The sequence below is a fragment of the Clostridium sp. HGF2 genome, from assembly GCF_964240115.1.
GTDB classification, from domain to species: domain Bacteria; phylum Bacillota_I; class Bacilli_A; order Erysipelotrichales; family Erysipelotrichaceae; genus Clostridium_AQ; species Clostridium_AQ innocuum.
On the sequence record NZ_CAXSSO010000002.1, the window covers coordinates 173,014 to 288,356 of the forward strand.

At 44.8% G+C, this 115,343-nt stretch carries 109 protein-coding genes, 1 tRNA gene, 1 pseudogene and 1 other annotated feature (2 of these 112 only partly in view); of the genes and pseudogenes, 85 read left to right on the forward strand and 26 right to left on the reverse strand.

Features of this window, described 5'->3' with window-relative positions:
* The 16 genes from ACESPQ_RS04645 to ACESPQ_RS04720 form a co-directional block, all read left to right on the forward strand.
* Nucleotides 1–385, forward strand: partial view of an AraC family transcriptional regulator gene (locus ACESPQ_RS04645; RefSeq protein ID WP_008727218.1) — the 3' portion only. It extends 512 nt beyond the left edge of the window; 385 of the gene's 897 nt are visible here — the last part of the coding sequence; the start codon falls outside the window, past its left edge; its stop codon occupies nucleotides 383–385.
* A gap of 160 nt (nucleotides 386–545) precedes the next feature.
* A complete protein-coding gene (locus ACESPQ_RS04650) occupies nucleotides 546–2,099 on the forward strand; it encodes a murein hydrolase activator EnvC family protein (RefSeq protein WP_109770514.1) in 1,554 nt (517 codons plus the stop codon).
* Nucleotides 2,100–2,495: 396 nt separating this feature from the next.
* Entirely contained in the window at nucleotides 2,496–3,449 is a 954-nt protein-coding gene (locus ACESPQ_RS04655; protein WP_002608051.1) for a biotin--[acetyl-CoA-carboxylase] ligase, read from the forward strand.
* Entirely contained in the window at nucleotides 3,446–4,000 is a 555-nt protein-coding gene (locus ACESPQ_RS04660) for a biotin transporter BioY (RefSeq protein ID WP_373143993.1), read from the forward strand. Before ACESPQ_RS04655 ends, ACESPQ_RS04660 begins: the two co-directional genes overlap by 4 nt.
* A 310-nt stretch (nucleotides 4,001–4,310) precedes the next feature.
* Entirely contained in the window at nucleotides 4,311–5,219 is a 909-nt protein-coding gene (ftsX, locus tag ACESPQ_RS04665) for a permease-like cell division protein FtsX (RefSeq protein ID WP_002608053.1), read from the forward strand.
* 435 nt (nucleotides 5,220–5,654) lie between these two features.
* Complete coding sequence (gene mutY / locus ACESPQ_RS04670; protein ID WP_373143994.1) at nucleotides 5,655–6,713, forward strand: A/G-specific adenine glycosylase; 1,059 nt, start codon at nucleotides 5,655–5,657, stop codon at nucleotides 6,711–6,713.
* Nucleotides 6,713–7,282: an NUDIX hydrolase gene (locus tag ACESPQ_RS04675; RefSeq protein WP_257376849.1), complete on the forward strand. Its 570-nt coding sequence runs from the start codon at nucleotides 6,713–6,715 to the stop codon at nucleotides 7,280–7,282. Before mutY ends, ACESPQ_RS04675 begins: the two co-directional genes overlap by 1 nt.
* A gap of 222 nt (nucleotides 7,283–7,504) precedes the next feature.
* Nucleotides 7,505–8,173, forward strand: coding sequence for an N-acetylmannosamine-6-phosphate 2-epimerase (locus tag ACESPQ_RS04680; protein WP_021420104.1), 669 nt, complete (start codon nucleotides 7,505–7,507; stop codon nucleotides 8,171–8,173).
* 201 nt (nucleotides 8,174–8,374) lie between these two features.
* The gene (locus tag ACESPQ_RS04685) at nucleotides 8,375–9,097 is read left to right on the forward strand and encodes an aspartate kinase (protein WP_021420106.1); all 723 of its coding nucleotides are present in this window, start codon (nucleotides 8,375–8,377) and stop codon (nucleotides 9,095–9,097) included.
* A 74-nt stretch (nucleotides 9,098–9,171) separates the two neighbouring features.
* Nucleotides 9,172–9,372 carry a hypothetical protein gene (locus tag ACESPQ_RS04690; protein WP_227761467.1) on the forward strand — a complete coding sequence of 67 codons (201 nt, stop codon included), beginning with the start codon at nucleotides 9,172–9,174 and terminating at the stop codon, nucleotides 9,370–9,372.
* Nucleotides 9,373–9,421: 49 nt separating this feature from the next.
* Complete coding sequence (locus ACESPQ_RS04695; RefSeq protein WP_002608059.1) at nucleotides 9,422–9,838, forward strand: GNAT family N-acetyltransferase; 417 nt, start codon at nucleotides 9,422–9,424, stop codon at nucleotides 9,836–9,838.
* A gap of 6 nt (nucleotides 9,839–9,844) precedes the next feature.
* Nucleotides 9,845–10,000 (forward strand): hypothetical protein, encoded by a 156-nt coding sequence (locus tag ACESPQ_RS04700; RefSeq protein ID WP_002608060.1) that lies wholly within the window; start codon nucleotides 9,845–9,847, stop codon nucleotides 9,998–10,000.
* A gap of 344 nt (nucleotides 10,001–10,344) precedes the next feature.
* Nucleotides 10,345–10,974: a redox-sensing transcriptional repressor Rex gene (locus ACESPQ_RS04705; protein WP_002608061.1), complete on the forward strand. Its 630-nt coding sequence runs from the start codon at nucleotides 10,345–10,347 to the stop codon at nucleotides 10,972–10,974.
* Between the two features lie 54 nt (nucleotides 10,975–11,028).
* Nucleotides 11,029–11,202: a hypothetical protein gene (locus ACESPQ_RS04710; protein ID WP_002608062.1), complete on the forward strand. Its 174-nt coding sequence runs from the start codon at nucleotides 11,029–11,031 to the stop codon at nucleotides 11,200–11,202.
* Nucleotides 11,203–11,218: 16 nt separating this feature from the next.
* Nucleotides 11,219–12,601, forward strand: coding sequence for an asparagine--tRNA ligase (gene asnS, locus ACESPQ_RS04715; RefSeq protein ID WP_002608063.1), 1,383 nt, complete (start codon nucleotides 11,219–11,221; stop codon nucleotides 12,599–12,601).
* 87 nt (nucleotides 12,602–12,688) lie between these two features.
* Nucleotides 12,689–13,276 (forward strand): GNAT family N-acetyltransferase, encoded by a 588-nt coding sequence (locus ACESPQ_RS04720; protein ID WP_038274395.1) that lies wholly within the window; start codon nucleotides 12,689–12,691, stop codon nucleotides 13,274–13,276.
* A 55-nt stretch (nucleotides 13,277–13,331) separates the two neighbouring features.
* Here the strand turns inward: ACESPQ_RS04720 and ACESPQ_RS04725 are convergent, their stop codons facing one another.
* The 5 genes and pseudogenes from ACESPQ_RS04725 to ACESPQ_RS04745 all read right to left on the reverse strand — a co-directional run bounded on the left by ACESPQ_RS04725 (nucleotide 13,332) and on the right by ACESPQ_RS04745 (nucleotide 16,762).
* Nucleotides 13,332–13,655, reverse strand: coding sequence for a helix-turn-helix domain-containing protein (locus ACESPQ_RS04725; protein ID WP_002608065.1), 324 nt, complete (start codon nucleotides 13,653–13,655; stop codon nucleotides 13,332–13,334).
* A 409-nt stretch (nucleotides 13,656–14,064) separates the two neighbouring features.
* A complete protein-coding gene (locus tag ACESPQ_RS04730) occupies nucleotides 14,065–14,397 on the reverse strand; it encodes a helix-turn-helix domain-containing protein (protein ID WP_002608066.1) in 333 nt (110 codons plus the stop codon).
* Between the two features lie 285 nt (nucleotides 14,398–14,682).
* Complete coding sequence (locus ACESPQ_RS04735) at nucleotides 14,683–15,036, reverse strand: hypothetical protein (RefSeq protein WP_002608067.1); 354 nt, start codon at nucleotides 15,034–15,036, stop codon at nucleotides 14,683–14,685.
* Between the two features lie 208 nt (nucleotides 15,037–15,244).
* A pseudogene (locus ACESPQ_RS04740) lies at nucleotides 15,245–15,672 on the reverse strand (hypothetical protein); the annotation flags it as partial.
* A gap of 133 nt (nucleotides 15,673–15,805) precedes the next feature.
* Nucleotides 15,806–16,762 carry an Rpn family recombination-promoting nuclease/putative transposase gene (locus ACESPQ_RS04745; RefSeq protein ID WP_257379367.1) on the reverse strand — a complete coding sequence of 319 codons (957 nt, stop codon included), beginning with the start codon at nucleotides 16,760–16,762 and terminating at the stop codon, nucleotides 15,806–15,808.
* Nucleotides 16,763–17,147: 385 nt separating this feature from the next.
* On the opposite strand from ACESPQ_RS04745, the gene ACESPQ_RS04750 reads away from it, so the two are divergent.
* From ACESPQ_RS04750 to ACESPQ_RS04840, 19 genes are all read left to right on the forward strand, one after another.
* The gene (locus tag ACESPQ_RS04750) at nucleotides 17,148–17,984 is read left to right on the forward strand and encodes a LicD family protein (protein ID WP_002608069.1); all 837 of its coding nucleotides are present in this window, start codon (nucleotides 17,148–17,150) and stop codon (nucleotides 17,982–17,984) included.
* A gap of 17 nt (nucleotides 17,985–18,001) precedes the next feature.
* Nucleotides 18,002–19,294 (forward strand): N-acetylmuramoyl-L-alanine amidase, encoded by a 1,293-nt coding sequence (locus ACESPQ_RS04755; RefSeq protein ID WP_373143997.1) that lies wholly within the window; start codon nucleotides 18,002–18,004, stop codon nucleotides 19,292–19,294.
* Between the two features lie 33 nt (nucleotides 19,295–19,327).
* The gene (gene abc-f, locus ACESPQ_RS04760; RefSeq protein ID WP_002608071.1) at nucleotides 19,328–21,184 is read left to right on the forward strand and encodes a ribosomal protection-like ABC-F family protein; all 1,857 of its coding nucleotides are present in this window, start codon (nucleotides 19,328–19,330) and stop codon (nucleotides 21,182–21,184) included.
* Nucleotides 21,185–21,200: 16 nt separating this feature from the next.
* Nucleotides 21,201–22,199: an NADPH dehydrogenase gene (locus ACESPQ_RS04765; protein WP_373143998.1), complete on the forward strand. Its 999-nt coding sequence runs from the start codon at nucleotides 21,201–21,203 to the stop codon at nucleotides 22,197–22,199.
* Between the two features lie 373 nt (nucleotides 22,200–22,572).
* A complete protein-coding gene (gene ftsZ / locus ACESPQ_RS04770; RefSeq protein WP_373143999.1) occupies nucleotides 22,573–23,490 on the forward strand; it encodes a cell division protein FtsZ in 918 nt (305 codons plus the stop codon).
* A gap of 133 nt (nucleotides 23,491–23,623) precedes the next feature.
* Nucleotides 23,624–25,042: a spore germination protein gene (locus ACESPQ_RS04775; protein WP_002608074.1), complete on the forward strand. Its 1,419-nt coding sequence runs from the start codon at nucleotides 23,624–23,626 to the stop codon at nucleotides 25,040–25,042.
* 60 nt (nucleotides 25,043–25,102) lie between these two features.
* The gene (locus ACESPQ_RS04780) at nucleotides 25,103–25,453 is read left to right on the forward strand and encodes a hypothetical protein (protein WP_002608075.1); all 351 of its coding nucleotides are present in this window, start codon (nucleotides 25,103–25,105) and stop codon (nucleotides 25,451–25,453) included.
* A 72-nt stretch (nucleotides 25,454–25,525) separates the two neighbouring features.
* A complete protein-coding gene (locus ACESPQ_RS04785; protein WP_008819701.1) occupies nucleotides 25,526–26,731 on the forward strand; it encodes a diphosphate--fructose-6-phosphate 1-phosphotransferase in 1,206 nt (401 codons plus the stop codon).
* A gap of 296 nt (nucleotides 26,732–27,027) precedes the next feature.
* Entirely contained in the window at nucleotides 27,028–28,728 is a 1,701-nt protein-coding gene (locus tag ACESPQ_RS04790; protein WP_002608077.1) for an ABC transporter substrate-binding protein, read from the forward strand.
* 113 nt (nucleotides 28,729–28,841) lie between these two features.
* A complete protein-coding gene (locus ACESPQ_RS04795; protein WP_002608078.1) occupies nucleotides 28,842–29,822 on the forward strand; it encodes an ABC transporter permease in 981 nt (326 codons plus the stop codon).
* A gap of 11 nt (nucleotides 29,823–29,833) precedes the next feature.
* Nucleotides 29,834–30,748, forward strand: a complete 915-nt coding sequence (gene opp4C / locus ACESPQ_RS04800) for an oligopeptide ABC transporter permease (protein WP_002608079.1) — start codon at nucleotides 29,834–29,836, stop codon at nucleotides 30,746–30,748.
* Nucleotides 30,749–30,760: 12 nt separating this feature from the next.
* A complete protein-coding gene (locus tag ACESPQ_RS04805) occupies nucleotides 30,761–31,759 on the forward strand; it encodes an ABC transporter ATP-binding protein (protein ID WP_373144000.1) in 999 nt (332 codons plus the stop codon).
* A gap of 3 nt (nucleotides 31,760–31,762) precedes the next feature.
* Nucleotides 31,763–32,746, forward strand: a complete 984-nt coding sequence (locus ACESPQ_RS04810) for an ABC transporter ATP-binding protein (RefSeq protein ID WP_002608081.1) — start codon at nucleotides 31,763–31,765, stop codon at nucleotides 32,744–32,746.
* Nucleotides 32,746–32,940, forward strand: a complete 195-nt coding sequence (locus tag ACESPQ_RS04815; RefSeq protein ID WP_002608082.1) for a hypothetical protein — start codon at nucleotides 32,746–32,748, stop codon at nucleotides 32,938–32,940. Before ACESPQ_RS04810 ends, ACESPQ_RS04815 begins: the two co-directional genes overlap by 1 nt.
* A gap of 316 nt (nucleotides 32,941–33,256) precedes the next feature.
* Nucleotides 33,257–34,957, forward strand: a complete 1,701-nt coding sequence (gene ptsP / locus ACESPQ_RS04820; protein WP_373144002.1) for a phosphoenolpyruvate--protein phosphotransferase — start codon at nucleotides 33,257–33,259, stop codon at nucleotides 34,955–34,957.
* 219 nt (nucleotides 34,958–35,176) lie between these two features.
* Entirely contained in the window at nucleotides 35,177–36,745 is a 1,569-nt protein-coding gene (locus tag ACESPQ_RS04825; protein ID WP_257271229.1) for a GGDEF domain-containing protein, read from the forward strand.
* A gap of 306 nt (nucleotides 36,746–37,051) precedes the next feature.
* Nucleotides 37,052–38,026, forward strand: coding sequence for a sugar ABC transporter substrate-binding protein (locus ACESPQ_RS04830; protein WP_002608085.1), 975 nt, complete (start codon nucleotides 37,052–37,054; stop codon nucleotides 38,024–38,026).
* Entirely contained in the window at nucleotides 38,016–39,491 is a 1,476-nt protein-coding gene (locus tag ACESPQ_RS04835) for a sensor histidine kinase (protein WP_002608086.1), read from the forward strand. Before ACESPQ_RS04830 ends, ACESPQ_RS04835 begins: the two co-directional genes overlap by 11 nt.
* The gene (locus ACESPQ_RS04840; protein ID WP_373144003.1) at nucleotides 39,484–40,998 is read left to right on the forward strand and encodes a response regulator; all 1,515 of its coding nucleotides are present in this window, start codon (nucleotides 39,484–39,486) and stop codon (nucleotides 40,996–40,998) included. Before ACESPQ_RS04835 ends, ACESPQ_RS04840 begins: the two co-directional genes overlap by 8 nt.
* 348 nt (nucleotides 40,999–41,346) lie before the next feature.
* On the opposite strand, the gene ACESPQ_RS04845 is transcribed toward ACESPQ_RS04840, so the two are convergent.
* The 6 genes from ACESPQ_RS04845 to ACESPQ_RS04870 all read right to left on the reverse strand — a co-directional run bounded on the left by ACESPQ_RS04845 (nucleotide 41,347) and on the right by ACESPQ_RS04870 (nucleotide 50,993).
* Nucleotides 41,347–43,098 carry a M3 family oligoendopeptidase gene (locus tag ACESPQ_RS04845; protein ID WP_373144004.1) on the reverse strand — a complete coding sequence of 584 codons (1,752 nt, stop codon included), beginning with the start codon at nucleotides 43,096–43,098 and terminating at the stop codon, nucleotides 41,347–41,349.
* Nucleotides 43,099–43,324: 226 nt separating this feature from the next.
* Nucleotides 43,325–43,978 carry a TMEM165/GDT1 family protein gene (locus ACESPQ_RS04850; RefSeq protein WP_257327920.1) on the reverse strand — a complete coding sequence of 218 codons (654 nt, stop codon included), beginning with the start codon at nucleotides 43,976–43,978 and terminating at the stop codon, nucleotides 43,325–43,327.
* A 110-nt stretch (nucleotides 43,979–44,088) separates the two neighbouring features.
* The gene (locus tag ACESPQ_RS04855; protein ID WP_002608090.1) at nucleotides 44,089–45,111 is read right to left on the reverse strand and encodes a M42 family metallopeptidase; all 1,023 of its coding nucleotides are present in this window, start codon (nucleotides 45,109–45,111) and stop codon (nucleotides 44,089–44,091) included.
* Nucleotides 45,112–45,120: 9 nt separating this feature from the next.
* Nucleotides 45,121–45,636 carry a bifunctional pyr operon transcriptional regulator/uracil phosphoribosyltransferase PyrR gene (gene pyrR, locus ACESPQ_RS04860; protein WP_257379372.1) on the reverse strand — a complete coding sequence of 172 codons (516 nt, stop codon included), beginning with the start codon at nucleotides 45,634–45,636 and terminating at the stop codon, nucleotides 45,121–45,123.
* A 24-nt stretch (nucleotides 45,637–45,660) separates the two neighbouring features.
* Nucleotides 45,661–47,154 (reverse strand): hypothetical protein, encoded by a 1,494-nt coding sequence (locus tag ACESPQ_RS04865; RefSeq protein ID WP_002608092.1) that lies wholly within the window; start codon nucleotides 47,152–47,154, stop codon nucleotides 45,661–45,663.
* A 605-nt stretch (nucleotides 47,155–47,759) separates the two neighbouring features.
* Nucleotides 47,760–50,993, reverse strand: coding sequence for an SNF2 helicase associated domain-containing protein (locus tag ACESPQ_RS04870; protein WP_373144005.1), 3,234 nt, complete (start codon nucleotides 50,991–50,993; stop codon nucleotides 47,760–47,762).
* Nucleotides 50,994–51,777: 784 nt separating this feature from the next.
* Between ACESPQ_RS04870 and abc-f (ACESPQ_RS04875) the strand changes: the two genes are divergently transcribed.
* The 5 genes from abc-f (ACESPQ_RS04875) to ACESPQ_RS04895 all read left to right on the forward strand — a co-directional run bounded on the left by abc-f (ACESPQ_RS04875) (nucleotide 51,778) and on the right by ACESPQ_RS04895 (nucleotide 55,069).
* Nucleotides 51,778–53,403 carry a ribosomal protection-like ABC-F family protein gene (gene abc-f, locus ACESPQ_RS04875; RefSeq protein ID WP_373144006.1) on the forward strand — a complete coding sequence of 542 codons (1,626 nt, stop codon included), beginning with the start codon at nucleotides 51,778–51,780 and terminating at the stop codon, nucleotides 53,401–53,403.
* Nucleotides 53,404–53,472: 69 nt separating this feature from the next.
* On the forward strand, nucleotides 53,473–53,787 hold the full coding sequence (locus ACESPQ_RS04880; RefSeq protein ID WP_373144007.1) for a hypothetical protein: 315 nt from the start codon (nucleotides 53,473–53,475) through the stop codon (nucleotides 53,785–53,787).
* A gap of 47 nt (nucleotides 53,788–53,834) precedes the next feature.
* Nucleotides 53,835–54,143 (forward strand): hypothetical protein, encoded by a 309-nt coding sequence (locus ACESPQ_RS04885; RefSeq protein ID WP_002608095.1) that lies wholly within the window; start codon nucleotides 53,835–53,837, stop codon nucleotides 54,141–54,143.
* 32 nt (nucleotides 54,144–54,175) lie between these two features.
* On the forward strand, nucleotides 54,176–54,418 hold the full coding sequence (locus ACESPQ_RS04890; protein WP_373144009.1) for a hypothetical protein: 243 nt from the start codon (nucleotides 54,176–54,178) through the stop codon (nucleotides 54,416–54,418).
* A gap of 177 nt (nucleotides 54,419–54,595) precedes the next feature.
* Nucleotides 54,596–55,069, forward strand: coding sequence for a low molecular weight protein-tyrosine-phosphatase (locus ACESPQ_RS04895; RefSeq protein ID WP_109770503.1), 474 nt, complete (start codon nucleotides 54,596–54,598; stop codon nucleotides 55,067–55,069).
* 411 nt (nucleotides 55,070–55,480) lie between these two features.
* On the opposite strand, the gene ACESPQ_RS04900 is transcribed toward ACESPQ_RS04895, so the two are convergent.
* The 6 genes from ACESPQ_RS04900 to ACESPQ_RS04925 form a co-directional block, all read right to left on the reverse strand.
* Nucleotides 55,481–56,302, reverse strand: a complete 822-nt coding sequence (locus ACESPQ_RS04900) for a DNA-formamidopyrimidine glycosylase family protein (protein WP_257327922.1) — start codon at nucleotides 56,300–56,302, stop codon at nucleotides 55,481–55,483.
* Nucleotides 56,303–56,416: 114 nt separating this feature from the next.
* Nucleotides 56,417–56,490 (reverse strand) — tRNA-Trp (locus tag ACESPQ_RS04905).
* Between the two features lie 632 nt (nucleotides 56,491–57,122).
* The gene (locus tag ACESPQ_RS04910) at nucleotides 57,123–57,710 is read right to left on the reverse strand and encodes a class I SAM-dependent methyltransferase (protein WP_373144010.1); all 588 of its coding nucleotides are present in this window, start codon (nucleotides 57,708–57,710) and stop codon (nucleotides 57,123–57,125) included.
* Nucleotides 57,628–57,990, reverse strand: a complete 363-nt coding sequence (locus ACESPQ_RS04915) for a hypothetical protein (protein WP_373144011.1) — start codon at nucleotides 57,988–57,990, stop codon at nucleotides 57,628–57,630. Before ACESPQ_RS04915 ends, ACESPQ_RS04910 begins: the two co-directional genes overlap by 83 nt.
* 532 nt (nucleotides 57,991–58,522) lie before the next feature.
* The gene (locus tag ACESPQ_RS04920) at nucleotides 58,523–59,290 is read right to left on the reverse strand and encodes a class I SAM-dependent methyltransferase (RefSeq protein ID WP_109770502.1); all 768 of its coding nucleotides are present in this window, start codon (nucleotides 59,288–59,290) and stop codon (nucleotides 58,523–58,525) included.
* Nucleotides 59,291–59,490: 200 nt separating this feature from the next.
* Nucleotides 59,491–60,732 (reverse strand): helix-turn-helix transcriptional regulator, encoded by a 1,242-nt coding sequence (locus tag ACESPQ_RS04925; RefSeq protein ID WP_257377080.1) that lies wholly within the window; start codon nucleotides 60,730–60,732, stop codon nucleotides 59,491–59,493.
* Nucleotides 60,733–61,278: 546 nt separating this feature from the next.
* On the opposite strand from ACESPQ_RS04925, the gene ACESPQ_RS04930 reads away from it, so the two are divergent.
* On the forward strand, nucleotides 61,279–62,334 hold the full coding sequence (locus ACESPQ_RS04930; protein WP_002608102.1) for a lysylphosphatidylglycerol synthase transmembrane domain-containing protein: 1,056 nt from the start codon (nucleotides 61,279–61,281) through the stop codon (nucleotides 62,332–62,334).
* 578 nt (nucleotides 62,335–62,912) lie between these two features.
* Nucleotides 62,913–64,193, forward strand: coding sequence for an EAL domain-containing protein (locus tag ACESPQ_RS04935; protein WP_257271220.1), 1,281 nt, complete (start codon nucleotides 62,913–62,915; stop codon nucleotides 64,191–64,193).
* A gap of 154 nt (nucleotides 64,194–64,347) precedes the next feature.
* Here the strand turns inward: ACESPQ_RS04935 and crcB are convergent, their stop codons facing one another.
* Nucleotides 64,348–64,713 (reverse strand): fluoride efflux transporter CrcB, encoded by a 366-nt coding sequence (crcB, locus tag ACESPQ_RS04940; protein WP_373144013.1) that lies wholly within the window; start codon nucleotides 64,711–64,713, stop codon nucleotides 64,348–64,350.
* A 160-nt stretch (nucleotides 64,714–64,873) separates the two neighbouring features.
* Between crcB and ACESPQ_RS04945 the strand changes: the two genes are divergently transcribed.
* Genes ACESPQ_RS04945 through ACESPQ_RS04960 form a run of 4 tightly spaced genes read left to right on the forward strand, consistent with a single transcriptional unit; the run spans nucleotide 64,874 to nucleotide 67,707 of the window.
* Nucleotides 64,874–66,202 carry an MATE family efflux transporter gene (locus tag ACESPQ_RS04945; protein ID WP_373144014.1) on the forward strand — a complete coding sequence of 443 codons (1,329 nt, stop codon included), beginning with the start codon at nucleotides 64,874–64,876 and terminating at the stop codon, nucleotides 66,200–66,202.
* 9 nt (nucleotides 66,203–66,211) lie between these two features.
* Nucleotides 66,212–66,910 (forward strand): YjjG family noncanonical pyrimidine nucleotidase, encoded by a 699-nt coding sequence (locus ACESPQ_RS04950; RefSeq protein WP_008819278.1) that lies wholly within the window; start codon nucleotides 66,212–66,214, stop codon nucleotides 66,908–66,910.
* Nucleotides 66,903–67,559, forward strand: coding sequence for an HAD family hydrolase (locus ACESPQ_RS04955; protein WP_109770498.1), 657 nt, complete (start codon nucleotides 66,903–66,905; stop codon nucleotides 67,557–67,559). The genes ACESPQ_RS04950 and ACESPQ_RS04955 overlap by 8 nt, the downstream gene beginning before the upstream one ends.
* 1 nt (nucleotide 67,560) lies before the next feature.
* The gene (locus tag ACESPQ_RS04960) at nucleotides 67,561–67,707 is read left to right on the forward strand and encodes a hypothetical protein (protein ID WP_002608108.1); all 147 of its coding nucleotides are present in this window, start codon (nucleotides 67,561–67,563) and stop codon (nucleotides 67,705–67,707) included.
* A gap of 11 nt (nucleotides 67,708–67,718) precedes the next feature.
* On the opposite strand, the gene ACESPQ_RS04965 is transcribed toward ACESPQ_RS04960, so the two are convergent.
* The 3 genes from ACESPQ_RS04965 to tpx all read right to left on the reverse strand — a co-directional run bounded on the left by ACESPQ_RS04965 (nucleotide 67,719) and on the right by tpx (nucleotide 70,236).
* On the reverse strand, nucleotides 67,719–68,606 hold the full coding sequence (locus ACESPQ_RS04965) for a diacylglycerol/lipid kinase family protein (protein ID WP_373144015.1): 888 nt from the start codon (nucleotides 68,604–68,606) through the stop codon (nucleotides 67,719–67,721).
* A gap of 76 nt (nucleotides 68,607–68,682) precedes the next feature.
* On the reverse strand, nucleotides 68,683–69,180 hold the full coding sequence (locus tag ACESPQ_RS04970; protein WP_257377078.1) for a deoxycytidylate deaminase: 498 nt from the start codon (nucleotides 69,178–69,180) through the stop codon (nucleotides 68,683–68,685).
* A gap of 564 nt (nucleotides 69,181–69,744) precedes the next feature.
* On the reverse strand, nucleotides 69,745–70,236 hold the full coding sequence (tpx, locus tag ACESPQ_RS04975; RefSeq protein ID WP_373144016.1) for a thiol peroxidase: 492 nt from the start codon (nucleotides 70,234–70,236) through the stop codon (nucleotides 69,745–69,747).
* 197 nt (nucleotides 70,237–70,433) lie between these two features.
* On the opposite strand from tpx, the gene ACESPQ_RS04980 reads away from it, so the two are divergent.
* The 15 genes from ACESPQ_RS04980 to ACESPQ_RS05050 all read left to right on the forward strand — a co-directional run bounded on the left by ACESPQ_RS04980 (nucleotide 70,434) and on the right by ACESPQ_RS05050 (nucleotide 84,405).
* A complete protein-coding gene (locus ACESPQ_RS04980; RefSeq protein WP_002608112.1) occupies nucleotides 70,434–71,201 on the forward strand; it encodes a threonine/serine exporter family protein in 768 nt (255 codons plus the stop codon).
* Between the two features lies 1 nt (nucleotide 71,202).
* On the forward strand, nucleotides 71,203–71,661 hold the full coding sequence (locus tag ACESPQ_RS04985) for a threonine/serine exporter family protein (protein ID WP_373144017.1): 459 nt from the start codon (nucleotides 71,203–71,205) through the stop codon (nucleotides 71,659–71,661).
* The gene (locus tag ACESPQ_RS04990) at nucleotides 71,648–73,960 is read left to right on the forward strand and encodes a U32 family peptidase (protein ID WP_373144018.1); all 2,313 of its coding nucleotides are present in this window, start codon (nucleotides 71,648–71,650) and stop codon (nucleotides 73,958–73,960) included. The genes ACESPQ_RS04985 and ACESPQ_RS04990 overlap by 14 nt, the downstream gene beginning before the upstream one ends.
* A gap of 47 nt (nucleotides 73,961–74,007) precedes the next feature.
* Nucleotides 74,008–74,784, forward strand: coding sequence for an HD domain-containing protein (locus tag ACESPQ_RS04995; RefSeq protein WP_257271215.1), 777 nt, complete (start codon nucleotides 74,008–74,010; stop codon nucleotides 74,782–74,784).
* Nucleotides 74,785–75,334: 550 nt separating this feature from the next.
* On the forward strand, nucleotides 75,335–75,985 hold the full coding sequence (locus tag ACESPQ_RS05000; protein ID WP_008819270.1) for a TVP38/TMEM64 family protein: 651 nt from the start codon (nucleotides 75,335–75,337) through the stop codon (nucleotides 75,983–75,985).
* 119 nt (nucleotides 75,986–76,104) lie between these two features.
* Nucleotides 76,105–76,815: a response regulator transcription factor gene (locus tag ACESPQ_RS05005; RefSeq protein WP_118002982.1), complete on the forward strand. Its 711-nt coding sequence runs from the start codon at nucleotides 76,105–76,107 to the stop codon at nucleotides 76,813–76,815.
* Nucleotides 76,816–76,829: 14 nt separating this feature from the next.
* The gene (locus ACESPQ_RS05010) at nucleotides 76,830–78,971 is read left to right on the forward strand and encodes a sensor histidine kinase (RefSeq protein WP_373144020.1); all 2,142 of its coding nucleotides are present in this window, start codon (nucleotides 76,830–76,832) and stop codon (nucleotides 78,969–78,971) included.
* Between the two features lie 199 nt (nucleotides 78,972–79,170).
* Nucleotides 79,171–79,605, forward strand: a complete 435-nt coding sequence (locus tag ACESPQ_RS05015) for a GNAT family N-acetyltransferase (protein ID WP_109770492.1) — start codon at nucleotides 79,171–79,173, stop codon at nucleotides 79,603–79,605.
* Between the two features lie 52 nt (nucleotides 79,606–79,657).
* Nucleotides 79,658–79,828 (forward strand): hypothetical protein, encoded by a 171-nt coding sequence (locus ACESPQ_RS05020; RefSeq protein WP_009269578.1) that lies wholly within the window; start codon nucleotides 79,658–79,660, stop codon nucleotides 79,826–79,828.
* A 128-nt stretch (nucleotides 79,829–79,956) separates the two neighbouring features.
* Nucleotides 79,957–80,856 carry an NAD-dependent epimerase/dehydratase family protein gene (locus ACESPQ_RS05025; RefSeq protein ID WP_009269577.1) on the forward strand — a complete coding sequence of 300 codons (900 nt, stop codon included), beginning with the start codon at nucleotides 79,957–79,959 and terminating at the stop codon, nucleotides 80,854–80,856.
* A gap of 46 nt (nucleotides 80,857–80,902) precedes the next feature.
* Nucleotides 80,903–81,265 carry a VOC family protein gene (locus ACESPQ_RS05030; RefSeq protein ID WP_009269576.1) on the forward strand — a complete coding sequence of 121 codons (363 nt, stop codon included), beginning with the start codon at nucleotides 80,903–80,905 and terminating at the stop codon, nucleotides 81,263–81,265.
* Nucleotides 81,266–81,296: 31 nt separating this feature from the next.
* Complete coding sequence (locus ACESPQ_RS05035; RefSeq protein ID WP_109770491.1) at nucleotides 81,297–81,887, forward strand: DUF2625 family protein; 591 nt, start codon at nucleotides 81,297–81,299, stop codon at nucleotides 81,885–81,887.
* Nucleotides 81,888–82,304: 417 nt separating this feature from the next.
* Nucleotides 82,305–82,910, forward strand: coding sequence for a hypothetical protein (locus ACESPQ_RS05040; protein WP_373144021.1), 606 nt, complete (start codon nucleotides 82,305–82,307; stop codon nucleotides 82,908–82,910).
* Nucleotides 82,911–83,036: 126 nt separating this feature from the next.
* Nucleotides 83,037–83,465, forward strand: coding sequence for a DUF3795 domain-containing protein (locus tag ACESPQ_RS05045; protein ID WP_009269572.1), 429 nt, complete (start codon nucleotides 83,037–83,039; stop codon nucleotides 83,463–83,465).
* Nucleotides 83,466–84,135: 670 nt separating this feature from the next.
* The gene (locus ACESPQ_RS05050) at nucleotides 84,136–84,405 is read left to right on the forward strand and encodes a hypothetical protein (protein WP_175627931.1); all 270 of its coding nucleotides are present in this window, start codon (nucleotides 84,136–84,138) and stop codon (nucleotides 84,403–84,405) included.
* A gap of 123 nt (nucleotides 84,406–84,528) precedes the next feature.
* Here the strand turns inward: ACESPQ_RS05050 and ACESPQ_RS05055 are convergent, their stop codons facing one another.
* Complete coding sequence (locus ACESPQ_RS05055; protein ID WP_257377074.1) at nucleotides 84,529–86,055, reverse strand: FAD-dependent oxidoreductase; 1,527 nt, start codon at nucleotides 86,053–86,055, stop codon at nucleotides 84,529–84,531.
* A gap of 135 nt (nucleotides 86,056–86,190) precedes the next feature.
* Here ACESPQ_RS05055 and ACESPQ_RS05060 point away from each other — a divergent pair, with 135 nt between their 5' ends.
* The 3 genes from ACESPQ_RS05060 to ACESPQ_RS05070 all read left to right on the forward strand — a co-directional run bounded on the left by ACESPQ_RS05060 (nucleotide 86,191) and on the right by ACESPQ_RS05070 (nucleotide 89,695).
* Nucleotides 86,191–86,901 carry an alpha/beta fold hydrolase gene (locus ACESPQ_RS05060; RefSeq protein WP_257377073.1) on the forward strand — a complete coding sequence of 237 codons (711 nt, stop codon included), beginning with the start codon at nucleotides 86,191–86,193 and terminating at the stop codon, nucleotides 86,899–86,901.
* Between the two features lie 65 nt (nucleotides 86,902–86,966).
* On the forward strand, nucleotides 86,967–88,469 hold the full coding sequence (murF, locus tag ACESPQ_RS05065) for a UDP-N-acetylmuramoyl-tripeptide--D-alanyl-D-alanine ligase (protein WP_233104390.1): 1,503 nt from the start codon (nucleotides 86,967–86,969) through the stop codon (nucleotides 88,467–88,469).
* Nucleotides 88,470–88,540: 71 nt separating this feature from the next.
* Nucleotides 88,541–89,695, forward strand: a complete 1,155-nt coding sequence (locus ACESPQ_RS05070; protein WP_257377072.1) for a D-alanine--D-alanine ligase family protein — start codon at nucleotides 88,541–88,543, stop codon at nucleotides 89,693–89,695.
* A gap of 638 nt (nucleotides 89,696–90,333) precedes the next feature.
* Here the strand turns inward: ACESPQ_RS05070 and ACESPQ_RS05075 are convergent.
* The gene (locus ACESPQ_RS05075; protein WP_038274403.1) at nucleotides 90,334–91,197 is read right to left on the reverse strand and encodes an AraC family transcriptional regulator; all 864 of its coding nucleotides are present in this window, start codon (nucleotides 91,195–91,197) and stop codon (nucleotides 90,334–90,336) included.
* 263 nt (nucleotides 91,198–91,460) lie between these two features.
* Here ACESPQ_RS05075 and gnpA point away from each other — a divergent pair, with 263 nt between their 5' ends.
* The 3 genes from gnpA (at nucleotide 91,461) to ACESPQ_RS05090 (ending at nucleotide 95,384) form a co-directional block, all read left to right on the forward strand.
* Complete coding sequence (gene gnpA, locus ACESPQ_RS05080; RefSeq protein ID WP_002608139.1) at nucleotides 91,461–93,632, forward strand: 1,3-beta-galactosyl-N-acetylhexosamine phosphorylase; 2,172 nt, start codon at nucleotides 91,461–91,463, stop codon at nucleotides 93,630–93,632.
* Between the two features lie 396 nt (nucleotides 93,633–94,028).
* Entirely contained in the window at nucleotides 94,029–94,151 is a 123-nt protein-coding gene (locus ACESPQ_RS05085) for a hypothetical protein (protein ID WP_257271209.1), read from the forward strand.
* 105 nt (nucleotides 94,152–94,256) lie between these two features.
* The gene (locus tag ACESPQ_RS05090; protein ID WP_002608140.1) at nucleotides 94,257–95,384 is read left to right on the forward strand and encodes a hypothetical protein; all 1,128 of its coding nucleotides are present in this window, start codon (nucleotides 94,257–94,259) and stop codon (nucleotides 95,382–95,384) included.
* A 363-nt stretch (nucleotides 95,385–95,747) separates the two neighbouring features.
* Here ACESPQ_RS05090 and ACESPQ_RS05095 read toward each other — a convergent pair whose 3' ends face one another.
* Both ACESPQ_RS05095 and ACESPQ_RS05100 read right to left on the reverse strand, forming a co-directional pair.
* Nucleotides 95,748–96,953: an FprA family A-type flavoprotein gene (locus ACESPQ_RS05095; protein ID WP_002608141.1), complete on the reverse strand. Its 1,206-nt coding sequence runs from the start codon at nucleotides 96,951–96,953 to the stop codon at nucleotides 95,748–95,750.
* Between the two features lie 22 nt (nucleotides 96,954–96,975).
* On the reverse strand, nucleotides 96,976–98,880 hold the full coding sequence (locus tag ACESPQ_RS05100) for an acyl-CoA dehydrogenase family protein (RefSeq protein ID WP_002608142.1): 1,905 nt from the start codon (nucleotides 98,878–98,880) through the stop codon (nucleotides 96,976–96,978).
* A gap of 545 nt (nucleotides 98,881–99,425) precedes the next feature.
* On the opposite strand from ACESPQ_RS05100, the gene ACESPQ_RS05105 reads away from it, so the two are divergent.
* The 3 genes from ACESPQ_RS05105 to ACESPQ_RS05115 all read left to right on the forward strand — a co-directional run bounded on the left by ACESPQ_RS05105 (nucleotide 99,426) and on the right by ACESPQ_RS05115 (nucleotide 102,475).
* Complete coding sequence (locus ACESPQ_RS05105; protein WP_002608143.1) at nucleotides 99,426–100,028, forward strand: sugar O-acetyltransferase; 603 nt, start codon at nucleotides 99,426–99,428, stop codon at nucleotides 100,026–100,028.
* A 287-nt stretch (nucleotides 100,029–100,315) separates the two neighbouring features.
* Nucleotides 100,316–101,131: a purine-nucleoside phosphorylase gene (locus tag ACESPQ_RS05110; RefSeq protein ID WP_002608144.1), complete on the forward strand. Its 816-nt coding sequence runs from the start codon at nucleotides 100,316–100,318 to the stop codon at nucleotides 101,129–101,131.
* Between the two features lie 18 nt (nucleotides 101,132–101,149).
* On the forward strand, nucleotides 101,150–102,475 hold the full coding sequence (locus tag ACESPQ_RS05115) for a replication-associated recombination protein A (RefSeq protein ID WP_002608145.1): 1,326 nt from the start codon (nucleotides 101,150–101,152) through the stop codon (nucleotides 102,473–102,475).
* Between the two features lie 348 nt (nucleotides 102,476–102,823).
* On the opposite strand, the gene ACESPQ_RS05120 is transcribed toward ACESPQ_RS05115, so the two are convergent.
* Nucleotides 102,824–103,552 (reverse strand): SIS domain-containing protein, encoded by a 729-nt coding sequence (locus ACESPQ_RS05120; RefSeq protein WP_002608146.1) that lies wholly within the window; start codon nucleotides 103,550–103,552, stop codon nucleotides 102,824–102,826.
* A gap of 197 nt (nucleotides 103,553–103,749) precedes the next feature.
* Between ACESPQ_RS05120 and ACESPQ_RS05125 the strand changes: the two genes are divergently transcribed.
* The 15 genes from ACESPQ_RS05125 to ACESPQ_RS05195 all read left to right on the forward strand — a co-directional run.
* The gene (locus tag ACESPQ_RS05125) at nucleotides 103,750–104,106 is read left to right on the forward strand and encodes a helix-turn-helix domain-containing protein (protein WP_002608147.1); all 357 of its coding nucleotides are present in this window, start codon (nucleotides 103,750–103,752) and stop codon (nucleotides 104,104–104,106) included.
* Nucleotides 104,107–104,310: 204 nt separating this feature from the next.
* A complete protein-coding gene (locus tag ACESPQ_RS05130; RefSeq protein WP_002608148.1) occupies nucleotides 104,311–104,472 on the forward strand; it encodes a hypothetical protein in 162 nt (53 codons plus the stop codon).
* A gap of 441 nt (nucleotides 104,473–104,913) precedes the next feature.
* Nucleotides 104,914–105,152, forward strand: a binding site (T-box leader).
* A gap of 45 nt (nucleotides 105,153–105,197) precedes the next feature.
* Entirely contained in the window at nucleotides 105,198–106,322 is a 1,125-nt protein-coding gene (hisZ, locus tag ACESPQ_RS05135; protein WP_002608149.1) for an ATP phosphoribosyltransferase regulatory subunit, read from the forward strand.
* Nucleotides 106,319–106,951 carry an ATP phosphoribosyltransferase gene (hisG, locus tag ACESPQ_RS05140; RefSeq protein ID WP_002608150.1) on the forward strand — a complete coding sequence of 211 codons (633 nt, stop codon included), beginning with the start codon at nucleotides 106,319–106,321 and terminating at the stop codon, nucleotides 106,949–106,951. The genes hisZ and hisG overlap by 4 nt, the downstream gene beginning before the upstream one ends.
* Nucleotides 106,945–108,228 (forward strand): histidinol dehydrogenase, encoded by a 1,284-nt coding sequence (gene hisD / locus ACESPQ_RS05145; protein WP_118003003.1) that lies wholly within the window; start codon nucleotides 106,945–106,947, stop codon nucleotides 108,226–108,228. The genes hisG and hisD overlap by 7 nt, the downstream gene beginning before the upstream one ends.
* A complete protein-coding gene (gene hisC / locus ACESPQ_RS05150; RefSeq protein ID WP_002608152.1) occupies nucleotides 108,225–109,259 on the forward strand; it encodes a histidinol-phosphate transaminase in 1,035 nt (344 codons plus the stop codon). Before hisD ends, hisC begins: the two co-directional genes overlap by 4 nt.
* Complete coding sequence (hisB, locus tag ACESPQ_RS05155) at nucleotides 109,256–109,867, forward strand: imidazoleglycerol-phosphate dehydratase HisB (RefSeq protein ID WP_022300524.1); 612 nt, start codon at nucleotides 109,256–109,258, stop codon at nucleotides 109,865–109,867. Before hisC ends, hisB begins: the two co-directional genes overlap by 4 nt.
* Before the next feature lies 1 nt (nucleotide 109,868).
* The gene (hisH, locus tag ACESPQ_RS05160) at nucleotides 109,869–110,492 is read left to right on the forward strand and encodes an imidazole glycerol phosphate synthase subunit HisH (protein ID WP_002608154.1); all 624 of its coding nucleotides are present in this window, start codon (nucleotides 109,869–109,871) and stop codon (nucleotides 110,490–110,492) included.
* A complete protein-coding gene (hisA, locus tag ACESPQ_RS05165) occupies nucleotides 110,489–111,208 on the forward strand; it encodes a 1-(5-phosphoribosyl)-5-[(5-phosphoribosylamino)methylideneamino]imidazole-4-carboxamide isomerase (protein ID WP_002608155.1) in 720 nt (239 codons plus the stop codon). The genes hisH and hisA overlap by 4 nt, the downstream gene beginning before the upstream one ends.
* Complete coding sequence (hisF, locus tag ACESPQ_RS05170; protein WP_022300526.1) at nucleotides 111,208–111,969, forward strand: imidazole glycerol phosphate synthase subunit HisF; 762 nt, start codon at nucleotides 111,208–111,210, stop codon at nucleotides 111,967–111,969. Before hisA ends, hisF begins: the two co-directional genes overlap by 1 nt.
* Nucleotides 111,966–112,292: a phosphoribosyl-AMP cyclohydrolase gene (gene hisI / locus ACESPQ_RS05175; RefSeq protein ID WP_154411044.1), complete on the forward strand. Its 327-nt coding sequence runs from the start codon at nucleotides 111,966–111,968 to the stop codon at nucleotides 112,290–112,292. The genes hisF and hisI overlap by 4 nt, the downstream gene beginning before the upstream one ends.
* Nucleotides 112,289–112,612: a phosphoribosyl-ATP diphosphatase gene (hisE, locus tag ACESPQ_RS05180; protein WP_022300528.1), complete on the forward strand. Its 324-nt coding sequence runs from the start codon at nucleotides 112,289–112,291 to the stop codon at nucleotides 112,610–112,612. Before hisI ends, hisE begins: the two co-directional genes overlap by 4 nt.
* 171 nt (nucleotides 112,613–112,783) lie before the next feature.
* Nucleotides 112,784–113,635 (forward strand): helix-turn-helix domain-containing protein, encoded by an 852-nt coding sequence (locus tag ACESPQ_RS05185; protein WP_373144022.1) that lies wholly within the window; start codon nucleotides 112,784–112,786, stop codon nucleotides 113,633–113,635.
* A gap of 206 nt (nucleotides 113,636–113,841) precedes the next feature.
* Complete coding sequence (locus ACESPQ_RS05190) at nucleotides 113,842–114,879, forward strand: YeiH family protein (protein WP_373144023.1); 1,038 nt, start codon at nucleotides 113,842–113,844, stop codon at nucleotides 114,877–114,879.
* A gap of 143 nt (nucleotides 114,880–115,022) precedes the next feature.
* Nucleotides 115,023–115,343 carry the 5' portion of a DUF308 domain-containing protein gene (locus ACESPQ_RS05195; protein WP_002608161.1) on the forward strand. 300 nt of this gene lie beyond the right edge of the window, so 321 of the gene's 621 nt are visible here — the first part of the coding sequence; it begins with the start codon at nucleotides 115,023–115,025; its stop codon lies off the right edge, out of view.

Below are 115,343 nucleotides of genomic sequence, written 5' to 3' on the forward strand. Positions count from 1 at the left end.
GCTGGTGGCACTCTGGGATCGCTTGGAACAGGATGATGTACTGCAGCATGCTGCTCTTGATGAAGGAAATGATATTCTGACGCCTTCACAAACACCGGGAGCCTTCACATATATGGCCGCTGTTCATACGGCAGAGCCGGTAAAGGGATATACCGCCTTTGAAATGCCTGTGGGCACCTATGCTGTCTGTGAATATGAGGCGGAAAGCTTTGAAGACCTCGTACAGAAGGCATTGTATAAGGCAAGCGCCTATCTGTTTGAGGTATGGCTGCCAAGACATGGCTATGCATGTGATGCATTTCTCATACAGCGCTATATCCGTCCGAAGCAGGAGGATTGCAGGCTGCAGCTGTGGGTGAAAATATCAGATTCCTTAACCCTGTAAAGAAGCTGTGCAGCAATACCTTTTCAACACTGTTTTTTTCAGTCTGATACAGGCGGGAATCAGCAGTGTTTTTTCTTTACTTTTTAAAGTGCTTACGTTATCATATACATACAGGTAGTATCATATTATATCTGTAATTCAGGTAGGGAGGTATGCGCAAATGAAAAAGAAATATGCAGCTCTGTTTGTCAGCGGTGCATTGCTGATTAGTAATGCAGGCCTTCTGAAAGCAGAGAGTTTCGAAGGAAGAGAAAGTGAGATGAATGCCAAATGTGCAGTCATCAAGGATACGAAAACACAGGAGGAGTGCAGCAGATACAAGGATTATCTGCAAAGCAAATCCGATAATCTGGATAAGGAAATCAGTGATATCAAGAGTCAGATTGCCAGTGTTAAGGGCGATGTGGAAAAGGTCAGCAAGCTGATTGCGGATAACAATAAGAAAATCGCGAGCTATGAAAAAGAAATCAGCAGTATACAGGCTAGTATTGACCAGACACAGAGCTCGATCAGTGACCTGAAGAAACAGATTAAGGAAAAAGAGGATAGCATCAAGGAGCGCGACAAGCAGATGCGTGCGCGTCTTTTGGAAATGCAGGCCTATACCGGCAGTAATTATTATATTGATTTTTTGATGGGCTCCACCAGCTTTACGGATCTGCTGAGAAGAACGGAAATCGTAGGCGAGCTGAACAGATATGAAAACGAGCAGATCAAAACATTGAATAAGGAAAAGAAAAAGCTGGATCAGGATCGTAAGATTGTGGAAGAACAGAAGGAGCTTCTTGTTGTTCAGCAGAAGGATGTAAAATCCAGCAAGGCCAAGGTGGAAGCGCTGAATGAGGTGAAAAAGAATCTGCTGAGCGATTATCACGCAAAGGAAGCAAATCTTGCTACACAGAAGCGTGAGGCACAGATGGCACAGGCAAATCTGCCGAAGGTGGATCTGTCGCTGGCCGCTGATTTTGATGAGCCTGAGCAGCAGCCGGAAAAACCGGATACTCCACAGAACGGTGGGAATGAAACAGGTAACAGCGGGAATACAGATAACGGTAATTCCGGTGACGGGAATACGGATAATGGAAATACCGATCCGGATAAGGGCAACAGTGGAAATTCCGGCGGGAACAGCGGAAATAACTCAAATAACGGTTCTTCCGGCGGTACGGCACAAAGCTCCAGCTTTATCGCCCCGCTGCAAAGCGGCTGGCATTATGAAGCAGGAACCTGGGCCTATCCTGGCGGCGGCGGACATATGGGAATGGATTTCTCTACCGGCTCAACGACAGGGATTCCGGTTGTAGCACCGGCAAACGGTATCATCATTCATACATATCAGGGCTGCGGCTATGGCGCCTTGAATAACTGGTGTGGTATTCCGGCAGGTGGCGGAAACAACGTTGCACTTCTAACAAGGGTAAACGGTGTCGTATATGCTATGCCGTTCTATCACTTAAGCTCCGTTGCGGTAAGTGTGGGGCAGCGTGTGAACCAGGGACAGGTTATGGGATATTCCGGAAGCTCCGGTAACAGCTCCGGTCCGCATTGCCATGTTGAAATCATACGCGTTGGTTCCATGACGATGACGGCTGCATTAAATCAGTTTAACCGTACGGGAGATCTGACCTTCGGTACCGGATGGAATGCGGATGCACCGAATGCATGCGGCTCAGCACCGTGCCGAGAGAGACCGGAAAATTACTGGCTGCGTTGAATATGTTAGAGAGGACAGCTTATCTAGGCTGTCTTTTTTTGCTTCGGCGTGCTGAGTATCCTTTCTTAATCTGTATCCCGCTGAATGCAATGGCTTTTCCACATCCTTTATCGAAGGATATCTATATGGCTTAATACATATAGCGGTGAAAAGCCGTTTTTGCATCATCAAGGAAATCGTAATGACCAGTACGAGGACGCTTTGTTTTCATTATGATGATAAGCCCTTTTAGAAAATTCATGTACACCGTTATAAGAACAAATTTCTTTCTGTGAGGTACAAGTAACAAGCTGATATCGGGAAAAAGTCATCTATCAAGTAAACCTTTTTTAAAATACGGGTTTACAAAGATGGAAAAGTTTGATATTCTAAGTATCGAGAAAAGGAGCTGTTACGATGTCGATACGAAGTGAATTGATACGGGAACTTGAGCAAAACAGAACAAAGCCGGTTTCCGGACAAAAGCTGGCACAGCGATTGCATGTCAGCCGTAATGCCGTATGTAAAATGATTCATACCCTGAACGAGGAGGGCTTTGAAATAGCATCCTTTCCCCGCAAGGGCTATCAGCTGGCAGAGACCTCAAACAAGCTGTCTGCTGAGGCAATCTCGGTTTACCTGAAAAAAAAGCTGCCGGTATATACCTTTGAACAGGTAGATTCCACCAATCAGCTGCTGAAAAAAATGGCAATCGACGGCAGTGAGCATCTGACACTGATTGCCGCGGAAGAACAACGTGCAGGCAGAGGCAGATTTGGAAGACCGTTTTATTCTCCATCGCGCACCGGAATCTATATGAGCCTGCTGCTGCGGATGCCACAGCAGCTGTCTGATGCCTCTATGATTACCATCTATGCTGCGGTTGCTGTGCAGCGTGCATTGAAGCAACTGTATCAGACTGATACACAGATAAAATGGGTGAATGATATTTTCTATCAGGGAAAAAAGCTGTGCGGGATTCTTTGCGAGGCCATCAGTGATTTTGAAAGCGGCAGACTGGAGGCCATCATTGTCGGAATCGGTCTTAATACCTCCACTATGACATTTCCCGAGGAATTGAAGGATATTGCGGTATCTCTGAGCACGCATCCGGTGAATCGAAATAAGCTGATTGCCTGTATCGTGAATGAGCTTTTAGCCCTGCAGAAGGAAGAGCACAGCAGTGTGCTTGCGAAGTATCGGGATGCCTCTGTGGTTTTACATCAACAGATTAGCTGGATGCAGAACGGGAAGCAGCTCAGTGGTTATGTAAAGGATATCAACAATGCCGGAAATCTGATAGTAGAAAGTGAAGATACAACCCATATCCTCAGCTCAGGTGAGGTTTCCATAAAGGCGGTGGCAGCATGAAGCAAATGACAGCTGTCAGGATGGCGCTGTGTTCTCTGTTTACGGCATTGATCGCCATAGGTGCCTTTCTGCAAATTCCCCTGCCTAATTTTGATTATTTTACGCTCCAGTTTTTCTTTGTCCTGATGGCTGGTATGCTTCTGGGAGCGCGCCTGGGGGCTCTTTCCGCTGCCTTGTATGTGCTGATCGGTTTGCTTGGTATACCGGTATTTGCGGCAGGGGGAGGAATTTCCTACGTTCTGCGCCCAAGCTTTGGGTTTTTACTTGGCTTTATCGTCACAGCATTTTGCAGCGGCTGGATTATGGAGCATGGGCAAAAAAACTGGAAGACATGCTTTCTGGCTGTACTGGCAGGATTGCTGGCAACCTATGGAATCGGACTTGCTTATAAATATGTGATCTTAAATTACTACACGGGAACAAAGATTTCATTTTATCTTCTGCTGTTATCCTGCTTTCCTCTGGATCTGCCGAAAGATATCCCGTGCAGTATCCTTGCGGCATATGTAGCTTTGCGTTTCCCTGTAGCCGTATGCCGTGGTATAAAATAGGAGAGGGTCTATGCCAAGCAGATACAGAAATAAGGTGCTGTAGTAGAAATGCTTACCCAACAGCTCTTGGCATCTGAAAAATAAATGTACAATCGAGCGGCTGAGATGCTTTCCTGCCGTACACTGAATCGGAAATCAACAGACTGTCTGTCTGGCTGTAACATGCTTTTTCCAGCGTCTGGATGCGTGTGACAGGAATCCATCCTCTCCATATGAAGAAATTTCAAATCTTACAAATTCTTAAACTGCTTTACATTCCACTTTTGCTAGGGTATCATTATTAGGTAAGAGAAATATGAGTGATAAGCCTATGAAAAAACTTTACAGATATATTAAATTCCATTTAAAAATGACATATAAAAATATCGTCCGGCATTTCGGACTGACATTTTCCGCATCCGTTGCGGTATCCATAACACTGATTCTGATATCGGTATTCATGCTGCTGACCAGCAATCTCAACTGCTTTACGAAGCATATCGAGCAACAGGTAACCATACGTGCGAGTATAGATACCATTGTAAAGGATAAGCAAAAGCAGCAGCTGCTTCATGCAATCGAACAGCTGAATACTGTAAAGCATGTAACGCTTTCCACCGGAAAAGAAGAACTGGAAAATTATAAAGCGGAATTTCAGGATGATTCCACTATGTTCGATATGTATGAGGGAAAAGCCAATCCGATTCGCGATACGTTTCTGATTGAGGTAAAAAACGGAAAGGATATACAAAAAACTGCGGATAAGATCGAAGATATGAAAGGGATCGTATCTGCGGAATATGGCGGAGATTCCACAAGTGGAATGATTTCCACCTTTGAGAAAATCCGGGAAGGCGGTATGATTTTCATTATCTTCCTGATTGTGATTGCAGTATTTCTGATTTCCAATAAAATCAAAATGTCTATTTATACACGAAAACAGGAAATTGCCATTATGCGTTTTGTCGGGGCCAGCAACTGGGCAATCAAATTTCCGATGATGCTGGAGGGTGTTTTCATCGGGATACTGGGAAGTCTGGTTCCTGTCCTGCTGACAATTTTCGGCTATCAGTATGTATATACCATCCTGGGCGGTACCTTCATGAGCAACATGTTCGTACTGCAAACGGTATTTCCTATGACACTGGAGATATCAGGAATTTTAATTCTGATCGGCGTTCTTGTCGGCCTGGTGGGAAGCTTTTTCTCCACCACCAGATACCTGCATTGGAAACGCTGATGTATTCGTTGTGAACCCGTATGTCGTAACACAAGCAATTATCATAAACAGAATGTACTCGCAGATTTGATCCAGTAGCGAGTTACTTATGAAGAAGGGAATTCGGATTTCTATGAAATCGTATGAAATTCCCTCTTTTTTATATGTGCAAGGAAAGTATCTGCAATAGTATTCATTTTATGACTAGTACCTGCAATCAGGCATACCAATACAATAGCCTTCATCTGAGACACTATGTAAACAGCACAGGGCAAAGAGCACTGCTTTTTTTTGGATACTTCTTCCTGCATTTATCCTACCTTTGCGCAGATACCGTTTGATTTCTATAACGCTTTCTCTGTCCCTTTGATCGTATGTGATGTCCGTCCTGTTTCAACAGGAATCTTGTTGGCTTTTTCTTTGCCTGCCGTCTTTGCCCTGTGGTATAATAAACGCATGAAACTACAACATGATAAAAAGAAATTTACAGAGCAGCTGCTGGACTGGTACGACCAGAATGCCCGTGTCCTGCCATGGAGAGAGGATGCTTCCCCCTACCGCGTCTGGGTAAGCGAGATTATGCTGCAGCAGACACGCGTGGAAGCAGTAAAGCCTTATTTTGAACGGTTTATACAGGCACTGCCTTCACTGAAGGCTTTAGCAGAGGCGGATGAGGATACGTTGCGTAAGCTGTGGGAGGGACTTGGCTATTATAACCGTGTCCGCAACATGAAAAAATGTGCAATGGAATGCATGGAGCGCCATAACGGTGTACTTCCGGATACATATGAGGAGCTGTTGAAGCTTCCCGGCATCGGTGCCTATACAGCGGGAGCTATTGCCTCTATCGCCTATAAGCGCTGTGTTCCGGCAGTGGATGGCAATGTTTTGCGTGTGTTCAGCCGGGTGCTTGTCAGCGAGGATGACATTTTGAAGGAACGCACAAAGAAGAAATTTCAGAACATTATACAGGAATATATACCGGAGCACCGAAGTGATGCCTTTAATCAGGCTCTGATGGAAATCGGTGCGCTCGTATGCGTGCCGAATGCGGCACCCCGTTGTAATATTTGTCCGCTGGCAAGTGAATGCATGGGCTATCAGAGCGGAGCGGCACACCGGCTACCCAATAAAACAGCTAAAAAGGCCAGAAGAATTGAAAAAAAGACAGTGCTTGTCCTTTTGTGTAAAGACAGGGTTTATCTGCATAAACGAGATGAGCAGGGACTGCTTGCAGGCCTGTATGAATTTATGATGCTGGAGGAACAGAAAAGCAGAAAGGAGATCGCACAGGAATTTCAGGATCAGCTTCTCCGGCTGGTTCCTCTGCGGAAAGCAAAACATATCTTTTCCCATGTTGAGTGGCATATGAACGGATATCTGCTGGAGCTGAAACAGGAGGCAGTGGAAGGGGTATGGTGCACGAAGGATGAACTGCAAAAGACCTATGCAATCCCTACAGCGCTCAAGGTGTACAGAGAAGCCCTGCTGACATGGATAGGAGGTGATTCATAATGAAGCTGTATGAAGAGCTTTGCGCATATACACCCTGCAATCTACAGGAGGAAGCAGACCGTAAGGTCATGATGCGCTATATAAAGGAATTTCCCAATGTCTATACAAGAGATAATGTATATGGACATATCACCAGCAGTCCGTGGATCATCAATGCGGATGCATCAAAGGTACTCATGATTTATCATAATATTTATAACTCCTGGGGCTGGTGCGGCGGTCATGCGGACGGGGATCGGGATTTGATCCATGTCGCATTAAAGGAGGGAAGAGAAGAAACCGGACTGAAAAAGCTTGAGCTGCTAAGTGAATCCATTCTGGCCATCGATATACTGCCGGTACCACCGCATGTGAAAAGAGGTGCATTTGTATCCTCTCATGTTCATTTGAATGTCACCTATCTGTGTCAGGCGGATGAACGGGATACGCTGTGCAGCAAGCCGGATGAAAACAGCGGTGTTAGGTGGATTGCAGTGGAGGAAATCAATCACTATGTAACAGAGGAGGATATGAAGCCGGTATATCGAAAGCTTGTGGAAAAAAGCCGCAGCCTCCTGCTTGCAGGCTAAGAGCAGGGGGAGTGAAACGCTAACGGAAGCAAGCGCATGGATATTCTAAAAGTCCCGTCAGGGATGATTGCGGCAGGCTGTTTTTCCATTGCTGTTTGATACATGCTGAAAGGCGTCGGGGAATTGAATTCCATAAAAATCATCTAGGAAAGGGAAGACAAAAAAAAGGAAAAGGATTATACTGTATATGTATATCAGGAAAGGTTGGTCTTAATTATGAACATGCTGGAACAAATTAAAGGTGGACTTGTTGTGTCCTGTCAGGCGCTGCCTGATGAACCACTGCATTCATCCTTCATTATGGGAAGAATGGCGCTTGCGGCAAAACAGGGAGGTGCCGTAGGAATCCGTGCACAGAGCAAGGAGGATATCATCGAAATTAAAAAAGTCGTTGATCTGCCTGTTATCGGAATTGTAAAACGCAGCTATCCGGATAGTGATATTTATATCACCGCAACGAAAAAGGAGCTGGATGAGCTATTTGAAACAGGGTGTGAAATGATCGCTATGGATGCGACGCTTCGTGATCGTCCGAATGGGGAAAAGCTGGAGGATCTCGTCAACTATGTGCATGAACACGGTGTTCTTGCCATGGCGGACTGCTCGACATATGAAGAATGCGTGAATGCGGAAAACATCGGCTTTGACTGTGTATCTACCACCTTATGCGGATACACGCCGTATTCCAAAAATGTGGATGGTCCAAATCTTGAGCTATTCAAAAAGCTGGCGGAAACAATCAAGGCTCCGATTCTTGCGGAGGGCAAAATCAATACGCCGGAAGATCTGGCTGCAGTATATGAGGCTGGTGCTTACAGTGCAGTTGTCGGTGGTGCTATCACACGTCCGAAGCAGATTACCGAGCGTTTTGTGAAGGCTTTGAAAAAATAAGATAGACGACATAATTTTGATAAGATACCTGAGCGTATGTGCAATTACATGCACATGACGGCTTTTGGGTATCTTTTTCTTTTGCCAGCAGGAACGGATTCCAAATTCCTGAAAGTACTATGAAATCAAGCGAACTGGGCGAAAAAACCGCACATTCCGACATCTTTTGACATATGGTATAAGGAATGTGGGGTTATGCATATGAACATGAAAGTAATGAAGTTTGGCGGTACCTCCCTGCGCAGTGAAGCGACCAGGAAATATGTGTACCGTCATGTGCTGGAAAGCAGCAAGACAAATAAAGTGATTGTTGTGGTATCGGCCATGGGCCGCTATCCGGATGCGTATGCTACGGATACCCTGCTGTCCATGGGCAGTGAATTTCTCACCAGGCAGGAAAAAGCCAGACTGGTTTCTATGGGAGAGCAGCTATCTGCACTGAAGATATGCAGTGAACTTCTGGATATGGGAATACGGGCGTATGCGCTCCCTTTTTTCGATTGCGGAATACTTACCGATGAGAACTATGACTATGCAAAGGTACTGAAGCTGGATCATACCGGAATACGCAAGAAGCTGAACAGCTATGATGTGCTGGTTGTCGGCGGTTTTATCGGTATCTCCCCCAGTGGTCATGTGACGACCCTCGGCAGAGGAGGCAGTGATTACAGTGCGGTATTGTTTGCGGATATGCTGGATCTCAAGGAAGTGGATATTTATACAGATGTGGATGGTGTCTATGACAAGGATCCCAAGCTGAATGAATATGCGATTAAATACGACAAACTGACCTACGACGAAATGCTGAATATGAAATCGAGGGTTTTGCATGACCGCTGTGTCAACTATGCAAAGGACCATCATATCCGCATATATTTAAAAGGAACCTTTTCCACAAGTCTTGGAACAATCGTTGAAGATTAAATTCTCTTACAATTCACGAACAATCGTATCAACTATTGGATTGTTTACAGGGATTGTGATACAATAACAACGAGGTGATCCGCTTGAAGAACATTATTTTGGTAAAGTATCTGGATGATGATACCAAGGCGAGAAGAATAGAAACGGCACTGGCTGAAACCAGAGTGGATTTTCAGGTAAATCTGGAAAAGCAATGCGTCATTGTGGAGGGAAACTCCGATATGGTGGCCGTTGCCAGAAAGGTTATCAATGATCTCGGCTTTATGATTATATAAGAGAGGGCAGCTATGTCGAGCTTGCCTTTTTTCTTGGATGGGAGCAAATATGATAGAAATTAAAACAAAGGATAACGAGCAGGACTACAGGTATGTTCGTATTGAGGTGTTCATGAAGGAACAGGGATTTCAGAATGAATTTGACGAAATTGATGCGACTGCTGTACATATTACTGTTTATGTGGATGGCACACTTGCAGGTTGTGCACGCTGTTTTCCAAAGGAAGAGGAGGCGGCATGGGTCTTCGGACGTATTGCGGTACTTCCCCAGTTTCGCCATCAGGGACTGGGCGGTGTCCTGCTATCCGAGATGGAGAGCATCGTTCACAGCAAAAAGGGAAGGCGCTGTATTCTGGATGCACAATGCCGTGCCTGTGCGTTTTATGAAAGCTATGGCTATACCATATGCGGGGAGGAGCATATGGATGAGCATGTTCCTCATGTACAGATGGAGAAGCTGCTGTGAGTAGGAATGTGCTTTACAGGATGTGATGGAAACAATGCACTGGATGTATCGGATATAAGAGGGGAGCGTCAAGGAAAAGGTGCTTTGATGAAGGATATGCAGGAAGTCATTGATGAGCAGCCGGATGTGAAATGCACAGACCATGCATGTATCTTAAGGTGATGCTCTACAGTATCGGCGTAAGAAACGAAAACAGACCTGTACCTTTCCTGTAAAGGAAGCTGTCCGTTCCTTGCTATGCAGTCTATACTGCCGTATGCAGGAACCCATGCAGCATCACGTACAATATTGCATACGGATACAGATCATATAACTGGTGATGGGATGGAAACGTATTGCAATCATTTCCGCATTCATTCTCCCCGTATGCTGAACATCTAAAGCACTCCGTGTTTTGCTTTCTACTTCTGTGTCCGGCAGGAAATTTCCCTTTTCAAAAAAGTTAAATATGATAGTTTATTCACAAAGTTAAAAAAGTATGCTATACTATGCAATAGGTGATAAACATGACAGAGAAAAATGTGCCAAAGGCAACGCTGCAGCGATATCCTGTCTATCTGAAGGCATTGCGCAAGCTGAAAAGTTCAGGTGTAGAAAGAATCATGTCCAAGGAACTGGCCAGTGTCGTCAATATTGAACCGACGACGATTCGCCGTGATTTTTCTTTTCTGGGAAATCTGGGAAAGCAGGGATATGGTTATGATGTCAATCGGTTGATTGAAATTTTTAATCAGCAGCTCGGTATGGATTTTGATGAAAAAATCATTCTGGTCGGAGCCGGTAATATGGGCCGGGCACTGATGAAGTATAATAAATGGGATTATGTGGTTGGTGAGATTGCCTGTGCATTTGATGTCAATCCAGACCGTCAGGGTGTACGCTTCGGTATACCGGTATATGATATTGCGGATTTGGAGAAGAAGGTGCCGGATGGCTGCCGTATCGCAATTCTGGCGATTTCTGAAAATATCCAGCAAACGGTCGATCGCTTGATTGCCTGTGGTATCACAGGACTTGTGGATTTTACGCATGAACATATACAAATTCCAAAAGGGGTTGTATTAAAGAGCGTGGATGTGGTATCATCTATACAGGAGCTGGTCTTTGAGACCAACAATCTGAATGTAGAGCGTTGAAGCAGAACAGAATAAATTACGCGCAACTAGCGAATGCAGGAAGGTGGAAGCTGCATGCATACGGATTTATATCTGAACGGCTGTGGAGCTGAACCGGAGAACAACAGTAGACGGTTTCGTGTGGGAACGATATATCCCGAAGAAGATGCTCATGCGGCAAACGCATGGGAATCAGGATGGCACCGCGTACAATACGTTCCTGAAAGGGAACGTTTTTTTGTACCGTAAACAGGAGGAAATGAATATGTTTGAATTTATGACAATACGCGAGCTGTATGAGATCGTTATGAGTGGATCTCATGTGGAACAGGACAGCATGGAATATGTGCAGCTGCAGGGCTGGGTTCGGACAAACCGCTGCAGTGGCAAGCTTGGCTTCATCGAGCTGAATGACGGAACATATTTCCGAAACGCGCAGCTGGTGTATTTACAGGAACTGAAAAACTTTGCGGAGGTTGAGAAATATCCGACAGGTGCGGCGATCACCGTAACCGGAAAATTCGTGCTGACACCACAGGGAAAGCAGCCGTTTGAAATTCAGGTTACCGAAGCATCGCTGGAAGGGGATTGCGACCGTGATTATCCATTGCAGAAAAAGCGTCACAGCTTTGAATATCTGCGTGAAATTGCACATCTGCGTCCGCGTGCCAACTCCTTTTATGCAATCTTCCGTCTGCGCTCGGTATTATCCATGGCAATTCATGAATTTTTCCAGGATCAGGGCTTTGTATACGTACATACACCGATCATTACGGGAAATGATGGTGAGGGTGCCGGTGAAATGTTTAAGGCGACAACCAGAGATGATGCCGATTATGAGCAGGACTTCTTTGGGAAGGAAGCATTTTTGACGGTTACCGGACAGCTGCATGTCGAAGCGTTTGCCATGGCGTTCCGTGATGTGTATACCTTTGGTCCGGCCTTCCGTGCGGAGAATTCCAACACGAGCCGTCATGCCAGTGAGTTCTGGATGATTGAGCCGGAAATTGCCTTTGCGGATCTGGAGGATGATATGAACCTGATCGAGGATATGGTGAAATACTGTATCGATTATGTTCTTGAAAATGCGCCTGAGGAAATGAAATTTTTCAATACGATGATTGATAAGAGCTGTATTGAGCGTATCACGAAGGTGCGCAATTCGGATTTCAAGCGGATGACATATACGGAGGCAATCGATCTGCTGTTACAGGCGGATGTGAAGTTTGATAATAAGGTGGAATGGGGGATGGATCTCAATTCCGAGCATGAGCGTTATATCTGTGAGAAAATCGTGGATGGACCGGTTTTCCTGACGGATTATCCAAAGGAAATCAAGGCATTCTACATGCGTGTCAATGATGATGGAAAAACCGTGGCAGCCTGTGATCTGCTTGTCCCGGGAGTCGGTGAGCTGGTCGGCGGCAGTCAGCGTGAAGAACGCTATGATGTTTTGGAAGCGCGTATGAAGGATATGGGCATGACGACAGACAGTCTGCAGTGGTATATGGATTTGAGAAGATACGGAGGCTGCAAGCATGCCGGTTTCGGTCTTGGCTTTGACCGCCTGTTGATGTACCTGACAGGAATGCAGAATATCCGTGATGTGGAGCCATTCCCGCGTACACCGAAGAATCTGTTATTTTAAGAGTTACGGCCATGGATGCGTCCATGGCTTTCTTGTGAGGGGGAGGGCTTTGTCGGCCTCAAAGTCTGTGGGGAGGAAAGGAGCACCATGAAAACTATACGGTTTGCGCAGCTGTCGGATGCACCGGCACTTCTATCCATCTATGCACATTATGTGGAGAACAGTGTTATCACCTTTGAATATGACGTTCCCTCTCTGGAAGAATTTGAAGGACGCATGATGAAGATTCAAAGGGAATACCCGTATCTGGTATGTGAGATTGATCAGAACATCGTGGGGTATGCCTATGCACACCGTCATATGGAACGTGCCGCCTATCAGTGGAATGTGGAATTATCCATCTATCTGCTGCCGCAGGTACAGCACCGTCAGATCGGTAAGGCACTGTATACGGCACTTTTGGAGGTTTTAAAGCTGCAGGGTTTGCAGACAGCGATTTCCTGTATCACACTACCCAATGACGCAAGTCTTGCATTGCATAGAAGCTTCGGTTTTACAGAAATCGGTGTGCTGCGTAATGCAGGCTATAAATTCGATGCATGGAGAGATGTAATCTGGCTGCAGAAGGCACTGCATGAGCACCCTGTACCTGTACAGGAATGGATCAGTATCGAGCGGCTTGATTATATTCGCATCATGGAAATTTTTCACACCACATGTATGATTATCATATAGAAAACTGCCGCATCATTATGACACGGCAGTTTTTTCGTCTGCTTGTTTGTATCGTTTAATTCTTACTGCCGTTATTCAGCAGCAGATCAATCAGCTGTAAGATAGGCTTTTTCTGTTCATTTGTCAAAAGGCCCCATTTCTTCAGTAAATTCTGCTCTTCCAGTTCATGCTTCTTCATGAGGGACTCATCATAAAAAAATTCACTCAGTGTCATATCCATTGCGGTCAGCAGTGATTCCAGCGTAGATATCGTCGGAAGATTATTTTTACGAAATAAGGAATTGATGGTGCTTTGCGCTACATCGGCTTTCTGAGCCAGCTTGTATTCCGTAAGATTATGCTGCTTCATCAATACTTTTAGCTTCTCTAAATAATCCATGGCGACCTCCTGTTCTATATCTATTGTAATACGATAAAGCGTAGCAAAACTAACGCAAAGGCGTTATATATAACGTATTGGCGTTAGTATTAACGGAAAAATGTTAAATATGTCATATTTAATGGAATAGATGATTATTTTCTGAAATAAAGAGGTTGAGAATTCTCAATATCGGGATTATATGTATGGCTTTTCCTGAATGCTTTTATATGGGAGCCTTTACGCTAAAATATACTCAAGGCTGTTGCACCCGGTATCCGGATACTAGGGATTGTTCCATAAAGCAGATTATATGTGGGATACAATTGATATTGTGAATACGTCGTTAAAGTGTCTGCCTGGTATACGTGAAGGATAAAAAAATCACTGCTGGAGTATAAGGACAGCTGTGATCTTTTGTAATGCACTTTCATCCGTTTGCTCTGTTAGAGCCGGTGTTTAACAATAAATCGATGAGTATGAGTACCCCGTTTTTCTGCTCACTGGTCATGAAATTCCATTTGCTCATTAAATTTTGTTCTTCCAGCTGATGTTTCTTCATGAGCGCATCATCATAGAAAAATTCACTCAAAGTCATATCCAGGGCTTCCAATAGTGCCTCCAGTGTTGAAATTGTAGGAAGGTTATTTTTCTGGAATAAGGAATTTATGGTACTCTGCGGTACATTGGCTTTTTTTGCCAGCTGATTTTCATTGAGACCATGTTGCTTCATAAGGAGCTTTAGTTTCTCTAGATAATTCATGGGATTCTTCCTCCTCTATATGTATTGTAATACGGAAAAACGTTATGAAAATAACGAATGAACGTTAAAACTAACATATAGGCGTTTATACTAACGAAAAACCGATATACATATGTTGAGTTATATGGAAAAGCTCTATATGGAGGAAATACATACGGGTTATCCGATTGTATGATACAAGCAGAAATGTAAAAAAAGGAATCCTTACGGTTTCCTTACATACGTAAAAGATAAAGCCAACCATTCTAAAAGGTGGCTGGTGTTGTTTATAGGCGGTTTTATGTATTATTTTTTACACTCCACTTGACACTTTAGTTCCTGAAAAGTATCACAGGTTAAAATGAGATTGGAGATGTTCTCGATTTGCTCTGCTGTCAAAGTACAAAGCCATGTCATATGATCCTCATGATACTTGATTTCTATGAGTTTGTGTAAGAATTGCCTCTTTTCTTCCATCTTTCCCGCTGCTATTCTCTTTTCAGAGCTGTCCTCCAAGTCATAGCGGTAACGTGCCTCTTCCAATTGCATTGCCATTGCGGTTGACCAAAGCTCGTCATTCTTCTGTATTTCCTCGTACTTGCTCACCTGGAACCCTTTGGGTAAGAATACCTTCACCAGCCTCTTTTTTGACTTCAGCATATCATTTTTTTCATTATGTTCAAACAGATACAGCAGTGTTCAAAGTCATTCAACCTTTGGGTGTTCTTTCCCTTTTATCAGTATATCAGCCACATAGAGAAAACTGACATTTGTATGAACAATATGAAAAGCCTCAGCACTTCATGTGCTGAGAGCCTTTCGTTTACGGTATAGAAAAGAAATTCACAATTATGATGTATAGAATAACTTATTTCATATCAGCTTTATTTAATTGCTTTTTGAGTGACTCGAAGGTGTCACATTCCAGAAGTAACGTGGATACGATATGCATCTGCTCCTCAGTTAATGCCTGCAGCCACGTTACGCAGTCCTCATGATACTTAATTTCTATGAGTTTGTGTAAGAGCTGTCTCTCTCCTTCCAGCTTACCTTCCATTTTTCCGGCAGCTTTTCCCTCTTCAAAGCTGTCACGCAAGCCGTTGCGGTAACGTGCCTCTCCCATCTGAATCGCCATAGCCGTTGACCACAGCTCATCATCCTTCTGCATTTCCTCATACTTGTTCATGAATACCCTCACCAGCCTTTCCTTTGACTTCAGTATATCATTTTTTTCATTATGTTCAAACAGATACAGCAGTGTTCAAAGTCATTCAACCTTTGGATGTTCTTTCCCTTTTTTCAGCATATCAGCCTATAGAGAAAACTGACTTTTGTATGAACAATATGAAAAGCCTCAGCACTTCATGTGCTGAGAGCCTTTCGTTTACGGTATAGAAAAGAAATTCACAATTATGATGTATAGAATAACTTATTTCATATCAGCTTTATTTAATTGCTTTTTGAGCGACTCGAAGGTGTCACATTCCAGAAGTAAAGTGGATACGATATGCATCTGCTCATCAGTTAATGCCTGCAGCCACGTTACACAGTCCTCATGATACTTAATTTCTATGAGTTTGTGTAAGAGCTGTCTCTCTCCTTCCAGCTTACCTTCTATCTTTCCTTCCATCCTACCTTCCATTTTTCCGGCAGCTTTTCCCTCTTCAAAGCTGTCACGCAAGCCGTTGCGGTAACGTGCTTCTCCCATCTGAATCGCCATAGCCGTTGACCACAGCTCGTCATCCTTCTGCATTTCCTCATACTTGTTCATGAATACCCTCACCAGCCTTTCCTTTGACTTCAGTATATCATTTTTTTCATTATTTTCAAACAGGTATACCAGCTGTTCAAAGTCATTCAGCCTCTGCATTTCCTTCTCCTTTACGATGTCATTGATTGCCGGCATATGAACAAAGGTGCGAAGGATGAGCGGATAGCCGCTTTCATCTTCTCCCTGCTCATTGCGCATCTGATACTGATTGATCAGATTTCTGTTGTTCCATGCATACTCATCAATGAAGATAATTTGATAAACCGGCTTTAATTGATCATAAAACTCACCGCTTTTCAGCTGATTGTTCAATGCTCTGGCACCGTAAAATTCAAAGCGCATCATTTCCGCTATTCCCTTACAGGTCGTCTGCATCTCGATATTGAAATGACGATTTTGTTCATCCTTTACATGCACATCCAGAATGATGCGCTTCTTTCCGATGATGCCTGGATCCAGGTTGGGATTGAGCACGGTGCTTTCCTTTACCCTGATTCCGGTAACACGCTCAATGATGGTGTTGCGGGCGTACACAGAGCCTTCATCCTCGCGGGAAAGGGTGTACTTAAAAAATAGATCGTTACTGTAGTTGAGTTGATTCATTGCATTTGACATTTTTATGTCCTCCATTCTGTAAGGGCTCCTTACCCCCTTCTATACGTATGGAATCTGTCAAATTCCTAAAAAATCCACAAATGCTTTATTTTTTTGTTATATTTTTATGTAAAAGGGGATTTCATAGCAGAGCGATAAACAATGCGCTCCTCAGGATGGTTTAGGATAGATTTCCGTATCCGTAGTGTTTATTTTACATGCTTTGTGGTTGTCCTGCTCTCCATGACGCGATTGGATCGCAAAAAAGCCCGGTACTTTCAAATATTACCGGTGACTCTGTTATTTTAGTGATTTCGCATTATGGTTTCTTACCTTTTTGTGATATTTTTTGAAAACCGTTGTGTTCGCTATCTTTATCTTCTATAATATAACATGGTGATTTGTGATGAAAGAGTACATATTAAAGACAAGAAAAGATGGTACCAGCATTACCGTACGGGATGTACAGCTCGTACTGCTGGAAATGCTGAAGGATATAGATGCATTGTGTAAAAAGCACAACATTCGATACTGGCTGACCGGCGGAAGTGCCCTTGGCGCTGTCCGGCACAAAGGCTTTATTCCATGGGATGATGATGCGGATATCGGAATGCTGCGCGAGGATTATGAAAAATTCCAAAGGGTGGTTCATGAACTGGGCGATGCCTATATCACACAGTGCTTTGAAACCCACAGCGAGTATAATGTGCTGGTTCCGCCGATGAAGGTACGAAAAAAAGGTACCTATTGTGTGGAATACAACGCGCTGTTAAAAAATAAATGCAGAGATAGTGACGGCTTGTTCATTGATATTTTTGTGCTGGATCATGTAAGCGAAAACAAAGCAAAGGATTTTATATGGCGTGTGCGCAACGGTATTCTGATGGTTTTGATCGTCTTCTTTGAGAATCTGCACTGCAATCCGCTGCTTTTAAAGCGCCGATTTGTACGCAATGCAAAAAAATACGGGCAGATCAATAAGAACACCGCATGGATTGGCTATGATCTGACCTGGACCTTTAATTCCTTTTTTCATCCGGTTGTATACAGCTTGGAAAGTGTTTTTCCTATACAGTACGTGGAGTTTGAGGATACCATGCTGCCGGTACCGAAGAGACCGAAGGATATGCTGGATGTTGAAGTATCCACGCAGCATATGAGCTATCCGCCGTTAAAGGACCAGGCACCCAAGCATATCAAGGATATCGAACTGCAGGCTTCACTGATTGATGATATACGTTAGAAAACGGAGGGATACTCATGGCATACGCACCTCGACAACGAAAATACAAGGTACGCTGGAAAATCGCAGTACCGCTGATTCTGCTGGTTGCTCTTGTTTTGTATGCGGTCGCAGGACTGCTGTTTCCGCAGAAGAAGGAAGAAGCCAAAAAATTCACTGTCTGCGGCTTGAACAGTGAAGAAACGATACATCTGTTAAACAAAAAGGCTGCCGATACCCTCACGGTTCGGGATTATGTCTTTTACGGAGAATCTCTGGGTTTATATACTCAGACATATGATGCAAAAGGCGACAAGGATGAGCTTGCAGGAAAAACCGTAGAGCTGCATAACCTGTGTACGGATGAAACCATTCCGATGACCATGGATTCCACAGCGGATCAGAAAATCACGCTGGAGGATCTCAATCCCGGCTATTATGAGATAACGGTTATTGATAATCTGGTGAAGAAGCGGGTTATCTATGATCGGACGCTGCATTCGGATACCTTTACCACCGTACAGCGCAAGGGAAATGTCAATGCGATAAAGCTGATTGCGGATCAGGATCTGCTGAAGGATTATGACAGTAAGCTGGATCAGAACTACCTGTTTTTATCCGTGGAAAAAGCCAAGCCCAAAGAGGGAGATATTGATGTTCTGCTGGATCCCTATGGAATGAATATGGATCTTACCTATGTCCCGGATGAGGGAAATAAAGGGAATGGTATCACAGAATATAAGGAAACCTACAAGGCAGCCGTATGGATGAAGGAAGAGCTTGAACAACATGGTCTGCGGGTGGAAATAACGAAAAGCGATGCGTCAGAGCAGCCGAAGCCTGCCTATGGAAAAGATGGCAGACTGGCAGACGGCTATCAGAAGCATGCACGCTATTATATTTATCTGCGGTTTAATACGAACCCGGATGAGAATGTGAGCGGTGTGGAAATCTGGCACAGTGCCTACAGCAGTCCGACGCTTGGAAAAAATATTATGTACGGTCTGGAAAAGAAGCTGAAGATGAGCGGCAGTGCGTATACGGATGCAAACAATCCCGGTGTCGGTGCAAGTCCGCTGATCAGTGGCGGCTACGATATGTATTCCAATATTCGGGAAGCGGGCGGACGTGCAACCATGGCAGGAAAGGGCAGTGAAAATGCCCGTAAGGAAAACCAGACCTTTGTGGATGCGGACGGCATGCAGGGGCTGGAAATAGATTTTGCCTATGTATCAAATAAAGAGGATGCCGCATACTGGTTAAAGAACGGGGAGAAGATTTCCAAACAGGCGGCCGCCTCCTTTGCCAGCGGCATCAATGCGTCCAAATAAATATTACGAATCTAATAAAAGAAGGTGGAGATGATGAAATATCAGATTCATAAAGGAAGCAAATATTACGGTGCAACAACCGTATTTGAAAACATACAGTTTGAAATAAGAAATACTGAGAAAATCGCCATTGTCGGAAGAAACGGCTGCGGAAAGACAACGCTGCTGCGGGTGATTGCGGAAACGGAAGTACTGGATGCCGGAGAAATTCATAAGGAAAATAAACTGCGGATCGGTTATCTGGCACAGACGACCTTCACGGATGAGAATGTCATTGTGGAAGAAGAGATGGAGCAGGCCTTTGAACAGGTGAAGGCGGTTGGTAAACGGCTGGAGGAGCTGAGTGAAAAAATGTGCAGCGACCACAGTGAAGCTGTGCTGAATGCCTATGCGGATGTACAGCAGCGCTTTGAAGAACTGGGCGGCTATACCTATCGCAGTGAAATGATGACGATTTTTACAAAATTCGGGTTTCAGGAGGATGACCTCAAACGCCCGATCTCTACGTTTTCCGGTGGTCAGAAAACACGGCTGGCATTTGTGAAGCTACTGCTGAGCAAGCCGGATGTCCTGTTGCTGGATGAGCCGACCAACCATCTGGATATTGATACGATCGAGTGGCTGGAGGGATATGTGAAACGCTATCCCAAGGCAGTTATCCTCGTATCCCATGACCGTATGTTTCTGGATGATGTCGTGGATGTCGTCTATGAAATCGAATACGGTGTCATGCGGCGCTATCCGGGAAACTACAGCAATTACGTGAATGTGAAAAAAAGTGATCTGGAACAGCAGAAAAGTGCTTATATTCGCCAGCAGAAGGAAATTCAGCGAATGGAGGAGCTGATTGAGAAGTTCCGGTATAAGAAAAATAAGGCTGCCTTTGCACAGTCAAAAATCAAATATCTGGATCGTATGGAGCGTATCGAGGATCCCAAAAGCAACGAGAAAAGCTTCAATGCCCGCTTTGTACCCAATGTAAAGGGTGGAAAACGGGTTCTGGAGGTACAGGATTTGACAATTGGCTATGACCAGCCGCTATGTACCGTGAATCTGGAGGTTATGCAGTCTGCCAAGATTGCCGTGATCGGGCCAAACGGAAAAGGAAAATCAACCTTCATGAAAACGCTGATGAAGCAGGTGAAGCCGCTGTCCGGCAGCTTTCTGCTCGGGCATCAGATCGAGGTTGGATATTTTGATCAGGAGCTTGCGCAGTTCAACAGTGCAAATACCGTGCTGGAAGAGGTATGGAACGACTTTCCGGATTTGAATCGCACCGAGGTGCGCACTGCACTGGGATGCTTTCTCTTTACCGGGGAAGAGGTTTTCAAAACCGTGGACTGCCTGTCCGGAGGAGAGAAGGTACGCCTGAGCTTTGTGAAGCTGATGCTGTCACACCCCAATTTCCTTTTAATGGATGAGCCGACCAACCATCTGGATCTCATCGGTAAAGAGGCGCTGGAGGAATCCCTGAAGGATTATGAGGGCACGATGCTGTTTGTTTCCCATGACCGTTACTTTATAAGCAAGCTGGCTACCGCGATTCTGGTCATTGATGACGGTAAGGCAAGCTATTATCCGCTGACCTATGAGGAATATATGAACAGGGATAAGGCGCAGCCGGTGGAAAAGAAGCAGCAGCCGGAGAAAAAAGAAAGTGCAAAGCCGGAGCGCTACATCAATTACGGCAAGGAAATCAGTAAGCTGGAAAAAAAGATTGCGGTGAAGGAGGAGGAGCTGGAGGCTCTTCGTGAGCTGCGCTTTGAACCGGAGTACTACCACGATTATCATAAAATGCAGGAGCTGGATGAAAAAATTGATCTTATTCACAATGAAATTGAAAATCTGATGCAAAAGTGGGAAGAATACAGTGAGAAAGTAGAAAACTAAGAAAGAAGGGATTCACTTGAAGGTTTTTGAAAAAAACAAGCTGGGGCATATGGAGCTGAGCAATCGCATCGGAGTACCTGCCATGTGTACCTATATGGTGAAAACAAAGGATGGTGTGGGAAATCTGCATCATGTTGCGCATTATGATACGCTTGCCAAGGGGCTGCCGGCCTTTATCGTGCAGGAAGCTACGGCAGTAAATGCCCACGGCTATATCAATGATGAATGTCTGGGGATCTTTACACCGAGGCAGCGGCAGATTCTGAAGGATATTGTGGATTGTGTTCATGCCTATGGTGTGAACATCGGTATTCAGTTAAATCACGCCGGAATGAAAAATACCTTTGGTAATCAGAAGTATGGACCGATGGAGCAGGGGGATGTCATCTCTCTGGATGAGGATGGTATCAATGAGCTGATTGTGAATTTTGAATTCGCAAGCCGCTGGGCACGGGAGCTTGGATATGATTTTGTGGAGGTGCATGCCGCCCACGGGTATCTGATTAACCAGTTTTTATCTCCGCTCACCAATCAGCGCAGCGATGCTTATGGGCAGGACCGTACCCTTCTGCTTCGCCGTATCGTGGAGGGCTGCCGGGATAATTTTGAGGGAGATATCGTGGTTCGTATCTCTGCCGAGGAATATGAAGCCGGTGGTCTGCATCCGGAAGATATGAAGTCAACGGTACAGGTGATTGAGGAAGCCGGAGCTGCTGCGATTTCCGTATCCAGCGGCGGGTTGAATACAGGAGCTGTACATGCGTACCCGCTGTATCAGATACCCTATGCGGAAACAATCCGTACCATGACGACGTTACCGGTCATGGGGGTTGGCTGTATTACCAAAGAATCAGAAATCAGTCAGATCCTGCAGGAGGAGCGCTGTGATTATGTGCTTCTCGGGCGGAAATTACTGCGTGATCCGTTTTTTCTGTTGAAATGGCAGGATGAGCTGGGATTGCTTCGTGAGGAAGAAATCGGTCAGTGTCTGTATCGTGGAATCCATATGAAATAATGTAGAAACAGTCTTCGGACTGTTTTTTTCTGGAAAACTGGCAGCATGTGTCAAATTTGAAACAGCGGATATTGTAATATACAGACAGGTGATGGTATGTATTTGATAAAACTGTGCGAATTTACAGATGCCCTACTTTTTAACAATTATATAGGAGAAGGAACAGGATTGGATACAAAATCAGCTGTGCAGATGGTGGGTATTTATTACAGGATGTCTTGTAATGGAATGCAATGATAAACGTATTTTTGTACAGGTGCTGAAAATGAGGTTGGCAGGGGATACAGCAGTATCGTCTTACTACATAATGAAAGGTGTGCGTTTTATTTACATCATGTGTTATGATATCTGTCTGAAAGATAAAGGAGATTCTATGGGAAAGGTCACAATTAAAATTTTTGGTATCGGTGATGGTGGGAATACTATCATCCGCCATATGCTGCAGCATAGACTGCACGGTGTGGAATATATTGCGGTCAATACCAATCGGCTTGCTTTGCTGCAGCTTTCACAGGAGCATAAACTATTGATTGGAGAAAAGCAGACGAAAGGATATGGGACAGGAGCAGATTCGTTATTGGGCAAGCGTGCAGCAATCGAGGCGAAGGAGGAAATCTGTAAAAGAATGAAGGGTGCGGATATGATACTGTTATGTGCCGGTCTTGGGGGCGGTACAGGGAGTGGAGCACTTCCGGTATTTGCACAGCTTGCCAGAGAGCTGCATGCGCTGACCATTGCGTTTGTAACGCTGCCCTTTCCCTTTGAAGGAAAAAAACGCATGCGCACTGCCATGGCATCTATGGAAGAAATATATTCGTACACGGATACCTGCATTACGCTCTCTAACCGTCATATCCTTCAGCATCTTGGCAATGCTCCGATCACCAGTGCATTTTCCACAGCAAACAGCATCATTCAGCAGGGAATACAGGCACTGTACGAGCTGATTACCATTCCTGTTTACATCAATGTTGATTACGCGGATATCTGTACAACGATGGAAAAACAGAAGCACGGGTTTATCGGCGTCGGATATGGAAGCGGGAATCGGAAAGGGGAAGATGCAGTCAAGGAAGCTTTATCCGCAAGTCTTTTAGAACATGACATCAGGGGACTGCATCACGCGATTGTTCACATATGCGGTAACAGTGAGCTGACATTTGAGGAGGTTCAGCAAATTGTCAATTTCATACATACGGAGGCTGGTGGTGCACTGGATATCATATTCGGCATGGCAATCAATGATAGTTTAAAGGACGAGGTCATTGTAACGATTCTTGCGGCAGGATGAGCCTCTTAAAAAATATTTACAGGAAGTATAGCAATGAAAGCAGCTAGAAGAAAATCTATATATTCTATGTATACATTCATGAATTCCTGCATAATTCCTTTCATTCTGCACACGATAACAGCAGGTGATGCAAATGAAAAAGGAATATGAGAAACTGAACACCCGCCTGAAAGAGCAAATGCAGACGGATTTAAACTTTGATATCGTTGTAAAACCGCTGCTCGTACAGGGAATCCATATGAATCTGTACTTTGTGGACGGCTTTGCTAAGGATGAAATACTGGAAAAGATGATGGAATTTCTATTAAAAGCCGATTTACAGAAATGCGTGGAAACACAGGATATTCAGACCTTCTGCGACTCCTGGCTCTCCTATCTCGAGGTGGATGTGCAGCCGGATTTTGCGGCGATGATTACATCTGTTTTAAGCGGCAGTGTACTGATGATTGTGGAGGGCTATGAAGAAGGTATCGTGATTGATGCCAGAACGTATCCTACACGCAGTATGCAGGAGCCGGAGGATGATAAGGTGCTGCGCGGCAGTCGGGACGGCTTTGTGGAAACACTGATTTTCAATACAGCCTTAATACGGCGAAGAATCCGCGATACACATCTGCGAATGGAATACCATACGCTGGGCTCTATGAGCAAAAGTGATATTGTGCTGTGCTATATGGATGGACTGGCTGATAAGGATTTGCTGGATGATATCCGCAATAAGCTGTCGGAAATCCATGTGGAGGCGCTGACCATGGCACAGGAGAGTCTTGCTGAAGCACTGGTACCGCACAAATGGCTGAATCCGTTTCCCAAGGTTCGCTATACAGAGCGTCCGGATGCGGCCAGCAGTAATATTCTGGAGGGAAAGGTCATTTTAATGATTGACAACTCGCCCAGTGTGCTCATCCTGCCGACCAGCTTTTTTGACTTCATACAGGAGGCACAGGACTATTATCTGCCACCGATTACCGGAAGCTATCTGCGCATCGTACGCATTCTGGTGTTTTTCCTGACACTGCTTGTCACACCCATCTGGTACTATCTCAACTGCAATCCGCAGCTGACACCGGACTGGCTCAGCTTTGCGATGATACAGGACCATATGAATCTGCCGATCATCGTGCAGTTTCTGGTGCTGGAATTCGGTATTGATGCTCTGAAGATGGCATCTCTCAACACCCCAAGCTCCCTGAACAGCTCCTTCAGTATCATCGGTGCACTGATCCTGGGGGATTTTGCAGTGAATGCAGGCTGGCTGGCACCGGAAATTATCCTGTATATGGCATTTGTGGCACTTGCGAACTTCACGCAGCCAAGCTATGAGCTGGGCTATGCGATCAAATTCATGCGTGTGATGCTGCTGGTGCTTACGGCGATTTCACCGGTTTGGGGCTTCTGGCTCGGTATCGCACTTATGCTGATTATCATGGCAAGCAACCGCACCGTGACAAACACCTCCTATTTCTATCCGCTGTTCCCGTTCAATCCACATGATTTCAAAATGATATTCGCACGAAAAAAGCTGCGCGGGAAAAGTAGCAGCCGTTCCTGAAACTTTTGCTTCCATAATCTGCGAAACGTGTTACCATATGCATGAGGATGTGATTTGCATATGGTAAAAACAATACAGGATAATATACTGGCACATTGTATGGAGCTGGCGCTGATGCCTGCTTTGCTGTACAGCTATCGCGACGGCGGTGTTCTGTACTGGATCGTATTGATTTTGATGGATGACTATATATTGAGGCATCAGGATGTGAAGGGACTGCTGCCGCTGTGGGGGGATGCACGCTATAAAAAGGATATCCGTCTGCTGCTGATTCTGGAGGGCTGTATGCTGGCAGGTATTGTGATCATCGCCTTTAAAAACTGGCAGGTTTCCGCGATTCTGCTTGTGAATGACCTGATTCTTGATTTTATCGGTATATTTGGACAGTATAATACAAAGAAAAACAAATAGGAACTTTAAAAATAGCGGATTATGTGCTAAAATAATGCCGTAATGTTAAATGTTAATAGGAGGAATTATAACATGGCAAATTGTTTAGTTGCACAGTCTGGTGGACCAACTACCGTTATTAACGCTTCTTTGGCAGGTGTGGTACGCGCAAACCAGTTGAACCCTGTATATGACCACGTATATGGTGGATTAAATGGTATTGAAGGAATTCTGGAAGACCGTTTATACGATCTGACAAACATGAGCGAGTACGAAAACAGACTTCTGCGTCAGACGCCGTCTTCTGCACTTGGAAGCTGCCGCTACAAGCTGAAGAGAAACGATGAAACAGATTACCGCAAGCTGGTTGAAATCATGGACAAGCATGATATCGAAATTCTGTTCTATATCGGCGGAAATGATTCCATGGATACTGTTGATGCACTGAGCCAGTGGGCGAAGGCAAACAATATCGACAAGCGTTTTGTTGGTATTCCAAAAACAGTAGACAATGACCTGATGGTTACTGACCACTGTCCGGGATTCGCTTCAGGAGCTAAATTTGCTAATGAAGTTGTAAACGCTACTTGGCTGGACTACAACGTATATACACGTGAAGAAGTATTTATTCTGGAAACAATGGGTAGAGATGCAGGATGGCTTGCAGGATCTACAGTTGTTACCGGAAGAGTTGACCTGATCGTTCTGCCTGAGGTTGATTTCGATAAGGAAAAATTCCTTGCACAGGTTAAGAAATGCATGGATGAAAAAGGAAAATGCTACATCGTTACAAGTGAGGGTGCTCACTATGCAGACGGTACATACATTGCAGCCGGTGAAGCTGTAAATGACGGTTTCGGACACGCTGTATTAGGTGGTGCCGGTGAAAACCTGAAAAATATGATTCTGGAAGCTGGTATCGCTCCTCGTGCTAAGGTGCAGGATCTGAGCACTGCAGCAAGAAGCTCCAACTTCGCACAGTCACTGGTTGACGTTACAGAAGCATTTGAGCTGGGGATGTCAGCACACAGCAGAAGTGCTGATGGCAAATTTACAGGACACGTAGTTGCCGTACAGAGAGAATATGTGGATGGAAGATATAATGCAAAATTCATCTCCGGACCTGCTGAAAACTTCGCTAACCATGTAAAACATGTACCTGTTGAATGGATTCTGCCGGATTACCAGGGTCTGACACAGGAATTCTATGACTACATCACACCACTGATTCAGGGTGAGCCTACACTGATCATGGAAAACGGAATTCCTAAGACAATCGTTCCTTTCAACAAACGATAAGATTATACATGAACAGCAAAAAGGATGTGTTCTCATATTGAGAGCATCCTTTTTTTCTGCAGCTGCCTGGGAGCGAAAGGGTGTCCATATATAATGCACAAATTTATCATTTTTGTCTGAAAATAAAGTGATACATAGCATGCTAATGCATTTGGTTTCATAAAAATGACGGTTTTCTTTCATGAAAATGTAAACAAAAATGACATTTTCGTGTGAAAGTGAGAGTTAAAATATTGTATTTCTATGTGAATTACGATATAATAAGGTCATTATCAGGAATGATAGGAGGGAATTAGATGAAAAAGCTATTCAAAGTGATGGCCGCAGCAGCATGTGCGCTTTCACTGACAGCCTGTGGAGGATCTTCTAAAAAAAGTGATACATTAGTTGTAGGAGCTGAGGAACTTACAGGAACATTTTCACCATTGTACTACACTGGTGCTTACGACGGATACGTAATCGATCTAGTGTACAACAAATTGATGGAGTATGACGTGGATGGTAATTTACAGCCTTCTCTGGCAGAAAAAACGGACGTTGCCAAGGATGGTAAAACAATTACATTCAATCTGAGAAAGGGTGTTAAGTTCTCAGACGGAAGCGACTTTACAGCAAAGGATGTTGAATTCTCATACAAGGTAGTTTCAGATCCAAGCTATACAGGACGTTTCATCTCTACTTGCCAGTATCTGGAAGGATACAAGCAGTACAACAACAAAAAGAACAAGGAAGAACCAGATTATCCTGGTATCGAAGTGAAGGACGATTATACTGTCGTATTCCACTTCACAGAAGCAAGAAACGATAATCTGCAGAGTTTGATGAACATCAGTGTTATCAGCTCTAACCAGTTTAAGGATTCCTATGCTTACAAGAAAACAAAACCAATTCAGGATGCTGTAGGTAAACCAATCGGAACCGGACCATACGTATTGGACAAATGGGAAGCCGGTACAGGTGCTTCTCTGAAAAAGAATGAGAAATACTGGGGCGATGATTACAAGGGCATTGCAAATGTCATTATCAAACCGGTAAAGATGGAAACGGAATATCAGGAACTGAAATCCGGCAATATCGACCTGCTGGCAGGACAGATTGAGCCTAAGAAAATCGGACCTGCTTCCAACAACGAGGATCTGACAATCAACCACTACCCACGTGGTGGTATGGGTTACATCACTTACAACACAGTAAATGGTGCAACAAGTGAAAAAGAAGTACGTCAGGCACTGTCTTACGCATTCGACCGTCAGTCTTTCGTGAATTCTTACTATGAATGCAAGGACTGCAAGGATCTTGATGGTGTAGAAATCGGTTATGTACCAACAACTTGGAACAACCCAATCTCTAAGCTTGGTAAAGTTATCACAGGCGAGGAAAAGGTTGACGGCTTAACAAACTACAGCTATGACATCGAAAAGGCGAAAAAGCTTCTGGATGATGCAGGATGGAAAGTCGGAGCTAGCGGATTCCGTGAAAAAGACGGACAGAAGCTGGAAATCAAAATCATGGCAATCAAAGATCATGATATCCTGAACAACCTGATCCCTATGTGGAAAAAGGCTTGGGGTGAAGAGCTGAAAGCTGATGTTAAGGTTGCAACTGTTGACTTCAACACACTGATGGATAAAGTATACTATGACAAGAACATTGAAGAATGGAACGTTTACTTCATGGCTACTTCTTTCACAGATGATACAATGTCAGGTGCTGTAACGAACTTTGATTCCAAATATGTTGGTGATGGTCTGGACAACACAAGCCGTCTGAAAGACGAGAAGCTGGATAGTCTGATGGATGCTGCATTGACAGAAATGGATATGGATAAAGCAAAAGACAAATGGGTAGAGGCTCAGAAACAGGTAAATGAAGACGTTTCTGCACTGCCTGTATATGGTAACACTTACTTTGACTTCTACAACAAGAAGATCAAGAACCTGAAGACAAGTGCACTGTACCAGTGGACACATGGTCTGAGGGATGCTACAATCGAGTAAAGTTAAGTAGTAAACTGTAAAGTGTTCAAATAAGAGCAAGGATACACTTGCTCTTATTTATGTTTTAATTCAACTTCTATGTTTCAAAATTAAGTTTTTTTGGAGGTGATCTCATGCTGAAATATATAGTTAAACGTTTGCTAAATCTAATTCCTGTCATATTTATTATTTCAATCGTCATTTTTGGGACCGTAAAAGGAATGCCAGGAGATCCAGTTGATGCTTATCTGGGAATGGGAAGCAAGGCTACCCCGGAACAGAAACAGCAGATTCGTGAGGAATTGGGACTTGATAAATCTCTGCCAGAACAGTATGTAATCTGGGTTGGAAATCTTGCTAAAGGAGAACTGGGGACATCTACCAAGTTCAAACTTCCAGTTTCTGAAATCATTGGAGACTACGTATGGAATACATTCCTGCTGAACCTGGTTTCCCTCGTTATCGGTATCGGGCTTTCTATTCCGATTGGAATTAAGCAGGCAACAAAAAAATTCTCTAAATTCGACAATTTCTGGACAGTATTCTCCTTATTGGGTGTATCTGTGCCAACTTTCTTCTTTGCGCTGATTCTGATTTTCTTCGTAGCGCTGCCTTCCGGCGTGATACCAGTCAACGGTATGCGTACCCCGGATCTTGCAGTCTTCGGATATGATAATATATTCCAGGAAATCGGAGATGTTGCATTGCATATGCTGCTGCCGACAATTGTTCTTGCGTTCGGTAACTTTGCGACCTTCTCCCGTTATGTACGAAGCTCCATGATCGATGTTATCAATCAGGACTATGTACGAACCGCGCGTGCAAAGGGCTTGAAAGAGAAAACAGTGATTTACCGTCATGCATTTAAAAATGCGCTGATACCTCTTGTCACGCTGCTGGGTCTGTACATTCCTTCCCTGTTCAGTGGGGCAATGATTCTGGAATCCGTATTCCTGTGGCCTGGTCTGGGTAAGATTTTGATCGAGGCAATCAGTGGACAGGATCAGAGTATTATCACGGCGTGTCTGATGTTCTCTGCCATTTTGATGGTGCTGGGAAATCTGTTGTCGGATATTCTGTATTCCGTTGTCGATCCACGTGTTAAAGTAGAATAGAGGTGATTAGAATGGCGAAAGAAAATGTAAATCAAACTGAAATAAAGCTGGATAAAAGCGATACCATGGGCCCTTGGCAAATTGCATGGAATAAATTCAGACAAAACAAAATCGCTATGGCTGGTCTGATCATTTTTATACTGATCGTTCTTGCCGTGATTTTCGTACCGATCATAAGCGGTGTTAATGTAAATGATTATAGCTTTGATACAAAAAATATTGGACCGAATGCTGAGCACTGGCTGGGTACTGACCAGCAGGGGCGTGATGTATTCTTCCGTTTGTTCCTGGGTGGACGTATTTCTATCATGGTAGGTATCATCGCTGCCCTGATTACGGTGCTCCTTGGCTGTGTGATCGGTGGTATATCCGGTTATTATGGTGGATGGATTGACAATCTTCTTATGCGTTTTGCGGAAATTGTGTACTCTCTGCCATTTACACCACTGATTCTTGTACTGGCATATAATATGTTATGGACACCGTCAAATGTGAAAATGTATATCGTATCGTTTCTGATCGGTGTGCTGTCGTGGCCGGGACTGGCGCGTCTTGTGCGCGGGCAGATTCTGTCACTTCGCGAACAGGAATTCATGCAGGCCTGCGAGGCACTTGGTCTGAGTGATTTTTCAAAAATATTCAAGCATCTGATACCGAATGTTTTATCCATGATCATTGTTAATGCGACATTGTCCATGGCGAGTGCTATTCTGACAGAGGCCGGATTATCTTTCCTTGGTATGGGTGTTACCGCACCTACGCCTTCCTGGGGAAATCTGATGGAACTGGCAAGAAATACCGAAGTCTTCCAGGACTTTCCATGGAACTGGCTGCCTGCCGGTATCATGTGTCTGCTGACCGTTATCTCCATCAATCTGATTGGAGAGGGACTGCGTGATGCGTTTGACCCGAAAGATATACGATAGGAGCTGGTGAGTATGGAACAAGTAAAGAACAAGAAAATATTGGATGTTGAAAATCTGAAAGTATATTTCTATACAAAAAAGGGTGTTTCCAAGGCGGTAGACGGAAACAACTTCAAAATGTACGAAAATGAAACACTGGCAATCGTTGGGGAATCCGGCTGTGGAAAGAGTGTTACGGCCATGAGTATCCTTGGTCTGGTGGATGAACCCGGTAAAATCGGGGAAGACAGCAAGATCATGTATGGTGACAAAAACCTTGCGACATTAAAGGATGATGAAATCCGTAAGATTCGTGGTAACGATATCTCTATGATTTTTCAGGAGCCGATGACTTCATTGAACCCGGTATTCACAGTAGGAAATCAGATTATGGAGAATATCCTGCTGCATGAGGATGTAAAAAAGGAAGAGGCACACGAACGCGCTGTCAAGCTTCTGGACATGGTTGGAATTTCCCGCCCGGAAAAGGTTGTGGACAACTACCCGCATCAGCTTTCCGGTGGTATGCGTCAGCGTGTTATGATCGCTATGGCGCTTGCATGTAATCCAAAGCTGCTGATTGCCGATGAACCGACAACAGCACTGGATGTTACCATTCAGGCACAGATTCTGAAGCTGATGAATGATCTGAAGGAAAAAACAGGAACCTCCATCATGCTGATTACGCATGACCTTGGTGTGGTTGCACAGATGGCGGACCATGTAAATGTCATGTATGCCGGTAAGGTAGTGGAAAGTGCTCCGGTATTTGAAATCTTCAAAAACCCGAAGCATCCGTATACCGTTGGCTTAATGAGCAGTATGCCTTCCCTGAACAGCGGAAGCAAACGTCTGAGTACGATTGAAGGGAATGTACCAAACCCGATCAATCTGCCAAAGGGCTGCTATTTCGCAGACCGTTGTCCGAAGGCGATGCCAAAATGCAGGGAGTCCCAGCCGCATGACGTGAAGGTCGGATTCAGACATCACGTTAGCTGCTTCCTGTTTGATGATGCGAAAGGGGAGGAATAAAAAATGGAAGACAAGAAAGTAATTCTCGAAGTCAAAGACCTGAAAAAATATTTCCCTCTTGGAAAAGGTAAACTGGATAAAAATAAAAAATATGTAAAGGCTGTTGATGGTGTATCCTTCAAGCTGTATGAAGGGGAGACGCTTGGTCTTGTTGGAGAATCCGGCTGTGGAAAATCCACACTAGGACGTGCAATTCTTCGTCTGCATGAACCGACAAGCGGGGAAGTGCACTTCAATGGTGAAGATATTCTGAAAAAGAACCGTAAGGAAATGCGAAAGCTGCGTGAGGAAATGCAGATCATTTTCCAGGATCCATACAGCTCTTTGAATCCCCGGATGAATGTATACAACATTTTGAGTGAACCGCTGGTTGCGCATGGCTATTATAAAAAAGGTGACGAGCTGAAACAGTATATTCTGAATCTGATGGAAAAATGCGGTTTGCCGCCATACTACTGCTACCGTTACCCGCATCAGTTCTCCGGAGGTCAGCGTCAGCGTATCGGTATCGCCCGTTCTCTGGCACTGGATCCAAGCTTCATCGTATGTGATGAGCCGGTATCCGCACTGGATGTTTCCATTCAGTCACAGATCATCAACCTGATGATGGATATGCAGGAAGAACGAAAGATTTCTTACATCTTTATTTCTCATGACCTCAGTGTTGTGAAGCATATCAGTAACCGTGTAGGTGTTATGTACCTTGGTTCACTGGTAGAGCTTGCGGATAAGGATGAAATCTATGAGAATCCGCAGCACCCTTATACAAAGGCGCTGATGGCTGCGATTCCAAAGCCGGATCCTACACAGCGTTCCAGCATGGAAGCAATTCATGGAGAGATTCCAAGCAATGTCAACGTACCAAGCGGATGTAAATTCCACCCGCGTTGTCCATACGCGAAGGATATCTGTAAAACACAGGAGCCGGCAGCGAAGGAAATCAAACCGGGTCACGTTGTTCTCTGCCATTTTGGCGGTGAGTTCTAGTGTTCATCAATAAACCGAAATTTAAGGATCTGTTGAAAAAGAAGGAAGTGCGGGAAGGGAAGGAAGCAAATCTTGAAAAGGGTGACTTTCTGGCTCTCATTATGGCTGCATTCTCGGTGTTTGTACCGGTAATTCTGCTGTTCTGTGCCGTACTCGGTATATTTATCTGGCTCTTTCTTCTGTATATTCACTAAGTCGTTAAAGACGAAGGCACAGGTGTCTGCAAATATTTGTAGAGCTCTGTGCTTTTTTTGTATTGGCTTTTTATGACTGTATCCAGACGAAAATGACTACAATTGGTATTTTCCTTGAAGCTTTCAGCTGCAGGACGTGCGGTGGTACAGCTTTTCCTTTGTCGAAAAAAGCGCTTTGTAATGCATTCTTCCATTGCTTATAGGCTCAAAAAATGTTATTATTTTAGGTAGAGATAGACTCATGGAAGCGTTGTGATTCTATCAGATAAGGACTACTTTTAATAAGTATTACATGAAGTAAGAGGAGGACATACTTATGTTAAAAGGTATTGCAGCATCCGCAGGGATTGCGATTGCAAAGGTTTACAAGCTGGAAACACCGAGCTTCGAAATTGTTAAGACAGAAGCAACACCTGCAGAAGAGGTAGCGAAATTCAACGCTGCTTTGGAAAAAACGAAATCTGATATCGAAGGTATCAAGGAACGTGCCGCAAAACGTCTGGCACCGGAAGAGCTGGCAGTTTTTGATGCTCACCTGATGATGGCAGGGGATCCTGAGCTGGCAAGCCAGATTATCTCAATGATTGAAAACGACAAGGTAAACGCAGAATTTGCGACCAATGAAGTTGCGAATATGATGGTTGCCATGTTTGAATCCATGGATAACGAATACTTTAAAGAGAGAGCAGCTGATGTTAAGGATGTTACATTCCGTTTGAAATGTAATCTGCTGGGACTGACGATTCCTGATCTGAGTGCAATCAACGAGGATTCCGTTATTATCGCACATGATTTGACACCTTCCGACACAGCGCAGCTGAATGAATACGCAAAGGGCTTTGCGACGAATATCGGTGGTAAGACAAGCCACTCTGCTATCATGGCAAACTCTCTGGAGATTCCTGCTGTTGTAGGCTGCAGTGGTGTTCTGGATGCCGCAAGCAATGGCGATACGGTAATTCTGGATGCATTGGACGGCGTTGTTATTCTGAATCCAACTGCTGAGGAAATCAAGGAATATGAAGGAAAACGTACTGCTTATATGGAAGAAAAAGAAGCACTGAAGGTATTAAAGGATGCAAAATCCATTACAACAGACGGACATGAGGTTGAGCTTGCCGGAAATATCGGTACACCGGATGATGTAGAGGGTGTGTTGAACAATGGTGGTGAAGGTATCGGTCTGTACCGTACAGAATTCCTGTATATGCACTCTGATCACTTCCCTACTGAGGATGAGCAGTTTGAAGCTTATAAAGCAGTTCTTGAAGGTATGGGAGGACGCCGTGTTGTCGTACGTACACTGGATATCGGTGGTGACAAAAAGCTTCCTTACTTCACGTTCGATCCGGAAATGAACCCGTTTTTGGGATATCGTGCAATTCGTCTGTGTCTGGACAGAACAGAAATTTTCCGCACACAGCTGCGTGCACTGATCCGTGCTTCTGTTTACGGAAGACTGTGCATCATGTTCCCGATGATTGCGACGGTTGATGAATTCCGTCAGGGTAAGGCAATCTTTGAAGAAGAAAGAGAAAAACTGATTGCAGAAGGTGCTAAGGTTGCAGATAAAATCGAAGTAGGTATGATGGTGGAAATTCCTGCTGCTGCAGTAAATGCAGATAACTTTGCGAAGGAAGCAGATTTCTTCTCCATTGGTACAAACGATTTGATTCAGTACTCTATGGCAGCTGACCGTATGAATGAGAAGGTATCCTACCTGTATCAGCCATACAATCCATCTATCCTGCGTCTCATTAAAATGACGATTGACGGAGCTCACAAGGAAGGTAAATGGGCTGGTATGTGTGGAGCAATGGCTGGAGAAGAATATGCGGTACCTGTACTTCTCGGTCTTGGACTCGATGAGTTCTCCATGTCAGCTACACAGATTCTGAAGGCTCGTAAGATGGTTACCAACCTGAGCAAGAAGGAAATGGAAGGTCTTGCTGAGGAAGCACTGAAGCAGGCGACTGCTGAAGATGTTCTTGCACTTGTGAAAAAAGCAGTGGAATAATATTTATAAATGGAACCGGATGGCAGACTGCTGTCCGGTTTTTTTATAGTGAAACAGACTGAATTTCCAGTGAAAAATACGAACGGTACTGCAGCTTTTGCTGTATCAATCATTCAGACAGCGTATGAAATCGCTAAATAGTATGTAAAAAACTGCATTTATAGACACTTGTATCGACAGAGTGTTTAAAAACATATATGATTGTGATATGATAATACCATGAAAACAGATAAGTTAGAGAGCTTGTATACACACATTGAAGAAAAAAGAGTCCTTCGTGATTTTGAAGGCATTTTTCATTATGCCTCCCTGTTATATACAGCCAGCAGGGAACAAAACAATGACCATTATTTGATAATCAGCTGTTATTTTCTTGGCAGCTCCTATTTCAACACAGGTGTTTATGATAAAGCGATGAAATATCTGCAGGAGGGAATTCGCATCGGAGAACATACGCCCTATCCATTTTTTCAGATGATGTGCTATAATCTGGCAGGGATGGTGAGTGGAACGCTTGGCGATGATATCATGTCGGTTGAATATATGCTGAAGTCCTATTATATCGCTTTGGATCATCAGGAGCTCGGGTATCTGTATATCATTTTAAACAATCTGGGTGTACTCTTTTTTAACCTTGGTTATTATGAAATCGCAAAGGAATATTTCACCAATGCCTTTGAAGAGCGCGGAATCGGTAGCTATGATGATCTTAAAATCAATGATGGCTTCAATATCATCAATCTGATGGGGACAAGCATTTATCTGAAGGATGATCTTGAATATGAGCGCTGGCTGATCTGGTACCGAGAATTTCAAAAACGATTTCAGATCGTTACAGTAGATAATGACTATCAGATGTATCAGGTTCTCTTGTCTGCCCATACGCAGGATATAGCAAGGCTGCGTGCTGAAGTGGTCCGCTTTCTGGAAATTGCCGGCAGAGAAGAGGATCGTTTGCATACGTTTAAAAATCTCCTTAAGGTATTTAAGGTCTGCATGCAGTTTCAGGAACAGAAGCTTTCCTCACAGATTTTATATGAGCTTCAGCTGATTCTTCAGGATTATCCGAATTATCAGAATCATTCCGAGCTTAAGGAATGTCAGGTCATTTATGCGAACACGTTTAAAGCTGAACAGGAGCGTCTACAGGCGCTGGAGGAGTATTATGATATTCGGCAGCTGGAGCTTTCGGCTGCACACAACAACATGAAGAATACGCTGCTGTTAAAGATAGACATGGAACAGCTGCTGTATGAACGTAATCAGATTTTAAAGGAAAACAGGGAGCTGGAGCGTCGTTCTGAAATAGAGGAATTCACAAATGTCATGAATAAAACGGCGTTTCGGACACATGTGAGTGCAGAGCTTGAAACCATGCATCAGGATCAGTATGTCTGCCTGTTGGTCATTGATATTGATAAATTTAAAAGCATCAACGACACCTTCGGTCATCTTGTCGGTGACCAGGTGCTTCTGCATGTCGTTAAGGTGTTGAAGGAGGTTCTTCGCAGCAGCGAATTCATCGGTCGCATCGGCGGTGATGAGTTCTGTGTGTTTATGAAGAATATCCTTTCTCTGCCCTATCTGTATGAGCGTCTGGATGAGATTTTAGATCGTCTGGTAAATACAAGAATCGAGGACAGACAGGTCCTGAGTGCCAGTATCGGTGTATGTATGAGCAATCATATCTGCAGGTATGATGAGATATTCCAAAAGGCGGATGAAGCGATGTATCACGCAAAGAACGCCGGTGGAAACTGCTATGATATTACAGAATTGAGTACATGACAAGATATTGCTAAAAATGACAAGATATTTTATATTTGATACTGTATACTATGTACTGTAGTCGGCAGATATGCCGCTTAATCACAAAGTTATCAGAGAGGAAAACAGCCGCGGTAAACCCCGGACATGAATGCAGTTCAGCGGTTTTTCAATGATGGAGCGATATGAGGATCGTCTCTATTGCTGATAATCTTGTATAAAGAAATGATTCTTACGATCCCTTTCAAGAATCATTTTTTTTATTTTTCACGCGTTTTCAATTTGTCTGTGATGTGATAGAATGATTCCATGAGAGCGGGGATGAGAATGAGAAAAAAAAGACTATGCGGAATCGTGTGCCTGTGTCTGGTGCTGAGTGGCGGATGCAGTGCAGCTGAGCCAAAGGAGGAGAAAAAATCCTCACAGTATTTTCTATTTGCCACACCTTTATCTACGCATACGCTATGGCAAAAGGCCAGAGAAGGGATGCAGGATGCCTGTACAGAGCTGGAGGTGCATTGTGACTGGAAGGGACCTATTAAAATTTCCACCGATGATATGGTGGATGTCATCAATACAGGTCTTTTGAAAAAAGCAGATGGCATAATCACACAGGGGGTCATCAGCAAGGAGCTGATCCAAAAAGGAAATGACAAGGGTATCCCCTTTGTCCTGGTGGATTCTCCTGTTGAGGGCAGCAGTCCGCTAACGACGATCAGCAAGGACTTTGATGAACAGGCCAGACTTCTGTTAGCCGATATCGAAGAAAAGCTGGGTAAGAATAAAATGCTTCGCATCGGCATTCAGGTCAGTGATTTGAGCTTTGACCTTGCAAGGGATCAGATTGCATCCATTGAAGCTGTATTTGCACAGCATCCCGGCGGCTTTGAGATTGTCGCAAAAAGTGAATCGCGCAGTGACCAGCTCACCTCCCGCAACGAGTGGATCAAGGTGCTGCAGAAGGATACCGGTATGAATGTTTCCATCAACCTTGCAGGGGAGAATGCGATCGGTTTTGTGGATGCAAGCGAATATATGGACAATCGCGATACGATTCTTGTGTACGGCGTTGATGATATGAAGGAAACACTGGAGCTGATACGGGAGGGGAAGGTGGAAGGCAGTATTGTGACATCCTTTTATCAGTACGGATATGAATCGGTACATATATTATATGATTATGTCACCAGGGGAGTACGGCCGGAAAAGGAAAGGATTCCTTCCTATCTTGTGCTCGTTAACAGGAAGAATCTGAATACCTATGCCTCCGCTTTGCAAAAGGAGAAAATGCATGTGGAATAGATCAAAAAGCTTTCGCAGTAAAATCATGAACTACAATCTCATGCTGATCGTGGTGATGGTACTTGTCTGCACGACCTATGTACTTATCAATGATCGAACGATAAAGAAATTCAATTCCACCTATACCACCTACAATGAGCTGAATCAGTTTTATGACAATTTGAAGAATCTCAACGATGCGTTACAGGTGTACCTGTATTCTCCAGATGATCAGAATTATAAGGATTTTCACAGATATCGCACAGTTCTGCAGGGAAATGTGGAAAAGGTAAAGGCGAGTCTGAAAAATCAGGATCATGTCTGGCGTTTCGAGCTGCTAAACAATATGGTGGATGGCTATATGGCGCAGGCAGAGCTGGTCATCGCTTCCGATCTTCAGCAGGAAAAGGAGTTCAGTGCGAAGTATCAGGAGCTGCTGTATGAATATGATCTGATCAATAAGACAGCTAGTGAATATTATGGTCTGGCAACGCAGGATATGCAGCTGCAAAAGGCGGCAGTCAACAGCAATCAGAAGACCATGCAGCTGGTGTCGCTGTTCTTTATCCTCTATCTGATTGTATGGATGATCTATTTTTCCATATCCACTATCAAATCCATCACCGATCCTCTGGAAAAGGTAATCAATAATATGAACCGTATCAAGAAGGGAGCATATGACCTTACGCAGATTTCCAATACGAATAAGGAGATGAATGTGCTTTGTCTTGCCCTGGAGGATATGGCGGACAGTATCGAAAAAAACATCCAGTATGAAAATGAAAAGGCAAGGCTGGAACGCAGGGTTCTGGAACAGCAGAATGACAATCTGCGAAAAGATGAGCTGCTTGCCCAAAGCGAGCTGCGCATTTTACAGAATCAGATCAATCCGCATTTCCTGTTCAATACACTGAATATGATTTATAAAAAGGCGTACAGTGAGGGAGCCTATGAAACAAGTGAGCTGATGGAAAAGACGAGCCAGCTGCTTCGCTACGGTCTTGATAATGCAAGTAAAATCAGTTCTCTGAAAAAGGAAATCAAGGCAATTTACAACTACAATTACATACAGGAAAAACGATACGGTGACAGAATCCGCTTTCTGATGGATATTGAGGAGGATTTGCCGGATATCCCGATGCCCTCCATGGTGCTGCAGCCGCTTGTGGAAAATGCGGTGTCACACGGCTTACAGGATATTATCGAGGATGGAGAGGTTGTGATTGAGGTAAGCCGTCTCAATGATGAAATCATGATATCTGTCAGTGACAACGGTACCGGTATGCCTGCGGATGAGCTGGAGAAGCTTATTCTGAACGATTTCCGCATGAGCAGTGATGAACGCTCTCATCTTGGGCTTTATAATGTTACAAGGCGCCTGAAGGCCTTTTATGGCGATGGGGTACGTATCATTGTCAACAGTCTGGAGGAATGCGGATTTGAAATCAATATACAGATTGATTTGAAGGAGAACGGATATGTATAAAATCATGATCATTGAGGATGAACAGATTGAGCGGGAAACGCTGTATAAAATCATTCAGGAGGGTTTTCCGGAATGTCAGGAGCTGTATGCTGCGAAAAATGGTAAAGAAGCACTGACCCTGTTTGAAGAGCATCATCCGGATATCATATTAGCCGATATCAATATTCCGGGTATCAATGGTCTGGAGGTGATTCGCCGCATTCGGCAGACAGCGGGGGAAGTGGAGTTTCTGATTTTATCCTCCTATAATTACTTCGAATATGCACAGGAGGCGATTCGTCTTGGTGTAGAGGATTTCATCTTAAAGCCGTATACGATTGATCATTTAAAGGATGCTCTGCGAAAAACGATGGAGCAGTTACAGCAGAAGCAGAATGAAAAAAAGCATCAGAGTGATCTGCTGGAAAAAATAGAAAGGATTACTCCGGTCGTGGAAAATGAATGTCTGTTTGCCATATTGTCGAATGAGGATGAGCTGGTGCTGCGCAAGAATCTAAGACTGCTCAGTCCGCGCATCTGCAGCGGCTTCTGTTTCATCATCCGATCCTCTCATTACGATCAAACCTATATGGAAAAGGTGTCCGCAGGCTTCATACAGCTGGGCTTTCGCTGCCTGAAGGAGCTCTTTCATGAGCTGCAGATTTTTTATATCCTTGCAGAGCGGGCTATTCCGCAGGAGGATTTGCAGCATTTGGAGAGCTATATCACAGCATTGCAGTCGGATAGCCTTGAATTTGGTATCGGACCGATTGTAAATGACATTGCGCTGTTTCACCATTCCTTCCAAATAGCAAGAGATCGCATCGGCATTCAGGAGCCGATCTGTTCTCAGCTTCTGCAGGACAGCAGCGATGATTGCAAGGTGGATATCGATCTGGATAAAATTGTTGCACGATTTGTGTCCATCTTTCAGAAAATGGATGAGGAGGGTCTAAAAAGGGCAGTTCATCAGCTCTGTCTGACACTGATTCCTCATGAGCGCAGGCAAATCGTTCAGGAGGTGGCCGATTTGTTTGAAAGGCTGCGTGATACGTTGCAAAAGGAGTATGCGGATATCAATCTGCAAAGGATAGAAATAGCACCACTGCAAATCAGTACGAATATTCATCAGGAGGTGCCGCTGTATCTACATATGCAGATGCATCGACTGTATGATCCCATTGTTGAGGAGCGCTTCCGTAACACCAATCAGCTGGTACGTCAGGCAGTCCGCTATATTGATGCCAACTACCGTAAACAGATCACCCTGAGTGATATGGCGGATGCATTGCAGATTTCACCGTTTTACCTGAGTAAGCTGTTGAATAATTCTCTGCATAAAACCTTTACCGAGCTTGTCAGCGAGCGGCGGGTGGAGGCGAGTAAGGAGCTGTTGAAAAGCGGTAAGCGAATCAAGGAGATTGCTTATGAGGTCGGCTTTCAGGGACAGAATTACTTCACAAAAATATTTAAGAAGTATACCGGTGTAACACCGAAGATGTATAAGAATTCCTTCGACGACAAATAGGAAATAAAAGGAAACTGCAAATAATTGCTAAAGATAACAAGAATTTACTAGTTTAACAGTTATATAATAACATTGCAGATAAAAGACCAATTTAACAATCATAATTATATCTGCAATACCATAATGGTAAGGCTGTTACCAGCCGGCCTTACTTTAATCCTTTTTCTTTAAAAAAACCATGTTTCTCCCAGAACATGGTTTTTTTATGCCAAGCGTAAAAAGAAAAGCAATATCCGAATGGGATGTATTCCACAAGCGAATATTGCATATTCATTCATTGTTCAACCGACTTCAAAATTCATGTATGCACAATGCTGTTTTCATAAACAGATATTGCGGTATCTCTTTTTATTTGGTCAGCTCCAGAAATTCATCAATACGCTGTGCGCATGTATCCAGACAGCTTGTCCAGAATGCTTCATCACACAGGTCGATATCAGCCATCGCTGCAACATCCTCAACACTGGATACCGTTGTTGCTTTTAGAAGCTCACGGTATTTTGGTACGAAAGCTTCTTTCTCTTCCTGATACTTCACAATCAGTCCCCGTGCAAACAGAGCTCCGAATGCATATGGGAAATTGTAGAAGCTCAAACCGCTGGAATAGTAATGGGACTTGCAAATCCACATATACGGATGCAGATAGTCGGGGTCCAGACCGTCCCCATATGCCTGCTTCTGTGTTTCGATCATGATGGCTTCCAGCTCGTCCGCAAACATAAAGCTGTCTTTGCGCTTTTCAAATACTGTCTTTTCAAACAGGAAGCGGGAATAGATATCACAGATAACCTGTGTCAGATCCTGCAGCTGATTTTCAATCAATGTGATTTTTTCCTGACCCTTCGCCTCCTCGATTGCGGCATTCATAATGATGTTTTCATTGAATGTTGAAGCAGTTTCCGCAACCGGCATGGAATAATCGGTATTCAGGGGACGGTGATTCTCAATCATCATACCGTGATAGGCATGTCCCAGCTCATGGGCAAGCGTAACGATATCACCAAGCGCACCGTCATAGTTCGTCAGAACACGGCTCTGTTTTACGCCGCTTAAATTAGCACAGAAGGCACCGCCGACCTTTCCCTTGCGCGGGAAGAAATCAATCCAGCTTTCGTCAAAGGCACGCTCCATCATATCTGCCATATCCTCTGCGAAAGGACGGAAGTGCTTCAGCAGGTATTCCTTTGCCTCCTCTACACGATAGGTTTTTGTTTCCTCACCGAGTGGCGCAAACAGCTCATACCAGGGAAGACCGTTCTTATATCCGAGAAGCTCTGCCTTGCGTCTGAGATAGGCATGAAATTTCGGCATATAGGATTGCATGGTATGCAGCAGGACATCCAGCGTTTCCTGCTTCATGTGCGCATTGTGCAGTGTCATGGCAAGTGGAGAAGCAAAGCCGCGCAGCTCACATTCTGTCAAAACCTGTGCCTTGATGCTGTTTAAGGAAAAGGCAACGGCATCGCGTAGTTTATCATAGGCCTTCAATTCTGCCTCATAGGCACTCTTGCGCACCTTTGCATCACTGTCATAGGCCATATTGCGAATCTGAGAAAGGGTGGAGACTTCGCCCTTATACTCTACCTCTACAATACTCGTCAGATATTCCTGCAGATTGGCCCAGGCTTCACCGCCGCTGATATTCATTTTGGATAATACATCCTCTACATCATCACTGAGCAGATAGGTACTGTCCTCTTTTATTGTATGCAGCAGGTAGCTGTATTCCTTCAGCAGTGCATCCTGTTCAATACACGCATCCAGATCCTCAATTTCTGCCACGTAGCGGTTGAACTTTGCATTTGCTTTCGTGATGCCGCTGAATTTCTGTGAAAACTGATTCATCAGCGAAACCGTTTTTCCATCCGATGTATTCGTGGACTGCTTCAGAGAAATAAAGTGCCCGACGCGATCGGCTAGTGTGTGGAATTCCTCCAGCAGGGACAGCATATCGTGTAAAGCTTTCACCTCGTTATCATGACACAGCTGCTCAGCAGCCTGTGTACAGCGTTGAATAACGGTATCCATTTTTTTGAAGTCATTAACAAAGGCTTCATCATAATATCCCTTGTATAAAACATCTAAAGACCATTCATTCATAAGTATCTACCTTCTTTCATCCTTTAGACAATACCCATATTATATCCCATCTATACAGGAAATGCACAGTTTTACAAAGCTTATTTCAGGAAATTGTGCAGTTGAGAGGATGACATGTAAAAAGACTCCACTTTTCATGGGGTCTCTTATGCAATTCAAACAGGAATACTCTGTTGTGCTGATTGCGATTTTTTTGGTATTTGTAACAGGTTGCAGGAAGGTGTTTTTATCCGCGTGTTCCAACGTGACGACGTGAAAAGGTGTAAATTGCGTAGGCACATACCATAAGCACCGTGCTGTATCCGATGAATATCAGATTGTTGCCAGGAACGGCTTCAAACAGGGTCAGAGAGCCGAAGAGGAAAAAGATGAAGGAGCTTCCCACCTTGACCGTATCTTCACGAAGGTGAGAGAAGATCAGCTTGCCTGCAAAGATACCGAGTATATTCGCCATAATCAGCCCCAGAGAAGCACCGAGGAAAATCGGAAAATGCTCACGCATGTGATCGGCGGCCAGCGCAACGGTGGCAAGCTGCGTTTTATCACCAAGCTCTGCGATAACAAAGGTAAATGCAATGGATACTACGGGAATTTTCATTGCAACATGATGCCCTGCTTCTTCCTCGGTGCTGCAGCGAAGATTCATCAGTCCAAAAAACAGAAACATGGCACTTGCCGCCAGCTTGATCAGACGCATGGGAATCAGATCACCGATCAGATCACCGGCCAGTACGGAGACACCGCTGATGGCAAAGACACCGAGTATCATGCCGGCAATTACGGTTTTTACGGAGTAGCGGTTTGTCAGCGCCATAATCATCAGCTGTGTTTTATCGGCCATCTCTGCCAGAAAAACAAATAGAAATGTATGAAACAGCATAGGTTCACCTCTTTCAACTATATGCGTGGGAAGCAGGCGGTATGCAGGGAATATAAAAAAGATTTTCTTCAGAGCATGGTTGCATATTCTGAAGAAAATCAAGGGGAAAGCTAGGAAATATATGCGAGAATCAGCTTCATGGTGTTTTCCACACCATCATAATGCGTTCGTTCCATTCCATGGGATGCATGTACGCCCGGACCGATCAGTGCACCGCGGATATCACAGCCTCCGCGCAGTGCTGCGCTGACGTCGCTGCCATACATCGGATAAATATCAACGGCATAGCACAGCTTCTTTTCCTTAGCCAGCTCAATCAGCCGGCTGGTCATTTCATAATCATACGGTCCGCTGGAATCCTTGGCACAGATGGAAACATCCTGTTCACTGCAGGCCAGATCAAGACCGATACAGCCCATATCCACGGCTATCAGCTCATTAATGCATTCCGGTATGTGTGACATGCCATGACCGACCTCCTCATATGTGCTCATCATGAAAATAAGATCGTATGCAGGGGTGATGCTGTGTTCCTTCATATGCTGAAGGACGCCCATCAGGGCACTGGCACTGATTTTGTCATCCAGAAAGCGGGATTTGATAAAGCCGCTTTCCGTAATCTGAACCTTTGGATCGATTGCCACAAAATCACCGTTGCAGATGCCGAGTGCTTCCACATCCGCTTTTGTTTTCACAACCTCGTCAATGCGGATTTCCATCTCATCGACCTCACGTTTTCTGGTCGAAGCGTCTTTATATACATGTGATGCGGGAGAACAGGAAAGTACGGTACCGGTATATACCCTGCCATCTCTTGTATGAATGCGGCAGTATTCCCCATCCAGTGTGGGAATGATCGGGCCGCCGATGTTAGTGACTGCCAGCATACCGTTGCTTTTGATGGAGCGTACCATCAGCCCAAGTGTGTCGCAGTGCGCACAGAAGCCGATTGTTTTTTCACTGCTGGAGCCCTTTACATAAATCAGAAGGTTTCCCTTATTGTTGCGTTTTGTCTGATATCCCAAGGCTGCTGCCTCGTCGGCTACAAGGTCAATTGCCTTTTTTGTATAACCGGTTGGGGAGTCCGTCCCCAAAAGTCTTGAAGCAAAATCCAATACGTATGTCTTATCCATTTGTCTACCTCACTTACTTATAGAAACGCCGTCGTTTCCGTCAATTTCGCTGACTCTGACCCGAATGACCTCACGCAGGGAGCTGGGAATATTCTTTCCTATATAGTCAGCGCGAATGGGAAGCTCCCGATGCCCGCGGTCCACCAGCACAGCAAGCTGAATTTCCCTGGCTCTACCATAGTGCATGATCGCATCCATCGCAGCCCGTACGGTTCTTCCCTTGAAGAGTACATCATCCACAAGGATGACCTTTTTATCCTTTACCGGCAGGGATTCCATCGGCAGGGGATAGAGCTTTTCCCGATCATCTCTCCAATGCGATACATCCAGGGCAAAGCAGGGAACACTGACGTCCTCCACGTTGCATATAATGTCTGCCAGTCGTCTGGCAAGAATTTCTCCTCTTGTCTTGATACCGATTAAGACGATATCCTCTACGCCGCGGTTATGCTCGATGATTTCATGCGATATGCGGATTAGAGAACGTTTCATCTGGAGCGCGTCTATGATTTCCTTTGTTTCCATGTACTACCTCCTGACGTACAGCTACTATAAGTATAGCGGTTCGTCTTCGTTTTCGCAATCATTTCCAAGGATTTCACGTAAAATCGAGGCTGTATATTCCTCATACAGCTGCGTATTGTTTTCCGCCCTTCTCGTGTACAGAACATAAACCGGAATATCCTGCAGATAGAGGATGGTAAAGAAATCCCGCAGGAGGGCGTCACAGACAGGCTTGTTTTGAGCACAGCCAAGCGGATTGATGAAATAGGAGGAAATCAGCTGTCCGTTTCTGCGGCAGGGTCCCTTGCGGAACAGGTCCAGACATTCATCCAGTGTTTCCAGTCGCCGATAGCCGTATTCATCGCTGACATTATCCAGATAAAACAAATGTGTAACCTTGTGAAACTGCAGGGTATTTGCATGCTGAATAAGCGGCAGAATCTGATACAGCTCCTGATTTTCCTGTATCAGAAACAGGCTGTCGGAAAAAGTGGAGAATACCGAGGTGATACGGGAATGTGTGATGTTTTTCAGCGCACTGATTTCTCCGCCGGTGCTGACAATTTCCTCATCCAGATAATGCAGGGTTCCATGATCATCATAAACGGGGGCTGCCGATAGCCCCTTCTGTTCACAGACTCGAAGGCAGGCATCAAGCAGCTCACTTTTGCCGGTTCCGCTTTCTCCGGCAAAGACCAGTCCTTTCTTTGTATCACCTGCCTGCATCTGAAGCATGGAGGCATGAATGGGCAGATCGTGCTTCTCCATGCAGATTGCATTGTAAAGGGTCTGCAGCATATCCTTGAGATAGCGTATATGATGCATACGCGGGGTTCCGCTGACCAGTCCAATGGTGATCTGATTCGTTTCATCGTAATAGTAGCAGGCCTGATCCTTTGCGGAGGCTAAGGCAAAAATGAGAATGAAGTCCTGTTGCAGGGACAAGGCAGTGAGCGGATACAGGGCGGCGAGACAGACGCCCAGCTGTACGCATTCTCTGGACAGATAAACAATGCCCTTTTTATCCGCAATCGCAATACTCATTGCAAAAAAAGCATTTGCATCCATACTGATATCGCGGTAGATGAAGGTGGAGGAGCGCTCAATAGAAATATTGGTGGCATCCGGCTGCTGAAAGAGTGGTACATGATGCAGCTGTACCTGTGAAATAAAGGGAATCTGCTCCAGAGGAAGGTGCGCATAGGGATGGGATACCTCACATACACGCAGCTGCAGGGTAGCATCAAATCCAAAGGGCTGCATATGCAGCAGGCTGCTGTCCTTTTGCTTCAGGACGGCCATGTTCTGAAACAGGGTGTCCAGAGAAGGGTTTCGTGCTGCTTCACTGCTGCACAGACGAAATTTTGAAAGTGTCGCGGCATAGGTCAGAAATTCCAGCAGATACGGACTGGGGTGCGGCTGTGCGGTAAGCAGGGCGAGTACTCTTGCTTCCTCAATATCATAAGGATAGGCGTCTATCAGACGGCGCAGGTATTGCTCACCGTCACAATCCTGTGGAAATAAAAGTTCTTTTTTCATATGGGATCACCTGTTTGTAAGCTATGCGGCTGCTGCCGAAAAAAGTACAAATTTGCACAACAGTCAGCAGAGTGGCTCTATTCTACATCATATCGTTTTCTACAGCTTCAGATAGAAAATGCGGAGGTATGCAATCCACTGATGATTTTAAGGGGAAAAGCGGCTACAGAATGCATGTCTTCGCTGTATACGGTTATGGAGCATTTAAAAATCAGAAGGCATCGTTCGTTTTTCTTTGCTGATATGGGAATGAGATGCAAGAAACCGCTCATTTTTATAAGCAGCGAAAGAAATAACTTGTAATCGGTTGCTTAACGGAGAAAAGATATGCTGCCAGCATGCTTCCCTATGTCTTTCTCTTCCACAAATGAGTAAGACAGCCATTGCGCTGTGAAAAGCGTTCAGAGGTCTATAGTAAGGTTGGATATAGAAAAAGACGCAGTACATGGGAGTATCCAAATGTATATGCGTCTTTGTTATGATAGCTTCAGCTGTGCATTATGCCATGCTGTTATAAAGGACAGCCTTATAAAAATAGCAATGAAATTCAGCTTGTGTAAGTATCTCTATTTTTGTACATGACCTTGTCAGACAGAGGCAGGGCGTTAGAACAAATTCATCAGATCTTCCTTGCTCATACTGGTGATGATTCCCTCGTTATTGTGAATAATGGAGTCGCTGAGGTCCTGCTTCAGACTCTGCAGCTGCATGATTTTCTCCTCGATGGTATCCTTTGCTATCAGCTTGACAACCTGTACATTGTTATGCTGACCGATGCGGTAGGCGCGATCCGTTGCCTGATTCTGTGCAGAAATGTTCCACCATGGATCAAAATGGATAACGACTTCCGCACTTGTCAGATTTAAGCCGGTACCGCCTGCCTTCAGGGATATCAGGAAGATGGGGGTATCATCACTGTTAAAGCTGTTTACCAGCTGCTGCCGCTGCAGCTTCGGTGTGCTTCCCTTCAACAAATAGTAAGGGATATCCTGGCGTACCAGCTCCTTTTCCAGCAGCGAAAGAAGCGAGGTGAACTGTGAGAATAGGAGAACCTTTTTTCCGGATTCCCGGCAGCTTTCAATAAACTCCATACAGGCACTGATTTTGGCACCGATACCGTTATAATTTTCATACAGCAGGCGCGGATCACAGCACAGCTGACGCAGTCTGGTCAGCATACTGAGAATCATGATTTTACTGTTTGCGAAGCCTTTTTCCTTAAAGCTTTTGTTAAGGTCATCCCGTATGAGGGATACATTGGCCATATATAATTTTCTTGTTTCTTCATCCAGCTCAATCAGCATGGTGTTTTCCACCTTTTCCGGCAGTTCCTTGAGGACATCCTTCTTCACACGCCGCAGGATAAATGGTTCAACCATACGTTTCAGCTCCTTCAGCATTCCCATATCGTTTTCCTTGACAATGGGCTGCTCATACTGCTTTTTGAAATATGAATAGGTATACAGATAGCCGGGCATTAGGAAATCAAAGATGCTCCACAGCTCTGCCAGTGAATTTTCAATCGGTGTTCCGGTCAGGGCGAACCGATGGCGGGCCTGTATCTGCTTTACGCTGATGGCATTCTTGGTGTTGTGGTTTTTGATATACTGCGCTTCATCGATAATCTGATACTGGAAGGTGAAGTCCTCGTAGGCTTCAATATCCCGTTTTAAATAGTCATAGGAGGTGATAACGACATCATAGTCCTTACAGCTGCGGATTTGTACCTTTCGCTCATCACTGGAGCCGCTGATAATGATGCTCGTCAGCGTCTTGGAAAATTTCTCAATTTCACTTTGCCAGTTGAGTATCAGTGAAGACGGGCAAACGACCAGTGACAAAGAATCTTTGCGCTGCAGCCGTTCATCCTCCAGCAGCGTGATGACCTGCAGGGTTTTACCGATACCCATATCATCTGCCAGTATACCGCTAAAGCCATAGGCAGCCATGGTTTTCATCCAGCGAAAGCCGGTTTTCTGATAATTACGCAGTGTTGACTTCAGCGCTGGAGGGACTGCAAAGTCACTGTCCTTGACATTGCGGATGCCGCGAATGATATCCTTGAAGGAGGAATCCCGGTCGACCTTGATCATATCGCTATCCTTCAGACTGTTGTCAATATACAGAGAACGATATTTGGGAACCTTGATCACACCGCTGCTGATTTCCTTTTCACTCACGTGCATACCATCCAGAATTGCACTGAGCTCCTGCAGTGCACTATCCTCGATATTGACAAAGGAGCCGTTTTTCATACGGTAATACTTCTTATTCATACGATAAGAGGCAAGGACCTCCTGCAGCTCATTAACAGGGAAATCGTAGGTATCAAAATTAATTTCCAGCAAATCACTTTCAATGCGGACACCCATGGAGATATTGACACTCTCCTTGATCTGCAGCTTTTTAAATTTATCTGTAGCAAATATCTCACAGGTATTGCCAAGCTCCTTCAGCCCCTGATTCAGAAATTCATACATGGCATCCTGCGAATGCTCGATATAGGCAATGCCGTCCACTGCATCGATTCGGGTCATGTAACGGGTAAAGACAAGCCGTGTCGCAATTTCATCATTGAAATTTCTGGAGGTGGACAGGGCACTTGTGCTGAAAGCGTTGTATTCCTCATTTCCATAGCAGTACATCAGGCGTGCGGAAATCACATTGTGCTTGGGCATATCGATATACAGACGGCATTCCAGAGGAAGCGGTGCAAAGGCAGAAATATCCACACCTCTCAGCGGAATATACTGGCGTGTATTCATAATGACATTATTATAAAAGGTGGGCATGAGTTCACTGCTTAACAGCAGTGGTTTTTTCTTTTCCAGATATGTCTGCAGCAGGCGGCTGCAGGCTTTGGAATAAGCGGTATCACAGCGGTACAAAATATGATCCATTAACAAATATATATGGCTGCGGCCTTCAAATATGCGATAGCTCAAAGAGCTCAAGGCGATTTCATAGGAGTCATCCTCCTGTTTTTTAACTTCCATGGTAAGCTTTGGATTTTCATCCAGAAAGCGCATGTTGATCAGCATTTTTTCCTTCATGCGATGCATAATATCCTCACCGGCGTACAGCTGGAAAAATTCATCAAGCGCATCCGGTGTCATACACAGGTTACGCGCCTGTGGACAGCGCTCCAGTGCATGGCGGTTCTGGAAATAGAGGACATCATGCTCATGGCGCAGCATAAAGTCAAGCAGCTTCTGACTATCTTCATCAAAGCTTAAGCGGTTATGCAGAAACTCCAGCTCCTTGCCATAGCTTTTTTTCACATTGTTGCGGATATCGTCAAGAAACTGTGCAATATCCTTTACGATATAGCGCTTTGCATTCCCCACCTTCAGTGTCAGTGCCAGGATAGTTCGCTGACGAATCTCCAAAACAGGCTCGATATGTACCGCCTGCTTCAGATTCATAGCCAGCGAGGAATAGATGATTTGTTCCTCATAGGCATTCATAAGGGAAATGGCGTAGCTGTCATGCTGCTGAACTGCGGTATGTGCATCCGTCTCCTTCTGCTTCTTTTCATGCTCCTCATTCAGCTTTATTAAAACAGCTGTACAGTGCTCACAGGACAATGTATCTTTCCCATGCTGCGGACAGCTGCATAAATGTGCGCGCACCGTTACATCATCCTTGTCGATGGACATGTTGACTTCCCGGTAGTCCTTTCCATCCTTAATGGTAGCGTTGATCATGATGATTTCCCTGGAAGAAAAATCATCGATATCCAGAGATACGATTCTCTGCTCATCCACCAGTCTTTTCGCTTTTTCATATTGTTCATCACTTCCGGCAAAATCCCGGATTTGTGCATTGGTAAACTCCATACATACACCCCTGCTTTCATCTTATTATTGTACCATCTTTTTCACGTAATTTGTCCCTGTATATGAAATGTTTTTCCATAAAGAGAAGATATGTATACCGTTCAGTGTTTGTAAAAATACACCTGCTGCTCGCATTCATCAGTGTCTGTGAAAAAAGTGTTGTAAGGCAACAGTTGCTGAAGGTACCGGATATACATAAAGGATCAAATGACTAAGACGAGATTACACAAAGATAAGTCAAAGCTGCTGTTTACAGTATGAAGCATGTATATACTGTGTGAGGATAGCATGTTAATAAGCTTTTCGTTATGTTTCATAAGTATGAATGATATATTCCTCTATATTTCTTGTAGATAGTACTATTCTGATACTATAATGTTAGGCTTTTACCTTCAGTATACCAACTATGAAAAAATTGATATTACAGACGATTCAAGAAAATGAAAGTCGGATATGCTTTGCATAAAAAGAAGCACTGAAAAGGAGTCTCTAAAAAATCACTTGACGTATCAGTGTCCTAACGTATAATATTAAGTAAAGGATTTAGAAAGACAGAGGAACAGCTGCGATGAGAATTTGATAATCTAATTTACAAAAACGTGAAAACTAGCAGACAAACCATAGCGTATGTACTGTTTTGCGGACTGTGGGTTAAATTATCATTGTGTTTTTTTATCAATCTGTTCTTTTCTTATACTTCAATGCATGTAGAATGCAGGTAAGATAGATATTGAGCATAGATTTTTTATATATGATAATCAACCCGCTCATAGGGAGGGATTCTATGCTGCTGGAATTACAGCATGTAATAAAAAGGTTTCATGATAAAGAACTGCTTCATATACCGGTATGGCAGATCCATCAGGGTCAGCGGATTGGACTGATTGGCGCAAACGGATGCGGAAAAACCACACTTTTGCGGATTTTACAGGGAGTGTGTGAGGTTGAAGAAGGTGTTGTACGTAGATTTTGTACGCTTTCCTATTTTGAACAGCTGTCACAACAGGTTTCTTATGGGGATGGAAGACTACTGAGGGAATTATCTGTTTCTCATCTGCAATTGAAGAAACAGGTAAGCGGTGGGGAACAGCAGAGGCTGCGGTTGTCAAAAGCACTGAGCACCCCCTGTCATCTGTATCTTCTGGACGAGCCGACAAGCAATCTGGATCAGCAGGGAATTGCCTTTGTGAAAAAAGCCCTGCAGAATATGGATTCCTTTGTACTGGTTACGCATGAGCGTTCCCTGTTACAGGAGGTATGCAACCAGATCATTGAAATTAAGGATGGCAGGCTGCACATATATGAAGGTAATTATGAAAGCTATCTTTATCAGAAAGAGGAACATAGAAAATATCTGCAGCACCGTTACGATACAATCGAGAAGCAGCGTCACCAGCTGCAAAAGGCGTATGAGCAAAAAATAAAGCAGGCACAAAAGGCGAAGCGGAAGCCGCGAAATGTTTCAAACAGTGAACGTAAAATGCGGGGAAAGGTCGCGCTTCGAAAGTCCAAGGACGGTATCAGTAAGGCGATGTATCGGCAGGCGGATGCGATTGCAAGCCGTATGGAGCATTTGGAAAAGGTTGAGGTGTTAAAAGAGGAAGAAGCAATTGTGATGGATGTACAGGCGCTGGATCTGCCAAAAGGAAAATGGCTGTTGAAAGCAGAAGGACTAAGTGTTTCCTATGGAAGGCACAATGTGCTAAAGAATGTGCATTTCTTTATGAAAAATCACAGTAGAGTAGCTCTTGTTGGAGAAAACGGCTGTGGCAAAACAACGCTGCTGCAAGCGATTGTACAAGGAAATCCTGCGATATGGAAGGCACCAAAGGTGAAGATTGGCAGATTGTTTCAGCAGTTTGAGAATTTGAAGGATGAGCAAAGTGTATATGAGAATGCCATGGCGGATAGTGTGCAGGGGGAGCATGTCGTGCGCACAATTCTGGATCGGTTGTTATTTCAACAACAGGATTTGAAAAAGCCGGTAGCTGCGTTAAGCGGTGGAGAGCGGATGCGGCTTGGCTTTGCGAAGCTGATGGTAGGTTCCAGCAATCTGCTGCTTCTGGATGAGCCGACAAATTATCTCGATCTTCCTTCCATTCGCTGTATCACAAAGCTGCTGCAAAATTATGAGGGAAGTGTATTGTTTGTATCTCATGATGCGGCATTTATCAAAGAGGTCGCAACTGAGGTATGGGAGCTTCGCGAGCATGCGCTGTCCATGCCGCAGGACTGTGTGAAGTCATGCAGTAAAAAGCAGGGACAAATCGATCCGGATATAGCGACAAAGCGAATGATTCTGGATATGCGCAGAAGTGAGGTGGCACATCGACTCATACAGGCATCAGGTGATCGGGAAGTACTGGAGAAGGAATATGCTGAAATTATGGAAAAACTGAAAAATCTATAGAAAGGGATTTGTCAATCTGTGCTTTTCATGATACCATGGACGGTAGCAGGTAGTCCGGATAGGAAAGAGATGCATGATTCGCGGATTCATGAAACTTCACAGGAGCATCAGGACGATGAAATTCTTTCCAGGTCACTGCAAATCGTTGCCGCAGGGGGATTTGTGAACAGGTATATACGACCAAATATCAAACAGATATTTCTGATTCGACGGACTGACACGCTATCTTATATGAACGATAGCATTGCAGATGTCTTCTATGGAAGCTTCAATTCATTTTTTGATGCAGAGATGCTGCAACGATACAGCAGCTGTGGATGTGTCGATATTTTGCACAAGGTTGGCAAAGAATATGAGGCGATGATGAAATGGAAGGCATTATAAGTGAGCGTAGCATTCGATTACGTAAATGTTAACAAGGAGAAGCATACATGGACATACATAATCATAATCTGAATATACATTATTCCATACCGGAAAACTTATGGAATGAGCTGGTAGAAATGTTTGCACAGCTGCCGCATTATCGGGGCTTTAGTGATGGCTGTCCGCAATGGTATGGATGTGACGGAAAGCTGATTGAGGCTTCTTTGGAGACCAGTGGTCTGCAGTTTTACGCAGAGCTTCCACAGGAGGAATGGGATGCGTGGTTTGCGCAGTTTCAGCGCAGAGCAGAGGAAATCCTGGGATATCCCATAGGAGAACCGGAAGACGGATATGAATTTCGGATTTATGACTGAATAGAAAGATGAAATGATAAAGAACCGCTCAGATGGCAGTGGACGATGATTTTCTTCGCAAAAATTCATTGGCATTTGAACTGGCATCTGCCATTGTCAATGATTCTGTTACCAGAGAAGCGAATACCCGGAAACAGCAAATAGATTTATTTGACAAAATTCGAGATAGATCCGAAACCCTGCAGTATATTCTGGGTCACGCAGACATCAGTGTAGCCTTGAACACATACACCCATGTGAAGTTCGATATGCAGAGGAAGAAGTATATCGGATAGCGAAGGATTAAAAAAGCCCGTTGGTAAGGATGCTTGCTTTACCGATGGATTTACAAGATTGCAGGAAAAGACATGAGAAAACACGAAAAGGTATGAGAGGATACCTTGAAAAACGGAAAACCCTGAAATATCAAGCGTTTGGAAAGAAACATAAGACTTAAATGGAGATATGAGCACATGATAAAAATACTATTCGTTTGCCACGGCAATATCTGTCGATCCACAATGGCGGAATATGTTATGAAGGATTTGGTGAAAAAAGAAGGAATGCAGGACAGATTTTATATTTCATCCGCCGGCACAAGCCGCGAAGAAATCGGAAACGGAGTTCATTATGGAACACGCCGTAAGCTGCGTGAAGAAGGAATACCGATAGGAAATCACAGGGCTGTACAGATGTGTGAAGCAGATTATAAAAAATACGATTATTTGATCGGTATGGATGGCGCAAACATGAGAAACATGGAACGTATTGTTCATGGTGATCCAAAGCATAAGCTGTATCTGCTGCTTGACTTTACAAGCCGCCCGGGCGGAATTGCCGATCCATGGTATACTGGTAACTTTGATGCTACGTTTACCGATGTGATGGAAGGCTGCAGTGGTCTTCTGAAGTATTTGAAATCACAGTGGACAGATGAGAAGTATTGACAGTGATATACGCAAGAAAAAACACGCATGAAATTGTGAAGGGTTCTTTCTTACTTTAGGGTGTTTACAAAAGGGAGACTTCAACTTCTATTGATAACTGCAATCGTATGGAAGTCTCCCTATGTTAAGTTTACACACAATCGAGAAAGAACCTTGTGAAGAGCATGCGTGTTTTATGCTATACAAAGAATCTGAAGGGCGAAGAGAGCAGATACTGCACATATAGGAAGCTTGCCAGTTCACTTCTGTTATAAAAGCTTTACATTTTGTTTAGATTGCCTTTTCGTACCTATGATATAGTTCTTACAGCCACATACTACCTGTATACTGTGGCATATTCATTTAATTCCATAATTCTGGATATGGAATCCACAAAGAAACCGCCGGTGTCCGTTACATCCGGCGGCTTTCTTATTTCTGGCAGTGTGGACAGTAATAAATACTTCCCCCCAGATATTGCTCTTTCTGAATTCTGCCTCCGCATTTCGGGCAGCCATCCTTATAATGCCCTGCTGACATGACACAGTGATACCCGCCCTTTTCACCATAAATGTTCTTCTCACTATCCCTGCCGCCTTCCTGTACCATCTGCTGCAGCGTCTGCTTCATTGAGAAAAACAATGTGTTTACTTCATCCTTTGTCAGAATATTCATTTTCCGTTTCGGATGCAGTCCCGCATAAAACAGGATATCCTGACAGACACCGTTTCCGATTCCTATAAACCTCTGCTTTGTCGCCAGAAAGGCTTTCACACTCAGCTTTTCTGTTTCATGATGCAGCTTGCTTAAAAAATTTTCGTACGTGAAGCACTCGTCCAGCAAAGAACAGCTTTTCAGCTCTGCCTCATAATAGGCATCCTGTGCACCCTCAGTCTTTGGAAAAACATGTATTGCCGCATACATGGAGGTTGTAACGTGCAGACAGCTTCCATCTGTAAACATAAGCAGCAGCTTGCTTTTCTTGAATTGCTGTGGTTTTGCAAACCATCGGATATTTGCTCCATCACGAAAGGTCAGCACCTCATCCTCAATCTCCAGTTCCACGTAGAAGCTGCGCTCTACTACAGCGGTTACGGCTTTGTTTTTCAGTCGATCGTGATAGGTATCCGGATTACCATAATAAAACGTGAATTTGTGATCTGTGAAATTTCCGGACACACTTTGAATAGTTTTTCCAAGAACCTCTTTACGTAAATCTGCTGCTATTGTTCTTGCTTCAGGAAGCTCAATCATATACATCACCTGTATAGATTGTATCAGAAAAAGGTACAGCTGCCTATGATCCTCCTGTATTTCCCAAAGATGATGAAAAAAAAGATGCTCGAATGAGCATCTGAAGATGTAAACTGGCAGGGGTAGAGAGGATCGAACTCCCATCAGCGGTTTTGGAGACCGTTATACTACCATTGTACTATACCCCTAGGCTTTAACGCTTTATTATATTATCACAGAAAAAGATTTATGGCAATAAGAAAATCGTAAAAATTACAGGAACCGCGGCATCTGATCCATCCATTTCTCAGGTTGCCGTCTCTGCAATATCATTGATCATGCACATCGCTTTTTGCATATTGCGACACAACTCCTGAAATCCTAAAAGGGTATGGCATACTGCTTATTCATAGCTACAGCACCTGGTAGCCAGCAAACCTTCATAGGGAAATACCACTGCGTATCAAAGCACTTCCCTTTATACCATGGACATAGTGAATATATCGCTGCTGCACTGCTTACTTTCAATCTATGACAGCGAGCAATCATATGAGTATCACAATATTACTGTGAGCAAATAAGTTTTCATATACAAAAAAAGGTGATACAATAACCATGCCATCAATCTTCTCTATAAACTCCCGATGGTGCTGCTCTTCACATCCAAAGAGCGGCTTTTTTTGTTCCTAAGCTGCTTATGCGAAAAAAGCGATACTTATGAATACATGAATGCACAGTCCCAGGAAGTCTCTATTCAAAAAAAGGCTCCCATGAAAGAGAGCCTTGTGTCATTTCCTGCTAGCTATATCTGAATGGAGATTTCGTAAATTATCTGCCGCATTCAGCCATCACTGCCTATATCCGTTGCGTTAGTTCTGCTTTTACAGGCGGCGATACACATTGTCTGATCATAATCACCACATGGATTTCCGTTCATATCACGGAAAAATGCTATGCTTGTAAAGCCTGCCTCCTGCAGTGCTTCCTGCAGCTCTGCTTTCGTAAAGGTATGCTCCCATACATGAAACTGACGGATATCATCCTCTGTTATCGCGATATATCGGTTCAAAACAGTATTGTCTTCCTCATAGTGAAAAACATCATGCAGAGTCAGGCATCGCTCATCCGCCCAGAAGCCATCCTCTGTAATTTCCCATGTTTTAGATTCAGGGACACCGTCGTAGTGGGAAGGAAGAAATACATCAAAAAGCAGGACGCCCTCCGGCTGTAACCAGCTGTAAACGGAAGCCAGCAGTTTCTTTCTGTCCATAGCAGACAATACACCAAAATCACAGTAAATCAGGGTGATGATGTGAAATCTGCTATTCATGTGCAGCTGTGTATAATCAGCGCACAGATAGTGTATGGAAAGCTGCTGCTGTCTGGCAGAATGCATTGCATAGGTAATCGAATGCTCGGAAAAATCCACACCGGTAACTGCATATCCCTTTTTTGCAGAAGCGCTCCGTATAAACACCGGGTCCGCAGCCAAGGTCTAGTAGTGTCGGATATCTTTCCGCTGGAAACTGCCTGCTTATCCAGTTGATGGCTTTTTCCACGGTTTCGATCCTACGAGTTGCGGAGTCCTCGGTAGTATCCAGATGTGCTTTCAGCATACGTTTTACAGTATGCGGATCACTCCAGATATTGTCCTTGCTTGTTTCATACAATGCCGGTTTTTGCATTGCCATGGTAAATAGTTTTTTCATTTGTTCTGTCCTTTCTTTTCCTGATGGCAGCTTACGAAAAGCCTGTGGATATCCCACAGGCTGTTATAAACATTTCTGTGGAAGTAGCTGATACAATGACCACGATATAAACCCTGTCTGATACAGGCTGTTTTATATCTGTTTTCTGATCATTTTCTACTTTTCCACGTTTCACTTCATTACGCCTTCAACAGCGTCAAGTGCGCCGGACAGAACCATCTCCTTTAAAAGCCGCCACGCTCTCATTATACAGAATATGGACGACAGATGCAATTGAATTTTCAAGAAGCTGTACATCTGTTAGCATCTACCAATTTACATTACCGATGCAGTCGCATACATAGCATTGCTTTTGATAGTTCAAAATGAAGGTATGTTAAAACTACCGCTCGAAAAGTCGCTTTTGTGGCGGGAATGTTCCTGTGAAAGCATGCAGGGGTAGCTATATTAGCTTTTTCTATCAGGCAACCTGACGGGCACGGGTTGCACTGCCTGATGGCATCCATTCCTGTATAGATTCAAACAGAAAAGATTAACGGCTGTTTTTTTGTGCAATGAAAAGATTGTGATTGCTGTGTCCCAAAAAGGATGGCTTTTCACATGTTTTCAAATGGTATCGCATCCATACCTGAAATTCCTCTGAAGTAAAGCGATTGATACGCTCACTCATCAATTCCGCAAGACCGTCTGCCGCAACATACTTCAGCTTTTCTAAGGGAAAGGGATGAAACAGCTCATCTATGCTTTGCTCGTCATGAAACACAAACGGGTCATTGTGAAGCTGCAGGGTTTTCGTATCAAATTCATCTCCCGTAAGGAATCCCTCCACATGCATGGTTTCCGTTGCCATTACCATATCGTGTGGAATATAGGCAAACATCAGGATGCCCTTGTTTTTGCATACCCGGCAGGCTGCCTCGATAGCCTGTAGCTGCTCCTGTGTTCTCGAAAGGTGATACAGGGGACCGAAGCAGAGAACCATGTCAAACTTTGAATTCCAGTCCTCCGGCAGGTGTGCGGCATCACATTCCAGAATGGTGATATCCATATCCCTTGTTTTTCTGCTTTCCATAATCTGAACATGCTTTTTAACCGGTTCCACCGCAGTAAGGGAATACCCCTCCTTCGCTAAGGCGAGAGAATATGCACCACAGCCTGCACCGATTTCCAGAATCTGCGCCTGTGTATTTGCATATCGATGAATATAGTGCATGGTTGTCAGGTACTCAACCTGACTTGCATAACCGTGAAAGAGTCTTTTTTCCTCCTCAAAGTGTTCATACAATTCCTGTAATTCCATAATCACTACCTCCTCTTGTTTCCCAAAGTATACAGGAAACCGTACACCGATATGGAAAATCTGCAGATTGCTGAGAAAAGAGGTGTTAAGCTGATGAATTCCTTATCAGGTGCAGAAACACTTTATCAGAAAAGGGAACTTCAAGGCTGTTGCAATATCAATGTATTAAAATCTTCAAGTAAGCCGTGTAGGGAATTTGATTACAGCCGCAGCTGTTTCATATAAAGATGCAGATCCTTGTAATTTCTGGTTTTGGGAATCAAAAGTTGAAGCTCATGAAGAAAAACGATTTGAAATTCCACAGCAAGCTCACTCATCAATGGCAGACATCGCTTCATAAGATATTTCTGGGAAGTCTGCGCATCCGCATGAGGCAGCAGTTCATAAAACCCCCACAGAGTCTGCAGACGTTCACTGCAGTCACGCATATCATAGGATTGCGCAAGAACCTTTTCAATTCCTTTCCCTTGAAGCCGCTGATTGTGAATATACCAAAACATGAATGGCAGAAGCTGGCGGGTATGATTTTTCAGAAACAGACAAAGATAATATTCCTCCTTCTCATACTCCTTCTGGTTATGATAAACACCCGAGAGATTGAAATAATAGGTGATTCTGCGCTCTGCCTTGATTGTATGCTCCTGCAGCAGCTTTTCACACATCCTGTGCAGGTCCTCAAAGGCAGGTACATGAATGCGGGCGCTGATCAGACAGAGCCAGTGATACAGATCAAACAATGCTGTCCAGTTTCCGCTGTGCTCCTCCTTCTTTCGAAATTTCTGCAGCTGCTTCCACGCAGGCAGGTCATTATGCTCCAGATTTGTCTGATGAAGCGCATAGGTAATACAGTTTTTCACAGAATCGGGATGAGAAAGCATAGGAAATATGGTTAGCAGATTGCGCAGCTGATTTCGATCATGGGGAAGGGTATATTGATAGTGATAAAGGATGGAGGCATACACAGATTCCAATTCTCTTGGCAATACGCTATGAAACTGCATCAGCCAGTCATATTCCTCTGACTTCAGCAATCTGTCCTTTTTCAAAGCATCCAGCAGGATGGAAAGACTTTTTAAAACCACGCTCTCCCAGCTGTATTGTCTATAGGGGGAAAGAAGCTGCAGCAGCTCCCGGATACAGCTACAGCATGCCTCTTCCTCATAAGCGTTCCAGCTTTCAAAGAGCTTCTGCAGAAAAGGCGTCAGCAGGGGATCGGGATTGCATGCATAATTATACTGCAGATCAAGCAGGGCAAACAGCTGATCATAGATATCCATATCCTGCAGCGCTTTTCCGTTTTCCAAGGCAATGTAGCTGCGAAGTGAAACAGCATGACCCAGCGTTTCGACAAGCTCCTTTTGGGTATAGCCGAGTGCTATTCTTTTTTGCCGAATCAGCCAGCCATAGCGTTTTCTGTGTTCTTTACATATATCCAGCAGCATATGATCATGTCCTTTCTTACAGGTGAAGACTCTCATACCAAATAACACGTATAGAAAATCATGTCGATTCCTACAATGATTGGAGCTTGTCTATTTTGTCGTTCTAACAGTCTATCCCCGCTTTCTGCCAGTCTGCATAATGGAAGTAGGTACAACTCCCCATTATGGAGGATATGCAAACGCAGCTGCTTTCTGCCAGCCTGCAAATGGAATTAGAATGTTCACGTTGCATGTTTAAGCCTTTCCTCAATTATAGCATATGGATTGGGATTGCAATAAGCAAACCAGTGTTTCATATAGGAAAAACGCGGGGTGGATTACAGGGCATTCTGCATGATTTCCTTGATGCTTTCGTATATTTCAATAGAAGAAATTCGTATTCTGCTATAAAGAAGCAAGCTGCTGCATACCTTTTTAAGGTACAGGAAATATCAGAATAAAGGAAGCATGAGTAGAAAAAGATTTGAAGAATGATATGAAAATATTTAGAGAAAGTTAAGATTTAACTGCTATACTTACTCGAGAGCTTAGAAAGCGGGGTGTTTTATGCAGACTACCTGGAAAAAACGAATCCTACAGATTCTATTGCTTCTGTCACTGACAGCCTTTGCCTGCTGGTTTGCGTTAAAGGATGATTGTGCAGAGGTTTTATATAATATTTCTCATATATCCTGGTATTGGATTGTGCTTATTGCGGTACTGGGCACCGCTTATTATCTGCTTCAGGGAATCGTCTTATACAGGATAGCAAAACCCTATAAAACGGATATCCGCATATGGGACGGAATACACAATGCGTATATTGCAGCTTTTTTCAACGGTGTTACCCCGTTGGGCGGAGGACAGGTGGCTCAGACCTATGCATTTCGTAAGCTGGATATGCAGTACAGTGATATCGCCAGTGTACTTTGGAAGGATTTCTTCCTTTATCAGAGTACAGTCCTGTTTTATGTGAGCATACTGCTGCTTACACGGTTTCCCTATGCAATGGAACATTTTCAGATCTATTTTTTTCTGGTGCTGCTTGGCTTTGCCATCAATGCCTCTGTCATACTGATTTTATGGACGATGGCCAGATTTCCAAAGCTGTATGTGAAAATCAGCCGTGGAATTGTCAATGTCGGCTTTCGTTTTCATATTGTGAAGAATAAGGCGTATACACTGGAAAAATGGCAGGGACAGATTTTATACTTTAATGAGGAAATCAAAAAGCTGAAGGAGGACCGCCGCATGATTGTGGAGGCTGTTCTTCTGAATTTTCTGCGTATGACAATTTTCTATGCAATTCCTTATGTGGCGGCATTGGCGCTGCAGGTACCCTTGTCCCTTTCTGATTTGATCAATGTTTTGCTGATGTCTGCGTGTATCCATATGCTGAATGCCTTAACGCCTCTTCCCGGAGATACCGGATGGACAGAAAGCGCATTTATTCTGATATTTGCAGTTCTGTTTGGTAGAACAGAAGCGAGCAGTGTTATGATATTATGGCGTGTGGCAACGTATCACATCCAGCTCATTGCAGGAGGGATCATTTTCCTGTATGTGAAATCAGCAGACACCAAAAGACAGAGGCAGCTGCCAACAGCGAAGTCTCTTCCATAACGTTCCAACCACAGGTGAAATGCTGTAAATACTGTAAATACTGTAAATACTGAACTGCGAACGAACAAGCATAAGCTGGAAAAGAGGGCTAATGAATGCCAATCTCAATGAAGCAAGCAATATCATGCGAAAAGTATATCCAAGTATGCCAGAGCGAGAGCGATTCGTAGAGGTACTGGGAACGTACCAGCTACGTGTATCTGAACACGAACAAAACGTTTTGATGCATGCGCAGGCATGCATTAGAAGCCGCTTGTTCTATAGCTGGCGGCAGTTCACAAAGTTGTATCATCCATCATGCTGTTACCCAGGTGCATATTCCTAAAGCAAACGGTGCACCTTTTTCTGCTTTTTATGTATGCTTTCAGGCCAAAACCTTACAGCTGAACGAAATGCTGTTACGCCGCATGATGATAACAATCGTGTTCGCTTTCGGATATCCGCATCTGCAGCCTGCTTCCACGTTACCCTTGCTACAAACGGGCAATGGAAACAGCCGGCAGATGGAAACTTTCCTGTTATCTTATGAATAAAGTGTGGTAAAATAAAACAGATAAAGGAAAAAAGGGTCAAATATTATGAAGACTGACAACAATGGTACGGTGCTGTACAATCGTTCAGAGCTACAGGCTGTTTTTTCTCAGCTGCAGCCGCGCGAGGAATATTCTCTTCTGCATTTTAATGTTAAGAAATTTCGATATTTTCTTGGCCGATATGATCATGAAACAGGGGAGGAGCTGCTTCAACAGATTCTGAAGACTTTCACAAAGGGTTTGAAGAAAGGACAGTATCTGCTGTATACAGGCGGGGATGATTTCATATTCCTCATTCATGAGTGGCGAAAAAAGAAGATTATTGATGAGCTTATTCAAAGAGACTACAAGGGCTATGAGTTGAAGGATTCTCGGTTTTTCAACAAAGTGTTTTTTTCCATGGGGGTGTGTCGTCTGCGGGATTTCCCGGAGGCGGATTTTGAAACCTGCTGCTTATATGCATGGCTTGCCCGCATAACATCAAAAGAGCATGAAAAGAAAAGCTCGGATTTTAAGTTTTTTACCAGAAAACAGCTGCAGGAATTTCAAATGCGATCGCAGCTTGAGGTGAAGACAGTCGAGGCCTGCCGCAAGGAAACCTATGCGGTTTATATTCAGCCTAAGGTTGATGCCAAAACCCTGAAAATATGCGGAGGAGAAGCATTGCTGCGCTGGTTTGATGAAGATGGTACAATGATTCCTCTTTCATTGTTTCTGCCGGTGCTGAATGAAAACAGCTACATCCGTTATGTAGATCAAATGGTGTTTGAGCTGGTATGTAAAATGATACAGGAGAGCATACAAAAGGGGATGAAGATGGTTCCCATCAGCTTTAACCTTTCCAAGGCAAGCTTTGAGGATGAACCGTTCATGCAGGAATATATGGAAGTGTTTCAGCAGTTTGACATACCGAAGGAGTACATCGAATTTGAATTGCTGGAAAGCATAAGCATGGATAATTCCGATAAGCTGATCAAGGTGGTGGATACGATACATAAGGCAGGATTTCGCTGTGCGCTGGATGATTTTGGCAGCGGCTATTCCTCCATGAGTGTCCTTGCCAGGGTTCCCATCGATATCATTAAGCTGGATCGCTCCCTTTTTCAAAATCCATACAGGGATATCGATAAATTTCTGATTGTGGATGGTCTGCTGGATATACTGCATCATTTTCCTGTACAGATCGTGGCAGAGGGAGTTGAGGATGAGACTGTGGCAGAGCATATGCGCCAGCATGGATGTGATATGATTCAGGGGTTCTATTATTATCGTCCGATGCCGATGGATGAATTTCAGCGTCTGATTGCAGAACAGGGAGAGTGTTAGCCTATTCATAGCAGACCCTTCCCGGTATGCACGCTGCAGGCTTGTGTAAGCTTTTCGGATAATCCGTTATGGAGTGCAAAAAGGCTGTATGCAGAGACTATCTCAACGCATACAGACCTTTTTTTGCTTAGCAGGATTTTTCGTCTTCCGCATATTAAAGAGGATGAAGCATTGCTTTGCCAAGCAGCACTCCAAGCAGGCGTAAAAGAACGGAGGAAAGAATATAGGTGATTCCCATCCCTGTTTTATGCTGCTCCAGCAGGGAAACCGCCTCCAGGGAAAAGGTGGAGAAGGTGGTGAATCCCCCGCACACACCGGTTTTCAATAACAAAAGACTGTGCTCCGTTAACAATGACTGCCTCATGCTCAGGGCTGCCAGTATCCCGATTGCTACCGCACCGAGAAAATTGATAAGAAGTGTCATATACGGAAACTCACTTTTTACAGGCACCATGGACATTCCATAGCGTAGCATCGCTCCTACGGCACCGCCAAGGCCGACAAACAAAAACTCTTTCATAAACATCGCTCCCGCAACCATTTTACCATACTTTTGAAATGAAACCGCATACCCTGCAAAACTTTTTCACTTCCGGCAGGAGTTTTCTCAATTCACTTGCGCATTCCCTGATATGGGCTATAATAGTAACATTCAAAGGGATGATTGGGAGTGTGATGAAATGTTTACAAATGAGAATCTGAAGCGGCTGATTCTGCCACTTGTTGTCGAACAGATTCTGGCGGTAACGATCGGGATGAGCGATACGATCATGGTGTCGAGTGTGGGCGAGGCGGCGGTTTCCGGTCTAAGTCTTGTGGATACGATCAACATCCTTCTGATCAATATCTTTGCCGCACTAGCTACCGGAGGCGCTGTTGTCTGCAGTCAGTATCTCGGTGGTCGTGACCGCGATCAGGCATGTGTGTCGGCAAAGCAGCTGATTGTTTCAACCGGTATTTTTGCTGTTATCATCATGGGAATCGTTCTGATTGGCTGTACGGCAATCCTGCAGCTGGTCTTTACGGATGTGGAGCCGGCAGTCATGTGGAATGCAGAGATTTATTTTAAAATATCCGCATGGTCCTACCCGTTTATCGCGCTGTATAATTCCGGAGCTGCACTGTTTCGCTCCATGGGGAATTCCAAAATTTCAATGATTACCTCATTGTTCATGAATGCCTTCAATATCCTCGGAAATGCCGTTTTGATTTACGGCTTCCATATGGGGGTGGCGGGTGCTGCCATATCCTCGCTGGTTTCCCGTATTCTGGGTTCCCTGTTTATGCTGTATCTGCTGCGCAGTCCGGATAATCTGATTTATATTGATTCCTACAGGAAGCTGGAATTTCATCCGGATATGATACGCCGTATATTGACAATCGGAATACCAAACGGTTTGGAAAACGGTATGTTCCAGATAGGAAAAATCCTTGTTCAGGGACTGATTGCGGGCTTTGGTACGGTTGCGATAGCGGCCAATGCCGTAGCGAACAATATTGCACAAATGGAAATCATACCCGCTGCCGCAATCGGACTTGCAATGATAACGGTCGTAGGGCAGTGCGTTGGGGCTGGGGATTATGCGCAGGCCCGTCTCTACATAAAAAAACTAATGAAAATCGCATATATATCCATGCTTGCGGTAAATCTTATCATCCTGTGTCTTGTGCCTTTGCTTCTGAACATATATAATTTAAGTGCGCAGACGTATGATACCGCACTGGAGCTGCTGCTGTATCACGGCATATTCGCCATGGTGCTGTGGCCGGCATCCTTCACCTTTCCCAATGCATTGCGTGCAGCCGGAGATGTGCGCTTTACAATGTGCATCTCCATTGTATCCATGTGGCTGTGCAGAATCTGTCTGAGCTGGCTGCTAGGGGTGATACTGGTGCTTGGTGTATTGGGCGTCTGGCTCGCAATGTTTACCGACTGGCTCTTTCGCATACTCTGGTTTTTCTGGCGGTATCGAAGCGGCTCATGGATGAAGAAACGTATTATCACATAAGGAGAACATATGAAGTTTACGACGCTGTTATTTGACGCAGACGGAACGCTGCTCGATTTCGATGCAACGGAAAAGCGGGCTCTGCAGAGGGTATTTGATCTGCATCATTACCCGTTGACAAATGAAATGAAGAAACGCTATCAGGACATAAACGCACAGCTGTGGTCAGCGTATGAGGAAGGCGAAATCTCAAGGGAAGCAGTGATTTACACACGGTTTGGAAAGCTGTTTCGTGAATTCGGTATTGCGGATGATGGCATCGCCTTCGAGGATATCTATCAAAAGGAGCTGGGCAGAGGGCACGATATGATACCGCATGCTATGGAGGTGGTACGCCGCCTGTATCCGCAGTATCGTATGTGTATCGTGACCAACGGTGTTGTCGCAACACAGTATGCGCGTCTGCGGGATTCCGGTCTGGACGCGTATTTCCATCATATGTTTGTATCGGAGGAAATCGGATTTCGGAAGCCGGATCGATCCTATTTTGATCACTGCTTTGCCAGATTAAATGGAGCGAAGCGGAATCGGACCCTCATAATTGGTGATTCGTTATCCAGCGATATGCAGGGAGGTATCAATGCCGGTATTTCCACCTGCTGGTATAATCCTGATGGGAAAAAGAATCACAAGCAGCTTCCGTTAACCTATGAAATTCGGGATTTGCGGGAATTATATACAATATTGGAGGAGGAAAATGATGGATAAGGATATCCTGTTGTTTGATTTGGATGGAACATTGACAGATCCAAAGGTTGGTATTACCAGATCGGTAGCCTTTGCTTTGGATAAAGCCGGTATTCATGTGGAAAATCCGGATGATTTGTGCGCATTTATCGGACCGCCCTTAAAGGATATGTTCATGGAGCTGTATTCCTTTGACGAGGCGCAGGCCTTGCAGGCAATTGCGGATTACCGCGTTTATTTTCGCAAGCAGGGAATGCTGGAAAACGTGGCATATCCGGGGATTCGTGAACTGCTGGAGGCATTGCAGAAGCAGGGCAAAACGCTTTTGGTCGCTACCAGTAAGCCTGAGGAATTCGCCTGTACCATTCTGAAGCATTTTAAGCTGGATTCCTATATGCTGGATATTTGCGGTGCCACGATGGATGGTACCCGCAGCGATAAGGCGGATGTCATTGCCTATGCTGTGCAGAAGCACCGGCTGCCAATTGAACGGTGTGTGATGATCGGAGATCGCCGGCACGATATCATCGGTGGGAAAAAGAACGGCATGCGCACGATTGGCGTATTATATGGATACGGAAGCCGTGAGGAGCTAAAGGAAGCAGGCGCTGACTGCATCGTGGAGGATGTGCAGAGTCTGTTGGATGTATTGAAAAAAGGAGGTTCATAACATGGCTGATAAAAAAAAGAAGAGTACAGCAGAGCTGCTGGAGCAGGCCCGCAAAGCCAAGCAGAAGCCCCGCACCAAAGCTTTGGAAAAAACACTGGGCAAGGGGAAGAACAGCGCCAAGTTTAATAAAGTAAATTTTAACGGATAAGAAAAGAGCGGCTATACCAGAATGGTAACCGCTCTGTTTTTATTCAGGATATGGGCAAGTGCTGTGCTTCCCCCATCCTCACCATCCAGTGTCCAGGGAATCTGTTCCCGGGCTTCTATGCGGATATCACAGGCCTTTCGAAAATACATCCAGGTTTCATTAACCTCATGCTTTATCAGCGCTGCAATGATATTTTGTACATCCAGTGGATTATTGGGAACCCGGATGAGCAGAAGTTCAAACTGACCATCATCCAGCTGTGCATCCTTTGAGTTTACGGCAGTAAATCCTGCGACAAACTTGGAATTGGTAACACAGCCGAAGATACAGGAATCCTCAATGACTTCATTCTGATCAATGACGACTCTGACATGATAGCGTGGGATATTTGTCAGCTGTTTGACGCCTTCCAGAAAATAAGCGATTTTTCCAAAGGAGTTTTTGGTGCTTTGCGGTGTGGAGTAGGAAATTTCTGTGAAGATACCAAACGCCGCAACATAGGTGAAATAGCGGTTATTGAACTGGCCGATATCACAGGAAAACGGACGGTATTGTGCAATGGTGTCCATGAGCTTTCCAGCACTTTTCGGCAGCTTCAGCGTAGCCGCAAAATCGTTGACTGTCCCGCTTGGAAGATAGGCAAGCACAGGCTTGTTCTCTATTTCCATAATGCCGCTGATCACCTCATTCCAGGTACCGTCCCCACCGATGCATATGAGAATATCACAGCAGCCTTCACTGGCTTTCGCAAGCTTTTGTGCATGTCCCGCATACTGGGTTACATAAACCTGTATCGTATCCTGCATGGCACAAAACCGGTCACATAACGTAAATAAAGCCGTTTTTGCCGTCTGCTTTCCTGCCTTTGGATTCATAATGATTCTGATGCTTCTGTCCATACACACGCCCCGTTTCCTTTGCATATAATTGTATAGCATAAAGACGGAAAAGGGAAGTGGAGTGCAGGAATTAGTGTTAATATCCTAAGACACCGTCGAGTGATTCATCCTGCAATACCCAGTCGTTGTATATATCAATCATACGGTATTGGGAAGGCGTATCCCGTATATAGACTTTTGAAATTCCTGCATTGATGATCATTCGCTTGCACATGGAACAGCTGTTCGAGCTTTGAATCAGCTCCCCGCTGACTGCTTCATAGCCTACCAAAAATATATCAGCTCCCAGCATTTCACTGCGCTGTGCACTGATGATTGCATTTGCTTCCGCATGGACACTCCGACATAATTCATAGCGTTCTCCCCTTGGAACCTGCAGCTTCTCTCGGATACAGTATTCCAGATCCAGACAGTTGGTACGTCCCCGAGGGGCACCCACATATCCGGTGGAGACAATTTCATCATGCTGAACGATTACCGCACCGTAAATTCTTCTGCGGCAGGTGCTTCTCTGTGCGACTGTTCCTGCGATATCCAGATAGTAATTGATTTTATCTACGCGCTCCTGTTTCATAAAAACCTCCCTTTCTTTATCAAATATTATTATAAGGGGAGCTGCTTTTTAATACAATCATCTAAAGAAAGCTGACAGAAAAGCTATGGGAATGCTTGCGGAAGTAAAAAGAAATCATATCGGTATATACAAGTAGGATAAGAGAAAGTCGTATGCTAAAAGCAGTGAGTAAGTCCATGGATAGCAAACAGCTGTGTGAAAAGAGCTGCTGTATATGGTGCAGCTTGCATCATAACTACATGATTACGGTTTTTTATATAAAGAGGTCGACCACATCGAATCAAGTCTTCCATAAAGCTTCCTGCTTACGGACATCCTGAATCTCAAAGGGTTGCAGGCAATGAAAAGTGTGCGGGTGAGCGGTGAAGCTGTTTATTCTGCATTGGTATGAAGAGATAATGGAAATCCATATCTTCTTCCTTTTCGAAAGGAGTAACCAAAAAGCAGACGATACGTTTATCAATCGTCTGCCTTTCAGAAATTAAGCTATTGCATTCACTTTTAACATGCGCCCTGCAGACTCATGTTGCATGCTGCATTCAGCTTCTGTTATTACGAGTACCTTCAGATGCCTTTCACACAGGAAAGTACAGCCTCATAATCCGGTTCGTCTGTTATTTCACTGACATACTCGACATAGCGCAGGATATTGTCCTTATCAACTACAAATACTGCCCGCGTCAGTAAACCTAACTCTTCGACATAGGTTGCAGTTGCCGCTGCAAAGCTGTGCAGCTTGTAATCACTCAGTGTAATAACGTTTTTATTGTTTTTTGCCTGACACCAGCGTTCAAGAGCAAATGGAAGATCCATAGATATTGCACAGACGGTAACATCCTTAAGCTCCTTTGCGTAATTGATAAACTTTGCGACCTCCATACTGCATACACCGGTATCCAGGGAAGGTACACTGAGGAAAATACGTGTACCTGTACTGTCCTCACTTCTCCACTCACTCATATCATTTCGTATAGCAGTAAACGGCTTTAATGTCTCGTTCTCCTTCACTGCCTCATGCTTTATTGTCACAGGATTTCCCTGAAAGGTTATATTCATTTGATATCCCTCGCTTTCTGTACATAGTATACCCGGATTGTTTGAAAAGGTGAACTTATTTGCCTGGAAATTTATGAACAAGGATACGAAACGAAAACAGTGTGTAGCTTCTGCTTTTTCTTGTATATTGTTTACAAAACTGTTTCCATTTCCCTTCGAATCCGCTATACTGTTAGAGGAAAGTTGAGGGGTTGTGCATGAATACAGATCAGCTGCTGGATGTGGCCAGCTATGCAGGGAAACTGCTCATAGAAAGCGGAGCGGAAATCTATCGGGTGGAGGAAACGATGGTGCGGCTCTGCACGAGCTTTTCCGAGGTGGAGGATGCACAGAGCTTCGTTACCACAACCGGCATCATGTTCTCCATCACGGTTGCCAGCAAAACACATACAAAAATTCTTCGTGTGCATACACGCGGTGTGGATTTAAACTGCATTGATAAGATCAACAGCCTCTCAAGAGAAACCGCCGTGCAGAATTACACAATCGAGGAGCTGGCGCTAAAGCTGAGAGAAATAGAAAATGAACAGCGCTATTCCTTTTGGATCATCATGTTCTTCGGAGCATTGAGTGCAGGTGGCTTTGCGGTTTTCTTCGGTGGAAATTATCTGGAGGCAGGATGCAGCTTTTTGATTGGACTGCTGATTAAAGCGGTAAGCGCCCTTATGGAACAGCGCGGCCTGCACGGCTTTTTTACGAATGCAATTGCGGCGGCGAGCGGTGCGCTTGCGGCACTGGGGGCACATGCCCTCTGTCCGGATACGGATGTCGATATCCTTATTATATCCAGCATCATGCTGCTTGTTCCCGGCTTAGCCATTACCAATGCCATACGGGATACGGTTTCCGGGGATTATCTGTCCGGTGTTGCCCGTGCAACCGAGGCCTTTCTGGTGGCGATTGCAATCGCTGCCGGTATCGGTGTTGTCCTTTCCATGTCCATCGGACTGAGCGGAGGTATGTGACATGTATCTGATCAATATGATGATTGCCTCTTTTTTTGCCTCACTGGGATTTGGCGTAATGTTTAATATTCGTGGAAGGAAACTGATTCTTGCAGGAATCGCAGGGTCAATCGGCGGTGCAGTCTACCATGCGGCACTGCTGTTGGGCTGCTTTGAGCTGACTGCCATGTTTCTGGGGTCGGTTGCACTATCGCTGTATTCTGAAATTTTTGCCCGTATCTGCAAGACACCGGTAACAACCTTTATCATTTGTGCCCTGATACCGCTGGTACCCGGAGGTGGAATGTATCGTACGATGCTGAAGGCGATAGAAGGGGATGTGATGCAGGCGTTGTCCATCGGTCTGGATACGCTGACCATCGCAGGCGTACTGGCTCTGGGAATCCTTGTTGTTTCAACAATCATGAAGGCTGTATTCAAACCGGAGAGAAGGAGTGTGAGAAGGCATGTGGAAAACTGAAAGAAAAGTGGAGCTGCTGGCACCTGCCGGCTCTATGGAGGCGCTTCGTGCGGCAGTCCAAAATGGTTGTGATGCTGTGTATCTTGGTGGCAGTATGTTTGGTGCCAGAGCATTCGCCAATAATTTTGATGAGGATGAAATTCAGGAAGCAATCGCCTATGCCCATGTGTATGGGGTCCGTGTGTTTGTTACCGTCAATACCCTGATTCGGGAAGAGGAATTTGAGGACTGTGTCCGGTATGTTCAGTTTTTATATGAGCATGATGTGGATGCGGTAATTATTCAGGATATGGGCTTATTCTCTGTGCTGCACCAACGCTTCCCGGACATGGAGCTGCATGCATCCACACAGATGCATATCCATAATCCGCAGGGAATTCGCTTTATGGAGTCCTGCGGTGCCAGCAGAGTGGTGGTGCCAAGAGAAACTCCGCTAAAGGAAACCCGAGCATATGCGGCTTTGGGCGTAGACCTGGAGGTTTTTGTTCAGGGAGCCCTGTGTGTATCCTACAGCGGGCAGTGTCTGATGAGCTCACTGACACTGCAGCGAAGCGGAAACCGCGGCGAATGTGCACAGAACTGCCGTATGAAATATCAGCTGGAAAAGCGGGAGGACGGTCATAGGGAAATCCTGCAAGGAAAAGGGGAATACCTGCTGAGCCCGAAGGATATGAATACGCTGGAAAGAGTTCCGGAGCTGATTGAAGCGGGAATTGCCTCCTTTAAAATCGAGGGCAGGATGAAACGCCCGGAATATGTGGCATTGATGGTTGCCTTATACCGTAAGGCGATCGATGCGTATTATGAGGGAAGAGCATTTATCTATGATGAAGCTGTGGATATGCAGATGAAAAAAATATTCAACCGCGGCTTTACCCAGGGGCATTTGTTTCATCATTACGGGGCGCAGCTGATGAATCCTATCCGTCCCAATCATATCGGAGTCAAGGTTGGTAAAGTCATTCAGGTTACCAGAGATAAAATTGTGATACGCCTGCAGGATACCCTGCGGCAGCAGGATGGTATCCGCATTTTGCAGGAACCGAAGGATATCGGCTTTCAGGTAAATTTTCTGTATAAGGACGGATTGCTGGTCAATCACGGAGCAGCAGGGGATATTGTGGAGCTGGATAAAACAGTACCTGTTGTGAAAGGAAGTATTGTCCTGAAGACCAGTGATGCACAGCAGCTGCAGGCATTGCAGAAAAGCTATGAGGCAGCACCGCGTAAGGTTGCCGTTTATGCACAGTTCACCATGCAGGCAGGCAAACCGGCAGTCCTAAAGATTATGGACGAGGAAGGCAGAAGTGTACGAGTGGAAAGTGATGCCGTATGTGAAACAGCACGCAGGATGCCGCTGAAAGAGGAGCGAATTGCTGCGCAGCTGAAAAAAAGCGGAGATACGCCGTTTGTATTCGAGAACATTTCCTATCAGCTGGATGTGCAGGGAATACTTCCTATCCGGGAACTCAATCAGATGCGTCGAAGTGCATTGGCGAAGCTGGAGGAGAAGCGAAAAATTCTGCATAAGCAGCGCCGTATTCTTGCGGACAAGCAGCCCGTAATCCATTCAATACAGGACGCTCCATCACTCTGTGCTGTTGTGCATACTGAGGAACAGCTGCAGGCCTGTCTACAGGAGGGCTTGGATATGATCTTTGTGGAAAATCGCAGCCTGTATGCATTGATGAAGGGTACAGAGGGAGTTTATCCGCGTATGCCACGAGTGATGAAGGAGGAGTATCCTGCTTCCCTGATGATGATTCAGGAAACCGGCGGCTTGCAGGCGGGAGAGGTCTTCTGTGATACCTCGCTGAATATGACGAATTCCCATACCGCCGCATTTCTGCTTACTCACGGTGCAAGGGGGATCAGCTTTTCTCTGGAAAGCAGCCTACAGGACTGTATTGCAATCAAACGGTGCTTTCAGGAACGATATGCGGTGGATGCACCCTTCTTTTATACGGTATACGGCAGAGCTGAGCTGATGCTGAGCGAATACTGTCCAATCAATTCCGTTATCTGTAATCATACAGACAGAAACTGCGGTCTTTGCAGGCAGGGGGCGGCATACGCTCTTCTCGATGTGAAACAGCATCGCTATCCGATTTTGTGTGACGAGGCTTGCCGTACGCATATTCTACATTATGAGGTGCGCAATCATATTGATTCAATTCCGGAAGCAAAGCAGCATGGGATTCAGCATTTTCTATGCACGTTCACCATAGAAGGCGCGGCTGACTGCCACAGGATTATCACAGCCTGTAAAGCGCAGCTGCAAATGAAACAGGGTGTATAAGAAAAGGTATGTCATAGAATATACCTAATTGAAAAGAGGGCGTATATATGGTGAATCTTATACAGGCAAAGGAGCAGTTTGCCGCCTATTGCAAAGGATATGATACACAGGATGAGCGGGTGGCTCTTAAAATCGTGCATTCACAAAAGGTGGCTGAGATTTCAAAGCAGCTGGCGATCCACAGAAACTGCTCTGCTATGGATGTGGAGCTGGCCGAGGTGACAGGCCTGTATCATGATATCGGAAGATTTGAACAGCTGAAGCAGTATCATACCTTTCTGGATGCGAAAAGTATCGATCATGCGGCACTTGGGGTACAGATTTTAAAGGAACAAGGGCTGTTATCTGTTTTCTGTGATGATCCGCACCAGCAGGAAGTAATGCTGCATGCGATAGAAAACCATAATAAGTTTCAGATTGCAGACGACCTGGAGGAACATGCATTTCTGCATGCCACGATTCTGAGGGATGCGGATAAAACGGATATCTTCCGTGTAAATCTGATGGAGAAAGCGGAAAATGTCTATCTGTGCAGTGAAGAGCAGCTGCTGCAGGAAACGGTGAGTGAGGGGGTTCTGCAGGATTTTTTGAACAGCCGTCCCATTCTGTCCGCAAAACGGAAAACGCATCTCGATATCCTGCTGTTCCATATGGCATTTATATTTGATTATCATGATGCCTATGCACTGTCTCTTGTTTTACAGCAGCATTATATTGAACGCATGGTAGAACGTTATCCGTTTCAAAGAGAGCAGGCACAGCAGGCAGTACAGCTTGCTGTACAACATGCACTGACATATATGCAAAAGCGAATCACTGCATAAAAAAGAGGCTTTCGTGCCTACCAAGGAGTAAAGCGTTTTCCCTTTCTGTAAGAATATGGAGTATGTAAAAAGTTTCCCCTGCTGATTTACAGAAAGCAGGGGATGAATGCATGGCATTTTGTGAAGCATACGTTTGAATTATGAGAAAGCAGGAATCCGGTTATGGGAAAACCTCCATACAATCGGATTCCTTTTTCATCATCACCGTATGGCTGATATACAGCTTATTTCATGTATCCCGACAGGGTAAGCTATGGAAAGCTGTACTGCGTGAATGCGGAAAGGAACACATCAGCTTTTTATAATCGGCTGTTTTCAGCAGTACCTAGCATGGCTTCTTTTTCTGTGAATGTCTGCAGCGAAACCGTCAGCTGAATTGCTTCACTGTAACATGTCCTCTCAGCATCCCTGTCGGAAAGAAAATGCAAAGGATGCCTTTTTCACTATTTTTTGAATTGCGTGACGGATTTAGAAAAGTTTAAGATTTACCTGCGTTTTATGGTAAGAAATTTCCTGCATAATAAGGACTGTAAGGAAGGGAGCTGATTTCATGAAGAAGAAATACATCGTTATGCTGGGTGGTGTTCTTCTATTGGCTGGGGCCGGACTTGGTCTTCTTTTTGGCAGTATCGACATGAATCAGATTTCCCGTATGCTGGAGGATATCCCGCATGGCCTGCGTGAGATACTCATGATTGTTTTGATTGCCGCACAGATTTTTCTGGCTTTTCTGCCGGGAGAGCCGCTGGAGCTTGCGGCCGGATTTCTGTTTGGCTCCGTTGGCGGGACATTGCTTTGCCTGGTGGGATCTCTGCTTGGGACAGCCCTTGTATACCTTCTGGTTCAGCGGTATGGGAAACGGCTGGTAACCGTCTTTTTTAAACAGGAGCAGCTGAATGAGTTTACCGGAGTGCTGAAAAAAAGGAATAGCATGCTGTGGATTTTCCTACTGTTTCTGATTCCCGGCACGCCGAAGGATATTATGACCTATGTCGTATCCCTATCCAATATCGCTCTGGGGAAATGGCTGCTGCTCACAACCGTGGGACGTATTCCCAGCATTGTGACATCGACATTTCTCAGCGGTTCATTGAAGGAGGGAAATTTCGTCGCAGCTGCCGGAGTGGCAATACTTACGATTTTGCTTGTAATTGCAGGAGGCTTTGCTTATAAACGCATGAAGGAGGATACAGCGATATGATACAATTTATTATCTGCACATTCTGTGCAGTTGCAACCTTTCTGGGGTTTCTGCTGCATAACATGGAAGAATCATCCGGAATATAGTACAATTACACTTGTTGAGAGGGAGTGAAGGCTATGGATCATAACATACTCGTCGTGGAGGACGAAAAAGGAATACGGGAGGCTATACAGATATATCTGAAAAATCAGGGATATCGTGTATTCCTTGCTGAAAACGGGCAGGAAGGCCTGAAAATAGTAAAAAATGAAACAATTCATCTGGCAGTGGTGGATATCATGATGCCGGTTATGGATGGTATCACCATGACGATGGAGGTGCGCAAGGAGTATGATTTTCCGATTATCTTTCTGAGTGCGAAATCAGAGGATATTGATAAAATTACCGGGCTGAATATCGGTGCGGATGATTATATCACGAAGCCGTTTGGCTCCATGGAGCTGTTGGCCCGTGTCCGCAGTCAGCTGCGCCGCTATGAACAGATTCTGATGCTGAAGGAGCATGCGGTATCCTCTGCGAATCGTGAGGAGGAAATTTACAGCATTGGGACACTGGAATTAAACAGCACGACAAAGGAAGTGCGTGTGGATAATCAGATCGTCAAGCTGCGGCCGAAGGAGTTTATGATACTGGAGCTGTTGATGAAGCATGCGGGGCGTGTATTTTCAGCACAGCAGATTTATGAGGCTGTCTGGAATGAGGAAGCAATCAATACGGAAACCGTGATGGTGCATATCCGTAAGCTAAGAGAGAAAATCGAGCTGGATCCCAAGCATCCGCGCTATTTAAAGGTAGTCTGGGGGATCGGCTATAAAATAGAAAAATAAAAACAGGTGATCTTATGAAGAAAAAACATATTTTTTTAACATCGTTCATTGCATTGCTTTCTGTAATGAGCCTTATGATTTGCTCCGTATATCGAAATGATCAGATTCAGGAGCTGGGTCGCTCCGGTAAGCAGGCAGTTATATGGTATCTTGAAAATGATATTCAGGAGAGTGTGCTGGGTCTTGCACAGACGATACGCCCGAAGGATGATGCTATCAAATTTGATTCCAGACTGCCGGATTATCTGAAAAGCATGATATCCAATGATTTAAAAGAAAAAGTCACAAAAAGCTTTCTGGAATTGAAGGAGGATGCCAATTTTCAATATTATGCAAAGGATTTGAAAAGCGGCAGAGAATATGGAAACAAAAAGCTGAGGGAAATGCCTCAGAATGAGCTTCGTGACAGCAGTCTGTTGTATGGTATTCTGGAGTATGATAAGGATGGTGTAGCGAAAATTCTGGGAGATTTCAGTGACATGGATTTCCAGCAGCAGTCATTGACCCGGTATCTGCGTTATTTTGATTCTGTTGAGGAAAACGGAGCCATGATAACCTATCATATAAATGATGAACAATTCACACAGGCACAGGCAATGATTCAGAATCCGAAGCAGATGAAGATCATTTTCCGTGTACCAAAGGAGGTTACAAAGGATCAGGGATTGATTGCGCGAACCGTGTATGACTGGTCGAATTATACACAGTTCTCCGCTATCGCCGCTATGATCGCTACAATGGTCCTGATTCTGTATCTGTTGTTTTATCCGATTGCAATCGTAGAGGAAGTGAATCCGTTCCAGACCTTTAAGAAAGTGAAATTCGGTTTCCTGTTTATTTTGCTGGCAACCGGAATTACACTGGGGACTGCCGGTGTCATGGCATTGAGCGGAGCTACGATCAGCGGTACATTGCAGAGTGTCATGAATGAATATCATATTATGATGTCTGAAGAGCTTCTGTTTGTGGCAAATGTCGTATCCTGGATGCTGCTGTTCCTGATGATCAGTATCGCCTTATTTGCAATTAAATATATATTTGTAAAGGGATTTTGGAAATATATGAAGGAGGATACTGTTCTGGGCAGTATGATCGCCGGCATACATCGGCATATAGATGCCCTGGCGGAAATTGATTTGAAGGATAATGCAAACCGCAGGCTGTTAAAGTTCATGCTGATGCAGATCGTCATCATGATAGTGCTGTGTCTGTTCTGGTGGTTTGGAATGTTTCTGGCAATCATCTATGGCTTTGCCCTCTTCCTGTGGCTGAAGCAAAAGCTCAATGCAGTACAGCATGATTATCGAACCTTGCTGAAGCAGACGCAGGAGCTGAAGGAGGGAAACTTTCAGGCAGAGCTGCCGCAGGATGTCGGTATCTTCAATGCCCTCAAGGATGAATTTGGAGAAATTCGCGTGGGCTTTGAGAAAGCAGTGCGGGAGGAAACGAAATCTCAGAATATGAAAACAGAGCTCATCAGCAATGTGTCACATGATTTGAAGACACCGCTGACCGGAATCCGCAATTACGTAGAGCTTCTGCAGCAGGAGGGTATCAGTGAAGCACAGCGTAGGGAGTATGTGAGCATGCTGGATCAGTATGCCAAACGGCTGCATGCTCTGATGGAGGATTTGTTTGAGGTTAGCAAGGCAAACAGCGGCAATATTCAGCTGGATATGGCCCGTCTGGATATAATCGCACTGGTGGGGCAGGTACAGGCAGAGTGCAGTGAGCTTCTACAGGAACGCGGGCTGGAGGTACTCTGGAATCTGCATGGTGAAAAACAGCTGAGTGTACTGCTGGACGGCAGTAAGGCATTCCGGATATTTGAAAATCTGTTTATCAATATACACCATTATGCATTAGAGCATACCCGTGTGTATGTGGATATCCGCAAGACAGCCAACCGGGTACGGATTGAATGCAAAAATATATCAAAGGAACCGTTGAATTTTGATACGGTGGATATTGTGGATCGTTTCGTTCGCGGAGATAAATCGCGTCATGACGGAGGCAGCGGACTTGGACTGGCTATTGCCAAGAGCTTTACAGAGGCGATGAAGGGAAGCTTCCGCATTGAGACGGATGGAGATTTGTTTAAGGCGGTTATTGAATTTCCACTTGTAAGCGATACTTTAGGTGAGAACCAGGAGTAAGACTGGACGCCTTATAGGAAAATACAAGGAAGGGGCCGGATTTATACAAACCGGTCTTTTTCTATACTTTTGAGCGAAGGGCTGCAGAAGGCTGATTTACAGGTAGCATTATCTTTTCCTGGTATTGTTTTGATTGCATAGTATTTGAGATTTGATTATGTTAAGATATGGTTATAAATTTGAATTTTGAGGAGGTATTATGATTAGAGAAATTTATGAGTATGAATTAAATGATTTATTGAATTTGTATACACATTTACACGAGGATTCAGTCCCTAAGATGGCAGAGGATTTGAAGAACGCATGGCAATCTATTGTGAATGATAAAAATCATCATATCATAGTTTTTGAAATAGAGGGTAAGATAGTTTCATCTTGTGTATGTGTAGTTATACCAAATTTAACAAGGAACGTTAGACCATATGCATTTGTTGAAAATGTTGTTACACATAATGCCTATAGAGGCAAAGGATACGCTACAGAGTGCCTGAATTATTCTAAAGAAATTGCAGAAAAGTCAGGCTGTTATAAAATGATGTTACTTACGGGTGCAAAAGATGAATCAACTTTAAACTTCTATAATAAGGCTGGCTATAATAATTTAGATAAGACAGCATTTATCCAATGGCTATAGAGATAATCCTAGTTTATGTAACTGATAAATCAGAATTTATGGAGGTAACAGAATGGAAGTAAATAAAACAACGATTGTCGAAAAGACAGTAAAATCTGGAGTAACATTTGGAAGTGCTTTAGCTATGGTTATTAGTTATACAACATGGAAGTCGATCGGCTGGGCAATTTTTCATGGATTACTTAGTTGGGTTTATGTCATATATTTCATATTACGTTACTAAACAGAGGTATATCAGATGAACACAATAGTATGGATTTTGATTGGAATAGCAATTTTATGTGCAGGTATTGCAATATATTCTGGCACAAAGAAGAGAAAGTAAATTTGAAGCTGTAAAGGAGCGTTTGTATGAAAAAAGTGCTTATAACCGGTGGAACAGTATTTGTAAGCAGGTATCTTGCAGAATATTATGTGGCAAAGAAATATGAAGTTTATGTACTTAATAGGAATACTAAGAAACAATCGCAGGGGGTAAAACTTATTCAGGCAGATCGACATGATTTAGGAACGGTTTTACATGGTATTCATTTTGATATTGTAGTCGATACTGCATATACTTCGGCAGATGTTGAAATGCTGCTGGAGGCTTTGGATAGTTATACGGATTATATCCTAATTAGTTCAAGTGCTGTGTACCCAGAAAATGCTTCAAAGCCTTTTAAAGAAGATTCTATAGTAAACGTTAATAGATTTTGGGGTAAATATGGAACTGATAAAATAGAAGCAGAAGCAAAATTGATGGAAAGAAATCCGAATGCATATATTATAAGACCACCATATTTATACGGACAAATGAATAATGTATATAGGGAAGCCTTTATTTTTGATTGTGCTTTAGCAAATAGAAAGTTTTATTTACCTCATAATGGTGAAATGAAATTACAGTTTTTCCATGTTCATGATTTATGTAGATTTATAGATATCCTTTTAGAAAATAAACCTCGTCAGCATATTTTTAACGTAGGAAATAAGGATATGGTATCAATACGTGAATGGGTTGAACTATGCTATCATATTACGAATCACCAAGTTGAATTTGTAAATGTTTATGATGATATTAAACAAAGAAACTATTTCTGTTTTAATGATTATGAATATTACCTTGATGTTTCAGAACAATATAAACTAATGAAAGAAATAAAACCATTGAATGAGGGATTAAAAGAAGCGTTTAACTGGTATATAAAGAATTCTGAAAAAGTTAATAAAAAGAATTATTTGGATTATATTGATAAGAAAATGATATAAACAAACACCAGTTTATCAGTTATCGAATGGAAACTGAGGTGAGAAAATGATTACTAGATACTATTGTACAAATATATTTTCTGAGCAAGCGAAAGAGCTTATTGAATTCTATAGAGATATATTAGACATACCGGTTATGAAAACTGATATGGATGAATTCAACGGGGTTTACTTTGGCTTTCCAGAAAGCAAACCCACGCTCTGCATATGGGATTGTAAGGTATTTGGCGTACAGCGGACAGGATATCAGTCCTTCGTTTTTCAAACAGATAATCTGGATATAACGATAGAATGCTTAATGAAAAAAGGTGTGGCAATGGGGGAAGCCGTTCGATACGATTGGGGAACATACGAAGTTCGTCTGCAGGATCCTGATGAAAATGAAATAGTGATATTTGAGACTGTATAATATAGAAGCCGGGTAGAGAAAGGATAGAGAGATGGTGGAAAATACTTTTCAGATTATACTGTGCGATATAAAACAATCAAAAAAAGCAGTGGCAGTCCTTCCAAGCGAAGATAGCATAAAGGACGCAGTAAGGAACACATATAAAATCAATAGCAAAAGCCTGTTGGCAGTCCTTCTTGAACATACCGGCGGAATCATCATCGACCACTGGATAAGGCTTTACGGGACAGGTGAGGTGAATTTTATTTCCAGAAACAGCTTGTGTCCCTTTGATAATATACGCATTGGCGAGGATATATTAGGCGGTTTATTCATGTTCCTGGAAAACGGAAATATCGGTTACTTCGCACCTGACTGCTTAGAGCTGGAAGACATGGAAATAAGCTTTTCTCAATTTTTATACTGGTGCTTACATGGCGATACGGTTACTTTCTATAAGGACTATTTCTGGAAAGGTTGGCAAAAAGATGTTTTAAATATAAAAAATGATGAAGGAGCTGCTTTTTATCCTTTCCTATGGGCGAAAGCAGATAGCTTTGAGAGCAGAATACGTGAAATAGTGCCGATTGATGAAATTATCAGATTGGAATTTGATTTCTTGAAACAACTGTATGGGCAATGAAACCGTTTTGCAGCATCCGGCTTTCAAACAAACATCAGAAATTATGGAGGATATTGTCATGGAGAATGAAGTAATATCACAAAAAACATCACGTTTGGGAATTGTAAGGTTGTGATTCAGCTTCCTAAAGGTGAGGATGCAAGTGATTCAGTTGTCAATAATATTGTTTGCTTTAAGTCAGGAAAAGTGTTTTGGGAAATAAAGGATTTACTGGAATGCTATGCAAGGAAAAATCATATAAACTACTTTTATGAGCTGTATTTTGATATTTTCAAAGAAAATGACAAAATCTTAACATGTATAGGCTTTTATAATCACTGTGTTATTGATGTATTTCAGAAAAAGATACTTTCCATTATAAACAATCGCTAATTTGGTATATCGGTGTGTGGAAATTTAAGATGAAAGGATAGAAGGATGGAAAAAATAATAAAATTCATTGAAGAGAATGTGGATGGTAAGACGTTGTATACGAAAGAGCTGATATATGAGCTGGAGAACGGTGCGCTGCAAGGTGTTTACTCCGATCAGATTTCCTTTTCTAATTTAAAATATTCTCAAAGCGGCTTTCAGCTTGATATGTTCATTGTAGCGAATGAAAAGCTTTGGCTTATGGGAGACGATGGTCAACGCGAAAAGCTGCGGAAGGACTTCAGCGCAGTATCCTTATTTCGCTTTGAATTGGCAAAGCGAAGAAGCACGGGTGCTGTAACAGGAAGCTTCCGGCTGATATCTGCTTCCGGCAAGCAGGTAGCGGCAGAGGCTGTAGTGAGTGGAATCTATGATATTCGTCTTGAAAATGATGTATTGAAGCTGCTAGAGGATCAGGCATTATACCGGGATCAGCCGATACAGAATGACTGCTATAAGCTTGTAGCATTTCAGGCAGAGCATCGCCTGTATTGTGCCGATGGCAAATTACATTATGAATATAATGGAAAATGTTTTGATATGGATACAAATACGATGCAGCGTATGCATAGCCCGGATCAGTTTCCTTCCTTTATTTCCATAGAGAAGTAATGATGAGCTTATATGCAAGGAGATGTATCATTTCGGGGAGGACTTAAGGAAGCTTATCGCCGTTGAAAGCATTTATAATGATACACAGGTATGAAGAAAAAGATGTGCTTATGGAGGTGATCACCAATGAAGATGAAGGAAAGCGATATAGAAACGATCATGTTTGCCCCATGCGGTATGAACTGCAAGGTTTGTTATAAGCATTGCTATCATAAAAAACCATGTGATGGCTGCCTGAAAAGTGATAGGGGTAAACCTGAACACTGCCGTAGGTGTAAAATCAAGGACTGTGTTAAAGCCAGAGACTTATCCTATTGCTACGCCTGTTCGGATTATCCCTGTAAGCTCATAAAAAATCTTGAGAAAAGCTATAAAAAAAGATATCAGGCTAGTCTCATGGAAAACAGTGAGATTGTAAAAAAACAGGGAGTAGAGGTATTTATGGAGCAGCAGAAAAAGAAATATACCTGTTCTACCTGCGGCGGCGTAATTTCCATTCATGATAAAGAGTGCAGTGAATGTCAGGAAAAGGCATTCACTACGGAAAAAGGGTAGGTATAGAAGCTGATGGTGGGAATATGATGTTTCATGAAATCTGCATATATAAGCAAAGGTGAATAAGCAGGAGGAAATCGAAGCGCTGATGAAGAAAGTGGCTGAATTTTATTTGAAGCGGGAGGGTGTCCTTGCTGTACACTACATAAAACCTACACCCCGGCAAAAGAATTTCAATGCGGTCAAGGAAGGGGACTTGCCGATCCGTCTTAAAAGGAATGTGGGAAAGGAACCTATGTCCTGTATTGGGAATTGGTGAATGAAGATGCGCATGCAAGTGTATCGAGGCTTGGACTGGAGAAATTTTATAAACGCTGGAATCGCTGTTTCATCACAATGCCTAAGATTATTTTGGGTGAGAATATTGTCTGACAGTTCTGCTTCCGTTGATCAATGAATGCTTGCGCCCTGTTTCTAAGCTTCGCAATGCTTGACAAGGGGTGTGTGCTATATAAAAAAGAGCCCGAAGCTTAACGGGTTCTTTTTGATGTTTAACAGCATCAGTATAGATCAATGGTTGCCTTACGCATGGCTGCACGCTCCAGGATACGAAACATCTGGTAGGTAGCGCCTGCATAGAACACCATACAAAGCACCTCCTGCAGCATCAGAAAAGTGATCAGCGTATTTTATGTTCCATGGATAAGCAGCTGCATTGCCTGCAGCCCATGTGGCAATGGCAGAACAGAGGCAAGCCATTGTAGGGGGAGTGTCACCACATAGAAAAAACAGCAGGGTGATAAATAAATTATATACAAAATTGATATCCGGCAGGATAATGCCAAAGGAGCCAAGCAAAAATCCGATGCTGATACAGGATGCACAACAGAGAATGATGCATACTATCATACCGCCCGTAAGGATGGAAAACGGCAGATCAAAGATTAGAAAACCGGTCACAATGATAATGCCGAAGGAAATCAGAGTAATCCAGCAATAGGAAAAAATGCGAGCATTCGCATTTTCTTATGGAATAGGTCTGCGCATACACACCCATTATGAATTGGAATTGCTTGCGGCTATTTATGAATCCAATGCAATATATTCTACTATATTGCAGGAATCAATGATCAACTGTATCAGGATTCATGATATGAGGATCAATGGAATTATGGGGCTCATGCATGGTATGCAGCCTTTGGGTGGCAGGACCCTTGATGATTTCTCCGGTATAGGAAAACCGTGATCCGTGACACGGGCAGTCCCAGGTCTTTTCATCTGCATTGAAGCGCAGTGTACAGCCAAGATGCGGGCAGAGGATATCAACGATATACAGCTCATCATTCTCATCACGATACACACCATAGCGGTGATCGTCCAGCTCCATAATGACTCCTTCTCCGATATGCGGATACGCCGTGGTGCTTTTTTGCAGCTTGCTTTTCAGAAAGGCGCCGACAACATTCAGATTCTCTTTGACAAACTGCAGCGAAAATATGCTGGAAAGACGCTGTGGAGAGAACATCATACGATAGGGGGAGCCGCGATGCAGTGCGTAGGAGCATAACAGCTTGCCTGCGATGCAGCTTGTGGTGTTGCCCCATTTGTTATAGCCGCTGGCAAACAATACGCAATCCTCATGCTTATCCAGCTTACCGATCAGAGGCAGCTGATCAAAGGTCATATAATCCTGTGAGCTCCATGCGGCACTGATTTCCTGCACGATGAAATCCTCACGCAATGTATTTTCAAATTCCTGCAGATTCATGGCCTTATCCTGTCCGCTTTTATAGGTGTTGCCGGCATACAGCAGAGTATCCCCGCATGTGTTGTAGGACTGTACACGTTCGTCTATGGACAGCATCATATCCTTTGGAAGTACATTCTTTACATGGGCACTGATGACGCTTTCCTGATCACAATACATACGCGTAAAGTAAAAGTGGCCCTGATCGATAAACGGAAACTGCGTCGCAAAGATTACAATATCCGCATGTATGCATGTACCGTTGACCATCAGACGATAGCCGTGCTCTTCCTCCTGCATGTCTGTGACAGGGGAATGCTCATAGATATCAATACCGCCCTCCTTTGCGATTTCGGCGAGCGCACAGCCGTAGGCATAGGGATCAAAGCGTGCCTGATACTGCATGCGCAGACCTGCCTCCATGGGAAACGGTGCGTCTGTTTTTTCTATATAGGTGCAGGGGATATGCAGATCCAGATAGGCCTGATATTCCTCCTGCAGCCTGGCTACCTGCACGGCATCACGGGTAAACAGCATAGAATCACAACGTTCAAAGCTGCATGCTATATGGTGCTCCTGAATAATTGCTTCTATGGAATTCAACGCTTCCTCATTTGCTTCATAATACTGCCGGGCAAGGATACGGTCATAATGCTCAATCAGATTTGCATACAGCAGGCCGTGCTGCATGGTCAGCTTTCCGGTATTTCTTCCGCTGGCACCAAAGCATAGAGAATCAGCTTCGAGAAGAATGGCATCCTCCTCTGCCTGTGCGAGATAATAGGCTGTTGTTATACCGGTAAGACCGCCGCCGATAATGGCGATATGGACATCCGTCTCCTTTTGTAAAGTCGGATAGTTCGTCGTTTTTATGTTTCGTTTCATCCAGAATGATTCTGTCATGTTCTTCACCTCTTCTACAGACTACCCAGAAACCGGCATTTCTTTCTCATAAAATAGAAAGACCTGCAGAAAACTTTGTCGAACGTTGGGTCTATCACTCCACAAGCATCATATACTTGAAGGAGGAGGAACAACATGATTACCATTCAAAATATAAAAGTAAATGTTACACGCGCAGGGAATAACGAGTCTGCCGTGGTACTGTTGCACGGATGGGGACAGAATCAATACATGATGAAGTTTCTGCAGGACCATCTCTGCGACACCTTTACGGTTATCAATCTGGATCTGCCGGGGTTTGGAGAGAGTGAGGAGCCGCCGCGTGTCTGGAGTGTAGACGATTACGTGGATTTTTTGCAGGAGCTGCTAGCCCATATGCAGATTACACGCGTAAGCTTTATCGCACATTCCTTTGGTGCACGCATTGCACTGCGCTATGCGTACCGTTATCCGGTAGAGAAAATGGTTCTGACCGGTGCTGCCGGCATTCAGGCAAAGCGCGGACTGGGCTATCATATCCGCGTGAAAACATATAAGCTGTTGAAAAAACTGCATGCTGCCCCTGCCATGGGAAGCAGTGATTATCAGAGTGCTTCAGCAATCATGAAGGGGGTTCTCGTTGCCAGTGTTGAGGATGATCTTTCGGGAATACTGAAGGATATATCCACGGAGACGCTGTTGGTCTGGGGAGAAAAGGATACGGCTACACCGCTGTGGATGGGTCGTGTCATGGAGGAGGAACTGCCAAATGCCGCCCTGGTTGTTCTGCCGAAGGAGGATCATTTTGCCTACTTCCACCTCAGTATACAGTTCTGCCGCATCGTGGATGCCTTTTTAAGACCATGATGCTGTTCTGTTTTCTGGCGGCGTATCTTTTTTTTCTTTATGTTCCTTTGAAGCAGTCTATGCATATGTTCCAGCAGAACCGTTACAACAAAGGGCGGTATCGGACATGGCTGGTGTCCTATATCCGCTTATCCTGGAAGCTGATTGTGAAAATACTGCTGACGCTGATGCTGAGCTATAGCCTTCTTTTGCTGCAGCCGACTTCCATGCAGGAGGTTCTGCTGCTGATGCTGGTTGCTATCTTTGCCTACATCAGCTGTAAAATGGAGGAGGAGCGCGTCTATCGCAAGCCGCTGGTGAAAACAGCGCGAATTCACCGCCTTGCGATCCTGCTGTATACGCTATACGGCATTTTGCTGTGCCTGCTGCATTGTTTCCTGTCTGCCGCAGCGCTCATTCTTGTGACACCGTTTCTTTTTCTGTCCGCATGGCTCATGGTGCTGCCTGCCGCATGGATTTCAGAGCCGCTGGAAATGGCGATTCGCAATCATTATGCAGCGGATGCTGCAAAGCTGTTAAGAAGCAACAGCGCGCTGTCCATCGTCGGCATCACCGGAAGCTATGGGAAAACGAGTGTGAAAACCATTCTGAATGAGCTCTTGTCAGATGTTTACTATACCCTGATGACGCCCGGCTCCTATAATAATCAGATGGGAATCACTCTCACCATACGCAATAAGCTGGAACGGCTGCATGAGGTGTTTTTATGTGAAATGGGAGCGGATCATGTGAAGGAAATTCATGATCTGATGCAGTTTGTAAAGCCGCAGTATGGTGTTGTGACCTCTGTCGGCGCACAGCATCTGGCAACGTTTGGCTCCATGGAAAATATACTCCATGAGAAAATGCAGATGATAGAATGTCTTCCTGCCGACGGTATCGGCTTCGTGAATCGGGACAATGCCTATATTCGTACCTACAGTATTCAAAACACCTGCCGAATCGTATGGTTCGGGATGAGCGAGGATGCGGATTATCGCTGCTGTGATATCCGTTACAGTGAGGAAGGCACGTCGTTTACAGTGATACAGGAGGGACAGTCTCACCGGTTTCACACAAAGCTTTTAGGAAAACACAATGTCGTGAACATCACCTGTGCCATCGCAGTTGCGCACACACTTGGTGTTTCCTGGGAAATAATGGCGTTAGCTGTCGAAAAGCTGCCCTATGTCGAGCATCGGCTGCAGGTACGGAAAAGCTTTTGCACCCTGCTGGATGACGCCTATAATTCCAATCCGGAAGGAGCGCGCTGTGCACTGGAGGTTTTAAAGCAGATGAAGCATCAGCGGTTTATCATCACACCCGGTTTTCTGGAGCTGGGAGAACAGCAGGAGGAAGAACAGTACAAGCTGGGTGAGGAGATTGCGGATAGTGTGGATACGGCGGTATTGGTAGGTGCTGTCCAGACGAAAAGCATCGCCGCAGGATTGGCGGACAGCGGATTTCCAAAAGAAAGGGTCCATGTTTGCGACAGCTTTCAGGAGGCACTGGCAATCGTACAAAAGCAGGCACAGCTGCAGGACTGCGTGCTGCTGGAAAACGATTTGCCGGATGCATTCAACCACTAGCAGCCCTACTCACATGAACACGTTTTAGGCATTCGCATACACTGATAATGTGTAAGGAAAGGAAGAATGCTATGAAACTTAAAATTGCCGTGGCATTTGGCGGCAGAAGTGTAGAACATGAAATCAGTGTCCTGTCGGCTCAGCAGGTAATGGCTGCTCTGGATGAGGAGCGCTATGAAATACTGCCGTTGTATATTGCCAAGGATGGCAGAATGTTTTGTGAGGAGGAATTACGGGAGCTGGAAACCTTTCAGCATATTGAAGAATTCATAGCGGATCATACCAGTGTAGCTCTGATTCGAAGAGATGCGCATACCTATTTGATTCCATCGCGTCGTAAATTATTTGCCAGGGATAAGGAGGTTGATCTGGTGTTCCCGGTTCTGCATGGAACCAACGGGGAAGACGGCACCTTTCAGGGATATCTGAAAACGATCGGAATACCCTATGTCGGCTGCAGTGTTCTGGCTGGGGCAATCGGGCAGGATAAGGTGATTATGAAGCAGGTATTGCAGGATAGCGGACTTTCGGTTGTACCGTGGTTTTTCTGGACATTGCATCAGCCGATGGAGCAGTCCTTTTTCAAAAAAGCACAGCGTCTTGGTTATCCGCTCATCATTAAGCCTGCGAATCTGGGCAGCAGTATCGGCATCGCCGTTGCCCACAATGATGTGGAGCTGCATAAAAGCATGATCGAGGCCTTTCAGTATGATCACAAGGTTGTGATTGAAAAGGTGATCGAACCGCTGCGGGAGATCAACGCCTCGGTATTGGGGGATGAGGACGGCTGTCGCTGCAGTACGCTGGAAGAAGTTGTCAAGCAGGATGAAATTCTGTCCTATGACAACAAGTACAGCGGCCAGGGAAAATCCAAGGGAATGCTCAGTACCAGCCGCAAGCTTCCGGCTGAGCTTAGTGATGAGCAGGCTGAGGAGGTTCGTACGATGGCGATGGATGCCTTCCATGCGCTGAATGCGGCAGGGGTCGTGCGGATTGATTTTCTGATGCATGCAGACAGCTCAGCTCTGTATGTGAATGAAATCAATACGATTCCAGGCTCCCTGTCCTTCTATTTGTGGGAAAAGGAAGGTCTTTCCTTCTCTGCCCTGCTGGATGAGCTGATTTCGCTTGCACTTCAGCGGGTACGCAGGGAACAGAAGATGATTTTCAGCTATGACACAAATATTCTGCGGGATTATAAGGGCAGAGGAAAACTGATGAAGTAGAAAAATGCGGACAGTGCTTCGCATCTTTTCTTTTGCAGGAAGACAGAACGCTGGAAGAAGGAGGAACGGTAAAGGACGCTGATGTATACTTTGAAGCATAGACAGAAAGAAATTTCTCTGCGGGATAAGCATAGGCAGTCACAAGATGTTGCATCCGCTTTTCATACAGGAACGATTCAGCGGGGAAAGGATTTTTTTCATAACAGCATGAACTTCACCGTTGTATTTACTGCAGAATACATACGGTACGGTTCACAGGGGATAGCGTTCAATCAGACAGCGCAAGGACTGCACTTGCAGGTGTGGAAAATCGGCTTTTTGTTTCATGAGAATCATGCGTAAGAAGAATTTGATATTTCATAATCAGTCCGGTATAAAAAAGAAGATGACGAGCATAAAGCATTGTCATCTTCGTATCATTCATTCATTTTCAGCTTTTCCGTTGCATATTCGTTCTTTACAGAGAAACAAGAAACACCTCATATGCAATCAAGGACTCCCTGCTTTCTTATTTGAATTTTGAAAGGATGTATGAATTTCAGCTTTCCGGCATAAGGGGGAGCGTACAGCTGCTTGGCATAAACACTGTAAACAGGGCTTCCTACGGTTTCTATCGTGCTATATCAAAGCATGAGCGGCTATGTGATGTCATTTGCGATGACCTTGCCACGATCACTGCTTTTGCGATAGGCATTCGGTGTCATCCCGCATGCTTTTTTAAAGACCTGTGAGAAATAAGACTGAGAGGAAAAGCCGCAGGAGTCGGAAATCTGTGCTATGGAATAATTTGTGGTTTCCAGCAGCTCCTTTGCCTGCTGTACACGCAGTCGGATGAGATAATTGATGGGGGAGACGCCCTTGTACTGCTTAAAGGCATGTACCAGATAAAATTTATTCATATAGGTTTTTTCACTTAACAGTTCCAGCGTGATATCCTCCTGATAATGATTGTTGATATACTGCTCCACAAAATGACATTCCTTGGTTATTTTCTGAGACGGCGCTACAATCAGGTTCGCCTTTGTCCTGCGTACCATGTTAATGATCAGCACCTCCAGCAGATTCTGACATACCGCCTCGTAATCATCATCCTGCTGCGCCATTTCCTGCACCAGTGTTTTCAGATAAAACAGAATCTCATGCTTGAATTCATAATAGTTGTGGACACTGTAGTCCTCATATTCCATATGGTTGGTAAAGCTGGTAAACTGCAGACCTTCAATACCGAGAACGATATATTCCAAAGGGGATTCATCCCTGCTCATTTCCGTATGCGGGACATTGGGATTGACAATGATCAAATCATCCGCCTTTACATCGAAAACATCATCATTTACAAGAAAGCTTCCCTTGCCGCTGGATACATAAAATAATTCCGTACAGTGATGGGCATGCGGCGTGCTGTGCCAGTCACCCTCATAACGACTTGTTGAAATATAGAGAAGGTGGAAGCTCATCTTATCCAGCTTGCGATTCTTCAACTGATATCTTTGTATACTCATCATATCACATCCTTATATCTGCTTTTATTATAATAGACACCGCTGTCGTTGACAAGAATTATATTTATTGGCAAAAAGTAAAAGTAGCCAATATCTCTAAAAAATGAAATACAATGCTTGTGTTTATCGAATAAATAAGAAATACCGGATTCGCTTTTTTAGATATCTTGCCTGTTTTTTTGCAGATCGACGTGTCCGGACGGTTTGACAAGCGCTTCATAAGCCCATAAAATGAAGCTAAAGATGATCAGGAGGAGTTTGACATGAATACGAAAAAGGGGCGCGTAACTGTGCCGAGTGATGTTGATGTAATTGAGGAAACCTTAAACATCATAGAACGATGGGGGGCGGATGCGATCCGGGACTGTGACGGCACCAGCATGCCCGAGCAGCTGCGTGAGCTGGATGTGAAGCAGTATGCGACCTATTATACGACGAGAAAGGATAATGCATGGGCAAGTGCAAATCCGCAGGAGATACAGCAGATGTATCTGATGAGCGATATGGTGACGGCAAGTGCACAGACCCTGACCATACCGTTGATGAAGCATTATTATAAGGAACAGCTGAAGGTCAATACACTGGATGATATAAAGCGGTGGTGGGAGGTGATCGACCGTACGAGCGGTGATGTGGTTGCAGAGGACAAGTGGGAATATGACGCGGAAAAGGAAGCGGTTGTCGTGTTGGAATGTGTGCCGTTTCATGCGTATACAGTAAGCTTTCTGGCATTTGTGATCTGGGATCCGGTGCATATGTACAATGCCCTGACCAATGAATGGAAGCATGAGGAGCATCAGATGACCTATGATGTACGGCAGCCAAAGACCCAGGCATATGTTCTGGATAAGCTGCGCCGCTGGATTGCTGAGCATCCGGAGGTGGATGTTATTCGCTTTACGACATTCTTTCATCAGTTTACGCTCATGTTCGATGAGCGGGCGCGTGAGAAATTTGTAGACTGGTTCGGTTACAGTGCCAGTGTGTCCCCCTATATTCTTGAACAGTTCGAGCAGGAGGTCGGATACCGGTTTCGTCCGGAGTATATCATCAATCAGGGATATCATAATTCCACCTTCTGTGTTCCTACGAAGGAATATCGTGATTTCATGGACTTCCAGATGCGTGAGGTTGCGAAGCTGGTGAAGAAATTTGTGGATATTACACATGAAGCCGGTAAGGAAGCGATGATGTTTCTGGGAGACCACTGGATTGGGACAGAGCCGTTTGGTCCTTACTTTCAGGAGCTTGGACTGGATGCCGTGGTAGGCTCTGTCGGGGATGGACGTACCTTGCGTCTGATTTCCGATATCAGAGGAGTGAAGTATACCGAGGGACGGTTTCTGCCGTATTTCTTCCCCGATGTATTTTATGAGGGCGGTGACCCTGTTCAGGAGGCGAAGGTAAACTGGGTGAGCGCAAGGCGTGCAATCCTTCGCTCACCACTGGACCGTATCGGATATGGCGGGTATTTGAAGCTAGCATTGAAATTTCCGGATTTTGTTGATTATATTGAAGAGGTATGCAATGAATTTCGTGAGCTGTACGAGCATGTACACTCTGCACAGCCGATGTGCATGCCGTTTAAGGTAACGATTCTAAACAGCTGGGGAGCACTTCGGGGCTGGGGAGCGGAAATGGTCGCTCATGCGCTGTGGTATAAGCAGATTTATTCCTATTCCGGTGTTCTGGAGGCTCTGAGCGGTATGCCGTTTGATGTGCAGTTTATCAGCTTTGACGATATACTGGAAAATCCGAAGGTACTGGATGATGCCGGTGTGATTATCAATGCAGGGGATGCCTATACAGCCTTCAGCGGCGGAGATTACTGGAAGGACGCACGCATTGTGAGCGCCCTACGCAAATTTGTATACGAGGGGGGCGGCTTTATCGGCGTCGGAGAACCGAGCGCAGCACAAAAGGAAGGTCATTTCTTCCAGCTGTATGATGTGCTGGGCGTGGATAAGGAAATTGGCTTTTCCCTGTCACAGGATAAATATAACTGGGAGGAACAGCCGCATTTCCTGAAGGAGGAGCTACCTGAAGCTTTACAGCTTGGAGAAGAAATACGCAATATCTATGCATTGCCGGATACGACGGTTTTGATCAATGAACATCAGAATATCCGTTTTGCGGCCAATACGTATGGGAAAGGGAAAAGTGTCTATCTGAGCGGGTTGCCATTCAGCTTTGAAAATGCACGTCTGCTGTATCGCTGCCTGTTCTATGCGGCAGGAAAAGAAACCGAAATGAAAAAATGGTACAGCGAAAACTGCAATGTGGAGGTCAATGTTTATCCGAATACAAACAGCTACTGTGTGGTGAACAATACGTATGAGGTGCAGGATACGCGGATTTATACGGACCATGATGTCTTTGATATCCGTTTACAGGCAAATGAAATTCGCTGGTTTTCCATCAGCGGGGAAGAATAAGAATTGTGCGGCATGAATGCCGCATTTTTCCATGCGGTAAATGGACGTAGGAGTGTACAGCGTATGAGATAGAATTTTCATGGTTTCAGTCCTTTCAGGCAGTATTATGAACTCATATCGTGGTTTTCGATACTGTAAAACAGCATTAAGAAATCAGCATATCCAAGTCTTTCAGGTTTGAGATTGAAAACACAGGGATTGGACAATCAGTAAGTAATTGCTTCATGTTCCTTTATACTGTCCTGCAGGGGATTCACAAGAGAAATGTGGTAGCCGATTTCAAGATATAAACGGCCTGCACAATTCTTACATAGAACAAATGTTACACTGCTTTTCCATATTAAAAAATAATTTTTGCTTTTCTGCAACCATTTTCTTTCTTCAGAGGTATTAAGGGTGAACAGAGAAAAAGAGGCAGTTCAAATAGAACTGACGGAGTGTTTTGCGGTATTTGCCGGAATGGACTCATTCTCTGATGATATCGCATTGCGTATTCGGGTACGAAAACGATGGAGATAAACGAAGCTGCTGTATTCGAAAGAAAAGCAATGGGTTCAGGACAGTATGAGGGAGGGTTTCATATGCTGAAGCTGTCAAAATGGAAGAAATGAAAAGGAGAGCTGTATGAAAATCAGAAATTACGGATTGGTGCTGCTGGCATGCGGCATGCTGTTTGCCGGCGGTTGTTCAAAAGAGAAAGCGAAGAAAAAAGCAGAAGACTTGAAGCTTGAAAATCTCACGATCGTACTGCATGATGAGAATATCACCATTTACCAGCCGCTGGGGGATCTTCTGGATACCTGGGAGCTGGATCAGGCGCCGGAGCATATCGAAGCGCTGGGACATGATATGGTATTTTTAACATATAAGGATAATGACCGGGAATCGATGATTCTCCGTGTCTTCAATCCGAAGGATGAAGAAATCAGTGTGAACGATGCGCTGATTCAGCATGTAGTCTTTTCAGACAGAAATACAGAAAATGTGAAGGAATACAAGCTTCCTCACAATTTTAAAATCGGAAGTACTACTGAGCAGGATGTAATCAAAGCACTGGGAACGCCTTATGAGTATAGGATTTCCAACGATGACAGCAATATGGATTATGTCACAGGTACCTCGTATGAAACCTCTGAGCTGGCAGAGTTTTCATTTGAAAAAGGAAAACTGAGCAAGGTTGCATTGTCAGGAAGTGAAAAACGCAAGGAAAAGAAAGAGAATATCAGCTTTGATACGGCTAAGGCAGTTGGGTATTCTGTATATGATATCCCCCTTGCGAAGGGAAGTGCTGCGGATGAATTTGCGAAGGGAAGCATACAGTTCGATGGTGTGAGCATAAACAAAACGACACCTGCGAAGGCACTTATAGAAAAAGGGTGGAAATCCAAATATCTGGATGAATATAATAAAAAAGAGACTACCATCAGTGCAGAAAAAAGTGATATGCGTATTGATTTGCGAGTGGATGGAACGATTTCTTCCACAGATCAGCTGACCGAAAAGCATGTGATTCAGGAAATATTTGCAGCGGATGAGTCTCTGGAAGCTTTGACATTCGCATCTGGTGTTAACGGTACATCAACACTTCAGGATGTGTATCAGATACTGGGAAAACCGATGAGTGTGCGGTATAGCAAAAACGGTGTTCGCGTTCGGTATAGGACAGAAAGCAATACTGCCGTTTCCATGTCCTTTAAGACCTCCGGAGCAATGGAATACTGCAGTGTGAAATTTGATTCCGAATGGGAATAGACGGTGCGACAGATAAAGGATTGAGCCGGGTGCTCTTTTCTTTTGCATTGTTTGTTGAGAAGTAACCTTTGACCTCGCATAAGTAGAAGCTTATCCTTTATGCTTGATACGTGTTGTCCGGAAAAATATGCAACGGTTTTTTCATACGGCGAAAGCCTGTGAAGGAAACAATTCGTATTCTGTTTTTTTGAATACTTTCTATGTGTCCGACAAGTATGCTCAACAGTACCAATTCATTTGTTTAAACATTTAATAAGTGCTTCAGATATGAAAAAGGAACATCTGAATGACCGTGTGGAGAACTCTGTCTGCTGGACTGTCATACGCTCAAAAAAAGGATTCTCGGCTGAGAATCCTCCTTTGTTAAGCCTCCATGGAATCAATGATGCTGTCAACCAGATTATCCATTTCAGATTTATTATTATCATTCAGGGCACTGATCATGGATACTTCAGAATTTAGAATACTCATCTGCTTCATCTGATTATCCAGGAAGTCCTTCATGAGGGAACCGGATTTCGGTGCCCAGGACCCGTTTTCAATGATTCCCACCGTACGCTTCTGCATATTGAGTGCCTTCATATGCATGAGGAAATCATGCATAACAGGATAGATTCCCAGGTTATAGGTTACCGAAGCCAGTACGATATGGCTGTATTTAAACGTATCACTGATCAGGTAGGATACATGGGTATTGGAAACATCATGCACCACAACATTTTTGACACCCTTTTCCACCAGCTTGGCAGCCAGTACCTGCGCGGCGGATTCCGTATTTCCATACATGGAGGCATAGGCAATCAGGACACCGGTTTCCTCCGGCTCATAACGGCTCCATTTGTCATATTTATCCAGCAGATAACCGAAATCATTTCTCCATACCGGTCCATGCAGCGGACAGATGACCTTGATATCAATGGTTCCCGCCTTTTTCAGCAGTGCCTGTACGTGCGGTCCGTATTTTCCTACGATATTGGTATAGTAACGGCGGGCATCATCCAGCCAGTCGCGGTCAAAATCAACCTCATCGTTAAACAGCTTGCCATCCAGTGCGCCAAAGCTTCCAAAGGCATCAGCGGAAAACAGAACGCCGTTTGTTACATCAAAGCTGACCATTGCTTCCGGCCAGTGCACCATCGGAGCCTCTACAAAGGTGATGGTGTGCTTACCGAAGCATCTGGTATCGCCTTCCTTGACCTCCTCTGTGCGCCCGTCAACGTTAAAGCCGAACTGATGCATCAGCAGGAAGCTTTTTTCGGTTGATATGATTTTCACCTTTGGATAGCGAAGAAGAATTTCCTCAATGCTGGCACCGTGATCAGGCTCCATATGATTGATTACCAGATAATCCAGGTCACGCCCGTTCAGAACATGCTCTACATTTTCCAGAAACTGACGGCAGGCATCCCAGTCCACCGTATCAAACAATACCGTTTTCTTATCCAGCAGCAAATAGGAATTATAGGATACGCCATTCGGAATCGGGTGAATATTTTCAAACAGGGCAAGACGGTGATCATTTCCTCCCACCCAGTACAGATCGTCAACTACTTTTCTTACACAGTACATACTACATCCTCCTTCTCTTTATTTAATCCAATGTCTCGATGAACTGATCCTTTGCTTCTCCGCATTCCGGACAGATCCATTCCTCAGGCAGCTTTTCAAACGGCGTACCCGGAGCAATATCATTTTCCGGATCTCCCAGCATCTGATCATATTCATAGCCGCAGCCATTGCAGACATGACGCATATAGGAAGGAGCTTCCTTTTTGATAAACGGACGTTTCATTTTCTTCATTGGCGGAGCCGGTTTCTTTTCTCCGGTATCCAGAGCCTTGCTTAACAGCGGCAGTATTTCCATAACATCACCGACAATCCCGTAGTCGGCATTTTTAAAGATCGGAGCATTGGCATTCGTATTGATGGCAACGATGGTGGTGGCATCCTTGATTCCCTTCAAATGCTGTCCCGCACCGGAGATACCGCATGCGATATACAGATTGCCGGTAAATTTCTGACCGGACATACCGACATAGCGGTTGATCGGTACATATTTCAGAGTTTCTGCGACTGGACGGGAGCTTCCGATTGCGGCCCCTGCACTTCTTGCCAGATCCTCAATCAGCTTCATGTTCTTCTTTTCGCCGATACCCTTGCCGGCTGATACCACACGCTCCGCATTCATAATCGGGGTATCCATCGGGATACCGACCGTGAAATCATAGCCATCCTTCTGTAAGGCTTCCACCAGGGCATTGACACGTTCCTGTGCATCGCCTTCCTTGAATATCTGTTTCTTACGTTCTCCTGTGATTGCACCTTTTTTCTTACGGACACCGCCGTCCTTTGGCGCTTTTCCTATGATATGAGAGGCAATAACGACCCTCTGAATTTCATTGGTTCCTTCATAGATGGTTGTGATTTTTGCATCACGATACGCACGTTCCACTTCCATACCCTTCAGATAACCGCTTCCGCCGAAGATCTGTAAGGCATCGTTGCAGATTTCCAGCGCAACATCACTTGCATACTGCTTCGCCATTGCGGATTCCATGCCATATGGTTCGTGGTGTTCCTTCAGCTCCGCAGAGGAGTAAATCAGCATTCTTGCACAACGCAGCTTGGTTGCCATATCGGCAAGCTTGAAGCTGATGACCTGCTGCTGTGCAATCGGTTTGCCGAACTGCACACGCTCCTTTGCGTATTCCAGCGCATTCTCATACGCACCCTGTGCGATTCCCAGTGCCTGTGCGGCGATACCGATACGACCGCCATCCAGTGTGGCCATTGCAATCTTAAAGCCCTGACCAAGCTTACCAAGCAGGTTTTCCTTAGGTACCTTTACATCATTGAAAATCAGCTCTGCTGTTGAGGATGAACGGATGCCCATCTTGTCGTAATGATCACCGAAGGTAAAGCCGTCCCAGCCCTTCTCTACGATAAATGCGGAGATTCCTCTGGTTCCCATTTCCGGATTTGTGGATGCAAAGACGACATACGTATCTGCCTTATCAGCATTTGTAATAAAGATCTTGCCACCGTTCAGAATGTAGTAATCACCCTCCAGAACAGCCGTTGTTTCGGTACCTGCCGCATCACTTCCGGCATTTACCTCCGTTAATCCAAATGCGCCGATTTTTTCACCGCTTGCCAGCGGTACCAGATATTTCTGCTTCTGTTCCTCGGTACCAAACGCAAAAATAGGGTAGCTTCCCAGTGAGACATGTGCGGACAGAATAACACCTGTACCACCGTCTACACGGGATAATTCTTCTACAGCAATGGCATAGCTGATTACATCCAGACCGGCCCCTCCATATTCCTTTGGATAGGGGATACCCATCAGACCCATCTTTCCAAACTTCGCAATCGCCTCACTCGGGAACTCATTTTCCTTATCGAGCATAAAGGCAATCGGTTTGATTTCGGTTTCCGCAAATTCCCGAACTGTCTTGCGGATTTCCTCCTGCTGCTGTGTCGTTGTAAATAGCATAGTTTACGTCCTCCTCACTTATCTCTATGATATTCCTTCTGCTTTCATGATTTTTCTTAATATGAGAATCATTTTAAGAATGTAAATCACTTTACACTCTGATAATATCATAGCGCTTACAATAAGTCTAAAGATATGCTCACAGAATTTTCCTTTTTTGGATTCGTTTTAAGAAGTACCTGAAAAACGGCGCCAGCGCTTTTGGAATTTCCTGAATTAGGTCCCACAGGTGTAAGATAAGCAGATGCTGGTGCGCAGATGATTTGTAACGTTCTGCGTAAGAGAATACGGCTTCATTTTCAAACAGGTATACCGGCTGTACACTCATTCAGCCTTTGAATTTCCTTCACCTATACGATTTATGGTTTCGCATATACATACAGGTATGAAAGAATGTGTGTTCGTCCCTTCCTACCTCTTTCTGCAAATTACAAATCGATAAGATTCTCTTTTAACATGCTGACTTTTACTTCTCAGCCTGCGGACTTATGGTCTGCCGTATGCTATACTGTACTTAGCGGAAAACAATTGGAAGGAGGAGCTGTATGTCGGAAAAGAAAAAGGCGGAGGAAGGGTTTCTGTATAATGCGAATTACAACGCAGCACTGCTGGATGAGCGTGCCTGGTGTAAGGATCAGTGTCATTTGTGCAATCAGCTGCGTCCAAGCGATACGGAAAAGCGCTATCAGATTTATCACAGCTTATTCAAGCAGATGGGAAAGCATGTATCCATAGAACCACCATTCTGGTGTGATTATGGCTATAATATCAGCATCGGAAATGAATTTTTTATGAACCATAACGGTGTCATACTCGACGGAGCAGAGGTAACCTTTGGTGATTATGTCTATATCGCACCAAACTGCGGCTTTTATACGGCAGGGCATCCGTTGGATGTGGAACAGCGTAAGCAGGGGCTGGAGTATGCCTTTCCCATTCATGTGAAAAGCAATGTATGGATCGGAGCAGGCGTTCAGGTGCTGGCGGGCGTTACCATTGGGGAAGGCTCGGTGATTGGGGCAGGCAGTGTTGTGAACAGAGACATTCCTGATCATGTTCTTGCGGCAGGTGTTCCCTGCAGGGTGATTCGCCGCATTACAGACGAGGATCGAAAGAAGTACCGTATTCAAATGGAGGAGGAAAGTTGATGGGAAGCAGGTGAAACCTGTAAACGGCGCCCCTGTATAGGCAGTAAAGGTCTTTTTGGATACGCCGTAAGCGATCGCCTAGTCGTCTGTGAGGCTGTATTTGCAGTCTGATGGCGATAGGGAATACGGAAGAAAACGGATATGCATATGACTGATAAGCTATGCGAAAGCTGTCCGTGAAAAAGAAATGTCGAGGAGAGTCTTCCTTTTTAAAGAAGTTATTTGCATGTCCTCACTTGCGGCGGTATGGCTATGATATAATAAGGATAAGCAGGAGGTATGAAACCATGTTTTATGAACAAGTAGAAGAATCAGTGCAATATATTCGTAAGCACGTGAAAACAGAGCCACTTATTGGCATCATTTTAGGAAGCGGACTGGGCTCGCTGGTGGAGATGATGGAGGATAAAGAGGTGCTCTCCTATCAGGATATTCCACATTTTCCGCAATCCAGAGTGGCAGGTCATGCGGGAAATCTGGTCTTTGGCAGAATTGGAAATCAGCGTCTGATCGTTATGCAGGGGAGGTTTCATTATTATGAAGGCTTTTCAATGAAGGAGGTCACCTATCCGATTTATGTGATGAAGCTGCTCGGTGTTCGGGATTTGATCGTGACCAATGCCTGTGGCGGTATCAATCCGGATTTTACACCGGGGGATTTGATGATCATTGATGATTTTATCAATTCGCTGGATGTAAATCCTTTGATTGGAGATAATGATGAGCGCTTTGGACCACGTTTTCCGGATATGTCAGAGCCTTATTCCATCCAGCTGCGTGAAAAGGCAGAACAGGTGGCGGATCAGTTGGCAATTCCTTACCGCCATGGTGTATACACCCTTTTTCAGGGACCGTATTATGAAACAGCAGCGGAAATTCGTATGTATGCCAGAGCAGGCAGTGATGCCATTGGAATGTCCACTGTGCCGGAGACTATAGCGGCAAATTATCTCGGTATCCGTGTGTTGGGAATTGCATGTATCACCAACATGGCAACCGGTATTGCGAAGGAAAAGCATTCACATGAAGAGGTTGTGAAAATGGCAAATAAGAGCAGTGCCCGGCTTTGTACATGGATGGAAGCACTGTTAAAGGAGTGGTAAGAAGGAGGGGGATGCTTCATGGAACAGAATTCGCTGTTTCAAAATGATGTACAGAAGGATCCTCTTGCCGCCCGACTGCGTCCGGCATCGCTGCAGGATTACGTAGGGCAGAAGCATCTGCTTGGAAAAGGGAAGATACTGTATAACCTGATAGAAAAGGATATGGTTTCCTCCATGATCTTCTGGGGACCGCCGGGTGTTGGAAAAACGACGCTTGCCAGAATCATCGCCAGGCAGACACAGGCACATTTTATCAATTTCAGTGCCGTCACAAGCGGAATCCGTGAAATTAAGGCCGTGATGAAGGAAGCGGAGGACGCGCGTCTGTATGGCAGAAAGACGATTGTATTTGTTGATGAAATACATCGTTTCAATAAAGCCCAGCAGGATGCCTTTTTGCCGTATGTGGAAAAGGGCAGTATTATTTTGATTGGCGCAACAACGGAAAATCCGTCGTTTGAAGTCAATGCCGCGCTTCTTTCCCGCTGCAAGGTGTTTGTGCTGAAGGCACTGGAGGTTTCGGATCTGGTGGAGCTGCTAAAGCATGCTCTGCAGGATGAACGCGGCTTTGGCTCACAGCATGTTCTCATCACAGAGGAGCAGCTGCGTATGCTTGCCATGTTTGCCAACGGAGATGCCAGAACAGCACTGAATACGCTGGAGATGGTCGTTTTAAACGGAGAAAGCTCAGAAGCGGGAACCGTCATCACAAAAGAGGTGCTGGAGCAATGTACCTCCCAGAAGTCGCTGCTGTATGACAGACAGGGAGAGGAGCACTACAATCTGATCAGTGCCCTGCATAAATCCATGCGCAACTCTGACGTGGATGCAGCTATTTACTGGCTTGCGAGAATGCTGGAGGCGGGGGAGGACCCGTTGTACGTGGCAAGGCGTCTGGTTCGTTTTGCGAGTGAGGATATCGGGATGGCGGACAGCCGTGCCTTGGAAATCTGCGTTGCGGCTTATCAGGCATGCCATTTTCTCGGTATGCCGGAGTGTAATGTACATTTGACACATGCGGTTACCTATCTTTCTCTTTCTCCGAAATCCAATGCCCTGTATATGGCATACGGCGCAGCGAAGGAGGATGCTGTGCATATGCTGAGTGAACCGGTTCCCCTGCAAATACGAAATGCACCGACATCCCTCATGAAGGACCTGCATTATGGAGAAGGCTATCAGTATGCTCATGATACGCAGGAAAAGCTGACAAACATGGAATGTATGCCGGAATCCCTGAAGGGAAGGGAATACTATCACCCAACGATACAGGGAAGTGAAGCAAGGGTAAGCAAGCGATTGCAGGATATCAAGGAATGGAAACGGAAGCATCAAAATAAATAGAGAGCCGGTGTTTTAAGAAGACTTTCCTGCGAGTGATGAAACGCTGGGATATTGGCAGAACACGGATAGGCGCAGATTTCAGGATGCAGGCATTTGGCAGCACTTGTGCATGATCAATGCCTCTTTCCGTAAGGAAGGAAGGCCGCATAAGAAAGCCATGAAAGCATCCGGGCGGCTGTACGCAGACAGTCTGTATGATACAGATGCTCATGGAGCTGCGTTTGCGTATTTCCTGAATTAGGCAGCTAGAAAAAAAGGTAATCCAGCCTTGATACAACAGGTTCGGATTGCCTTTTATATGTTTTCATCAGCGGTAAAGGTGCCATGCATACCGCCGTTTTCTGTTTCTTATTTTACAGTTTTTATGACATACTTATCGAACAGCTCACGATTTCGCTCATCGGCACCGTCCATATTGCTGGAGGCGAACACCGGAGCCTCCATGCCATGCTCCTTCAGCAGCTCGACAAATCTTCCCATCACACACTGTGCAAGGAAGCATCCGGTCAGGGTACTGACAGGTCCCATACTGGTTGCATCATCGATTGGTGTTGTCGCATCCCCATACGGAGCATGATTGTCCAGAATCACATCCGCTAGCTCAAACAGACGCAGTCCGCTTTCATGACGGGAAGCGATGGTTTTGCTATGCGATAAGGAGGTGATCACGATAATACGGGCACCCTTTTCCCTTGCTCTCATCGTGTATTCGATCACCAGTGGATTTCTTCCGGAATTACTGGTGACAAGCAGAACATCTCCCGCTTCTATCGTGTAAATTGCATCCAGTACATCCGCATAGGAAGCTGTACGCTCCAGTGTGGTACTCTTTGTCGGGTGGGTTGCCAGCGTCATTTCGATTTCATTGATCGGATAAACCTTTGCATACCCTCCGGCTCTGGCATAGATATCCTGCCCGATCATATGCGAGTGCCCGCTGCCGAAGGTGTAAATGGTATGATGTTCCTTCTCCGCTTCAAACAATAGACGTGCTGCCCGTTCCAGCGGCTCCCGCTCCTGTTTCATTACCGCGAATCGCTGTTCCACTTCTTTGAAATACGTATCAATAAATGCCATAATCAATCCTCACTTTCTTCTGATTTCAGTATACCATGATTATATGTAAAATCTATAATTGGATATAAAGTTATAACATTTTATACAAAATACGTAATTTAACCATTGTTTTCTCACAAAACACTTTTAATTATTCTATTCTGCTAAAATAGGAAAATATTTCCATTATAATAATTACAAAAACTGGAGTGGACGGAATGAAAAAAGTAACGGAAATCAATTTAAGAGTGGGAGATGCTATACGGAAAGGGCTTCAACGAAAGGGAATGACGCAAAAGGAGCTTGCTGCACTGGTTGGTTCCACGCAGCGCTCGATTTCTTCATATATCAATGGGAATGCACAGCCCCCGCTTGATATTCTGTCTTTGATTTGCCGCATACTGGAAATCAATATGAATCAGATTCTGCAAATACCGGATTTCAATTTTCCCGGACGTATGCTGCATGATCCGATGGAGCTGGAATTCATGAAGATTTTTGATCAGGTGCCGGAGGAACGGCGGATGACCTTTACAAAGCTGATGAAAAGTATACTCAGCTTTCATCTGGAATAGGAAGTAAAATTGCAACTGTTACATAACATGGAAAATAAGACGATTCTTTTGGTAAATGACAAATACAGAAAGATGGAAAATTTTTATTTTTATGATAAAATGCCGTATTTATCGGTGTTTTTTTATATTTTGCGCAGAATTCGTATGGAAGAAAACTTTTTCATTTTATATACTATAGAAGTAAAAGGGAGAGAGAGGAGGAATATGGAAGAAAAACATACCTGTGTACTGAATCATGATGAGTATGAGCTGCTGAACTTTTATCGACAGCTCAGTGAAGAGCGCAAGCAGAAATTTTTTGATCTTGTGCAGACACTGGATATGCTGTTGAACCAGCAGGAGGATACGACTGCGGTCGCAGAGTAAATCACAGGTGTTGAAGTCATGGTTCTGAGAGCGCAATCCTTTTCATAAGAGAATGAGAAGGATGTGTGTTTGTTATACCGTGCACTGCTATCCTTACGGCGCAGGATACAGCACGGTGCATCAGCTGTAAAACAAATCCTGCAGGATCCATCCTGGTGTTGCAGCGGCTGAGCATGCATACTGTTTTGAAACCGGATGAGGACCGCAGGGTCCTTTTCTGTTTCTAGGCACCGACTGGCTTTCAGGGCACTGGATGAAAAAGCTGTCCGCCATAACTGACCGTGGTGTGGGGATCATTCCATTTCTGATGCTGAAGCGTTCCACGCAGGGTCCTATGTGATTTGTCGATGTTGATACAGCTGTTTCTTACATAATTATTTCATGAAAATATTTCAGAAAATGATTGACTTTTTCATCCCTGGATTGTACTATAGTAATATATGAAATGCGCTGACGGGAAATAGTATGGATATGGACATGACAGAGAGTCTTCGGCTGGTGGAAGAAGATATGCGAAGTATGCGGAACACATCCCCGAGCAGCAGAGGTGAAATTCAGTAGCTTCTGCCGGAATCCTGCATCCGTTACCGTGCTAGAGTATGCTGGTACTCGAAGAGATTGATATCGTGAGGTATCAATAAAATAAGGTGGAATCACGTAAGGTAACTTTCGTCCTTTGGATGGAAGCTTTTTTTGTATAAGCGTATAAGGGAGGATATGAAGCTATGAAAAGATTTGCTATACCGGAAGGAACTCGGGATCTGATTCTGGGGGAATGTACTGCGAAGAAACGATTGCAGGGTGCAATCGAACAGGTGTTTGACAGCTATGGCTATAAGGAAATCGTAACACCGAGCATTGAATTTTATCAGACCTATCAGACCGGCTTTGAACAGGTTCAGGAGGAAGCGATGTACAAGTTTTTTGACCATAACGGAAGCATCCTGACACTGCGCATGGATATGACGGTACCGATCGCCCGTGTTGCGGCAACCAAGTTCAAGGATCAAAAGCCGCCGCTTCGTTTTCGCTACTGTGCCAACGTATACAAGGTCAAGGAGTCCTTTGCCGGAAAGCGCAATGAGGTGACAGATTGCGGGATTGAGCTGCTGGGGCTGAACGAAAAGCAGAGTGATCTGGAAATTCTGGTGTGTGCACTGGAGGTTATGGAGTGTATGCAGCAGCAGGCGTATACGCTGGAAATCGGCAATGTGAATTTCTTTCACACAGCAGTAAAGCTTCTGGGGCTTTCTGCGGAAGAAACAGAGCTTCTGGCGGATTTGATCGATCGCAAGAGTCTGAGCGAACTGAAGGAATATCTGCATACCCTGCCACTGAAGGATGAGGACAGAGAATTCTTCCTGCAGCTGCCGTGGCTGTGTGGAGATGCAGGGATGCTCAAGGAGGCATTGAACTGCTGCTTCGATGACAGACTGCGCAGTATTGTGGAAAGTCTTCAGGAATTGTATGCACAACTAAAGGCGCTCGGCTATGAAAACCGCATTACCTTTGATTTGGGAAAGCTGCCGCATCTGAACTATTACAGTGGCATTCTTTTTGAAGGCTTTGTACCGGGAATCGGTACCAGTGTGCTGAGTGGCGGACGCTATGATTCTCTGTTGGAGAAATTCGGAGAGCCGTTGCCGGCAATCGGCTTCTCTGTAAAGCTGGATGCCGTGCTGCCGGTTCTGGATTTAAAGCAGAAGGAGGCAACCCTCACGCTGTGCTATCCGTATGCGCGAAAGGTGGAGGCACTGCGCAAGGCAAAGGAATTAAGAAAAACTGCACGGGTGGAGCTGCTGTGCGGGGAATATGATGATATTATCGTGAAAGGGGAGAAGGACGCATGAGTATATCCATAGCATTAACGAAGGGGCGTCTGGAAAAGGCCACCGTGAAGCTGCTGGAGGAGCGCGGGTATGGCATTGAATCATTAAAGGATAAGGGAAGGGCGCTGGTGTTTCAGGATTCCAAAAAGGATATTCGCTACTTCCTTGTGAAATCCAATGACTGCATCACCTATGTACAGCACGGCGTTGCGGATATTGGTGTTGTGGGAAAGGATACGCTTTTGGAGGGTGGCAAGGATTATTATGAAATGCTGGATTTAGGCATTGGAAAATGTAAATTCATCGTTGCCGGTCTGCGGGAACACAATCTGTTTGATAAGGTGGGACATGTGAAAATAGGAACGAAATATCCCAATATCGCAAAGCAGTATTTCCTGGAAAAGGGCATGGATGTGGAGTGTATCAAAATAGACGGCTCTGTGGAGCTGGCGCCGATTCTGGGCTTGTGCGATGGAATCGTGGATATCATGGAAACGGGGACGACGCTGAAGGAAAACGGTCTGGTTGTCTTTGACACCGTCTGCGATATCAGCGCAAGAGTGATTGTGAACAAAGCGAGCTTTAAGCTGAAAAGAGCGGAGATCCTAGCAATCTTAGAGGATATGAAGAAAGGACTGGAAGCATGCTGAAACGAATGCGAGCATCGGATACAGGGAACCTGCAGACGTATCTGGAAAGCAGAACAGAGGAGATTGACAGTGATATCATTGTCAGGGTCAGTGCCATCCTGCAGGATGTGAAAACACGCAGGGATGATGCTGTCAGGGAATATACACAGCAGTTTGACGGAATTTTATTGGACAGTATGCGTGTGGAGCCTTCCGATATAGAAGCGGCGGCTGCCAAGGCGGATCCCTTCTTTGTGGAAAGTATGAAGAAGGCGAAAGCAAATATCGAGTATTATCACAATGCACAGAAGCAAAACGGTTATCTTTTGCAGAAGGAGCTGGGCATCTATCTAGGACAGCGCGTACTTCCACTGGACAGCGTAGGTATTTATGTGCCGGGTGGCAGAGCACAGTATCCAAGCAGTGTGCTGATGAATGCGATTCCTGCCCGTATCGCAGGTGTAAAGCGCATTGTCATGATTACGCCTCCGGCGAAGGATGGCAGTCTGCATCCCAATATTGCGGCGGCAGCACAGATTGCCGGCGTGGATGAAATCTATAAGGTCGGCGGTGCTCAGGGAATTGCGGCGTTAGCCTATGGTACCCAAAGCATTGCGCCTGTGGATAAAATTGTCGGACCGGGAAATGTATACGTTGCGGCAGCGAAGAAGCTTGTCTTCGGGAAAGTGGATATTGACATGATTGCCGGACCGAGTGAAATTCTGGTGATTGCGGATGCGGATGCTCCTGCGAAAAGCGTTGCGGCGGATCTGCTGTCACAGGCAGAGCATGATCCGATGGCGAGTGCCATTCTGGTGACAACCAGTGAACAGCTTGTGGATGCTGTGGAGCTGGAGCTGCGCAAGCAGAGTGCTCTTCTGCCGAAACAGGAAATTGTGGAACAGTCGCTGCAGGCCTATGGAACAGCCATTTTATGTGAGAGCATGGAGGAATGTCTGGATGTATCCAATGCGGTTGCGCCGGAGCATCTGGAGCTGATGGTGAAGCAGCCGATGGACTATCTGGGAAAGGTACGCCATGCGGGCAGTGTGTTCCTTGGCTATCACACCTGTGAAAGTGTCGGAGATTATTTCGGCGGCTGCAATCACGTACTGCCGACAAGCGGGACAGCGCGTTTCTCCAGTGCACTTGGAGTGGACAGCTTTATCAAAAAAAGCAGCTATCTGCACTATAGCGAAGAGGCTTTACAGACCTATGGCGACCATATTATAGAAATGGCGGAGCAGGAAGAGCTGCAGGCTCATGCCAATGCTGTGAAAGTGAGGCTGAAATCATGAAAAATATCGAAAGCTATGCGGCGCGGACAAACGGTACCGTCATGCTGAATGCAAACGAGTGCTATAAAAATATCAGTGGGGAAATCGTAAAGGAGCTGCAGGAGGCAATCGCGGAGCTGGAGTTTAACCGCTATCCGGATGAATCCAGCAGGGAGCTGATACAGGCATATGCGAATGTGAAAAAATTAGATGCCGGGTATCTGATCGCCGGGAATGGCAGCGATGAAATGCTGGGGCTCATGATTGGCTATTTCCTGGGAAAAGGTAAGAAATTACTGACCCTGTCTCCGGACTTCTCCATGTATGATTATTATGCATCCATGCATGAGAGTGAGGTTGTGAAATTTCCATGTGAGCAGGATGGTTCCTTCAGCATTGCGGATTTTATAGAATTTGGGCGGGAGCATCATGTGGATATGGTGCTGTTCTCCAATCCGAACAATCCAACCGGGCATTTTGTAAGCAATGCCCAGCTGTGTAAAATTGCGGAGGCCTTTCCTCGTATTCCGGTGATTATAGATGAGGCATATGGGGAGTTCGCAAAGGAAAGCATGCTGGCATATCTGGATACCTACCATAACCTGTATGTGACCAGAACCCTATCTAAGGCGTATGGGTTTGCCGGTGCGCGACTGGGCTTTCTAATCAGCTGTCCATCCAATATTGCGAAATTGAAACCGGTGCTGGTACCTTATAATATCAGCTCTTTAACACAAAGGGCCGGTGTGATCGTATTGCGTCATGCGGCGGAATATGAGCTGCTGGTGGAGGAAATACAGCTGGAGCGGGATATGCTGTATCACAAGCTGAAGCAGTTAAAAAACGTTACCTTCTATCCGAGTCAGGCGAATTATCTGTATGGAAGAAGCAGCTATAAGCAGGAGCTGTTGAAGGCGATGGAAAAGGAAGGCATTGTTATTCGCAACTACGAAGGAAAGGACAGCTTCCGCATTACGGTTGGTTCCCCTGCGGAAAATGCCATTGTATTATCCGTATTACAGGAATTTGACAGAAAGGCGGTTGCGGTATGAAACAAGAAACGAAGGAAACAGGCTTTGCGCCAAGAATGGCAGGCCTGAGCCGGGATACCAAAGAAACAAGCATCAGCTGCACGATGCATCTGGATGGTACGGGAGTCAGTGAGATTCACACAGGCATCGGCTTCTTCGATCACATGCTGACGCTGTTTTCCTTCCATTCCGGTATCGACCTTACGCTGCATGCAAACGGCGATTTACAGGTGTGTGATCATCACACGGTAGAGGATTGCGGTATCGCGATGGGAGCCTGCCTGAAGGAAGCCCTGCAGGATAAAAGAGGAATCGAACGCTATGGCAGTATGCTGCTGCCGATGGATGAAACACTGGCACAGGTTGTACTGGATATCAGCGGACGCAGCTTTCTGGTGTATAACTGTGAGCTGAAGCGGGATACGATCGGTACGTTTTCCTGTGAAATGGTGGAGGAGTTTCTTCGTGCCTTTGCCTTTCAGGCAGGCATCACACTGCATGTGAATGTAGTGTATGGAACCAATGATCATCACAAGGTGGAGGCGATTTTCAAAGCGCTGGGCCGTGCCTTAAAAACGGCAATCCGTGTGAGTGGCGATACGATGCCGAGTACAAAGGGGAAGCTGTAATATGATTGCGATACTTGATTATGGAATGGGAAATCTGCACAGTGTGGAAAATGCCTTACAGCATATCGGCTGTACCTGCTGTGTGACGGATAAAAAGGAAGACCTACAGCGTGCGGATCAGCTGATTCTGCCGGGTGTGGGAGCGTTTGCGGACTGTATGAAGCATCTGCAGGAGCGTGATTTGATTACGGCTTTAAAGGAAGAGGTTCAGGGAAAGAAAAAACCGCTGCTTGGTATCTGTCTGGGCATGCAGGCGCTGTTTGAAGACAGCGAGGAAAACGGCTATACCAAGGGACTCGGCTTTTTGAAGGGCAACATCGTGAAAATGAGTGATGCTGCGGAAAGCAGGGTACGCATTCCGCATATCGGCTGGAATCTGCTGGAACAGTGTCAGAAATCCAGTGTATTTGAGCGGCTGAGTGAGCGTCCGTTCGTCTATTATGTACATTCCTATTATGCACAGAATTATGCACAGGAGGATCTGCTGGCAGACAGCGGCTATGGCGGTATGCGGATTCCCGGGCTTGTACGCAGAGACAATGTGGCTGGTGCCCAGTTTCATCCTGAAAAAAGCGGAGAAGACGGACTGCAGATTCTGCGGTGGTTTAAGGAGGAGTTTGTATGATCATTTTACCTGCAATTGATATACTGGATCAGCAGCCGGTGCGGCTGTATCAGGGAGATTATGAACAAAAGGAATGTGTTGGTGACAGTATCGGGGATATCGCCAAAGCATTTGAACAGCAGGGGGCACGGTATGTGCATATGGTTGATCTCAACGGGGCGAAGGAAGGAAAGAAAATCAACCAGGACATCATCGTGAAAACTGCACAGAGTCTGCAGATTCCGGTTGAGGTTGGCGGCGGCATCCGCAGTATGGAGGACGTTCGATTTTATCTGGAGCATGGCATTGCGCGTGTTATTCTGGGAACGGCAGCCATAGAGAATCCGGAGTTTTTGCGGGAAGCACTCGCACAATATAAAGAGAAAATCGCCGTCGGCATCGATTGCAAGAACGGCATGGTTTGCGGTCATGGCTGGCTGCAGGAAAGTGAGCTGCAGTATATCGACTTTGCAATTCAGATGGAGGCCATGGGGGTAAAGACGATTATTGTGACCGATATCTCCAGGGACGGCACCATGACAGGACCGAATACAGGGATGCTGGCGGAGTTAAAGAAAACGGTTTCGATCGATATTATAGCTTCTGGGGGTATTCGTGACATCACGCATATCGAGGCATTGAAACAGCTGGATATTTACGGTGCAATCACAGGAAAGGCGATGTATGCCGAAACATTGTCCCTGTCCCAGGCCATCGCACTGTGCGGGGAAGCCTGATGCACACGAAGCGAATCATCCCGTGTCTGGATGTAAAGGACGGCAAGGTCGTCAAGGGAATCAATTTTGTCGGATTGAAGGAGGTCGGTGATCCGGTCGATCTGGCAAGAGCCTATTATGAGCAGGGGGCGGACGAGCTGGTATTTCTGGATATCACAGCGACGCATGAACAGCGGGATACCATGGTTCAGGTTGTCGAGCGCGTAGCCAGAGAAATCTTCATTCCGTTTACCGTAGGCGGCGGCATCCGCAGTGTGGAGGATATACGAAACATGCTGCTGGCAGGTGCTGACAAGGTATCGCTGAACTCTGCAGCTGTCCGCAATAAGGAGCTGATCCGTGAGGGAGCATCGATGTTTGGCAATCAGTGCATTGTGCTTGCCGTGGATGGAAAGCGCCGCGAGGATGGCAGCGGCTGGAATGTATACGTTGCCGGCGGTCGTGAGGATACCGGTCTGGACCTGCTGGAATGGGTACAGGAGGGTGTTCGTCTGGGGGCAGGGGAAATTCTGCTGACCAGTATGGATGCGGATGGAACCAAGCAGGGCTTTGATATCGAGCTGTGCAAGGCGGTGCATGAGCTGGTGGATGTTCCGGTGATCGCCTCGGGCGGCTGTGGGACGCTGGAGCATTTCGCACAGGTGTTTGAAGAGGATGCCAGTGATGCGGCTCTGGCGGCAAGCATGTTTCACTATAAGGAAGTAACGATTCCCGAGGTGAAGGCATATGTAAAAGAGAAAGGAATTGCAGTGCGGCTATGATACAGGTGAATTTTGATAAAGGAAACGGACTTGTTCCGGTTATTGTCCAGGATGTGCATAGCAGAGCTGTCCTCATGCTGGCGTATATGAATGAAGAAAGTCTGCGCATGACGATGGATACCGGGCGTGCAACCTATTATAGCCGCAGCCGTCAGGAATTATGGATCAAAGGAGAAACAAGCGGTCATTACCAGTATGTGAAGGATATCCGCATCGATTGTGATGAGGATACGATTCTTCTTCTGGTGGAGCAGGTGGGAGCAGCCTGCCATACCGGACATACCAGCTGTTTTTACCGGAATATGGAGGGAGAAGAGATATGAAGGAACTGGATGCATTATATGAAACCATAAAGGATCGCAAGGAAAACAAAGAGGAAGGAAGCTATACCACCTATTTGTTTGAAAAGGGTCTGGAGAAAATTCTGAAAAAGGTAGGAGAGGAATGTACAGAGGTCGTGATTGCCTCTTTGACACAGACAAAGGAGGATCAGATCAATGAAATAGGAGATCTGCTGTATCATCTGAGTGTACTGATGGTGGAGAAGGGAATTTCCATGGACGATGTCAATGCGGAGCTGGAACGCCGTGCTCAGAAAACGCATAACCTGAAGGCGGAGCGAAAGCCGATCGAACATTTGTAAGCCGAGCAGTCGGCTTTTCTTTTCCTTTGGTTCTTATTCACAGAAAGCTGTTATATATGGTATGGTGCAGGGACAATATATGTCTCATAGCGGATGTGAAAGAACGGATGCCAAAAATGATGAACGGTATTAAGGAAGTTCTTCTGGTATACTATGTACGAGGTGATTCATATGAGGACTAATCAGGAGATTATACAATCTGTACTGCGCTATATCGAGGAGCATTTGAATGAACCGCTGACGCTGGATACGGTTGCTGCTTATACGGGCTATTCCCCCTACCATCTGCATAAAATGTTTACGGCAATATGCGGTATGCCGCTGCATGCCTATGTGCGGCGCAGACAGGTATCCAAAGGGGCATTGCTTCTTGTACAAAGCGATTTAAGTATTGCGGAAATCGCCTCCGCCTGCGGCTATCTCTCCCAGCGGGCATTTCATAAGGCGTTTTTGCAGCTGTATCGCACAACTCCGAATGCCTTTCGGAAAAAGAAGAATGCCTATGTGCTGCAGGAGCCGTTGCAGCTTCATCAGCAGCCGGATATCAACCATATGCATTTGGATATGGAAGTACAGCACTGGACAGAGATACAGCTGGAGGGCTATGGTGCAGATACCAGACACGGCTTTCATGTGATTGGTAAATGTCATCGCAAATGCAACCGGTATCTGAAAGCAAATCCGCAAAAGGATTCGGTAGTGTATGGTATCCATGATTATACAGATGCCGATATGGATGCCGGTCAGCCCTGCTTTCAATATTTTGCAGGTATAGCAGTTGAGCGGGTGCACAGACAGAAGCTGACGCATAGAATCCTGCCGACAGGAGCCTATCTTGTGTTTTCCTTTTGCGCAGATCCAAAGACCTCTATGGAGCCGTTTGCACAGGATATTTATCAGAACTGGCTGCCCAAAAGTGCATACCGGCTTCGTTCGGACTGCTGTATGGATATCGTCAAATACGGAAAAGAAAATGAACAGGGAATCGCCCGTATAGAATACTGTATACCGGTTTTAAAGTAAATGAGGGGAATGAAAACGCTGTCGGACACTAGTTCACAATGCGTTTTTTTTATACCTTCAGCTGTAAATAAGCGAGATAACATCGTGTTATGTTGACATAAATATTTATAATTTCATTTTTTGGAAAAGGTATCGTATACTGACATAGCTGCCTTGCATGTCATGCTGGAAGGCGCAGATTCAGAAAATGAGAAAAGGAGAGCCGTATGATTTTTATAAAAGAAAAGGGGAAGGGACTGCTGGTATGCTTTGGTATTGCCGCTGCTGCCCTTCTGCTGGGGCAATGGATTCCCATTATCGGAGGGCCGGTATTTGCCATCCTCATTGGAATGCTGCTGGCATTTCGCATTAGAAAAGAGGAAGCCCTGCAGGCTGGCATTACCTTCACCTCCAAGAAAATCCTGCAGTATGCAGTCATTTTACTGGGGTTTGGCTTAAATCTGTCCGTTATTGCTAAAACAGGACAGCAGTCGCTCCCAATCATTCTGGCAACCATCACGACATCCCTCGTCATTGCTTACGGTTTGAAGCGTCGACTTCATATGCCGGCAAATATCTCCACTTTGGTGGGAGTCGGCTCATCCATCTGCGGAGGCTCCGCGATTGCAGCGACTGCCCCGGTCATTGCGGCGGATGACGAAGAGGTGGCACAGGCCATTTCTGTGATATTTCTATTTAATATTCTGGCAGCCGTTCTGTTTCCATGGCTGGGAACACTGCTGCATTTTCATGGCAGTGAGGGCTTCGGCGTGTTTGCGGGCACCGCTGTGAACGACACCTCCTCCGTAACAGCAACCGCAGCAACCTGGGACAGCATGTTTCATTTAGGCTCTGCCACACTGGATAAGGCGGTTACTGTCAAGCTGACGCGTACCCTTGCCATTATACCGATTACGCTGTTTCTGGGTGTTCAAAGAATGCGAAAAGAGGAGCAGGAGGAGAAAAGGGAGGGGAAAAAGCTTGCATGGAAACAGATCTTTCCGGTATTTATTCTTTACTTCCTTATGGCCTCCGTCATAACGACCGTCTCTACGAATGTATTGCATATATCCCCGGATATCTTCCTGCCCTTAAAGGAGCTGAGCAAGTTCTTTATCATTATGGCGATGGGGGCAGTCGGTCTGCATACCGATATTGTAAAGCTGGTAAAAAACGGTGGTAGGCCTATCTTTATGGGGTTCTGCTGCTGGGTCGGTATCACGCTGATATCCCTGCTCATGCAGAGGCTGCTGGGCATCTGGTGAGGAATTACAATAGCGTAAACAGCTTTTCTCATGTGCCTTTACGGACAGGCTTGTACATTTGAAAAGGCATGAAATTCATGTTCTTGCGGATAATTATGGAAAAATATGATATGATAAGAACAGCTATATGAGGAGGCCGTTGTATGAATTTGAAAATTGAAAACTGGAAGCTTTTGATTCTTTCCATTTTTTATATGATATTTTCCATTTTATCCTATACGATTGAAAAGGAGAAATTCTTGAATTTCTTCCAGATTGCAGGGATTGTGATCATTTTGGTAGGCTTGTTTCAGATTCTTGTATATTTCTTTAAAAAAGAATATATGAAGCCGAATGAATTCAGCTTTTCCTTTGGGGTATTATACTGCATAGCAGGACTGATCGTTGCCACTAAGCCATATCTGATTGTAGATAATTATCCTATCGTTATTTCCGCTCTGGTGGTTTTGGATGCGACACTGCGT

Excerpts from the sequence above, each read along its gene's own strand:
- ACESPQ_RS04650 (WP_109770514.1), top strand. The coding sequence starts at position 546 with ATGAAAAAGAAATATGCAGCTCTGTTTGTCAGCGGTGCATTGCTGATT.
- ACESPQ_RS04655 (WP_002608051.1), top strand. The coding sequence starts at position 2,496 with ATGTCGATACGAAGTGAATTGATACGGGAACTTGAGCAAAACAGAACA.
- ACESPQ_RS04660 (WP_373143993.1), top strand. The coding sequence starts at position 3,446 with ATGAAGCAAATGACAGCTGTCAGGATGGCGCTGTGTTCTCTGTTTACG.
- ftsX (WP_002608053.1), top strand. The coding sequence starts at position 4,311 with ATGAAAAAACTTTACAGATATATTAAATTCCATTTAAAAATGACATAT.
- mutY (WP_373143994.1), top strand. The coding sequence starts at position 5,655 with ATGAAACTACAACATGATAAAAAGAAATTTACAGAGCAGCTGCTGGAC.
- ACESPQ_RS04675 (WP_257376849.1), top strand. The coding sequence starts at position 6,713 with ATGAAGCTGTATGAAGAGCTTTGCGCATATACACCCTGCAATCTACAG.
- ACESPQ_RS04680 (WP_021420104.1), top strand. The coding sequence starts at position 7,505 with ATGCTGGAACAAATTAAAGGTGGACTTGTTGTGTCCTGTCAGGCGCTG.
- ACESPQ_RS04685 (WP_021420106.1), top strand. The coding sequence starts at position 8,375 with ATGAACATGAAAGTAATGAAGTTTGGCGGTACCTCCCTGCGCAGTGAA.
- ACESPQ_RS04695 (WP_002608059.1), top strand. The coding sequence starts at position 9,422 with ATGATAGAAATTAAAACAAAGGATAACGAGCAGGACTACAGGTATGTT.
- ACESPQ_RS04700 (WP_002608060.1), top strand. The coding sequence starts at position 9,845 with ATGTGCTTTACAGGATGTGATGGAAACAATGCACTGGATGTATCGGAT.
- ACESPQ_RS04705 (WP_002608061.1), top strand. The coding sequence starts at position 10,345 with ATGACAGAGAAAAATGTGCCAAAGGCAACGCTGCAGCGATATCCTGTC.
- ACESPQ_RS04710 (WP_002608062.1), top strand. The coding sequence starts at position 11,029 with ATGCATACGGATTTATATCTGAACGGCTGTGGAGCTGAACCGGAGAAC.
- asnS (WP_002608063.1), top strand. The coding sequence starts at position 11,219 with ATGTTTGAATTTATGACAATACGCGAGCTGTATGAGATCGTTATGAGT.
- ACESPQ_RS04720 (WP_038274395.1), top strand. The coding sequence starts at position 12,689 with ATGAAAACTATACGGTTTGCGCAGCTGTCGGATGCACCGGCACTTCTA.
- ACESPQ_RS04725 (WP_002608065.1), bottom strand. The coding sequence starts at position 13,655 with ATGGATTATTTAGAGAAGCTAAAAGTATTGATGAAGCAGCATAATCTT.
- ACESPQ_RS04730 (WP_002608066.1), bottom strand. The coding sequence starts at position 14,397 with ATGAATTATCTAGAGAAACTAAAGCTCCTTATGAAGCAACATGGTCTC.
- ACESPQ_RS04735 (WP_002608067.1), bottom strand. The coding sequence starts at position 15,036 with ATGCTGAAGTCAAAAAAGAGGCTGGTGAAGGTATTCTTACCCAAAGGG.
- ACESPQ_RS04745 (WP_257379367.1), bottom strand. The coding sequence starts at position 16,762 with ATGTCAAATGCAATGAATCAACTCAACTACAGTAACGATCTATTTTTT.
- ACESPQ_RS04750 (WP_002608069.1), top strand. The coding sequence starts at position 17,148 with ATGAAAGAGTACATATTAAAGACAAGAAAAGATGGTACCAGCATTACC.
- ACESPQ_RS04755 (WP_373143997.1), top strand. The coding sequence starts at position 18,002 with ATGGCATACGCACCTCGACAACGAAAATACAAGGTACGCTGGAAAATC.
- abc-f (WP_002608071.1), top strand. The coding sequence starts at position 19,328 with ATGAAATATCAGATTCATAAAGGAAGCAAATATTACGGTGCAACAACC.
- ftsZ (WP_373143999.1), top strand. The coding sequence starts at position 22,573 with ATGGGAAAGGTCACAATTAAAATTTTTGGTATCGGTGATGGTGGGAAT.
- ACESPQ_RS04775 (WP_002608074.1), top strand. The coding sequence starts at position 23,624 with ATGAAAAAGGAATATGAGAAACTGAACACCCGCCTGAAAGAGCAAATG.
- ACESPQ_RS04780 (WP_002608075.1), top strand. The coding sequence starts at position 25,103 with ATGGTAAAAACAATACAGGATAATATACTGGCACATTGTATGGAGCTG.
- ACESPQ_RS04785 (WP_008819701.1), top strand. The coding sequence starts at position 25,526 with ATGGCAAATTGTTTAGTTGCACAGTCTGGTGGACCAACTACCGTTATT.
- ACESPQ_RS04790 (WP_002608077.1), top strand. The coding sequence starts at position 27,028 with ATGAAAAAGCTATTCAAAGTGATGGCCGCAGCAGCATGTGCGCTTTCA.
- ACESPQ_RS04795 (WP_002608078.1), top strand. The coding sequence starts at position 28,842 with ATGCTGAAATATATAGTTAAACGTTTGCTAAATCTAATTCCTGTCATA.
- opp4C (WP_002608079.1), top strand. The coding sequence starts at position 29,834 with ATGGCGAAAGAAAATGTAAATCAAACTGAAATAAAGCTGGATAAAAGC.
- ACESPQ_RS04805 (WP_373144000.1), top strand. The coding sequence starts at position 30,761 with ATGGAACAAGTAAAGAACAAGAAAATATTGGATGTTGAAAATCTGAAA.
- ACESPQ_RS04810 (WP_002608081.1), top strand. The coding sequence starts at position 31,763 with ATGGAAGACAAGAAAGTAATTCTCGAAGTCAAAGACCTGAAAAAATAT.
- ptsP (WP_373144002.1), top strand. The coding sequence starts at position 33,257 with ATGTTAAAAGGTATTGCAGCATCCGCAGGGATTGCGATTGCAAAGGTT.
- ACESPQ_RS04825 (WP_257271229.1), top strand. The coding sequence starts at position 35,177 with ATGAAAACAGATAAGTTAGAGAGCTTGTATACACACATTGAAGAAAAA.
- ACESPQ_RS04830 (WP_002608085.1), top strand. The coding sequence starts at position 37,052 with ATGAGAAAAAAAAGACTATGCGGAATCGTGTGCCTGTGTCTGGTGCTG.
- ACESPQ_RS04835 (WP_002608086.1), top strand. The coding sequence starts at position 38,016 with ATGTGGAATAGATCAAAAAGCTTTCGCAGTAAAATCATGAACTACAAT.
- ACESPQ_RS04840 (WP_373144003.1), top strand. The coding sequence starts at position 39,484 with ATGTATAAAATCATGATCATTGAGGATGAACAGATTGAGCGGGAAACG.
- ACESPQ_RS04845 (WP_373144004.1), bottom strand. The coding sequence starts at position 43,098 with ATGAATGAATGGTCTTTAGATGTTTTATACAAGGGATATTATGATGAA.
- ACESPQ_RS04850 (WP_257327920.1), bottom strand. The coding sequence starts at position 43,978 with ATGCTGTTTCATACATTTCTATTTGTTTTTCTGGCAGAGATGGCCGAT.
- ACESPQ_RS04855 (WP_002608090.1), bottom strand. The coding sequence starts at position 45,111 with ATGGATAAGACATACGTATTGGATTTTGCTTCAAGACTTTTGGGGACG.
- pyrR (WP_257379372.1), bottom strand. The coding sequence starts at position 45,636 with ATGGAAACAAAGGAAATCATAGACGCGCTCCAGATGAAACGTTCTCTA.
- ACESPQ_RS04865 (WP_002608092.1), bottom strand. The coding sequence starts at position 47,154 with ATGAAAAAAGAACTTTTATTTCCACAGGATTGTGACGGTGAGCAATAC.
- ACESPQ_RS04870 (WP_373144005.1), bottom strand. The coding sequence starts at position 50,993 with ATGGAGTTTACCAATGCACAAATCCGGGATTTTGCCGGAAGTGATGAA.
- abc-f (WP_373144006.1), top strand. The coding sequence starts at position 51,778 with ATGCTGCTGGAATTACAGCATGTAATAAAAAGGTTTCATGATAAAGAA.
- ACESPQ_RS04880 (WP_373144007.1), top strand. The coding sequence starts at position 53,473 with ATGCATGATTCGCGGATTCATGAAACTTCACAGGAGCATCAGGACGAT.
- ACESPQ_RS04885 (WP_002608095.1), top strand. The coding sequence starts at position 53,835 with ATGGACATACATAATCATAATCTGAATATACATTATTCCATACCGGAA.
- ACESPQ_RS04890 (WP_373144009.1), top strand. The coding sequence starts at position 54,176 with ATGGCAGTGGACGATGATTTTCTTCGCAAAAATTCATTGGCATTTGAA.
- ACESPQ_RS04895 (WP_109770503.1), top strand. The coding sequence starts at position 54,596 with ATGATAAAAATACTATTCGTTTGCCACGGCAATATCTGTCGATCCACA.
- ACESPQ_RS04900 (WP_257327922.1), bottom strand. The coding sequence starts at position 56,302 with ATGATTGAGCTTCCTGAAGCAAGAACAATAGCAGCAGATTTACGTAAA.
- ACESPQ_RS04915 (WP_373144011.1), bottom strand. The coding sequence starts at position 57,990 with ATGAAAAAACTATTTACCATGGCAATGCAAAAACCGGCATTGTATGAA.
- ACESPQ_RS04920 (WP_109770502.1), bottom strand. The coding sequence starts at position 59,290 with ATGGAATTACAGGAATTGTATGAACACTTTGAGGAGGAAAAAAGACTC.
- ACESPQ_RS04925 (WP_257377080.1), bottom strand. The coding sequence starts at position 60,732 with ATGCTGCTGGATATATGTAAAGAACACAGAAAACGCTATGGCTGGCTG.
- ACESPQ_RS04930 (WP_002608102.1), top strand. The coding sequence starts at position 61,279 with ATGCAGACTACCTGGAAAAAACGAATCCTACAGATTCTATTGCTTCTG.
- ACESPQ_RS04935 (WP_257271220.1), top strand. The coding sequence starts at position 62,913 with ATGAAGACTGACAACAATGGTACGGTGCTGTACAATCGTTCAGAGCTA.
- crcB (WP_373144013.1), bottom strand. The coding sequence starts at position 64,713 with ATGAAAGAGTTTTTGTTTGTCGGCCTTGGCGGTGCCGTAGGAGCGATG.
- ACESPQ_RS04945 (WP_373144014.1), top strand. The coding sequence starts at position 64,874 with ATGTTTACAAATGAGAATCTGAAGCGGCTGATTCTGCCACTTGTTGTC.
- ACESPQ_RS04950 (WP_008819278.1), top strand. The coding sequence starts at position 66,212 with ATGAAGTTTACGACGCTGTTATTTGACGCAGACGGAACGCTGCTCGAT.
- ACESPQ_RS04955 (WP_109770498.1), top strand. The coding sequence starts at position 66,903 with ATGGATAAGGATATCCTGTTGTTTGATTTGGATGGAACATTGACAGAT.
- ACESPQ_RS04960 (WP_002608108.1), top strand. The coding sequence starts at position 67,561 with ATGGCTGATAAAAAAAAGAAGAGTACAGCAGAGCTGCTGGAGCAGGCC.
- ACESPQ_RS04965 (WP_373144015.1), bottom strand. The coding sequence starts at position 68,606 with ATGGACAGAAGCATCAGAATCATTATGAATCCAAAGGCAGGAAAGCAG.
- ACESPQ_RS04970 (WP_257377078.1), bottom strand. The coding sequence starts at position 69,180 with ATGAAACAGGAGCGCGTAGATAAAATCAATTACTATCTGGATATCGCA.
- tpx (WP_373144016.1), bottom strand. The coding sequence starts at position 70,236 with ATGAATATAACCTTTCAGGGAAATCCTGTGACAATAAAGCATGAGGCA.
- ACESPQ_RS04980 (WP_002608112.1), top strand. The coding sequence starts at position 70,434 with ATGAATACAGATCAGCTGCTGGATGTGGCCAGCTATGCAGGGAAACTG.
- ACESPQ_RS04985 (WP_373144017.1), top strand. The coding sequence starts at position 71,203 with ATGTATCTGATCAATATGATGATTGCCTCTTTTTTTGCCTCACTGGGA.
- ACESPQ_RS04990 (WP_373144018.1), top strand. The coding sequence starts at position 71,648 with ATGTGGAAAACTGAAAGAAAAGTGGAGCTGCTGGCACCTGCCGGCTCT.
- ACESPQ_RS04995 (WP_257271215.1), top strand. The coding sequence starts at position 74,008 with ATGGTGAATCTTATACAGGCAAAGGAGCAGTTTGCCGCCTATTGCAAA.
- ACESPQ_RS05000 (WP_008819270.1), top strand. The coding sequence starts at position 75,335 with ATGAAGAAGAAATACATCGTTATGCTGGGTGGTGTTCTTCTATTGGCT.
- ACESPQ_RS05005 (WP_118002982.1), top strand. The coding sequence starts at position 76,105 with ATGGATCATAACATACTCGTCGTGGAGGACGAAAAAGGAATACGGGAG.
- ACESPQ_RS05010 (WP_373144020.1), top strand. The coding sequence starts at position 76,830 with ATGAAGAAAAAACATATTTTTTTAACATCGTTCATTGCATTGCTTTCT.
- ACESPQ_RS05015 (WP_109770492.1), top strand. The coding sequence starts at position 79,171 with ATGATTAGAGAAATTTATGAGTATGAATTAAATGATTTATTGAATTTG.
- ACESPQ_RS05020 (WP_009269578.1), top strand. The coding sequence starts at position 79,658 with ATGGAAGTAAATAAAACAACGATTGTCGAAAAGACAGTAAAATCTGGA.
- ACESPQ_RS05025 (WP_009269577.1), top strand. The coding sequence starts at position 79,957 with ATGAAAAAAGTGCTTATAACCGGTGGAACAGTATTTGTAAGCAGGTAT.
- ACESPQ_RS05030 (WP_009269576.1), top strand. The coding sequence starts at position 80,903 with ATGATTACTAGATACTATTGTACAAATATATTTTCTGAGCAAGCGAAA.
- ACESPQ_RS05035 (WP_109770491.1), top strand. The coding sequence starts at position 81,297 with ATGGTGGAAAATACTTTTCAGATTATACTGTGCGATATAAAACAATCA.
- ACESPQ_RS05040 (WP_373144021.1), top strand. The coding sequence starts at position 82,305 with ATGGAAAAAATAATAAAATTCATTGAAGAGAATGTGGATGGTAAGACG.
- ACESPQ_RS05045 (WP_009269572.1), top strand. The coding sequence starts at position 83,037 with ATGAAGATGAAGGAAAGCGATATAGAAACGATCATGTTTGCCCCATGC.
- ACESPQ_RS05055 (WP_257377074.1), bottom strand. The coding sequence starts at position 86,055 with ATGACAGAATCATTCTGGATGAAACGAAACATAAAAACGACGAACTAT.
- ACESPQ_RS05060 (WP_257377073.1), top strand. The coding sequence starts at position 86,191 with ATGATTACCATTCAAAATATAAAAGTAAATGTTACACGCGCAGGGAAT.
- murF (WP_233104390.1), top strand. The coding sequence starts at position 86,967 with ATGTTCCAGCAGAACCGTTACAACAAAGGGCGGTATCGGACATGGCTG.
- ACESPQ_RS05070 (WP_257377072.1), top strand. The coding sequence starts at position 88,541 with ATGAAACTTAAAATTGCCGTGGCATTTGGCGGCAGAAGTGTAGAACAT.
- ACESPQ_RS05075 (WP_038274403.1), bottom strand. The coding sequence starts at position 91,197 with ATGAGTATACAAAGATATCAGTTGAAGAATCGCAAGCTGGATAAGATG.
- gnpA (WP_002608139.1), top strand. The coding sequence starts at position 91,461 with ATGAATACGAAAAAGGGGCGCGTAACTGTGCCGAGTGATGTTGATGTA.
- ACESPQ_RS05090 (WP_002608140.1), top strand. The coding sequence starts at position 94,257 with ATGAAAATCAGAAATTACGGATTGGTGCTGCTGGCATGCGGCATGCTG.
- ACESPQ_RS05095 (WP_002608141.1), bottom strand. The coding sequence starts at position 96,953 with ATGTACTGTGTAAGAAAAGTAGTTGACGATCTGTACTGGGTGGGAGGA.
- ACESPQ_RS05100 (WP_002608142.1), bottom strand. The coding sequence starts at position 98,880 with ATGCTATTTACAACGACACAGCAGCAGGAGGAAATCCGCAAGACAGTT.
- ACESPQ_RS05105 (WP_002608143.1), top strand. The coding sequence starts at position 99,426 with ATGTCGGAAAAGAAAAAGGCGGAGGAAGGGTTTCTGTATAATGCGAAT.
- ACESPQ_RS05110 (WP_002608144.1), top strand. The coding sequence starts at position 100,316 with ATGTTTTATGAACAAGTAGAAGAATCAGTGCAATATATTCGTAAGCAC.
- ACESPQ_RS05115 (WP_002608145.1), top strand. The coding sequence starts at position 101,150 with ATGGAACAGAATTCGCTGTTTCAAAATGATGTACAGAAGGATCCTCTT.
- ACESPQ_RS05120 (WP_002608146.1), bottom strand. The coding sequence starts at position 103,552 with ATGGCATTTATTGATACGTATTTCAAAGAAGTGGAACAGCGATTCGCG.
- ACESPQ_RS05125 (WP_002608147.1), top strand. The coding sequence starts at position 103,750 with ATGAAAAAAGTAACGGAAATCAATTTAAGAGTGGGAGATGCTATACGG.
- ACESPQ_RS05130 (WP_002608148.1), top strand. The coding sequence starts at position 104,311 with ATGGAAGAAAAACATACCTGTGTACTGAATCATGATGAGTATGAGCTG.
- hisZ (WP_002608149.1), top strand. The coding sequence starts at position 105,198 with ATGAAAAGATTTGCTATACCGGAAGGAACTCGGGATCTGATTCTGGGG.
- hisG (WP_002608150.1), top strand. The coding sequence starts at position 106,319 with ATGAGTATATCCATAGCATTAACGAAGGGGCGTCTGGAAAAGGCCACC.
- hisD (WP_118003003.1), top strand. The coding sequence starts at position 106,945 with ATGCTGAAACGAATGCGAGCATCGGATACAGGGAACCTGCAGACGTAT.
- hisC (WP_002608152.1), top strand. The coding sequence starts at position 108,225 with ATGAAAAATATCGAAAGCTATGCGGCGCGGACAAACGGTACCGTCATG.
- hisB (WP_022300524.1), top strand. The coding sequence starts at position 109,256 with ATGAAACAAGAAACGAAGGAAACAGGCTTTGCGCCAAGAATGGCAGGC.
- hisH (WP_002608154.1), top strand. The coding sequence starts at position 109,869 with ATGATTGCGATACTTGATTATGGAATGGGAAATCTGCACAGTGTGGAA.
- hisA (WP_002608155.1), top strand. The coding sequence starts at position 110,489 with ATGATCATTTTACCTGCAATTGATATACTGGATCAGCAGCCGGTGCGG.
- hisF (WP_022300526.1), top strand. The coding sequence starts at position 111,208 with ATGCACACGAAGCGAATCATCCCGTGTCTGGATGTAAAGGACGGCAAG.
- hisI (WP_154411044.1), top strand. The coding sequence starts at position 111,966 with ATGATACAGGTGAATTTTGATAAAGGAAACGGACTTGTTCCGGTTATT.
- hisE (WP_022300528.1), top strand. The coding sequence starts at position 112,289 with ATGAAGGAACTGGATGCATTATATGAAACCATAAAGGATCGCAAGGAA.
- ACESPQ_RS05185 (WP_373144022.1), top strand. The coding sequence starts at position 112,784 with ATGAGGACTAATCAGGAGATTATACAATCTGTACTGCGCTATATCGAG.
- ACESPQ_RS05190 (WP_373144023.1), top strand. The coding sequence starts at position 113,842 with ATGATTTTTATAAAAGAAAAGGGGAAGGGACTGCTGGTATGCTTTGGT.